This window comes from Vibrio sp. F13, from assembly GCF_020806305.2.
In the GTDB taxonomy this organism is placed as follows: domain Bacteria; phylum Pseudomonadota; class Gammaproteobacteria; order Enterobacterales; family Vibrionaceae; genus Vibrio; species Vibrio crassostreae_C.
Genome location: NZ_CP170176.1, coordinates 806,828 through 922,170, shown reverse-complemented (window position 1 = coordinate 922,170; position 115,343 = coordinate 806,828). Strand labels below are relative to the sequence as shown.

Below are 115,343 nucleotides of genomic sequence, written 5' to 3'. Positions count from 1 at the left end.
CACATCACCTTTCGATGACATACCACAAAACTTCAAAAAAACCTGCACATTTGAATTTCCAACTAATGATACAAGTAAGTTGACTAAAGCAGTGACGTTGATGGCAACTAGGTTGTTTAAGCCAGGTGTCAGCTATTACAAGATTGGCGTAGGTGCGATGAACCTAGTATCCGATCGGCAGCGTCAACAGGACTTATTTTCCGAACCTGACAACCCAGCATTGATGCAAGCCATAGATAAACTCAATAACAAGTTGGGGCGAGATTCGATATTCCTAGCCGCTCAGGGAACTACACATGACTGGGCTATGAAGCGCAATTTTTTATCACCACAATACACGACAAAGTTAAAAGACCTACCGAGAGTACTTTGCTAATAAATGATCTGAAGAGTCGAAACCTATTTTTATCAAACATTTGGACACTCTTTCGAGCTAGGAGGTGCTACGGGTAAGAATTAAGCCTGTGACGGTTCTGGACAGAAGTTTGCCAGCGGTTATGCTAATTTAGTCTGTTACGGATAACTTTTAGTAATCTATATAGTCTTATCACGACAGCGCTCGCCTTGAGAAATTCATCGAGGTGGGATCACCGCAGGAAAAGATCGCACAATTTACTTATATAGAGGCATCGGGCTTGTTCAACAACCGGATTAAGTACTGGCTTCGCAGCGCTTAATCCTTATTTGTTATAAGCAATAAATTAGCGGCCAGCAGCTTTTGCAGCGGTTTCGATCCAAGTCCCCATATTATTATACCCATCGTCCTTGTTCCACCTATAAGACTTATATGAACTAGTAAGCATCCAATCTCCTTTGGTTGATGTCTTGCCGTCTTTGTTCTTAATTTTACTTATATCGATTTCTAATAAACCTTTTCCAAGCTCAATACTTTTTTCGATTTCATATTTCACCCATTTACTCTTACAAGTCTTTGAGCCTACTAAGACAACTGTTACGGAGCATCCACTCAGTTGCCCATCAATCCACTTTTTTATCTCGGCATCAGTTTTCTTTTTTACTTTTTCCCACTCAGCAGAGTCGAAAAAACCAGCGCTCTTTCTATCTTGAGTAACCCAACTGTTTCTTACAACATTTGCACGCCAGTTATCTTCTGAAAACTGAAAACTAAAAAATGCTTTTCTAGCCATACTTTATATCCCTCTATTTTTTAAGTTAATAATATGAATTACCAAATCAATTAATTCTTTAGTCTCAACTTGGCGGTCGCCAAGTTTTTTGAAAAGTTGCTTCATCTCGATTGAGATGCCCGTATTTTTCTGAATTTCTGAGTTTTGCTCTTCCCATAGTTGCTCAGCCATATAACCCGTAGCACCAATAGGAATTAAAAATAACCCTTTATTTTTTGCAATTTCATACTCCTCACGCATTCCGTTAGACAAAACAACGTTGTTATTACTTAACTTGTTACCAAACATAAATAAGGCAATGCCAGCATGATCAATCATGTCTTCTCTATATTTTGTCCACAAAGCTGATAAAGACATCTCTCCTTCCGTCGATTGTGGGAAAGGTCGTAACACAAGCTGATCTTCAATTTTGGCTTTTGGATTAGTGAACGTCTGCTCTAATACGCCTGAGATAACAGAACTGCCAACACCTAACCCAAAACCGGAAACAACGCGTAAATTTTGGGAAACTAGAGACCGACTTAAGCTATATACAAAACTAAGTGCCTCCCTTTCATCCATTTCACCATATTCATGAGCAGCACCAGAGATAAAAGCAGTTTTGGATTTATAATTCTGTTCTAGGCGTAGTAATAAATCTGTAATTTCAGAATAATTATTGACTATTATTGTTTTTATATTGAATCTTTCTAGATCTTTGATGAAGTAACTTTGCTTTATTTTCTTGTATTCAAAATCAGCTAAACTTTCATCGTTTTCTTGTTCTATAGCTTTAATAAAACAATAATGCCTCCGTTGGCTCCCTTCATACGCAACCCTGACTCTACTTAGGATGTAGTCCAAATTTGGGTCTGTAAAACTAAAGCCAATAAATATGAAAGTTTTTGAAATCAGATCACCTTTCAAATTAGCTAAATACTGATCCATTTTTACGTGATAACGTTCATAGTCATCTTTGGTCAAAACCGCTTGATTTGGATGCTCGACATCGCCATGCATTTTATACACAACAGCATCACGCTTTGGTCTTGTTGTTGATAGATGATCTTTTGTATATTTAACATCAGCTATTTTTCCAGCTCTATCTAAAGCAGACTCAATCATCTTGTCATAATTTGTAGTCCAATAAGTGCGTATTGGTAGCCGACAAAGGATTTTATGATTATCTGTTTCTAATGCTTCTCGTGAAAATTCCTCTATAAGCCTTTGATTAAGCTGGCTACGGTTGTTGCCATTATCATTGCAATGGAATTGTGCAAGCGCTACAAGATCGCTTTCTTTTTCAACATCTAAGCCAAGTTCATCCGCTATTGGTCTAAGCAGTTCAGCCCAATTAACAAAACCAGCCCCTGCCGACATTCCAGCTCCTGCAAAAACAGCCACGTTCTCTTCAGGAAGCTCTTTACCTACGTCTAATAAAAATGCTTTCTTCTTTAGATCCATTAATACTCCCTCAATTTGGTGCAAAAAACGATGGCTTATAACGCTATATCTGCTGAGCAATCCCGCATATCACCCTATTGAAACGGATGCATATCAACTCAATGCGGTTCAAATTATCAACTATTACTTAAAAAAACAACAACATTGACGGTGTAGTTTCAACTGATGGCTTTCCACGTCGTGTTCATACAGTACTATTGAGCATCATCGTTATTGGAGGTGTTTATCATTAGGTTTAGTAATGATCCTCTATAGTGGTCGAAACAAACTTTGGGGCAAAAATGAGCTAGCCACCTGCTAATTTAGAAGATCGAGCCGACAATACGGACTGTAAGTTTCTGGCCTAACTGATTTATAAATTATCACCTCTACATTAAAACAACCCAAACACATTATTTTTCCCATCTTGTTCAAGGCATTTGATCTGATGGTGCTTTGGTTCTCCACCAAACAATAAAATATACAACTTCCGGTCTTGATACGTCCCCACTACATAGTGGTCTTTTTGTATCACGTACTCGATAGTTTCGGCTTCTTCATCAGTACACAGATATTTAATATCGACCAGCTTCACCCACTTCAAACCGATCACGTTTTCAGCTTCTATAAACCCACCAAATGGTGCCGTAAAGCGATTACCTAGTTTCAAAACCGCATCAATCACCCCTTGGTTCTTCTTACTTACTCCAATTGGACCATCACTGTTGATTTTGAAATGACTGTAGCCAGCAGTCACATGAATTGATTGATACACAGCAATAACCTATTAGCTTTCTTAGCACTTTGAGATAGGAGCCTAACCTGTGCTTTTTGTCCGATATAAAACATTGTTCTACGTTTCAGCTCTAATTATGCTGTTTTTACATACAGTGATTTTAGGCTTTATTATGTCTATCCGCAATTTAAAAGATGGTTCTACCAAACCTTGGCTCTGCGAATGTTACCCGAATGGGCGAACGGGGAAACGTGTTCGTAAAAAGTTTACGACTAAGGGAGAAGCAAAGGCTTTTGAGCTTCACACGATGAAGGAGATTGACGATAAGCCATGGATGGGAAGTAAAACCGATCACCGTAGAATGAGCGAACTGTTAGACACTTGGTGGACCATACACGGTCATACGTTGAAATCGGGTAAACAAGCTCGGGAGCTAATAGCCAAGACAATTGAAGAATTAGGGAATCCAATTGCCTCCCACCTTAAAGAACGAGACTACTTAGACTATCGTGCAGCGCGAATACCCTACCGTGGCAAAAATAAATCTATTAAGATTTCACCAACAACACATAACACGGAATTGATTTATCTAAAGGGAATGTTCAAGAAACTGATTAAGTACAATCAATGGAAATACCCCAATCCACTTGAAGCTATCGAAACAATCAAAACAAGTGAGAAGAACCTAGCATATCTAACCAAGCCACAAATTGAAGAGTTCTTAGTTAACCTGAAAAATTTCAACCGAGTCATTACAGTCTCGATTCCGCAGCTCATTGTAATTTCTAAGATTTGCTTAGCCACCGGTGCCCGTATAAGTGAAGCTCTAACTCTTACCCGTTCACAGGTAGCTGAATTTAAACTGACTTACACCGAGACAAAAGGTAAGAGGAATCGAAGTGTGCCCATCTCACCAGCTTTATATCAAGAGATCTTAGATATCGCCGTGAGCGACCATGAAATTTTTAACACGAGTTACAAGGACGCCTGGCGCTACATTAAAAAAGCTTTACCAGAGCACGTTCCGAGTGGGCAAGCGACGCATGTTCTACGGCATACCTTTGCTTCGCATTTTATGATGAACAAAGGGGATATCTTGGTGTTACAGCGTATTCTTGGGCATACTAAGATTGAGCAGACAATGGCGTATTCTCATTTTGCTCCAGAACATTTGATACAAGCTGTACACCTCAATCCATTAGAGAATTAATGGCGACAAAGTGGCGGCAGACACTGTAATCGACCGTTATTTAGCGGTTTTATTCGTAAAAAAGGCGACATTTTCACTGTCGCCTTTTGCTATTTAGAGCCTATTTTTTTCTATTCCCAATCAAGGATAACCTTGCCAGAAAGCCCACTACGCATAGCATCGAAGCCAGTTTGGAAATCATCAATTTTAAAGTGATGAGTAATGATTGGTGATAGGTCTAACCCTGATTGAATCAAACTTGCCACTATATGAAAAAACAAAAATAACCACTAAATATCAATAGTTTAAATTAATTATCAATTAAGAATGGCGACAAAAAAGGCAACAGTTTTACCTGTTGCCTTCTGATATTCAAAACCGGTAGTATCCTACTCCCAGTCTAAAATTACCTTACCAGACATACCAGATCGCATCATGTCGAAGCCTTTCTGGAAGTCGTCCACTTTGTAGTGGTGAGTAATAATTGGTGTTAGATCTAGGCCAGATTGAATCAAAGAAGCCATCTTGTACCAAGTTTCGAACATCTCACGACCGTAGATACCTTTGATAACCAAGCCTTTAAAGATGACTTGGTTCCAGTCTACTGCCATGTCTGATGGTGGAATACCTAGTAGAGAGATCTTACCGCCGTGGTTCATGTTAGTCAGCATGCTGTTGAACGCAGATGGGTTACCAGACATTTCTAGGCCTACATCGAAGCCTTCAGTCATGCCAAGATCAGACATTACGTCTTCAAGCTTCTCTTCCATCACGTTTACTGCGCGAGTCACACCCATTTTCTTAGCAAGATCTAGGCGGTACTCGTTTACATCAGTGATTACAACGTGACGAGCACCAACGTGCTTAGCAACAGCTGCAGCCATGATACCGATTGGACCAGCACCAGTAATTAGCACGTCTTCGCCAACTAGGTCGAAAGAAAGTGCTGTGTGTACTGCGTTACCAAACGGGTCAAAGATTGAAGCTAGATCGTCAGAGATTTCTGCAGGGATCTTAAATGCGTTGAACGCAGGGATCACAAGGAACTCAGAGAACGCACCAGTGCGGTTAACACCAACACCTGTTGTGTTACGACAAAGGTGAGTACGGCCGCCACGACAGTTACGACAGTGACCACATGTGATGTGACCTTCGCCAGATACACGGTCGCCGATTTCAAAACCACGAACTTCTTGGCCAATGCCAACAACTTCACCCACGTATTCGTGACCTACTACCATAGGTACTGGGATTGTGTTTTGTGACCACTCATCCCAGTTGTAGATATGTACGTCAGTACCACAAATTGCGGTTTTCTTAATACGAATAAGAAGATCATTATGACCCATTTCAGGTTTTTCAACCTCGGTCATCCAAATGCCTTCTTCAGGCTTTAGCTTAGAAAGTGCTTTAATTTTCATAATGTTACCTAGTTCATCTCGCCTAACTGTAAGGCGAGAATCAAAAATCTATATGTTCTACTGGGTGTTGTTCTATCTAATTAAAGGATGCTCGTGGCACCCCTTCAAAATTAGATGATACCCATGTCTTTACCAACTTGGATGAACGCATCGATTGCGCGGTCTAGTTGCTCACGAGAGTGTGCAGCAGACATTTGCGTACGGATACGAGCTTGACCTTTTGGTACTACAGGGAAAGAGAAACCTACAACGTAGATGCCTTTCTCTAGTGCGCGCTCAGCGAACTCAGCCGCTACTTTTGCATCACCAAGCATGATTGGGATGATTGCGTGGTCTGCACCGCCCATAGTGAAGCCAGCTTCTTCCATGCGAGTACGGAAGTGAGCAGAGTTTTCCCATAGTTGAGTACGTAGGTCGCCAGATTCCGCAAGAAGATCTAGAACGCGGATAGACGCAGATACGATTGCAGGAGCAACAGAGTTAGAGAATAGGTATGGACGAGAACGCTGACGTAGCCAGTCGATCACTTCTTTCTTACCAGAAGTGTAACCGCCTGAAGCGCCACCCATTGCTTTACCAAGAGTACCAGTGATGATATCGATACGGTCTACAACGTTGTGGAACTCGTGAGTACCCGCTCCGTTTTCGCCCATGAAGCCCACTGCGTGAGAGTCATCAACCATTACTAGTGCATCGTACTTGTCTGCAAGGTCACAGATAGCAGGAAGGTTAGCCACTACGCCGTCCATTGAGAACACACCGTCAGTTACGATTAGTGTGTGACGAGCGCCAGCTTCTTTAGCAGCGATAAGTTGCTGCTCTAGCTCTTCCATGTTGTTGTTCGAGTAACGGAAACGCATTGCTTTACACAGACGAACGCCATCGATGATAGATGCGTGGTTTAGTGCGTCAGAGATGATTGCGTCTTCTTTACCTAGAATTGTTTCGAACAAACCAGCGTTTGCATCAAAACAAGATGTGTAAAGGATAGTGTCTTCTTTACCTAGGAACGTAGAAAGCTTTTGCTCTAGTTCTTTGTGAGAATCTTGAGTACCACAGATGAAACGTACTGAAGCCATACCAAAACCGTGCTGATCCATACCATCTTTAGCTGCTTCGATAAGAGCTGGGTGGTTAGCAAGACCTAAGTAGTTGTTTGCACAGAAGTTTAGTACTTCTTCACCAGTCGAGATAGAAACCGCTGCTTTTTGTGCAGAAGTAATAATGCGCTCAGACTTGTAAAGACCTTCTTCTTTAACTTCTTCGATTTGAGTTTGAATCTGTTGGTAAAATGCAGAAGACATTGTCTCATTCCTTCCTAGTTATAATTTAGCAGCATCGCGCGCCGCTTTATGTAGGGATGTAAACGATCTCAACACGATCATTTACACTGTAAAACTTATGCCTATATTCTAGTTGAACATCCCCGTTCCGATTATCCCTTTAGTTGGAAAAACATTAATGAATCACAGGCACTAATAATAGTTCATCCCAGTGACATAGGGCACATTAACGCCCTTCACCTGCTTTTTTAAACGCCAAATTAGCTATAATTTCCGTCTAATTTCGCTTTCATATCAAATCTCAATTTTTCATCTCAGAATGCGCAGCAGCAACGCCGCTATACAGATGAGCTTCAAACACAACAACCTATCAGAGCAATCACGTCAATCAATTAATGAAATTGATTCACAAATCAAAGTAAATCGCTCACAATGACCATTAAGTTCATCGTTGAAACTAGCTTAACTGGATACTTATGATTAACCCAAAACTCATCGCCCTGCTTCCGGATCTCGCCTCGTTCATTTTGGTGGTTAACGAAGGTAGTTTTACGGCTGCAGCAAAACAGTTAGGCGTGACACCATCAGCCTTGAGTAAGCTCATCACCCGCTTGGAAAAAGCGCTATCGGTGAAACTGTTTGAGCGTACCACTCGTACCCTTATCATTACGCAAGCGGGTCAATTGGTTTATGATCAGAGTGTGGTGATGATCAACGCAGCGCAACAAGCCGTTGAACTGTCTACCTCCGACCATACCGAACCTGCAGGCTCGATAACGGTAGCGGCGCCTGAAGCCTTCTTGAATTCGGTATTGCAGCCTTTCGTTGTTCCATTCTTAAATCAGTATCCAGAAATCCAACTTAAATTGAGAGCGGCTGACGGCGACATCGATATTTTACGTCAAGGCATCGACATTGCTTTCCGCCTGACTGATAAGCCCGACGAAAGCTTAGTATTGAAAGAGTTAGGAAAAACAAACCTCGTGTTGTGTGCAAGCCCTGACTATTTAGATGCCAAGGGGATTCCTCACCACCCTACCGAGCTGTCTGAACACGACTGTTTGTATCTTGCAGAGACAGACAAAGATCACATTTGGGATTTTCTTAAAGATGATGAATTTCACACAGTACCCGTCAGTGGACGTTACGCAGTTAACCACTCGCAGATGCGACTGAAAGGTGTGAAAGAAGGTCTAGGCGTCGGTATTTTCCATGACTTCGTGATTCAAGATGCGTTGGCTGAAGGGTCTGTAGTACAAGTGTTGGAAGATTGGACCATCAAGAGTAATTACCATGGTGCGATTGCGATGCAGTTTGCTCAAACCAAGTACATGCCCGCTCGACTGCGTGTATTCATTGATTACGCCATGGAGCACTTAGGTGACAAGTTGGCAGGAGAAATAAACTGATGTTGAAAGGAATACACCACGCAGCCATAATCTGTTCAAACTACAACGCATCGAAGCACTTTTACACCGAGATTTTAAAACTTGAGATCATTGCCGAAAACTATCGAGAGGCTCGCCAGTCGTACAAACTTGATTTAGCGCTACCTAATGGTGCTCAGATAGAACTATTCAGCTTCCCTAACGCACCGGAAAGACCTAGCTTTCCTGAAGCTCAAGGGCTAAGACACTTAGCTTTTTGTGTTGATGACGTTCAACAAATCAAAAGCTATTTGGAAGAACAAAGAGTCGAAGTCGAACAGATCCGAATTGATGAATTTACAGGTAAAGCATTTACTTTTTTTGCCGATCCTGACGGGCTTCCGTTAGAGCTTTATCAAATATAGAGCTGTACAAGTCTAACGTCTTCTTAATAAACAGAGCATGTCATCTGAATAATGAAACTGACCTCCTCAAAAAGGAGGTCAGTTTGTATATCAATTAACTCAATGCCGTCTTGAATTTCTCAACGCGTGAAAATAGTAACCAATCCAGCAGCATTGCTGTCACGATCGTCGCTCCCGCCAGTGGAAACAGTACTGAAATAACTATCACGATCACTAAACCTGTCTTCCAAAGCCCTGCATCGCCAAACTTCGGTGGCGTGCCAAGCTTTCTTTGACCTGAAGGTCTACGTATCCACCACATCACACCGCCAGTCACGGACACAACAATGAACGCCAAACAAAACAAAGCATTTAGAAGCTTGTTAATGATGCTGTTGTCACCTTGATGCAATGAAATACCTACCGCTAACGTTTTGGCAATGAAGTTATAATCTTGCCATGTCACCTCACCCAAAATACGACCTGAGTATTGGTCGAGGTGCGTAGTACGGTCCTGCGTTGGATCAATGATGTCACCGCCCATAGTGTTGGCTGTGACCGTGTAAACACCCGTTTCTGAACGCGGGAAATTCACCTTGTATCGTGTAAAGCCAAGTGAGTATGCTTTTTCAGTAACGTCATCAATGTCGAAGTTGCTTGCTGACAACACATGTTGAGAGTGATCTTCACCCATCTTAGAGTGATCATGAGGTTCCGTCGCCTCTTCCACATGATGAACGTGTTCTGCTGGCTTATCTTGAGACAAAGGCAATAGTGTTTGCTCCAAGTTCCAAGGTAGCTCTTCTTCTGAGCCATGGTTGAGGGAAGCGTGCGTCTTATCAGACAACGGAATATCGTCCCACATTTGAGCAGGGAAAGTGCTCCATGCTTGAACAAGCTTACCGCCCCAAAAACCTGTCCATGCCAATCCAGACAGAATAAACAACAACAGAACGAGCGATAACACACCTCCAATGTTCGCATGCAGATCACGCATTAAAATACGCGTTCCTGAACCAAATCGAAGCTTAAGAAAACCAGCGCGGCTCGCGTTATCTCTAGGTAACCATAAGTAAATACCACTGATGAGCAACAGAATAGACAAGCTTATTGCGACTTCAATTAGATAATCACCCCAATCACCAATCAACAAAGTGCCGTGAATGTCATTCGCGAGTTGGTACAGGCTGTCGCTACGCGGAATCTCTCCGACCACTTCGCCCGTATATTGATTTACCGTGGCGAAGACCGATGTGCCGTCTACAAGTGCTACCGAAAAGCGGTTAGCCAGATCAGGAGCTTTGCTCGGAACAAACTGGGTAACCGAACCTTGTGGGTATTGAAGTTGTACTGCAGCTAACTGTTGTGACACTTTAATCGGCTCGCCCGATGCAACAATCTCTAGGGCTTCGTGGTGGAAAGTCAATTCGATTTCATCATCAAACAGCATCACCAAACCTGTAATGCTCAGCATTAACATAAACGGGATAACAAATAGCCCAGCATAGAAGTGCCAGCGCCATGTGAGGAAATAGAGGGTTTTATTGCGGTCTTTGCTTTTTATATTGGTTTCCGAACCGGTTGTTGCACTGCTTTTAGACTGCGAAGTTGCTTGTGCTTTCGCAGGGGTTTGAGATTCATTTCTCAACATTATAATTTCCTTTGACACACGCAAACATACCTTCTGAAAAATCAGAAAGTAATCTGAGCATGTTTAACTTTACTTAATACTTTATTTTTTAATTATTTTAATGGGTTAGGTTTAAGCAATAACAAAGGGAGGGCCGCGCGGGGCTTGCCTCGTGTAGCGTTCGCTTAGAGCCAAAAAAGCGTAGCTGTCGGAGACAATAGAACTCAGTCGAGTTGTCAGCAGTGTAGTGGGAAGTTCATCTTGGTGAAACGTGGAAAAATGGCTAAACGGACACGGCTTTCCTTTATGAGTATTAGGTTCGCCTTCTTCGATTTGAACCAATTCAAAGCCATTGACCGTACATAACGACGCCCATACTCCCGCACTATTACCATGAGCATTGATAACAGGCATTAATGTCACTAGCGCCCAGCTTAATGCTGTTGCAAGTAACATGAAGAAGTTGAACGAGGTTCGGCGCATTATTCCAAGTCTTTATAAATTTCCCTTATTATGAGGGACTTGGAATATAGGTAAACGTAAAGATTAACAGCAAGTTAAAAAATTGAAGCTAACGCACACTCTTTTTCGTTAAATACTGGTTACAACACTAAAGCTAACAAAGTAATACTCATCTCTTTGCAGCAGGCTTTCGATAAAAGAGACAATAAAAACGCCGCCTTACACCTTCCTCGAAAGAGGGTAATGTAAGGCGGCGTTTTAGAAATCGAATCTTGAGGTTTGCTCTTTGTTACCTATCTAGCAAACGTTCATGATTAACGAATTAACCAAAGATCTTGCTCCAGATGCTTGGGTTACGCTTCTCATGGTACTCTTCACGAAGGCCATCAATAGTACGAAGTTCTTGCTGTGCCGACGCTAAGTCACCTTGGTCTAGCTTCTGCTCAATGCTATCCAGTGATGCACTGATCTTTTTGAAGCCTTCCATGAAGTTGTCTTCTTTCTCGACTGGGTAAACACCCGTTTTCAGCTCTGCCACTAGCGAATCTAAACGAACGATAGGCTTTTGCATCTCTTCAATGCTTTGAGCTTCTGCCGCTTGTTTGAACGCAAGCTTCATTTCTTGCATGTTTTTCTTAAGGTCTACATTAGCAAATGCGTTGCCAGACAATACTGAAGCAGCGATTAAGCCAGATAAAAGGATTGAGCGAGTTTTCATTGTTTCTCCAAGTGAAGCGGTGTCTTTGAAGTTAGAGCCGTCATTACTGTGGCACTTCGACTTTATTATTTTCGGCTAGTGTATACAAAAATCTTTCAGGCACAAAAATTGATTGTGTCGAAATGCAAACCCGCCGACATTCTCTTAAACAAGATCTGAATATTCTGGGATTTCATTACGACCGCGCAAGGCCAAAAAGGCTAGGAACTGCTTTGGCGAATGGGTAATCACTTTACTCGAATCTACGCCCACTTCATCTAACAATGCTGCGACTAAGTCTAAGCCACCGACATCTAAACAGAAATGCGCATCGCTGCCTGTTGTAATAAATGCACCCTTCGCTTTCGCTATTCTTGCAATCTCATAGCAGCGGTCAACACTGCCAACTCGGCTATTGCCTTTGAGTGTGGTGTTGTTGATCTCAATCGCCACGTTGTTCTCAACCGCACATTGAATAACGGCTTCGAAATCGAAATCAAAATTAGGATTGCCTAAGTGACCAAGCGCATCAATTCGACCGCCCTTAATCACATTCAACAATGCTTCTGTATGGGTAGCGACATCCGATGGGCGAAATACTGGCTCATGAAAACTCGCGATCACCCAATCCAAGTTCTTATCCACACTCGGATGGATGTCGATTTCACCCTGTGTGTTCATGATGTTTGACTCAACACCTCGAATAATTGCGACATCTTCAATAAAACGAGGGAGCACACGCTGATTGCTGAAGAACCAATAGTGTGGCGCGCCCGGCATTGATTCTGAATGATCAGTAGTACAAAACATGGCTAAACCATTTTGCTTTGCCGACTTGGCGTTTTCGATCAATGTGCTGTAAGCATGACCACTTGCGTATGTGTGGGTGTGAGTATCTACTTTGAGTTCCATGAATCAATGCCCTCTTCGCTCGGTCAAAATACGTTTTTCAGAAAGTAACTCTGAATCTCTTTCAGGAAAAGAATACTTCAGAAAATGAATGCCTAATGGCAACAATTCGGCCAGTTTATCAGCTGAAAGTGACAATTAGCACCCAAACATAAAGGTTTATTACTGGTTCATTTACACGACACGGGAATACGTGGCTAACCAGAGCCAGCCAGCGCTTGGCCTTATCTAAGTAGAACCGCACACACTCGGTAATTGCGCCAATTTTTTGCAACCTACCCAAGTTCGTCAATACTTAAACCAGTCTACAAACCGGAGTGTTAGATGAGAAGAAGACGATATCCGCTGAGTATCCACATCACTAGCCTTTTCCTAATTTTGACAACACTTGTCGGTGCGGTATTGATTTCGATAAGTTATCGGCACTCCCAAGAGCTGCTGCTAGGCACAGTGCGCGAGATCAGTAATGAGCACCGCGACAAACTGGAATCAGTATTTAAACAAGCCATTGCCCCTGTTATCACAACCTTAAATGTGATGGCGGTGAGCCCGTTTGTTGCTCATCAAGCTTCCGCTGTCGAAAAAGACTCTTGGCTTGCTTCGGTCGATATCATCTTCAAGCAAAACACCAATTTGGTCGCTCTATTTTATGGTTCTGAAGATGGTGACTTCAGAATCTTTCGTCCATTAAGCACCAATAAACAGAGAGCCGAAAACAGCGCGCCCGCTAAAGCGACCATGATGGTCAGCAGCACCAATCTAGACGGTGAAAACTTTATTACCTATCTTGATGGCGCACATCAAGTGATCAGTACTCGACAAGCAGAGAGTAAGTTCAACCCCACAACTCGTCCTTGGTTTCGTAACGCAAAGCCTGATGGCTCAATACAACTCTCTGAACCCTATCTGTTCTATTTCCTGCAAACCAATGGTATTACGCTCTCTAGGCGTTCTGCCGATGGCAAGCATGTGGTTGGTGCCGACTTTACGTTGAGTTCCCTCTCTTCTCAGATCAGTGAATTAGCTTATTCTCCGCAAACCCGACTCGCCTTGTTCGATCAACATTTTAATCTTCTCGGTCAGCATCAACTTGAGCTATCAGTACCCAAGCCTGACTCCCAATCTGATGACACAAGTAAAACTGAGCAAACGAACAACCAAACGACGGGGAATCTCTCTGGCAGTGAGCAAGACCAAAGCTTCTTTAATGTGCCCAAACGTGAACAGATGGAAGCATTGAAAGCGTCCGTTATTGCGCCGCTTATCTCTGATGAAGAGAAGTTTAACCTCAATCTAAAAAACGTTGAGTACAACTTAAACACTTGGGCACTAACGCTAACGCCGGTTCAACTGACTCAAAATGTCACCTTATACTTGGCAGAAGCGACGCCACACAATGAGCTGCTCGCTGATCTTATCTCGATGCGAGACAAGCAAGTTGCGGTCGCGATTGGGATGTTGTTCATCTGCTTCGCTATCGTATGGTTTGTTGCTAATCGACTGTCTCAGCAGCTCAATACGCTGATGCAACTCACCGACAACATCGCTCGGTTCGACTTCAGGCGTACTCATTATCCCAAAAGCATGATTCAAGAAGTGGCTAACCTCGCCCACTCGATTGAGCTAATGGAACACACGCTTCATGATCTGATTACCCTACTTCGAGACACCGCCGGGAATCAGGAGTTTTCGATCTTAGCCAAGAACATTGCTCATCAAAGCTATTTAATCACCAAAGCAGAAACCATTATCCTTTTCACTCAGTCCAAAGAGAAAGACGTGTTTGATACGGCAGCTAACCTTGCCATTCTTCCTTTTAAGGCCGACATCAATGACTTCATCAAACACACGCCTTGGTTGCTGTGTCAGCTTAAATCTGGTGAGACGATCCATTTGAACAGAGAAGACAATGTTCTCAACTATTACCAAGATTCGATCTTCAATTCAGACCTGTACCTATTTCCACTATTAAACCGAGAGAAACTGTTGGTAGGGATTGTGGCAATTGGCTATGAGAGACCAATTACCAAGATGCAGGCAGACAAGCACGCCTTTTTAAGAGAGTTGCTCAGCTTTGCGGAAATAGCGAAAGACAACATCGACCAAATGCAGCAACAAAAAGACATGCTTAATGCCTTTATTGAGCTGATTGCATCGGCGATTGATACCAAGTCACCTTATACGGGCGGGCATTGCCAACGAGTGCCTGAGCTCACCAAATGGCTAACTCAAGCAACCATAGATGATGACCGCTATTACCCGCAATTCTCATTGGACAGTAAACAGTGGGAAGAGTTGATGCTCGCCGCTTGGCTTCATGACTGCGGCAAGGTGACCACGCCTGAATATGTGGTAGATAAGGCAACAAAACTGGAAACCATTTACGACCGAATCCACGAAGTGCGAATGCGTTTTGAGTTGTTGAAACAGCAAGCGGAAACCGATTACTGGAAAGCGATGGCGAACGGTGCACTACAAGAAGAACAACTCAAAATACTCGAACAAAACCTGTCTGAACTGGATGAGGAGTTTGCCTTCGTTGCTGAGTGTAATCTTGGCGGCGAATCTATGACGGAAGAGCAGCTAGAACGCTTAGATCAAATAGCCAAACGCCAATGGAAACGTACACTGGATGATCAATTGGGTTTGTCTTGGTCTGAAAAAGAGAGATTTAACACCCAAAAAGAGTCGGTTGAGAAAGAGAGAACTGAGCCAACAAGTCAGGAAAAGGGTTTGCCTGTCATGGAGCCTCTGCTTGCAGACAAACCGGAGCATAAAATACCTTGGGACAATGGCTTTAACCCTGGCGATGTATGGCAAGAAGCGTTTGTACTTAAGCCCGGAGAAGTTAAATACAACCAAGGTGAACTGCACAATTTGAAAGTACGCCGTGGTACGCTAAACGATGAAGAACGTTTCATGATCAACGATCATATTATCCAAACCTTCACCATGCTCAACAAGCTGCCTTACCCGCCTTACCTTCAAAACATTCCGGATATCGCCAGCGGACACCACGAACGTATCGACGGTAAGGGATACCCAAGAGGCTTAAACGAAGACCAGTTACCTCTGCCGTCCAGAGCAATGGCAATTGCTGATGTCTTTGAAGCGCTCACCTCTAGTGATCGCCCTTATAAGAAAGGTAAACTCTTAAGCGAATCACTCAACATCATGACCGACATGGCCACCAGCGGTCATATCGATCCCAAGTTGTATCTGCTGTTTTTGGAAAACAAAATCTACGATAAATACGCTGAGCGATTCCTAGAAATGAACCAACGCTGCGAGATTGACCCGCACGAACACATCGACCGAGTAAAAGAATACATACGCTCATTGTTCTAAGTTTTAAATTAACCATTCAGAGGATAAGCCATAACTCAATGGTTAGCTTTTAGCTGCCGAGTCCAATACCGCAACGTCCACTACAGTCGCTACAGCCACTGTGGTGTGCGGTTTTTGTTTGGCTTTCGCCTTGCTGTGTCTTTTTGCCAGCAATGTATTGGTGATGCTCGCCACGACAATCAGGTTAATGCCAATCATCTGCTGTGTAGAAAACACATCATCAAAGAACAAGCCCTGCCAAAGCGCGCTAAACAGCATGTTAGTAAAAATCAGAGGTGCCAACTGGGAGCCACTGTCTGCAAGCTTATACGCCTTGGAACGGAAGATTTGGGTATTGATGGTAAACAGTGCAAGACCAAGTGATCCGAGAACAATCCAGCGTAAATCGTCAAAAGACAGTAACGCCGACACGAAGCCTTTTTCAGCACTTTCAAGCACATCGGGCACCGCAGAAAGTGAAGTAAACACCACCATTGGAATCACAATGATTGCCGCGACTAAAAAGGTCCACGCGTTAAGCTCTGCTGGTGTCAGGCTAGTTTTAGACGCTCGGTACAAACTCACTTGCGAGCCAGAATTAAATACCCCCGCGAGAAGTCCAAGCAGAAGCGCAGGTCTAAAGAACTCAGAACCCAACTCAAACTGCGACCAATCCCCCGCCATCATCACTACGCCAACAAAAGTGACAGCTAAACACACGATCGTCGTTGTATGAATCTTGGTTCTAAATATTAACTTTTCTAACAATGGAATAAACAGAGGACCCGTACTGAATAACACAACCCCTTCAACCAGCGTTAAGGTTTGCAGTGAAGTAAGGAAACACCACTGACACGCCACCATAAAGATCGCTCGCATCACCAAAGGTTTCCACATTTCTCGTGTCGGCTTGCTGATTTTGTAAAAAGTCAGGAAAAGAAATAAAAACAGACTGGGTAACAAAAAACGCACAAAACTGAGTAACGAAGTGGGCATCACTTCAGATAGATACTTGGCCATCAAGCCACTTAAAGACAAACTGAACGTCGACAACAACATGAAAGTCGTCGCCTTGGTAATATCAGACATAATTATCACCTCCTATGACATCTATTTTAGAGGCGTGACGTAATGAAAAATAGCGAGTAATATTAACGATAACTGTAAGGAAAACTTACCAATGAAAAAACTCGTTCCGCTTAAATCCGTTTACGCTTTCATTGCTGTCGCTGAGACTGGCAGCATGACCGACGCCGCTCGGGTGCTGTACGTCAGTCACTCTGCGGTAAGCCAAGCGATAAAGTCGTTAGAACAACTGGTCAACAAGCCTTTGTTTCAACGAGTCGGTCGTCGTGTTGTTCTTAATGCCGCAGGTAAGCGATATTACCGCAAAGTCGCGCCCGCACTTGAGCAAGTGATAGAGGCGACCGAAGAGCTTGCCAGAACGCCTAACGACCACCGCATTACCCTCAACATGGTCAATTCGCTCGCGATGCACTGGTGGATCCCACGAGTTCCCGACTTCCAAGCTTTCGCTCCCTCACTTGATATCCGTATTTCGACGCTAACTGGCCCTTTCGATATTGAACAGGAAGGGGTCGATGTTGCGCTCGTACATGGCAAGCCCAATGAGTGGGAGCAATATTACAGCGAGAAACTGGGCGACGATGATCTGGTCTTGGTGTGCAGCCCTACTCTATTAAAAAACCAGACCGGATTGAGCGTCGAGCAACTCGTCAAACAAAACCCGACCATTGGCGTTTTTAACCTCAGGCGGCAACACGACTGGCAAGTGTGGTGCGACAATTACCAAATTCCACTGCCCACATTCCATAGCAATCTGACGTTCGATGTCTCCATTCAAGCGGTGCAAGCTTCAATTCGTTCGTTAGGCGTACTAGTAACGCATCGCTTGTTTGTGAAAGATGATATCAGCCATGGGATGCTTGTCGAATTGGGTAAACCGGTTGCTAACCCGCACCAAGATTTTTACTTTGTTTGCCCAAAAAACAAATTAAAACAAGAAAGTGTGCTAAAACTGAGAACATGGTTAAGACATGAATTCACACGCTCAGAGACAGCACTGAACGATGACATTCAAGAGCAAGACCAAACTATCAATCAATAAGCGAGTGACAGCTCAGCAAGCTTACAAGAGGCCATTATGATTATTACCACCACACAATCAGTCGAAGGCAAGCGCATTGTCGATTACAAAGGGGTTATTGCCGGAGAAGCCATTCTAGGGGTGAACGTTTTCAAAGATATGTTTTCAGGAATTCGTGACTTTGTGGGTGGACGTTCTGGCACCTACGAGAAAGAATTAGAAAAAGCACGCAACTACGCATTCAAAGAGTTGGAGCAAAAAGCGATTGAAGCGGGTGCCAACGCGGTGGTAGGTGTCGATATAGATTATGAAGTATTAGGGACGGGTAATGGCATGTTGATGGTATCAGCGAGCGGCACGGCGGTTGTCGTCGCTTAATCGCCTAGTCGCTCAATCGCTTGGTCACTTAGTCACTTAGTCACTTAAGATCTCAACACATGAGCACTTGGGCACAAAAGATGTTGAGCACTTAATCTATTAAGCTATTGAGCAATCAGGCAGCCTAATGAAAACTCGTTCCAACCCTTTGATGACTAGCCACCAAAGGGTTAGAACAGTTATAAGCTGATACTTAGCTTGATGTTACTCGTGCAACCTTTTGCCCGGAGAGCATGTCATCAAACGAGGCAACTCTCGCCAAGAATGCACCTTTATTTTCAGGTAAGATAGAACTTGCTAAAGGTAAGTTCGCTTTCATCGAATCCACCGCTCTTCCACGCACCAGCACTTCAAAATGCAAATGCGGCCCGGTTACGCGACCAGTCGTGCCAGACAACGCAATTTTCTGCCCACGCTTAACCTGTTGCCCCTTCTTAACCAAGAATCGGCTCAAGTGCAGATAGCGAGTTTTGTAAACGCTGTTATGCTCAATCACTATGTATTTCCCCGCATACGGGTGGTTACGAATAGCAATAACTCGACCATCACCGGTTGAATAAACTGGCGACCCTACGGGTGTTGCGAAGTCAGTACCATTATGCGGAGATATACGTCCGGTCACTGGGTGCTTACGGTATGGGTTAAATGGCGAAGTAATTCTTCGGAATTGTTTGTCTATTGGGTAGCGATTGAACGCTTGCTCAAGGCTGTTACCCTCTCTGTCGTAGAAGCGTCCATCTGAAGCAAGAAACGCGGCCACTTCCTTACCTCGTAACCTAATCGATATGCCCTGGATCTCTGTTTTTCCTGTTAGATGGTCGCCTGTGTATTGCTCATTGACCAACACATTAAACTCATCGCCCGCTCTTAACTGCTTTGAGAAGTTAATCTTGTCTCTTAACGTTCGAGTAATATTGGCGATCTGGGCGGTTGTTAATCCCGCTTTGTATGCTGACGTTGAAAAACTGCCATGAACGGTGCCCGTATAGAGCTTTTCTTTCCATTCGCCAGGCATTTCATGGAATTGGTAATTAAAGCTTCCATCATCATTTCGAGTAAAGGCTGCTTGCTCAACCAAACTCTCGTGATAAATCAGCTCCACAAGCTGTTTTGAGTCACTATCCAAAAGCAACTCTAGATGGTCACCAGGTTTTATTGTGTCGAGTTTCAAAGACTCCAGATCCGCTTCCATCACCTTTTGAACGGTTCCATATGGCAGTTGCCATGACGAAAAGATGTTGCTTAGCGTATCGCCAACTTTCACAAAATAATGGACCTTAACCAAAGAGTTGGGAGTCGCTTGCGAGTCGATGACTTCCTTATCATTAGGTTGAGAACCTTGGTAAGGTGTTATTTTGATAGAGATTTCTGGTGCTGGTTTGGAGTGAAAAGAGAGCAAAGCAGCAAGGGAAAATGCGCTGATCGCAGTAACGATCAGACCAATACGGAGGAACTTCATAAAATACTTAGCGGTTATAACGAGGAACTTAGAAAGTGTTATAACATAACAATTAAATCAAAAAAATAAATGAAATGTAAGAAACCATAGCGCGATAGGTGTGAAAGTATGGTGAGCATGCAAAGCCCACCACCTTAGTTAACACGGATCTTTACCTCATATTACTCTTCACGAAGTACTTCGAAGCGTTCTAAGCCTCGCAGCATCTCAAAGTCCGGCTCTTCAGTTAGCAGCTCTCTCATGGACCCACTGGCTTCAATAGCGCGCTCTAAGTCATCGATAGCTTGACCTTCTGCCCCTAATCGAGCATAGGCGCAAGCACGTTGATACAAGGCATGAGCATTTTGGTCATCGACTTCTAATACACGGTTACAAAGACTCATTGCCCAGTGGTATTCCTGTATATCCATAGCAGCGTCAGCTTTGGCAGTAAGTGCTTCTAAATCTCCAGGACGAACCTTCAGTATTTCATCGTAGATTTCAATTTTTTGCTCTGCCGTTTGTGCGTTCTGTGCTCTCAACCATAGGTTATGAATCTCATTGATAATTTCAATTTCGCGGTTGTTGTCGGAAATGATTCTGGTCTTGCGCTTAAGATCCCGTTCAAGAACATTAAACTTCTTCTCATAGTCTTGAGCGATAGAATTAAGTCGCTTATCAGCCATGTCTTGAGTTGTGTGTTTAAGCTCTTTGATGGATTGCCAACCCACCAGCGCGATAAGAGAGGCCACACCAGCAATAATGTAGAAGAAGTAGGTTACGGTTACATTGGCGTAATTCAGAGACTTGTCTGCCACAGTCAGTTCCCGGTCAGTCATCTGAATGGTCAAGCGTCTTTCAAGATCCTGCTGTTCCATTCGAAGCTGCTTCAACTCATCCAAGATATAGCGTTCCATCAGCGGTCTATCCAAATACTCTTGTTCCGAGTACTTAACATCTTCGCTTGCAAAACTCATCGTGCTGAACACCGAGATAACTGCAACCAATAAGATTCGAAGCATTATACATTCCTTATATGTTTATATTTAGACTAACTGTATCTCGTAATAGGCATACAAGCTAGGAAGTCGACAAGTTTGCTATGTCCATATTGGAATTAACACTCTAAAACATCATTGATAATTATAAAACACCTGAAGCAACATCATTAATTTCTAAATTATAAAAATACCGCGTAATACTGTTCTATATGATTAATTCGCGATGCGAATATACCGAAAAATGGTTTATTGCATCGAGATGAATCTTATATTAATAACGATCAGAACGAGGTTAATTTGAATAATCCACGATACGATTTAGTAAGCCGTGTACTGCACTGGGTAATGGCTTCTGTAATCATCTATGCAACGATCGCAGGGTATGTGATGCACTATGTCACCAGTCATCCAGAGCTGTTTTCTTTTCTGTCAGTGCTCAACATGTCATTGGCGACCGTTGCGACGCCACTGCTTGTGGTTCGTTATATCTGGAGCCACTTTCGCTCGTCGCCAAGCATGCCAACCTCTGTGCCTGAAGGGCAAAAATGCGTTGCCAAGCTTGCACACTCTTTGATGTATCTTGTGATGTTTATGGTTTTCAGCACCGGCTACTTAATGCTAAAAGAACCGTACTCTTTATTTTGGTTAGTGAGCGTAAATAATCTAATTACCGACTCTGCAATCAACGGCTTCTTTTTCTATTTACATCGTGCCAGTTGTATTGCCCTAGCCTGTTTAATTGTGCTGCATATCAGTGCCGCACTTAAACATCACTTTGTCTCTAGGAACTATGTATTGAAGATGATGCTCTAGATTCAAAGAATTCAAGACAATTTGCACAAACAACAAAAAAGCCATAGCATGTTCGCTATGGCTTTCTTATTTCAATTTGATTACTTGGTTTGAGTATCAATCATCACTTGCCAGTATTCACATTTAGCCAAGAACTCTTTTAAATAAAGCTCTGGGTTAGCAAGTTTCTCACCGCCTTTAACATCAGCACCAGTCACACGCCAAAAGCCACGAGTGACCAAGTTTCGATGATAAATAAAATCGTTGAGTTCATTAGCCTTCAAAGGAAGTTGTTCACCAAGCGTATTTTCGTAGCGGCTCAGAGTCGAGGCTTGTTCACTTGGCTTCTCCCTTAAAAAGGTATCCAAATCCAAACCTAATGACTGTTGCTGCTCTTTTGATAGGGCTTTAGCTAATTTAGAGATCACACTGAACAGAGCCAACTCAACTTTTTGAGACGCTAATAACGATGCACCTAAAAGTGCATGTTCGTTGGAAATATGTTGTTCTGTTGATGAAACGGTTGCTGTTGTCACTGTGTTAACCTCAAATAATCATAACGGGTGTTACTGAACTGGATAGAGTCTTTTCACTAAGCTGAATCTTATTCTTGTTATTAAGAAGAATCTTGCAGCTAAGCAGAGCCTTTCGACTAAGCAGAATCTTTTAGCAGAACACGGTCAGCATCAATAATGGTGAAGCCTGATGCATCTTCATTCTTTTCGACTTGCACTAAACCTTTAAAACCAATCTGCGACAGCTTCTTCGCAAGTTGATCTGGTGCTGTTTCAAAAACAACATTCATAAAAGGTAAAGACTCAGCATCAACAAAACCATGCTCGTTAAACAGTTCCATTGCTTGAGATAAATGGTCTGAGTCGGTTAATTCGATAATTTCTACAACTTCTTCCAACAACATTTTCGATTCCATATTCGCCAGAAAGTGACTGACACAAGCCGGTTCTTTTTGCTTGCATACATCCCGATGCCCTAAGACACCCCTTTAGTAGTAGGGAGATCATAACATATTAATAATCGTAAAATATGTTTTATTTTCCCTAAGCTACTGGGAATACTAGAAAAGAATAGAAATTGGTGAAACATAAGCAACACCAATTCATAGTATCGATAACGGTAAACCTGATTTGAGGTGATCAGGCAACCGTTACTTGAGAATCGCCCGTTTCTACAATCGATTCTTGTAACAAGCCAGCATAAATACCATTGTGTGCCACCAGCTGTTGATGATTACCTTGCTCAACAATTTCACCCTTTTCCAACACCAAAATCGTATCTGAGTGACGAACGGTACTCAAACGGTGTGCAATCGCAATCACGGTTTTTTCCTTGAAAAGGCGCTGCATTGCTTTTTGAATCAGGTCTTCAGTGATTGAATCTACCGAACTGGTCGCCTCATCAAGCATCATCAATTGACCACCCTGTGCAACCGCTCGAGCGAACGAGATAAGCTGCGTTTGCCCTACAGACAAGTTAGAGCCGTTCTTTTCCAAGTGGAAGTCATAACCTTGTGGCAATTGTTCAATAAACTTATCGGCATAAACATAGCGCGCCGCCTGTTCAACCTCAGTTCTAGATAGATGCGTTTTGCCCAGCGCGATATTGAATTGGATGGTCTCTTCAAATAAGTGCACGTCTTGCATCATCATTGAGAACAAATGAGCAGAGTCTTCACTTGAGATCTGTGACAGCTCTATTCCATTCAACAAAATGCTGCCTTCATAGTCTTGGTAGGCTTTAGAGATCAGACGCAGAATCGTCGACTTGCCCGAGCCCGTCGAACCCACAAGCGCGATTTGATGCCCTTTATCCAATACAAACGAGACATTCTTTAGAACGTAGGGAGAGTCGTCTTTGTAGCGGAAGCTTACGTTCTTAAACTCTAGGCTCACAAACTGTTCAAGCTGCTTCTCAACCTTGTTAGATGACAACAGGTTGCGCCCTTCTTCTTCAGTCGGCTCAACAAACAGCTCTTCAATATGGTCAAACGCTGCAAATGAACTCTGAATCGAAGCGATCTGCGAAGTAAAGTCACGAATCGGAACAAACACTTTCTCTAAGGTGTTGATGAACGCAATCAGCACACCCAAGGTGAGCGCCCCTTCTAACACTTGCTCAGAGCCATACCAGATCATAATCGCGATAGTGATGGAGGTGATGCCAGAGATAAACGAGAACAAAATCGCATCGTATTTATTGATCTTCTTCTGCGCTCTTAAAAACTCATCGGTATAGCCTTGGTAGCGTTGCTCGACTTGCTCTTCCGCTCGGTACATCTGAACGGTTTTCATGCCAAATAAGACTTCTTGTAAAAAGCCAATACCGCGAGCGAGAGAAGAACGAGTCACCTTATAGAGAGCACGAAGTCGGTTTCTCACATACACCGTCAAATACATCACTGGCGGCATAATGATCAATACAATCATCGTTAACTGCCAATCAATGAAGAACATCATCACCAACAGAGCAATGGTATTGATGCTGTCTTTAACTAGCCCGACAACCGACTGAACAAACGTCTCGCCGATGGTTTCCAAATCACTGGTTAATCGTGAAAGCGTTACGCCAATCGGTGTGTTATCAAAATAGCTGCGTGGCAGTTTGAGCACGCGAGCAAACAACACTGAGCGCATGTCAGTTATCGTGTATTGCCCAGTTTTACGAAGGTTGTACGAATAGGTGGTATCCACCACATAACTCGCCACCAGCACGGCAACGAGATAGAAGACGTATTCGAGCAGACCATCCATATCCCCATGACTCAGGTGAACATCGATCACTTGAATGATCAGCCAAGGGAACAACAAGCTCGTGATGACAGAAAGAGGAAGCATAGCGATGCCCAGAATCGCAGAGCCTTTGTATTTCTTAGCAAACTTAAAAAAGTGCTTGAGGTATTTGAGATCAACACCTTTTAACATGCTGCTGCCTCCGTTTCATTCTGCTGTAGTTGCCATGTATCGTAATAGTAATCACAGGTTTTCAATAACGTGGCGTGGTCACCCTTCGCGATCACTTTACCTTCGTTCAACACGATGACTTCATCCATATATTCAAGGGCATTAACGCGGTGTGAAACCACAAGAACCGATTGATTTTCCAAACGTTTAAACAAACCTTCCAAGATCTTACGTTCTGTTTCATAGTCGACAGCCGATAGAACGTTATCCATGATGATCAGGTCGGTGGGTTGCAATAAAGCACGCGCAATACTTAAGCGCTGCTTCTGACCACCTGACAACATGATCCCTTTCTCACCGACTAAGGTTTGATCGCCGTGTTCAAAACGTGTCACATCACTAGCCAACTGGCTGAGCTCTAGCACTTCATCAACCTGACTCTTTGCCAAATCGGTATCTAGGCTACCAAAGCGGATATTGTCTTCGACGGTTGCTGAAAACAGGTAAGGGTCTTGAGTCACGGTTTTCACGTAACGGCGTAAGTCACTGCGTGAGAAGCTAGTGACATCTCTTTCACCAAGGAAAACAGAACCTTGTGGTACATCCAAGTGGTGGTTTAAGCAGTTCACTAATGTCGTTTTACCCGCTCCGATCCCGCCTAACACACCCACTTTCTTACCTGTTGGAATATCAAAGCTGATGTCATCGAGAATCACGCGTTCTTCACCTGAATAGCTGAAGCTGAGGTTGCGAACAGAAAACGTTTTTCCCTTCAGTGATTCAACATCTAGTTCAGTCAGCTTATCTTCATCAAGCTCCGGGACTTTGGCATTAAGAATGGTTTGTGCACTTTGAATACCTACCATGCCACGCTGATAAATGGTCGCGATTCTGCCAAGTTGCATCAATGGCATAGCGAGCAAAACCGAGTAAGTCAGAAAGGCGGTAATCTCACCAAGTGTGAGTTCCTGTCTCATTAACATGTAGCCACCAAGCCCAAGAATGATGATTTTCATCAGGTCATTGGCGTAGTCGAGTACCGGCATAAAGAAGACTTGAATGCGTGTAATTTTAAGGCGGCATTCAAGCAATAACTGGTTCAGCTTTTCAGTTTCGGCTTTCACCCAAGGTGACATCTGCTGGCTCTTAATGAGATCAATCCCAGACAGGTAACTCATTAGTTGAGCAGACAGGTTTTGTAGACGCTTCATGTGCTCTAAATGCAGCGTTTTCATACGCTTGAAGCCCACACGGAAAATCACAAAAGCGATTGAAATAGGAATGATCGAATACAGTGTGAGTTCTGGCGATATGCGCCACATGTAAAGAGGCGTCAACGACAACGCAAGCAAGGCATTGAAGAACTGCAAGAAGCCGACACCAAACAGCAGTCGAATGCCACTAAGGTCATTGTTGATAATCGAGATCAGTCGACCCGAAGCAAAGCGTTCGTGAAAGCTGCTCGGTAAGCGATTCAACTTTTGTAGAAGTGTACTTTTAAGTGCGGCCTCTGTAATTCGCCCCGGATTAAGCGCATAGATACGAGACAGAATTCTCACCACCACCATGGCAACCGACATCCCGACCACAATCCAAACATAGGTTTGAAGCTGTTGGTGGCCAGTTGAAGAGGCATCATCAATCAAATCTATCGCCAATTGGATATAACGAGGGATCTCTACTTGTAACCAGTTGACGAGAAAGATGAACACAATCGCCAATAAGTACGAGGTGCGATTCATGCGCAGATAATGGGCAATAAACTGTCTTTTATTCATAGTATTCTTTGTTTAGGGCAGGCTCACAGCGAGATTTAACGATATAACCGGGCAGTTAAGCTAGATAGGTTCATCGCTGAGGTAAAGATACATCAAAAACACTTAGTTGACAATATCAACCATATTCAATAATTAGTTTCGGGTATTAAGTTTTAGCATTGCTAGAAACAAGTTTGCCGCCAAAAGTGGCGGCAAATAAATAGCTTAGCAGGCTAGTATTGATAACGGCTAAAGCATCTCTTTGGCAATCAAATGCAGCAAAAAGGTTTCACGTTCAATACTCATGCCCTTCTTAGGGCTCTCTGCCATGGTCTTTTCGTTATGAGCGATCGCTTCATGGATATTCATCCACACCGGTTTCATCCCGTTTTTCACTTCATAATCTTCGTAAGCCGTTTCACCAAGCTCACGATCGATCTTGCATGAGTAGCAGTAAGAAATCATGTGCATCATGTCTGCATCATCTTTGTACCAAGGACGAAACTCTTCAAAAATGCCGAACGGCTTGATGCTATGGATATTCTTCGCGCCAGTCTCTTCTTCGAGTTCACGAACCATACCTGCGATCACATCTTCCCCTTCATCCAAACCACCACCAGGAATGGTGTAGTCGTGATAACGCTCTGTATACAGCATCAGAATGTCTTCACCATCTAACACAATGGCACGGGCAGCGTTGCGCTTATAGACCGTTTTATTGTCTAGATGGTCGATATCAGGATGGATGGTTGTTTTTAGGTGTCTCATGATTCTGACTGCTCTACTGAATTTGGCGGCATCATATCATAATCATCAATAGATTCGAGGTTCACAACCGCTAACCAGAACGGATCGGACGGGGATATTCCTACGGTAACTTGAATCCACTTAGCTTGATCTAACACTCAAAAAGTCGTTAAACATGAAGAAATATCAACCTATTTCAATATCTTGACCAAATTAGGACAACCTTTTCTGAAATCTAAAATATACTAATTTCATAGAGCTTCTCATTTGGTTCTGTAGAACTTAACGCATTCGATTATAGAGTTATCACGTAGGAGATAGACATGAAGAAAATTGGTTTGATGGCTGTATGTGCCGTTGTATTAGGCGGTTGTGCAAACGACTATGCAGAATATAGCGAGGGCCAACGTGTTTCAGTCGCTAACCCAGCAGCGGTTTATTGTGTTCAACAGGACGGTGAATTAGACACGGTTACTGAAAACAATCAGCGTACAACTTACTGTGTATTCGATGACGGTGAACGCATTGAGCAGTGGGAATACTACCGCAACCACCACGAGCAAGATTCAGAAACCCAAAGTTAATCACTGTAATACAACACATGAGCCTTTTGGCCAATGTGACGGGCGGTGATTACGTTCGCGTGAGCAGAAGAAGGCACAAAGCTTCGAGCTTACTGTCTGATTGCCTTTGCGAGTTTAAAGGCCGTTATTGGCATCACGAGAAAGAAATAATCACCTATCGCCACCAGCGATGTGTGAGATCCGATTCCGGATCTAAATAACGGTTCAATAAAGTCAGGTTAGTATCTAGTAGAGCTAGGTATTCCCTGACTTTTTTTACATCGGTACCCACTGAAGTCTGCTGGATACAGCGCTCCAATGCTGGGAGTAAACTCTCCACAATGTCAAAGTCAGATGAACGTCCAACGAGCTCTTTGGCAGTGATCAATGCTTCCAAAGACAGTCTTTCTGGCTCTCGTCTAACCAACTCTAAATCTCGCTTAAATGCGCCCGCACAAACACCTTCAAGATAAACTCGGTAGGTCGTCAGTACGTCCATCAACAGAAACAATTGCCCCTGAGCACTTTGATGTGGGTATGGCACCGCAACATGAGCCTCCAACCTGCGATCTATTTGCTGCTCTACCCCAAGTGCGGAACACTTCTCGATGAGAACTTTAAGCAAACCTTGCTCGCCCATGAGCGATTGAATCTCGAATATACGTTGTAAATGGTAGTCATTCGAAACGAATGTCACTTGCACACTTTGCCCGCGAGTAAACAGCCCGCTTGCAATCAACTCTGAGGCCAAGTTCTGTATGTTCTCGACAGTGTTGGTCGAGTGCTGCTCGAGCAAAATCGCCCCTAAAGAAAACGGATGTTCACGCTGCTTTTCAAGCTTTCTAAAGTACTGGTGCATCGCGTCGGCTTCAGACAGTGTTTGCCCTTTTGTTAGCCCACCACAAAATGCTACCGCAGTTTGCTGATTCGACTCTTCTACCAAAGGCTCCGCCAGATACTCAACCAAAGCATCAACTCGACTGATTCCTTCATCAGTCAATTTATTCTCATTAAGTCGCTTACCCAGCACAATAAGGAGGTGATTAATGCTCATTTTATGTTCAAGTCTCGTTTTGGGGATTAGATGGAGTGAATTATGTATACAATACTTGTTAACAAAAGTATTTTGAAATTCTTATATGTTGCTCGCAATAATGCTCACTATTGATAGCGACATCTTAGGTAATACAAGAATAAACGTGTCGCTTTACAGCAAACATAGCACGCTCTTGTATTTCATCGCTCTATGCTTGTTAGCACTAGTCGATAAAAGAGCCCTTTCAATCAATGAATACGCTCTATCGCATAACTGTTTCACCCACAGAACAGGTTCACTCAAAGAAGTGCAACTAACCAAATACAAATTTTACACAGAGTTCGTCCATCGAACCGTCTTCACAGGAAGTTACTATGCTGTCTATTTTTGATATCTACAAAATTGGGGTTGGACCATCCAGCTCCCACACAAATGGACCAATGATCGCTGGGTTTAACTTTACCCAAAAAATTGATGCTCAGCTTAAGCAAGTGAAGCGTATTCAAATCGACTTATACGGCTCGTTATCATTGACGGGTATTGGTCACCACACAGACAGAGCGACCTTGTTAGGTTTGCTAGGTAACCGCCCCGACACCATTAAAATCACCAGTGCTAACCAAGCAATGCGTAAGGCGATTGAAGATAAATCTCTATTGGTTAGCGGTAACCATGAAATTTATTTCGATGTAGAAAGCGATCTGCTCTTCCACAAAACTAACCTTCCGTTGCATGAAAATGGCATGACTATCTCTGCCTTTGACGAAAGCGGCAGCCTTCTGGATATGGAAACCTACTACTCGATTGGTGGTGGCTTTATCGCAACCGCTGATGAGCTACAAAACGGCAAACAGGAAGCAGAAACACAAGTTGAGTTCCCTTTCTCTTCCGCTGATCAGTTACTTGAACTATCCGAACAACAAGGACTGAGCCTTGGTGGCTTAATTCTACGTAACGAAGTTTCATTCCAAGGTATGGATGTGATTGACCGGAAAGCCGACCAAATTTGGAAGGTGATGTCTCTGTGTATGCAGCGTGGCTTTGACACGGAAGGCATCCTTGATGGCGGCCTAGAAGTCACTCGTCGAGCACCTGCTCTGCTTAAAAAGCTTGAAGCGAATGCCTCGATTGAAAACGATCCAATGGAGATCATGGATTGGATTAACCTATTTGCCTTTGCCGTGAGTGAAGAGAATGCAGCGGGCGGTCAGGTCGTGACATCACCGACCAACGGTGCGGCTGGGGTTATTCCTGCGGTATTGATGTACTACCATCGTTTCATCAAGGAGCTAGACACCAAGCAGCTTAAAGACTTCTTGGCAGTCTCTGGCGCAATCGGCATCTTATACAAAACCAACGCTTCGATTTCTGGCGCAGAGGTAGGTTGTCAGGGTGAAGTCGGCGTTTCTTCATCAATGGCCGCAGCAGGCCTAACTGCCCTACGTGGTGGTAGCAACGAACAGATTTGTATTGCCGCTGAGATCGCGATGGAACACTCACTGGGCATGACATGCGATCCGATCGGTGGCCTTGTTCAGGTGCCATGTATCGAACGTAACGCAATGGGTGCAATGAAAGCCATCAATGCATCGCGCATGGCGTTGAAACGTACCAGCAAGTGTCTTATCTCGTTAGACAAGGTTATCGAGACCATGTATCAAACAGGTAAAGACATGAACAAGAAGTACCGTGAAACTTCTCTAGGCGGCCTAGCCGTGATCCACATGGCACCACCTTGTGAATAAAAGACAGGAACACGAGTGGAGAAAGCCTCTATAGAGGCAGCATTCTTGTAAACTTAGTTTTCAATATCTCAACAAAGCCAGCCACCAAGCTGGCTTTTTTATTGGCTAAAGCCCAACAGCTAATTGAAAGTGATACTCACTCAAAATAACTTACAGAATGACTACCTCTAACTTTCCCTTTATTAGTTCATTACTTAGCCACAAATGATGATGGCTAAATTTCATACCGCCATGCATCCACTAGCAAAATCTAATATTGCACATTTCATTCATGAAAAATATCAATGGTCTCATGAGAAAAGATATATCGAGTAAAGTTCTGTTTGGGATGCACGTTTCATTTTATGTATCGCTACTAATGATATTATAATTGGGTAATTACACTACATATCAACACAAATGTGAGAATAAAATAATGTGGAATAGATTAAACAAATCAATGATGTTCTGCCAGATGATGTTTGGACTTTCGTTCTATGGCGTCATGGTGATCTTGACTCGTTTCTTCCTTGAAGATCTTAACTACAATGAAGCCGACACCATGATGGTTGTAGGTGCTTTCTCTGCAATTGGTCCACTATTTGCGATTGCAGGTGGCTTTATTGCTGATAAGTTTTTAGGCGCATACCGATCTTTAACCATTGCCTTTCTTGGATTCGCAAGTGGTTATGCTCTACTGGTACTCGGTGCTGCAGCGACTAATGTGCCGATGGCATTATGTGGTATTGCTTTAGCGAGTTATGCGCGTGGTTTGATGTCCCCTTCTTACCCAAGTCTTTACAAACGCACGTTCAAAACTCAAGAAGATTTCGAAAACTGCTACCCAATCAACTACTCAGTCAACAATATAGGTGCTCTGTTAGGTCAATATCTGTTCCCAATGCTAGTTCTTATTGTTGGTTTCAACGGTGGCTTCCTTCTTTCAGCTATTCTAGCGGGTGCCGCGCTTCTGATGATGATCTTTGTTCGCAAAGGCCTTGTTGAAGCCAGTGCTGAAATCGATCAAACCCCTGTAAGCACTAAAAACTGGGCTGCGTTCCTTGGTCTCTCTGCCGCTATGATTGGCTTGGTATTCTTCATGTTCTCTAACATGGATATTGGCCAAAACATCGTCTACGCAATTGGCGGTGCAGCGATCATCTACTTTGTCTCTTTGATGATAAAATCGAAGAAGTCAGATATGCTGAAAATGGGCACCATCTTAATCATCACATTCCTGACGACATGTTTCTTCGTGTACTACGGTCAGATGATGACTTCGATGACAATGGTAGCGATCAACACAATGCGTGGCGATCTATTTGGTTTTATCCCTGTTGCACCTGAAGCTTCAATGGCAATGAACCCACTATGGTGTATGGTTGCTGGTCCTATCATCGCGGGTATCTTCTCTAGCCTAGAAAAGAAAAACATTAACTTCTCAACTGCAACCAAAGTCGGTTTCTCTTTCATCCTTACGGCTATCGCTTTCGGTATCCTTACGATGGCAGTAACGACAGTTGGTGACGATGTTCTGATCCGCCCAGAAGTCTTCCTAGCGATTCACTTCTTCCTAGCATTCGGTGAAGTGATTGTAGGTTCAATGGTTGTAGCCTTCATCCTGTCTGTTGCACCTAAGCACATTGAAAACTTCTCAGTAAGCTTGTTCTCTGTTGCTATCGCACTATCAGGCATTGTTGGCGCGGTATTCTCAACGTCTATTGCACTAGAGAAAGGTCAAGAGATCACACAAGAGATCGTGCAAACGGTTTACGGTGATTACTTCCAAATGCTGACTGTTCTTGCCGTCGTGATGGTAGGTATCGCAATGGCAGCATCGTTCATTATTCGTAAGATGCTAGAAGCTGCGAAAGCCGCTGAAGAAACGATTGAACTAGAGCAAGCAAACAGCTAATTCTGTTCGCTGAGTCAAACCAATCCTAAGAGCCCTTTAGTTTTCTAAAGGGCTCTTTTTTGTAGGATCCGTTTCTCAATAGGATCTGTCGTATAAGTTAGGTAGTACATGTGTAAATAAAAGTAAATGATAACTATTAGTATTGAGTGTTTTTTAGTTCAGGATTATGATGTGGAAATCCAAATCTAAGAGAGCCTTATATGAGCAAGCCTAGCCCTATCACATTAACCGTTACTCAAACCTCAACAATTACTCCAAACATGCAGCGCATAACGCTTAGCGGTGAGGGATTAAGTAAATACCCAACAGAATGTGCCGGCGGCTACATCAAGCTTTTATTCTCGCCACTTGGCACGACTGATTTAAGCCAGCTAAACGAAGGTGAGCACCCAACCATGCGTACCTACACCATTCGTCAGTACAATCCTGTAGAGCAATGGATTGAAGTCGATTTCGTTCGTCACATCACTAAAGATTTGCAGTGTGGCTTTGCTGCAAGGTGGGCAATGAACGCGAAAGTGGGTGACACTATTTCAGTGGCTGGTCCTGGTTTAATTCAGGGGCTTAACCTAGAGTCAGACTGGTTCTTCTTAGTTGCAGACATTACGTCCCTACCTGCGCTTTCTGCAAAAGTAAAAACGCTCCCAGAAACAGCAACTGGTCACGCTATCATTCAGATCAACTCAGCAGCAGATAAGCAGGTACTTGAGACTCCTCAAGGTATCAAAGTAACCTGGTTGATTGAAGATGAAACCTCAGAGTCACTTTCACAAACCGTGCGCAACACAGAATGGTTAGAAGGTCAGGTTTCAATATGGACAGCGTGTGAATTTGAAAGCATGCGTGAGCTAAGACAATACTTCCGCAACGAAAAAGAAGTCGCGAAAGAGAACATCTACATCAGCAGCTACTGGAAACGTGGTGTCACTGAAGATGGCCACAAAGTGTTGAAACAGCAAGATGCTCAAGATTTAGCGGGGTAAGTCTTTTACTACCTACAGCTTCTTACTAGATAAAGAGAAAACGCCCTTAACGAAGTTTGTTTCGCTAAGGGCGTTTTTTCATTTAACTTAATAGAGATACCTATTCACAAATCCCCAATCACTCAGGCGATCTTTTAAGTCAATGAGATAACTAAGCCAGCAATAATTAGAGATACGCCTACACCGCGAGTCGCGTGCCACTTTTCCTTTAAAAAGTAGATCCCCATCACTACGCCGAAAATGATACTCACTTGCCTAAGAGCAACAACCAAGCTGACATTTTCAGTCATGGTCATCGCAAACAGCACTAAGCCATAGGTCGAAGCCATCATAATGCCTGCAAGCGTGGCTTTCTTTCGCAGTATCCAAGCATTAGTAAACTCGATTCTTTGGTTGGTTACGAATAACCAAACACTCAACGGAATCACAATTGCCCAGAACTGGATACCTAGGTAGAAAATCGCGGTGTGCTTGTTAGTTATAACTGGTGTGCTCAAAGGATCGAGTAACAGAAGCGCTTCTTTATCAATGATGGAATAGCCCGTGGTACCAATGGCCGCGATTAACGCCCACAGTACGCCAAGGTTGAGATACGCTTTTAACCTAAGATCTGAAAACTTCTTAAGTGGTACAAACAAACAACCCAAGGTAATCAAGGTGAAGCCAAACCATTGATTAGGTGACAGCTCATAGCCTATCAACACCGTGCCTAAACCCACCATCAACACGGGCAGCGCTCTTGCCATCGGGTAAATCACCCCAATATCGGCCTGCTTGTAGGCTACACCTAAGCCGATTAAATAGATGATTTGGCAAATACCACTTAAAAGAAGTAGCTTCCAGAATAAAAGCGTGATATCCACAAAGCCGACACTGTAAATGAACCAAATCAAATAGGGAGTCAATATCGCAGCAGCGGCAAAGCCAGAGGCTAAGAAGAAAGACGAGCCCGATCCTTGATTCGATTTACCTAGAACGTTCCAACCCGCGTGAAGCAAAGCCGAAATAGTCACGCTGACGATGGCAGAGAATTCCATTTCATTCCTAAATTATAGATGAATTAGCACAACGGCTGACAACAGGTGATAAAAAGGCCTCCGAATAAGAGACCTTTGAACTTTTCAATTGGGCAATCCTGCATAATTGCAGATATGCTAACGTTCTAACGTATGACTAGCGCTCTAGCTGCGCGATTGACTCAATACTGATCGCGTCATGACGCCAATACTCAATATCACAGTCAATCAGATCGCCGTTTTGATTGTAGTTAACACGCTCAACAACCATTGCAGGTGAGCCAGAAGTCGCACGCAGGGCTTGCGCTGTCTCGCCAAGTAAAGACGTTGTGCTCACTCGGTAACGGATCTTCTGATACACCACACCAAAGTGTTCGCGGTAGATGTCCGTCAACGATTTAGACAAGTCATAATCAAGCAAGTTAGGGAACAACTCTGGTCGAATGTAGTTGGTCACATACACAACCGGCCTATCTTCAAGATAACGAACTCTGTCTACTCGATAAACGTCCGAGAAAGGTTGTAACTCAAGAAGCCGAGTCGCCTCCTTGGTTGCTAACATTCCTTTCGCCGCCACCAACTCAGTTTTCGGCTGTCGATTCTGCGATAGAGCCATATTGGTGAAGTTCAGCGTTTGTGTTGGATCGTAACGAAGCGGCTCGGGAGAGATAAACCAACCACGTCGGTCTTCTCGATAAATGCGCCCTTCCGCTTCAAGTGAAGACAAGGCTTCGCGTAAGGTAACTCGAGTCGTATCAAACGATTCAGCCAGCTTACGTTCCGCAGGCAGCTTCTGTCGTGGTGTTAACATCCCCGACTCTATCTGCTCTACGATGACATCTTTGATTTTTACGTACTGCACTTCATTTCCTTTCATTCTTGTTCTTGTCGTCAGCCACTCCTTGGCCAACTGCAATATAAGTGGTTCGCTAGCGTTTACGCCAAGCTTGGGTGCGCTTATCGAATAACTTGTTGATTAGCATATGAATCAACTTCGCACTCGCTGCAGATATCATGATCATCACCGCCATCGCTGCTGCTGCACCGGTTTGACCTGCATCGTCCATATTCAGTACTGATACTGACGCTGGAATCGTATTGGTAGAATACAAGAATACTACCGCAGATGTCGTGGTAAGTGCATTAATAAACAGGTATGTCGCAATATCTAAAATCGCCGGCAGACAAACAGGTACCGTCACCTTAAAGAACAGCTTGTATTGCGGTAAGTTTACCGAAGCCGCTGTTGCTTCAATTTCGGAAGGCAGTTGTTTCAATGCCGTTAACGCCGTCATGTGCCCTACCGTGTAGTAGTGAACCACGGTATTAATCACCAAGAACGCCATCGTGCCATACAAGAAGTTAAGTGGGTTACTCAAATCATTGAAGTAGAAGATATAACCCAAACCCAGCACCATACCCGGAACGGCCATCGGAACAACGCTGAGCATTTGCATCGCTTGACGAACAGGACCGAAGGCGCGACCTTTCTCAATGCAGTATGCACCTAAGAAAATCAGAACAGTACCAATAACCGCAGTCCAAGCACCAAGCGTTAAGGAGTTGAAGAATGGCGCCCAACCATAAGTACTCATTTCTGCGAAGTTGTAGTTGTTTAGCGTCAGCGCTTTGTTCCAAGGCCAGAAGGTGACCATCGAACCGTATATCGCCATGCCCAACACAATAACCACAGCAGCAGAGATGATGGTGCAATAAAGGAAACATAAGCCATCACGTAGTGAACTAGGTTCAGGTTGGTACGCGACAGAACGAGTATCAAACAAGCTCTTTTGTTTCTTTTGAACCCAGCGGTCAACGGTAAACGCAAGCAACGCAGGTAATAGCAGCAAGATACTGGTTACTGCACCCATAGAGAAGTTCTGTTGACCAACCACCTGCTTAAAGATGTCAGTCGATAACACGTTGTAGCTACCACCTATCACCTTTGGCACACCAAAGTCACAAACCACCAGCGTAAACACAACGATCAGGGTACTGATCAAGCCGTATTTTGCCGCAGGTAACGTCACCATAAAGAAAGTTTTTAACGATGAAGTATTGAGTGCACGTGCTGCCTCATAAAGGCGAGCGTCAGAGGTTCTTAATGAGGTGGTCAGAATCATCAAGGCGTGTGGAAACGTCCAAAATATCAAGCCCAGTGAGATACCAATCAAACCATAAACCGAGTTGCCCCCCAAGACTTCTTTAGCGATACCTTGGTTACCAAATAAGAAGATAAGACTGATTGCAGGAAGCAGTGACGGAGCAAGAATAGGCGCAGAACCCAGTACTTGAAAAAGCCCCTTAAAAGGCATGCATGAACGAGTTAGCGCATAGGCATAACCAAACGCCAAGACACCCACGACTACGGTCACTAGCAATCCAAGCGTGAAGGTATTGCCTACCGACTGCCACAGGCTTTGAGACGCAAAATACGTAGCGAAATTCTGTAAACCTACAAATTCACCGTCTGCGTTCTGAACACTCTTTTTCAACATTGCCCACAGTGGCATCAGGATAAACAACGTCATGACCACAGACAAAAAGGCCAACAGCCCAAATAGAATTACGTTGTCTTTGCTTAACCGAGCCAGAAAAGGTTGTACTCGTCGTTGAATTAGCAGCTTAGATTGCATCATTTGAGTCGATTCCATGATTGATTACGCCGCCTCGTCTTTCATCACTTGCAGGCTTTTCGATGAGTAAGCTCTAAGGCCTTCTTGATCAAACGCCACGTAACGAATATCACTGCGACGCAGCTTCAATCGGTTGAACTCTTTGACGGGTACATCAACGATGATCTCTTTCGCCGTTGAGTCATGTTGCAATTGACACTCAACACGATAAAACGCCCCTAAGAATTCGCTTGATACGATTCTCACTGGCAAGGATTCACTAAAACGATCAACAAACTGGATTTGCTCTGGACGAACGGCAATATCAAAAACATCACCCAGATTTGGCGTGAGATTATCTAAGCCAGGTAACGGCAGCATTGACTCAGCAATACGCATCTTGCCTTGAGCCGCAACAGAAGCTTGAATAAAGTTCATGCTACCAACAAACTCAGCCACAAAACGACTGACAGGTTTTTGGTAGATCTCTTGAGGAGCACCGACCTGCTCGATAACACCATGATTCATCACGACAATACGGTCTGCCATCGTTAACGCTTCATCTTGGTCGTGCGTCACCATAATAGTGGTGATACCCAGCTTGCGTTGCAGTTGGCAGATCTCATCACGTAGGTGTGTTCTTACCTTCGCGTCCAACGCAGAAAGTGGTTCGTCGAGTAGCAACAAGCCTGGAGATAACGCCAATGCGCGAGCCAGAGCAACACGCTGCTGCTGTCCACCAGATAGCTGATTTGGAAATTTCTGACCAGACGTTGGTAAGCCGATCGTCTCTAACCAAGACTCAACCGTCTCAAGGGCTTCTTTGGTCGACATGCCTTGGTTTTTCAGACCAATCGCAATGTTTTCTTCCACAGTGAGGTTTGGAAACAAAGCGTAAGACTGGAACACGATGCCAAAGTCGCGCTTTTCTGGTGGCAAGAAGGTCGTATCCTTACCGTTCTGCTCAATAGAACCTGACGTTGGTAAGTCTAAGCCTGCAATCGCACGTAATAAGGTGGTTTTTCCACAGCCAGATGGGCCAAGGAAGCAGACGAACTCGCCTTTATCTATCGATAGGGAGATGTCTTTTAACGCTGTAAATTGGCCAAATTGCTTTACAACGTTTTCAATATTCAAATAAGTTTGGTTGCTCATACTACAGCACTCTCTATATGGTATATACCAAATTTAAACTGAGAATATTGCAGTTGAGTGACAAATTTATAGAAGCTAAATGACAGTTATATTGCAGATATAATAAGCATTAAAGATTGCTATTTGTTCAGCATTAAAAGTTAGTTCAACGTTGAAAGCCCTCAGTGACTTACCCATAAATCACTGAGAGCCTCAATGTAAACTTCTAACTTAAACGCTAGATTAATCTATGATTCAACCTTGTCGGCTTTGCCCGCCGCACCTGCGAGTTTGGATAACTGTTTATCTAGCCACAATGGCGTGCTACCCGAATCTTCCGCGTTCTCTTTTCTTCGTACCGCATCACGAACCATCATCGCACCTACCCAACGGAATGGCTCTGGCGGGAAGAGTCCTAACGGGCCTTTAGTTAAACCGCTTCGTGTCCAAGCGTTGTCGATATCGAGCACCATTGCTGACAAAATCTTCCCGCCCATACGGGTTTGAGCAACGCCATTACCTGAATAGCCAAGCCCATAATAGATGTTGCTTTGGCCTTTTAGATTACCGAAAAATGGCAATCCGGTGACCGAACGATCTGAGCCGCCAGACCAGTTGTAATCGAATTCACTTTGTTCCAATTTAGGGAACAATTTTTGGAACGATTGATTGAGAATCGGTAGGTAGTTAGTCGTTTGGTTGAACATGCTTTCAACCTGATTCGCAAACGAGAATTTATTGCCGCCTTTGCCCAACATGAGTCGTCCGTCCTGGGTATCTCGGTAGTAGTGGACAAAGATACGCGAATCTACCACCGCCGCCCCTTTCTCTGGGCCAAATTGCTTGAGCTTTTCCGGAATGGGCTTGGTCACCACCATATCTGAAGAGACAACCACAATGCTGCGTTTGAACTCTTTAAAGTGATCGAGCATCCACACATTGAGTGCCAAAATCACTTTATCTGCAAATACGGAACCGCCTTTGGTTTGAATTCGAGCTGGGGAGCCATAATCGAGTGATGTCATTTCTGTGTTTTCGTGAATTTCGACACCCAATTCGATCGCAACGCGGCGTAAGCCTCTCGCCAATAACGCTGGCTGCACACTACCCGCAGCTTCTGAGTAGTAACCCTCAATGTGGCGTTCAGATCCCGCTTTATCAGCCAAAGAATTGTCGCACTTCTTCCAGCTATTGATACCCTGCTTAACCAGCTCATTAACAACAGGCTCCATTCCACCCTTTTGGGCTTCATTAGTCGCCGTGTAGTAAGTACCGCTTCGATATAGATGCGCGTCAATCTTGTGTTCGTTACAGAAGGCTTCGATCTCGTATATAACCTTTTCCGACTCCTTAACCAACCATTTCGCTTGTTCTTTTCCATAGAGCTTTTTCAGCGTCGGATACTTAGTTGACCACGTCAGCATGCAACCGCCGTTCGCACTAGAAGCACCGCTACCACATAGGCCTTTTTCAATCACGACAACATGCTTTTCTGGTTGCTGTTGTTTGATTAAAATCGCCGTCCATAAACCCGTATAGCCACCGCCAACAATGGCGATATCACAGTTGACGTCTTTTTGGAGCGGCTTAGCCGAATCTAGCCCCGCATGGATGTTGCCAAACTCTTGTTCCAACGCTTGCTTGAACCAATATGAGTAGTGCTTTGTCATTTGTTGTACCTTACTTAAAACCTAAAGGCGTAAAACTAAAAAAGGAAGACCGAAGCCTTCCTTTACTGATTTCTAACTTCCAATGAACTAAACAGTTAAATAGCTAAATAGTTAATTAACTGAGTAGCTCGATAGATTAAGATTTTGGCTCTGATTTAGCGTCAAACTTCTCAGACCATGTTTTCAATACGTCTGCACGCTCGCTGCCCATACGTGCAAAGTCCATTTTTGCCATGTTCTTTTCGACGTTAGGGAAGTTTTCAATTGTTGCCGTCACATCTTGGTGACCAACAACTGGGTACATTTCGATGTAAAGCTCGTTTGCTGCTTTAGAGATAGACCAATCAACCACGCGTTGCGCAGCATCAGACGGCTTCACAAGACCTACCGCTTCAGATTCCCAGCCGATACCTTCAGGCGTAATCACAGAAAGTGGTGCACCTTGAGTTTTCAGCTTAGCGCCGCGGCTCGCCATAGAAATACCGATAGCGACTTCACCCATACCCGCTTGAACACATGGCTTAGAACCAGAGTGCGTGTAGTGAGCGATGTTTTGGTCTAGCTTCTGCATGTAGTTCCAACCTTGGTCTTCACCCATGTTTTGTAGCCAAGCAGACACTTGCATATAACCCGTACCAGAAGACGCTGGGTTTGGCATCGCAATGTGGCCTTTGTAGATAGGCTTGGTTAGGTCATCCCAAGATTTAGGTGCTGGTAGGTTAAGTTGTTTCGCTACCGCTTCGTTGAAACAAACCGCATTGAAGAATGCATCGTTGCCATACCAAGCTTGAGTAGATTGCGGATCGTTGAGGTTTGAGCGCAGCGCTTCTACACCTTGAGGAGTGTAAGGCTTAAGAATGCCCTCCTCCTTAAGTAGAGCCATTGAAGAACCCGCAAGGCCCCACACCACTTCTGCACGAGGGTTGTTTTTCTCAGCCAATAATTTTGCCGTCATGATTCCTGTTGAATCACGAACCCATTTGATGTTGATGTCTGGGTTTTCGCTTTCAAAAGCATTTTTGTACTTCGCTAAGATGTCAGTTTCAAAAGCGGTATAAACCGTCACTTCCTGTGCCGCATAAGCGTTACCAGCTAATAGTGTGACTAATGCTGCAAGTGATCCTTTCATAAAACGGTTTTTCATCATTTTCTCCAGTCAGGCCCAACTCTAGAGTGAGAAGTTGCCAAAATTAAAAATTGCCAAAGTTAAAGTTGTTAAAGCTAGAAGCCCTATCGAGAGGCACCTATATTCAAAAATTCATTCCAGTTGTTGGCACACACCCCTCCCACTGGTATGTACCAGATTTCGATTATTAAGCTAACTGGCTTTTGTGACGATTAAATGAACGAAAAATGGCAATTTAAAGATCGAAAACTTTCTCAAGACAAGTGACCATTTTTAATATGAAGCTTTTGTGAAAATGATGTTTGGGCTATTTACGACCGTTTAAATTGGTTGTTAAAGTAACTCTAAATATTGGTATAGTCCAAAATTAAAATCACGAGAGTTGAACATGAGAAACGAATACTTACTGCTGACACCGGGCCCTTTATCTACTTCTGAAACCGTTCGCCAAGCGATGTTAAAAGATTGGTGTACTTGGGATGATGAATACAACAAAGACGTTGTTGAAGTGATTCGTAGCAAGCTAGTGACTTTAGCGACTAAGCAAGCGGGATATACAAGCGTATTAATGCAAGGTAGCGGCACCGCTTCGGTAGAAGCAACAATCGGTAGCGTTATCTCTAACAACGGTAAGCTTCTTGTTGTTGATAACGGTGCGTACGGCGCTCGTATTGCTCAAATCGCAGAATACTTAAACATTCCATGCCATGTCGTTTCCCCAGGTGAAACATCACAGCCTGACTTGAACGAAATGGAAACGGCATTGGCCATGGATTCAGACATTACTCACGTTGCGATTGTGCACTGTGAAACCACGACAGGCATGCTGAATCCAATTGAAGACATTGCCAAATTGGCAAAACAGCACAACAAAACCGTCATTCTCGATGCAATGTCGAGCTTTGGTGGCATCCCTATGGATATCGCTGACTTAGGTATCGATTACATGATCAGCTCTGCAAACAAGTGCGTCCAAGGTGTACCGGGCTTCGGCTTTGTTATTGCTAAGCAATCGGAACTGGCAAAGTGCAAAGGCCAAGCTCGTTCATTAAGCCTTGATCTGTTTGACCAATGGCACTGCATGGAAAGCAACCATGGTAAATGGCGCTTCACCTCTCCGACTCATACAGTGCGCGCTTTCTACCAAGCTCTACTTGAATTGGAACAAGAAGGCGGCATCGAAGCTCGTCATAGTCGCTACCAAACCAACCAAACCACATTGGTTGCAGGTATGCGTTCTCTTGGTTTTGAACCTCTGTTAAATGATGAACTTCATTCACCGATTATCACCTCTTTCTATTCTCCAACTCATAGCGATTACCAATTCAAGGAATTCTATGACCGTTTGAAAGAACAAGGTTTTGTGATTTACCCGGGCAAGGTTTCAAACGCCGACTGCTTCCGAATCGGTAACATCGGTGAAGTGTATCCGTCAGACATTGAAGCTCTCATTGGCGCAATTAAGAATGCTATGTACTGGGACATCAAATAATGACGATGGCCAGTCAAGATTCTGTTCTAAAGGCGACACACTTTCGAAGCGAAGGCGATGTGAACACCACGCCAGCGCGTGAGAAATGGAACGAGTCGCTAAACGATGATGCGACTCAAGCGATGTTAAAACGTGACTCTGACGTATTTCTTCATCAAGCGATGTCAACGCCTTGTCTAGACACACTTGAAGCAGCTGAAGGCATCTACATTCAAGATGCGACGGGAAAGAAGTACATGGACTTTCACGGTAACAATGTTCATCAATTGGGTTATGGCCATCCACATATCATTAATAAAGTGACTCAACAAATGGCTTCATTGCCGTTTTCACCACGTCGCTTTACCAATGAAACAGCCGTTCAATGCGCTGAAAAGCTGACACAGATCTGCGGTGGTGAGTTGAACCGCGTGTTGTTTGCACCGGGTGGTACTTCGGTTATCGGCATGGCACTCAAACTGGCTCGACATGTCACCAACAACTTCAAGGTCGTTTCACTGTGGGACTCATTCCATGGCGCGTCACTGGACGCAATTTCAGTGGGTGGTGAAGCTTGTTTCCGCGAAGGCATGGGCCCGTTAATGGCTGGCGTAGAACGCATTCCACCAGCCGTCTCTTATCGTGGCGCTTTCCCGTTTAACGAGAATAGCGCAGTCAATGCAAACGAAACTGCATGCGACGTTCACTATGCCGACTATTTAGAGTATGTGATTGAAAAAGAAGGTGGCATTGGAGCCTTCATTGCCGAAGCAGTGCGTAACACAGACGTTCAGGTTCCAAGCAAAGCTTACTGGAAGCGCATCCGTGAGATCTGCGATAAGCATAACGTCATGTTGATCATCGACGACATTCCAAACGGTATGGGTCGTAGTGGCGAATGGTTCACTCACCAGGCCTTTGATATCGAACCTGACATTCTTTGTATCGGTAAAGGTTTTGGCGGGGGCTTGGTTCCAATTGCAGCCATGGTCACTAAAGACAAATACAACACGGCAGCGCAAGTATCACTTGGTCACTACACCCACGAGAAAAGTCCTATTGGCTGCGCAGCGGCACTGGCTACGATGGAAGTGATTGAGCAAGAAAATCTACTTGAAAAAGTACAAGCGGACAGCGCATTCGTGCGTGAACAACTGCTTCAAATGAAAGAGAAATACCCAGTCATTGGTGACGTTCGCGGCATCGGTCTGCTTTGGGGAGTGGAATTGGTCACTGACCATATCACCAAAAACCGAGCGTTCGATGAAGCAGAAGCAGTACTTTACCAATGTCTGAACGATGGCCTGAGCTTTAAGGTTTCACAAGGTAACGTGATTCAATTGAGCCCACCATTGATCATCAGCCGTAGCGAGCTAGAAGTCGCTCTGTCTGTATTCGAAAAAGCGATAGCCAAAGTCTGCAAAGATTTTGAATACCTTTAATTCTCGAAATCAACATTTAAACCAATAACCTTAAACAACCATTTGTTTCCCAGAACTTTGAACTGGGAGTGACACAAAAATAGGACACTATTATGAACACGACATCACCTATCCAAGCGGTTATCTTTGACTGGGCCGGCACTATCGTTGATTTTGGGTCGTTTGCTCCAACTAGCATCTTCGTTGAAGCATTCAAACAAGGTTTCGACTTTGACATCGACTTAGCTGAAGCGCGTGAACCTATGGGGATCGGCAAATGGGACCACATCCAAGCAGTGGGTCGAATTCCTGCTGTTGACGCTCGTTGGAAGGCTCAGTTCGGACGCTCCATGACAAGTGAAGACGTTGACGCGATCTACGCGGCATTCATGCCTCTTCAAAAAGCGAAAGTAGCCGATCACGCAGCACCTATTTTGAATGCGATAGAAGTGGTCAATAACCTAAAAGAGAAGAACGTGAAGATCGGGTCTTGTTCAGGTTACCCACGTGAAGTGATGGATGTTTTAATTCCTGCTGCTGCAGATTACGGTTACCGACCAGATAACGTGGTAGCGACCGATGACTTACCTCAAGGTGGTCGCCCTGCTCCATTTATGGCACTGAAAAACGTAATCGATCTAGGTGTAACTAGCGTTGCTGCGTGTGTAAAAGTAGACGACGCAGCACCGGGGATCGATGAGGGTCACAACGCAGGCATGTGGACAGTTGGACTTGTATTATCGGGGAACGAAGCAGGCTTAACGTATCAAGAATATTTAGATGCAGACGAGACAACACTTGCAGCTGCACGTGAAAAAGCAAGCGTTAAGCTAAACAAATCAAACCCACACTACCTAATCGATACCATTGCAGACCTACCAGGTGTCATTGCAGATATTGAAAAACGTTTGTTAGCTGGTGAGCGCCCATAACGGTAATCACCTAGATTACCCAACCAAACATTCCGTACACATGAAAATGAAACCTCGTATCGCCTAAAAATGATACGAGGTTTCTTCGTTTCCAACATTTGAGACAGCAATTAATTGACAAAAACCTCTGTAAATAGCACCTTAAATATATAATTTTTAACAATTTCATTGACCATAATAAGCAACTGTACTAACAATGTAATAACAATTCCAAGATAGGTTCGACCTGAATCTACGCCTTGAACGATCTACTGTTGCAGTGTCCCAATCAGTAAGTCGTCGCTTTAAAGGCTCATTCAGATAACAATAAGAGTTAATCCAAGGATAAGATTATGAAAAAATTGTCAAAAATCATGTGTGCTGTGATAGCTGCTTCAGGTTTCGCTGCTGCTCCATCAATTGCCGCAACGACATACGTAGGCGCAAAAGTTGGCATGGGTTGGCTAGATAGCGCTTGTGTCGACAACATTGATTGTGAAGATGATTCAGTGGCGGGCGGTATTTACGGTGGTTACAACTTTACCGATAACATTGCTCTAGAATTGAATGCAGATTACTTAGGTGATTATGACACCAGCTTTAACAACAACGGAGCGACTCAAAGATACAGCGATTCTATCGTAGCCATTTCTTTAAGCCCAATGTATCGACTAGCGATTAAACAAGAGTTTGATATCTTCTTTAAAGCAGGTCCTGCTTACATCATGCACGATGACGAAGACGACGTTGTTTTAGCCTTAGGTATCGGTGCCGAGAAACAGCTTTCAGACGATTGGGCGCTGAGAGTGGAATACCAATACTTCGATGATTTTGACGATAAAATCATCCAAGACCTAAACTCCAACCTTGTCACAGTAGGTCTTAGCTACAATTTCGGCACGGGTAATACAACCGCATCAGCGGCTGCAGCTTCTGCGGCGGCTGTAACTCAAGCACCTTCTGAACCAATCACAGAGCCAGAAGCTGTGGTCGTTGAAGAGGAAGCGGAGGTAGTGGTTACCAAAGCGCAAACTGAGAGTTTCTCTCAAGGTACATTTGCGACTAACAGCACAGAACTTTCAGACGAAGGTAAAGCCGCTATACAGCCAATTGTGGAAGTCTTACAAACATACCCTCAGTCTACCGTTAACATTGTTGGTCACACAGATTCAACAGGTGCAGCTGAGTACAACATGATGATCTCTAAGAAACGTGCGGCAGCAGTAGCAGCATACATCGAAGAGCAAGGTATTGAAGCTGATCGCATTACCGCTTCTGGTGAAGGGGAAGAAAACCCAATCGCATCAAACGATACGGCTGAAGGTCGTGCTCAAAACCGTCGTGTGGAAGCAACAATCCCAAGCTTCGAGTACCAAGAAGATGTTCAAGTTGAAGAAGTTATCATTGAAACAGTGGAATAATCGTATTCTAACGTAATAACGACTTCCTTAATAACAAGGGAGGAGCACTGCTAAGTGCTCCTCCCTTTCTTTATCTATGTTTGCTCATAAGCCGAAAAGTAACGACTCAAAGCCAAGCTATACAGCCAGAAGACTAGACGATTTCCCAGCTGTGCGTCATTTCTACGCCTGCACCTAGCATTAGGCACACTGAACAGTACTTTTCCAATGAATCAGCGCATACTTTTGCAACCAACTTAGGATCAAGGTTGTCACCTGAAACTTCAAAGTGAATGTTAATCGCAGTAAAGATTTTTGGCGCGGTTTCACGACGTGTAGTTTCAAGTTTCGCGTTACAGCCTGTAATGCTTTGACCAGCAGATTTCAATCCATCTACCACATCAACAGAGCTACAACCACCAGCGGCCATAAGGACCATTTCCATTGGGCTTGGCGCGGTTGCACCACCACTGCCATCCATTACTACAGAGTGGCCAGATTGAGATTGACCTAGGAATTTAAAGCCTTCGACCCATTTAACTTCTGCTTGCATGTTGTTCCTTAGATGTACGATAACCGCCATCGCTGTCTATTATTGGATATCAATACTGACACCCTACTACTGGCGGCATTTATGAGCAAGATTTTCTCGGCGACATATTTTTTTGTGAATGATGCAATTTTTTCCATCTAAAACCTGTCTCTATTCGTACATTCAAAATCGAATGAGAAGAACGTCAAGATGAGGTATCTATGAATAAATTATCTAAAATATTGGTATCACTCGTGGTTGCGCTACCACTGATTTCGCTGTTTGTAAGCCAGACTGGCACTGCCAATACAATGGATAAAACGGCTAATTCAGGTAAAAGTGAAATCGCGACACTCGCGGGTGGCTGTTTTTGGTGTACGGAGTCCGATCTAGAGAAGCTAAAAGGTGTAACCGACGTTATCTCTGGATACTCTGGTGGTGAACTGGAAAACCCAACCTACAAACAGGTCTCTTCGGGTAAGTCAGGTCACATCGAAGTGATCAACGTGACCTATAACCCTGATGTGGTTAGCTACGAACAGGTTCTTGACCAATTCTTCCGACACATCGACCCAACCGATGACAAAGGTTCTTTTGTAGACCGAGGCCGTCATTATCGACCAGCTATTTTCTATCATAACCAAGCACAAAAAGATGTTGCTCAGAACTTCATGATGGAAATCGACAAAGCTAATATCTTTGGTGAACCACTAAAAACAGAACTGATTGAATTTGAAAAATTCTGGCCAGCGGAAGACTATCACCAAGACTATTACAAGAAGAGTAAAGTTCGTTATAACTACTACCGCTATGCTTCTGGCCGCGATCAGTACCTAGATAAAATCTTCGGTGATGATAGAAAGGACAACCCTAAAACACTACGTCAGATCATCGACAGTAAGAATGCGACAGCCAATGCTAAAACCTACGTTAAGCCGTCTGACGCGGAGATCAAAGCCAAGCTAACGGCACTTCAGTACGATGTAACGCAAGATGACGCGACAGAACGCCCGTTTGATAACAAATACTGGGATAACAAGCAAGAAGGTATTTACGTTGATATCGTAACTGGGGAGCCATTGTTCTCTTCAAAAGACAAATACAAGTCAGGCACAGGCTGGCCGAGCTTTACACAGCCAATCAGCGAGGCTTATGTCGTCACAACTACTGACTACAAACTGCTTTACCCAAGAACAGAGGTTCGCAGTAAGTTTGGTGATTCTCACTTGGGACATGTATTTAAAGATGGTCCAAAACCAACAGGCTTACGTTACTGCATGAACTCAGCCGCAATGCGCTTTATCCCAGCGGATAAATTAGCAGAAGAAGGCTATGAGGAATACGTTGAGATGTTTGAGGGCTAAGCATTCAGCATTTAACGAACAGCCTATAACAACAAAGCCAGCATATCGCTGGCTTTGTTTTTATTTACAGAGCTTTATTTATCAGCCCGTGAACCTAATTAACCAGTCAACACCGTGTCTTCTGGATATTTCAACAAGGAAGGTTCTGGGCGAGCTAGCATATAAGCCAAGGTCAAAGGACCGATACGTCCAATCACCATAACAACAATCATGATGTATTTACCTGGCTCAGTCAGGTTCGCGGTTAAGCCAGCGGTTAAGCCAACCGTTGCAAAGGCTGAAATCACCTCAAACATGACTCGATCAAACGCTGCCTTTTCAGTAAGCATTAACAAAAACATCGCGGTGGTTAATAACGCCCCACTTACCACAATAATGGCCAATGACTTTGTTACCGCTTGCCAAGTCACAGTGCGCTTAAACATCACCACGTGCTTTTTCTGACGGAGGAAGGTCCACGTTGCGACAAAGGCTACTGCAAAGGTCGAAACCTTAATACCACCACCTGTTGAGGTAGAACCTGCACCAATCAACATCAGTACAATCATTACCAGCAACGCAGGCTGTGTGTACTGAGACAAATCCACACTATTAAAGCCAGCAGTACGAGCACTTGCCGACTGAAAAAATGCGGCTAGCCACTGTCCTTGAGTCGATAACCCTTCCATGGTTGCTGAGTTATTTCTTTCTAGCAGCCAGAACAATACCGTACCTACCAACAATAGAGTCGGAGTGGCGGTTAGCATAATCTTGGTGTGTAAATGAAGATGTCGAAAACCTTTACGCCAGTTACTCGATAGGTCGCCGACGACTGTGAAGCCTAGCCCACCGAAAATAAACAAGCCAGCTAAGGTGAAGATCACCAGCGGATCATCAACAAAACTCATCATACTGTCTGAAAACAGTGCAAAACCTGCGTTATTGAATGCAGATATCGCATGAAATAGTGCATAAAAACTGCCCGTTGACCATCCCATCTCAGGTACCCAGCGGAAGCAGAGCAATACAAAACCGATAAATTCAGCCACTAATGCAAAGATGATGATCTTCTTAACCAATTTACGAAGGTTAATCTTACGATCTTGGCCAAGCGCTTCTTTCGCTAGTGCTTGTTGTTTAAGGCTTAACCTAACACCGAACATGTAAAGCAGTACCGCAGATAGAGTCATCTGCCCTAACCCGCCGACTTGCATCAAGAACATCAGTAAGATTTTACCCGCCAAGGTGAAATGCTCACCGGTATCGACAACACCTAATCCTGTCACACTGATCGCCGAGGTTGCTGTAAACAGTGCATCCGTAAAACTTAGGCCTGTCACAGAAAATACAGGCATCGTCAACAATATTGCAGAGGGGATAAGTACGCCTAAGAAGCTCGTAAGGATAATCTTAGGTTCAGAGCCTTTACGTGGCTTTTTATCACTCTTAAGCGTGTAGAAAGTACCTTTTCGTTTTAACGAATTCATACTGTTACCTTATTGCCAATTACCAATTGCGTAGCTTTCTAGATAAGGTCTCTTTCGGCCCAGCGATGATCACCACATCCCCAATTTCTAAACTCACATCCAATTCTGGTGCTTTAGTGAGGTTCGGCCCTCGCTTGAAGCCAAGTACCTCAACACCATTTTCTTTACACAGCTTAAGATCGCCAAGTTTCTTACCCAACAGTTTAGAACCAATAACAATCTCCGTCATCGCTAAGCCACTGCCAAGGTCGATAAATTCGAGAACGCGTCTGTCCAGCATCTTACGAGCAACACGAATACCCATATCGCGCTCGGGCATGATGATATGGTCAGCACCAATCTTAGAGAGGATCTTGCCGTGGAACTTATCATTCGCCTTAACCCAGACTGCTTTTGCTCCAGATTCTTTCACCACCAAAGTCGTTAGAATGCTTGAGTTAACGTCAGAGCCTATCGATACCATCACCATATCGTAATCATCGAGTCTTAACTCTTTCACCGTCTCTTCGCTCGTGCAGTTCGCAACAATCGCTTGTGAAACAAAAGCCGCTGCTTCTTTCACTCGCTCTTCATCAATATCGACGGCCAGTACCTGTGCCCCTGAACTTTGTAGCTCTTTGCAAACAGACAGACCAAATCGCCCTAAACCGATAACTGCATATTGTTTGTCGCTCATTTGAAATCCTGTTTAGAAATTTTAATTACACGGGATAGCCAAACCTACATTAGTTTCTATCTCAAAAAAAGTTAGTTCTGCAAGAATAAGGTTATACTATTGTCATAATCGCTTGATTTATAAAGGTAGAGAACAACTCGAGTTTCTGCTAATTTCCAATTCATAATTTCTGCGGCAGCACACACAATGAATGAATTCATAACCCAAGTACAAACCTACATCAACCAGAGCCATAGTGATTGGGCAAACAGCGTCCTATTCATCACTATGGCGAGTTTTCTCGCTTGGGTAGCTTGGCGAATTATCCATAATCGCTTAGAAATTCTGGTTCAGAAAACCCCACTCCACTGGGACGATCTACTGCTAGAAGCACTAAAAACCCCTGTCAGCACGTTACTTTGGTGTTGGCCTGCTACAGTATCTGTCGGGCTCATCCTTCAAGACCAGTTTGGCAATGAAATCAACTGGTTAAAAACACTTAAGCACATATTAATTATCTGTACCTTCGTTTGGTTTACCTTACGAATGATCACTAACACAGAAGCCTATGTCTTAGAGCAAAAAAACAGAGACGAAACCACAGTACAGGCAATTGCGAAAGTCGCTCGCCTGTTCTTTATGGTGATGGGCGGCCTAACCATTATGCAGGCATTTGGGCTCAGTCTTTCCGGCTTACTCACCTTTGGTGGTGTTGGTTCAATATAATCCTGATACTAAATTATTGTCATCATCACCTAAACCCTTCAATTTAAAAGCTAAAATAGATAAAAATCACCTAAAGGCACATTGACACTTGTCAGAGTGACAGATAGTATCAATTTAGTTGTCAAATTTATGGTAAGAAAATGAATACTGCGATACTTTCTGAACTCTCACTAATAAAAGGGGCGTTATCGACTGGGTACTCTACCTATGTAGTGTCTGTAATTGATGCTGTAGAATGTGGGAAAAGTAAGTCAGTATTAGTGCATATTTATAAAGCCTACTGCTACTTAATGAAACAAGGTAATTACTCAGCCTTGGATATTTTAAATGACTCGAAAATGCTCAATCAACATTTTCAGTTATTAGTAGGTCTCATCTACTCAAACGACAGGTTAACGTTAAGAGGAAAATACGGTTACTGCCTGCAATATAAAAAAGTATTTGAGCGCATCGCACAGGATAAGCAATTAACGTTTGATAACATCAATTTTTCTACTGTTAAAGTTTCAGAGGATATCTCAAATTGTATTGAACAGTTTTGTGAGATTAAGATTGATCAGACAAAAGCGAAATATCTGAACGGTTGGAGCGTTGAATCAAAAGAAGGCAATAAGCAGGAAGTTCATCTAGACGCTATTTATGTGGCATTTGGGGAGTCTTTTACGGATAAAATTCATTCAGCCATTAACAATTACGCATTTAAGCAGAATAGTACAACACTTAGAGGTAGCATCACTAACCTTAAGAATCTATTTATAGGCATGGCGAGTGCCTATACCAAACGCAACGGCTTTACGATAGAAACCTACCTCAGTCGAAATCACACCCAAGCCTTCTTTCATAAGATATATAAAATCAATTTGGCTCTCTCTCAAGCTTCTCAACTCAGCCCCAAGTCCTTCCATAATAAATGGAAGAATACAATTGGCATCTATAAAGAGTGCTTTATCGACACGGACATTTTCGATGAGCCACTTAAGCCCTTCATTATCCCTGCGTGGAAAGATCCAATGGGCAAAGCACCCACCTTTTCTATTGGCGGAGAGCCAAAAAAAGAAGAAGCTCTTCGCTGGTTCGCGAATATCCCTTTAAAAATCAAGGACCAAGAAACCATTAAAATTATCACGCAGCGATTGGATAGGGATATGTCTCATATCAAGCATGTGTGCCAATTAAAGTTTAAAGAACTTATAGAGCGTGAAGCGAGAAACCAAGAGTACGTGAAAATAGGCTCAGTGAAGCCTGAATATGTTAAACACAAAAGCGCTTATTTTGTTTTTTGTGGAATGGATGAGCTTGAAAATACTATTGCTACGTTTTTCCATTATGGGATTCAAGGAAGGACTGAGTACGCTAAATTTTTAGGCTTTAACGGCAATACACCGCAACTCATAAAAGAACTGAATCTCCCTACTAAATCAACACTTCATGTGCTGCTGACATTACTTATCATGGAGCACCCTCTAATTACGCCTAGCTGGATTGATAAGTGGTGTCTGTTTGATAAAAATGGTAATCAAACAGGTTACAAGGAAATGAACGGTCAGTATGTTGCGGTGAGTTATAAGTCTCGTAAAGGAACAAATGACGCACAGCAAACAGTGATACTTAATGAATTCAGTAAGTCTGTGGTTGAGTTTTTAATACAGCATACTCAGATGGCTCGTGATTATTTGAAAAACCAAGGGGGAAAAGGGTGGCGAAAAATGATGCTCACTGCGACACCAATTTCTGTATTACCTATCCATTACATCCATAACTCTAAGATTCATAACACGGAGTTTCCCGATTGGTTGCGTGCCCCAAAATTGATGGATGAAAATTTGAACATCACCCCATTAGACGCCATAGAGATTGCGGAAATTTACTCATTGCGCTCCGTGAGAAGGCATCGTGGTTTTCAAATCTATCTTGAAAGTCAATCAATGGACGCTGTTGCCGAAGCATTAGGGCATAAGAGTAAAGATCCGAAATTACTTGCTTCGTACTTACCTAAACCTTTGATGGACTTCTTTAATGCCAGATGGGTGCGACAGTTCCAAAATGCGATCCTACTCGAAGCTCTAAAGGACTCTAAACACTTGCTGCAAGCCGTAAATATGAGCGCAGAAGATATTCAAGAATTTTTAGAGAATCATGGATTGAGTGGTGTTCCAGAGTATTTCGATCATGGTTTCAGGCAGCAGGCAGCAGGCCGCAACAATGCTGATGTAGCTTTCAATGAGGTTGCGTACACAATTTCAACATCACTCTTACAGTTGTTGATGGCGATCCGCTTTATTGTTGAAAACTCTGATGACGAGGTGATTTTTTTAGACATTGTTGCTCATTGGTATCAGTCAGCCGTGTTCGTTATTGATTCCCTAATGATCAGCAGTAATTATCAAGGTGATGCGGAACTGATGGATATGTACGAAATTGCATCCAACAATAAAATAGACACCAACTTAATCAGTGGAGCGTTAGTATGCTAAATATCGCCATTAATAATAACCAAACAGCTCAACTGATCGAAGACATTGTACTAGACCACTCCCTTCTTGATGGTTTGGATTCTGATGTGGTTAGAGATGTTATTAATTATTCAGCATTCAACGATGACTACCGAGTGCTAGACATCCTAGCGAACTCGTATACTGGCATTTACGACTATGACGAAAAAAAGCCTGAGTGGTTAGAGTCGAGCTTTGAAGACGCGCAATGGGTAGTCAAGTTCAAGAGTAAACCTAGAACCATATATTGGGATAGCGTCTATTTGGATGATGGGAAGAATCTGACTGATAAAGCCCATAAAAAGCTCTTAAATGCCTTTAAATACTGGGCTGTAGCGGTTGACAACCCCTTTGAAAATGGTGGTAAGCTTGTTAAGAAAGCGACAGCCTGTGGTTCGTTTAATCGAGTTATCTGTCTTATCAACGCTATCTTATTGCACTCCAAAACGTTAAAACTTGCGGAATACCAACTGCAAAATGTGGACGAAGATTTCTGGCGTAATACCCTAATGAAAATAGCCAAGAATGGCATTAATGGTGTGTATGAATTTGATAAGCGAGCCGAAGAATTTCTTAATCAAGTCAGTGATGAGATTTCAAACGATGAAGTTCAACAATTTCAAGATAGCTACCCACATATATTAGAAACCGTTCATAAAGATGACGCTCGCTTATATTTAAAACACCGTCAAAAAGCCTGTACGTGGCTTTCTAAGCAAGGGTTTTATAAAACATCTCACCGTAGCTACATATTCAGCGGCAATACCACAAAGCTTATCGCGTTGTTATTTGAAGGCAAAGCGCTTTATCACGGCGTTCTTGGCTTAAGAAGTTATCCAGAACTGCACCTTAAAGAGGCTGTGCAAACAACTGAGTACCGTGCGGTTGAAAATAAAGATACTTCATCAGGCTTAAGCGATGGTGCTATTTCACATCACATCTCTTCACTGAGCCTGATTTACACCAACCTTGAGCGTAAGGATGCTGCTCAGCCACCTTTAGCGACCCAAAAGCTTAATAGTCGTAGCATTGGATTATTGGTTGACATCAAAAAGTCAGGACGAACACGAACACTACCGCCTAAATTCGTATTTAATTTAATTAAGCAGTGCTTCGAATTTGCAATGGAGCACCTTCCTGAAGGTACACGCACAGTTAATCTATTGGATGAAACACTAACTCAACTTTCAGAGGGGAAAGATAAATCAATAGTAGCGAACTCCAACCGACTTCGCCCTATTGTAGGCACCAAAGCGTTTGATGAAGCCCGACATCGAAATATGGCTTCTAAAGAGCGGGGCTACTGGTTTCAAGCTGGCGGGGTAAATTGCTTGAGCAGTGATTACCAAGAAAAAGGGGTTAAACAAATCGAACGCTTCACACTAAGTGATGAAAGTCGCTACGGTAAAATAAGAAACAATGAAAGTCTCTTTGATCTATTTTCGGTACTCCAAGGTGCAATACAGATACTCGTAGGTGCAATCATGGCAAGGCGACAAGATGAATTAGTCAATCTGAAATCGCATGAAAACCTCTCCCCTAATATTGACCCCTTTTCAGAAAAAGGAAGTCAATCTGAATATAATTTAGTATTCAAGGTTAAGAAGTCGGGCGACAGTGAAAAGAACGCCACTATAGAAAGACCGATTCCACTCTCTATTGCTCGACTCATTTGGCGTCTTGAGCAGTTCAATATAAAAGCAATGGATTTAAAGCTAGATCACAAAAAACTGTCTCTCTTCAATGTTTTAGATTCCCAGAGTTGTCATTTATCACCTATCGCCGTAGACACATTTAATGGATATCTTGATGCTGCATGTGATTTTTTCGAAACGGATTTAGTTCAATACCCTGATGGAGAGTATCGCAGGAACTACGTGCGTCAGCACCAATTCAGACGCTTTTTTGCGATGGCATTCTTCTGGTCGAAAGGCTTTGACGGCATGGACTCGCTTCGCTGGATGCTTGCACATACCGATATGGAACACCTATACCGTTACATCTCTGAATCCGAGACGGGCGAGGTACTAAACGGAGCGAAGGCAAGTGTGATTGTGCGTGGCATCGTTGACCCAGAATCAGACATTGCCGATCTTGATGGTATTGAAGAGCTTCGTGAGATAATTGCTGAGCGATTAACGGGTGACGCCTCAACCCCGATAACAATCCTAACACTTGGTGAAGCGGCAGAGGATTACGATGATGAGTCTTATTCAACCGTTCCTACTATTAGCCAGATTCAAAAAGAACAGGATATTGAATCTGAGGTGCTTACACTTCTTGATGAAGGTTTAATTACGTTAGAGCCAGACTTTTTCACAGTAAAGGGCGTTGACGGAGAGGAAGTTAAGGACTTCAACCTCTTACTAAAAATAAAAGACTTAGATTAAGGATTTAGCGAATGAAAGTTTTAGAGCAAAATCAAACGAAGATACTTGAAACAGAGACGTTCTTGCGAGAAATAATCACCTCACCTACTGAGTTCAAGGGCGATGCGGAGTTGCTAAAGGCATTAACCTCTCAATCTGGCATTGCTAAATACGAAAATCCAGAGAGAAATATTGCGTCATGCTCTCTAAATACCCTAAAAAGTAATTCAGAAGCGCTTTTAGAGAGAGGTTTCTTAGCCCTTGATGAACTTCGCATCAACGCTAAATCGGCGATTGAGGGCGTTCTTCATGATAAAAAATCTACTAAAGGTAATAAACAAACAGCTATCGGTTTAAAACTTAAAGTCTCCGAACTTGAAGCTCAACTTGATACTGCGCAACGTAGTAACGCCTTGCTGACCGATATAGTTATGGAAATGCGCTCCAAACTAAAGCAATTAGCAATGGATGAGGGTGCTCAAGAAGAGCGTCAACAGATCTATAGAACCTACAACCTAAAACTTAAAGCTAAGATGAGCTACATGTTAGATGGAGAGGTGTAATGCCTGTTCGTGAGCTTAAAGATTTTGAACTGTGGGATCATATTGGTTTAGATGGGAGGCTGCTTTTTCAAAAGCCTGTCGATATGCCTTTCATCACCTACAGTAATCATACGCCTTGCTACGAGGCTAATGCCTATATACACATGCTTATGTCGAGAGGTCTAAAAAAAGGTACGCTTCGTGGTTACGCCCACGATATTATTCACCTTGTTCGATACGTTGAAACACAACCGTTCTTAAATCATTTCAGTCAATTAAACAACTCTACATTCACGATTTTTGTGCATTCATTACAAGCGGAAAGAACCCCTCTAGGTGAACGAAAACGCAAGAACAACTCAGTGATAAAAATTGCTCATACCTGCCTTGAATTCTTACAGTTTGTGCAGGATTTTCATGATTTGAGCCACTTTATCGGCAAGGGTAAAGAGAACTCGATTAAATTACAAGAGAAGGTCTATAAGCGTAGAACGGGGGGGGATAATGGGTTTATCGAGGGCGTTAAAGTCTCCCACACAGCGATACCAACAAAAGATGATATTGTAAGGCGACACCCTGTTTCGGTAAATGATGCCCTTCGTGTTTGGGATTTTGTATCACGACAAGAGAGTAAGGAAAGAAGACGTAGGGATATGGCGCTCTACAGCGCTATGGAGCAATTAGGCGCTCGTGTCAGTGAACTTTGTTTAATTAAATTGAGTGATTATGAGGCCGCTAGGCGTAGTGGTATGTTGAAGATACCCACATTAAAACGCAAGGATGGTAACAACTCTCGAACGATCCCTGTGCCACACGTTTTCCTATCTTTGGTTGCACCATACATTAAGACTCGAAAGAAGATTATGAGACAAAAGAAGGTGCAACATGACTTTTTATTTATCAGCTTAACCTCTGGTCAACGTCTCTCTCCTGATTCATGGACAACGTATATGAATCAATGGAAGAAGGAGCTAAATATTAAGGGTGAAGTTCACCCTCACTTATGGCGACACGCCTTTATTACTGACAAACTAAAAGAACTTATTCTGACTACGAAAGAGGTGAACGATAAGGACGATTTTAGAAAACATATCCTTCATACACATACATTTAAGCTACAACTACAGCAGTGGACAGGTCACACGAATCTCTCTTCGTTGGACATTTATATTAACCTCGCATTTTCTGAAATTAATGGCTATACAAAGGTTTACAATGCAGTATCTCTAAAATCGAGTGTAGAACTTGTTAAGCGAAATGTAGAAGTATTAAAAGGGCAGATTTCGAGTAAAGAGCTTACAGCTACGGTCGCAATTATCGAGCTTGAGAGGTTGCTAGAGAGTTTCGAAATGGATATTGAGGACAGCATCAATCCATCCTCTAGCAGTTAGCTCACAATGTTGGGCTTATTTAGCCTGATACCAATAATGACAGGTAAAAAGCCGCGTTGGGATTAACGTAGACATGTACCCGGCAAATTACCCCAACTGTTTCTTTTCAGTTACGTCTAACCTTGATTTTGCAAGCTTCTCTTTGCTCTCATCCCTCCGTTTCTTATCAAGTTTCCACGTATAACACGGAGCATGAAACTAATGTTAAACTAGCTGTTGACTGTAAAAGTGGTGCATGTTGTTAGGCTCATAAAAAGCACTGAAGAATTGACCAGCGCATATTTATGCATTCAGATAATAAAGCGAACATTAGCAGCGTTCAACAAGGTAACAACTCTTAGATAGTGGGTTAGCTACTCACTCAATTATTTTGATGAAGTAGTCTTTCAACCCTAACTTAAACTCACGTGTGGACTTCGCGCCGTTTTTAAAAAGCCTGCCATTGGAATCTAGCTGCATCACGTCACAATTCTCCCAGTGCTTCGCTCGTTTTCCGTAATCAAGCTTGCCTAGTTGCGATCCTGCGTATGATATTTCATCTATTGTCTTCCCTTCCAAGGCTAACTCATTAATAACCAATGATAAGGCTTGCCATATCTGAGCAGATAACCTAAAACCTTGCCTGTTATACTCATGGTTTTCGTTAATCGGACTTAGCCATGCTCTAAAAAAGGTTTCCACGTACTGTTGGTATATATCTGAATAAGCCTGAACAAAGATACCACAATCTTTCAAAGTAATATCATCTGACATTTTAGCCCGCTCTTGAGCTTTCTCACCACATACAGAACCAACGAGCACTTTGAACAAAATATATTCCGTCGTTATGTATTTTTCTGAAGCTCGTACATGCTTTGTCTGATTAGATATACCGCCGAAGTCATCTAAGTCTAGATTTTTACTTAACTGAGACACTACTTTTTGCAAAGGAAAATCCGTATCTGCGAACTGCGTTAAATGAACTCCAGACTCTCGCCTATTATGTTTAAAGAATAACGATCTCACATCATCTTCACTAAAACCATTTTCGCTAAAAACAATGGTTAACATCAGATCCTGAGTCGCTAGTAGTTGTCGAAAAACACTATTTTTTTGCAAGTCACTTGAGCTGATCCTAGATGAAAACAGCGGGGCTTTTAAGCCTGTCAGATTAAGGAGTGCGTTATATGTCAATAGATTACCAATTACGAATGCTTTACTTCTTTCAAATTCAATTTCAGTAGCAAATTTATTCTCGCGCACTTCACTGTCACCACTAACGACAACAGTCAACGATAGAGGAACTCCTAATTCACCAGATAGAACCTCATTTTTTATATCCCCCTGAAGGGTGAGTGTTTTTTTCTTATTGGTTGCGTTTTGCGCTGCATTGAACAACATTCTCAACGCTTCATGTGGCTTAGTTGTTTCAACGTAACTACTTAATTCAATTACAGAAATAAAGGTTACAAGAGCCTTTGTTGGCTGACTTCCATAGGAAATCACCTTCCCCTTTAACTTGACCTTAGACAATGAACCAATCTCATTAATTACATGTAGCTTTGTAGTGTAAAATAAAAATAATCATTGATCAGACCAATTGTCTGATCAATGATTAGCAAGACCAAGAAAAAACACGAGAATTCAATATGAGCGATAAGCACCCGATTGCAAATGATGCACTTGATTGTTCAATAGAAGCGTCCATCACTAATAAACTTGTAGATCACTACGATCAAGTGACTTCCAGAAGCTACCTCGCCAGCTCGACCAAGCTACTGGAGACGACTGGGAAAAACTTAACCGCTCAACAAACGGAAGCGATATTTAAGTCTAAAGCCAAGTATTACAGTGGAGTAAGATCTGTTGAAACAGGATTGAAGCATATTCATATTTACATAAGCCCTTCTTTGGCAGGGCAAGATTACGAAGCCCCTTGCCCTGCAAGGACTTGCGAAAGGTAAGCGTTATTGCGGTTCGCTTTTTTCTGCTTTCTTTTGATCCCTGCTTTGAAGCTGATTTCTTCCGTCAGCAGATTTAAAGCTATATGTCTTATAACTGCTAAATTCTCACCGGCTTGCTCTCGACGTATCCGACATTCATCTTCTTTAAAACCAACGTCTAATCGCCAGTGCATCTGATTTTCAATGCTCCAATGTGCTCGCGTGCTCTCTAGTAAAGCTTTAGCCGTTAGTTTTGCTGAGCTTATGTAGTGCTTGATTTGCATTCTTTCTGCTGGCTTATCACCTTCTTGACGAATTGAAACGACCATACCAATGGTGGAGAGTCCCGCCCAATCAAGCGCTATATCGCCTAAGAAATCTGTATTGTGAACAACCATACTCAAACGCGTTTCTGTACGACCATGTCCTTTCTCTTGAGTGACGTATTTATCACCTTCAAAACTATTAAGCATACTAGAATTAAACACTTGGCTAATCGCTTGCTCCAATCGTTTTTGATTACCTTTTACCGCTAAGAGGTAATCTGCATCTTGGCCGACTATCTTTTCAGCTATATCCTTCTGGCATCCCATAGCATCAATCGTCACTAAACAACCTTGTAAGGAAAGCATTTCAAGCAGTTCGGGGATCGCTTTGATTTCATTGCTTTTGTCTGCTGTTTTAACCTGCCCTAACACAACTTGATTTGCAGCACTAAACGCACTAACCATATGGATTGCACCACAACGCTTGTCTTTGTTGTATGTGCCTCTGAGAGTTTTGCCGTCGATAGCAATCACTTCACCCTCAGTCACCTCATGACAGTCTTTCATCCACGCAGTAAAGCATCGTTGCAGTTGCTTGGCGGAAATAAGATTGATAACTCGGGCAATGGTATCGTGTACTGGTATGCCTTGTTTGAAATCACTATACTGTCTAAGCCATTCCAAGTTATCTTCACCAAAATCTTCAATATCCTCCCAACCTTCAGCACCAGCAATCACTGCTGCAATTGTTAAGAAGATAATGTCGGTTAGCGTGTGCTCTATTTTCCAAGCTTGGCGAGGGTCTCGAATAACTGAAATATGGTCCAAAAGGCTTAATCCGTTCATTAGGCTAAATATCTACTGTTAAAAAACAGTATATGATCACACCTAAATCTGATCATCAAATCGATCTTGGATGTATTGAGGTTATTGTGACTTCAGTATCTAATTAGTGAAAATATGACTTCACGTCATCCCTTATTCCATATGGGTTTTTCATGATCTTGCCCTGCCTTCTTTGGCTCGTGATATGCTCCAGTTTTCTAGAAGAGGCGTGATAAATACAAACAATAAAAATCGTCGACTAAGCAAAAACAAAGTGACCAAATACGCAGAAGCTATGAAAAAAGGAGAATGGTGCCTCACAGGAGAGCCTGTAATCATCTCCCATGAGGGTGAGATCCTGAATGGCCACCATAGGCTAGAGGCCGCTTGTGAAGCTCAAGTCGGCTTTATTGCAACAGTGACATACGATGTTATTGATGAACGAAGTTTTGCCAACATTGATGTAGGCAACACACGAAGTCGTGCGCAAGTTCTCGAAATGGCAGGGGTGAAAGTGAATGCGGCGTCTCTTTCTCGTGTTGCAATGTTAGCCAAAGCTTTTGAAGCGATGCCGAATCCTTTTGCTTTCAGAGGCACTCAAGGCACATCATTTCAGCCTGAAGAGATTCTTAAATACGTCGAACAGAACCATGAACTCGCCCTGTCTGTAGATTTCGTTTCAAAAGTGTTAAAAAGAAACAAGCAAGAGAGCCAAGCATCGGAACCGATCTACGCTTTTGCGCATTACTTGATTAAGTTGAAGTTGCAAGAGTCTCAGTTAGAGCACTTGCCAATCACACCAGAGTTGTATTTAACGCGCTTGATTTCTTCAATTGGCTTAGAATCTGAGAATGATATCGAGTATCAGGTGCGAAAATATCTTCAATCGTTGGTTCATGAATCAACATCTTATTCATTATTGTGCCGTCTTTCTTCAATTTTCAAAGGCTGGAATACCTACTTAAACATTCCTATCGTGGGTAACAAGGTTTCAGTTAAGCGCGTCGCTCGCTATAAAAAAGATGAAGATGGTAATAAACTCCCTTTACCGGGTGCGGGTAATATCAACGAAGCTTTTACGATCCCGTGTGTAGCTAAGGGGCCAACGCCTAAGCGCATTCAAGACCAAGCAAATATGCAGATGATGTAAAAACAAAAAGGGTAACGACATTTAAGTGTTACCCTTCTTATTTCTGGCTACTTATACCACCCATCAGCTAACACTTCAGCTTGCTCTAATACAAGCTTAATCGCTTCTTCAGCCGCATCAGGTGGGTACTTCCATCTGCGTAGCAGGCGACGTACAAGATTACGCATTCGAGCGCGGACACTATCCCTTTTTTGCCAATCTACCGTGGCTGACTTGCGCAGTTGATGAGTCAATTCAATAGCAAGCTTACGCAAATTATCATCACCAAGCTCTCGAACTGACGACTCGTTGTCGACCAAGGCGCGATAAAAAGCAATTTCGTCGACAGAGAGGTTGAGCTTGTCTAGTAACTCTCCATCTTCTTGCATCTCTTTCGCCCACTGAATCAGCTCTTCGATAACTTGAGCCGTTTCAATGCTGCGGTTATGATATTTTTGAAGCGTCGACATAATACGCTCAGAGTATTTCTTTTCCTGAACGACATCATTCTTCATTCGAGCTTTAACCTCATCACGAAGTAGCTTTTCTAACAGCTCTACAGCGAGATTTTTCTCCTTCATGTTCTTCACATCTTCCAAGAACTCTTCAGAAAGAAGCCCGATATTGGGCTTATCAAGACCAACCATTGTGAAAATGTCATCAACACCATCGGCTACCACAGCATTATTTAGAATTTGCTTCAATGCTGTATTGCGCTCCTCATCGGTGCGTTTCTTGTCTACCGTTGAGTGCTTGATAAAAGCTGTCTTTATCGCAGAGTAAAAAGCAATTTCATTCTTATAACCATGAGTTTCATCCATGTTGCTACACAGTGAATATGCTTTAGCTAAAGCAGCCATCACATCGAGGAATCGCCTCTTTCCGTCCCTGACTTGTTTTCCGTTAGCGTCAGTATGAGATAAACCTGACAAATGGTTCACTGCTCCCGTATCGACGGTGGGTTGTCCTTTGCCTTGGCTGTTGGTATAGGTTTTCAATGCATTTTTAAGCTCATTTGCGATACCAATATAATCGACAACCAAACCACCGGGTTTATCTTTGAATACTCGGTTAACACGAGCAATCGCCTGCATCAGGTTATGCCCTTTCATTGGTTTGTCGATATACATGGTATGACAACAAGGCGCATCGAACCCTGTTAACCACATATCTCGAACAATAACGAGTTGAAGCTCATCGTCAGTATCTTTGTAGCGTTTCTCGAATAGCTTTTTGGTTTTCTTGTCGTGGATGTGAGGCTGCATCTTTTCTTTGTCTGATGCAGAGCCAGTCATCACAATCTTGATTGCACCTTTATCGGTATCTGGATGATGCCATTCTGGTTTAATTGCAACAATAGCATTGTAGAGATCGACACAGATCTCTCGGCTCATCGAGACAATCATTGCCTTGCCGGGAAATGTCGATGTTCGAGTAGTGAAGTGCTCAACCAGATCTTTTGCTACTTGTTCAATGCGAGGCTCTGCGCCTACCAGCTTTTCTAGCGTTGCCCATTCTGATTTTACTTTTTCGCGATCTGCCGTTTCTTCATCTTCACCGATTTCATCTTCAACTTTATCGTTAAGCTGCTCAATTTCATCTTGGTTAATATCAAGCTTAGCGAGGCGAGATTCGTAATAGATAGGCACAGTGGCACCATCGTCAACGGCATCTTGAATATCATAGATAGAGACGTACTCACCAAAAACACCACGCGTGTCTTTGTCATCCATTGCGATAGGTGTCCCTGTAAAGCCTATGAATGAAGCATTAGGCAATGCGTCACGCATATACTTGGAATAACCATAAACGTACTTGTGACCCGTTACAGTGCCATTTTTGTCCTTCACTTCCACCATCTTTGACTTGTTGCCATACTGGCTGCGGTGCACCTCATCAGAAACGACAACAATATTACTTCGTTCAGATAGTCGAGGGTGCTCTGTCTCTTCATCTAATAAAGCGAACTTTTGAATCGTCGTGAATATGATGCCGCCAGATTGACGATTTAAAAGCAGATCACGTAACGCATCACGGTCGTCCGCTTGCTGAGGTATTTGCTTTAACGTCTCTTGCGCCATTCCAAAGGTGTTGTAAAGCTGACCATCGAGATCATTTCGATCAGTCACCACCACAATCGTTGGGTTATTCATGGATGCTTGCTGTAACAGCTTACTTGCGTAGCAAACCATAGATATACTTTTGCCACTGCCTTGTGTATGCCAAACCACGCCAGCTTTACCGCTACCTTGCTTAATCTTTTCTAAGGCAGGTATTGTGCTCTCAAGGAAGTTACCTGATGTATTGGCGGCGCGAACCGTCGCCTCAACAGCCGCTCTCACTGCGTGGAACTGGTGGTAGCCTGCTATTTTCTTGATGATTTTGTCGTTGTCAGTTTCGAATAGTACAAAGTAACGAATATAATCGAGGAGTAGATCTTGCTTGAAGAAGCCACGAACCATGGTTTCTAATTGAAATTCCAATAACGGTCTATCGTCCTCCGTAGCGACTGTTTTCCAAGGTAAGAATCGCTCTTTATTTGCCGTTAATGAACCAACGCGAGCCGTCCAACCATCACTGACAATTAACGCTTCATTGAAAACAAACAGATCTGAAATTTCATCTTTGTAGGTTTGAAGCTGATTGAAGGCATTCCAAATGTCGGCATGGTCATCGGCTGGATTTTTTAACTCGATGACTGAGATTGGTAAGCCGTTAATAAACACCACAACATCAGGACGGCGATTACCTTTTGTACCTGTAATCGTAAACTGATTCACGATAAGGAACTCATTGTTATCTGGCGTCGTAAAATCCATTAACTGAGCGTGAGTATGCTTTGTCTTCGATTCGCCATCTTCAACATCCGTGTATTCGACAGGCACTCCTTCAATCACAAACTTGTGGAAGGCACGGTTGTTTTTAATGAGAATGGGCGTATCGGGGGAAGATACCGTGTTAACCACATCATTCAGTGCCTCTATCGGAAGCTCTGGATTGATGATTGTTAACTGATTTAATAGCCTCTGTTTTAATACCACTTGGTGGTAATCGTCACGCTCTGCATCGTCGCCATCAGGTGCGATGTCATAGCCATTTTTATAGAGGTAACCTTGGTCGGTGAACCACCTAATACATTCTTGTTCTAACTGGTCTTCTGTGATCACATGATTCCCTCAAATTCGAAAGTCTTTTTTATTATTCTCGTAGCACAACACTTAGAATGGCAGCCCAAATAACAAGCCAATTCCGAACCCAATCGGGCTAACTGGTATTGCTACATCAGCTACGAGTTCTGCTAAGCCCTCGCTCGCAACATCACTTGCTACAGATTCACCTACGCTGTGAACCATTTCACCAGCTAATGTTTCTGACACCGTATCAGTCAATGCTGCATTATCAATTCCTGAATCGATCACCAATGTGTTATCAAAACTATCGGCAACTTCACTCGTAACAAGAATTGGGATATCTGAGTTTTCAGCAAGTGTCTCGTTGATATAAGAAACACTGTCGGTCGCTTTTAATTGCACTTCAGCCGCTATATCACCATCACTCATTAATGCAATATCAGAAACAGGATGGTTGGTTGCTTCAAAGAGCATGGCATCCATACCCTGCCAGTTGAGTGCAGCCACAACCTCTTGTTCGAAAACAATGCCTTTGATGTTGCTGATATGCCCTGACATAGCATCAGGGTTAACATCAGCAAAGTAATCAAGGATCTCGTCGTTACTTGCAAGCTCTAGCTCGTTATAGCCACGACGGACTGCATCAAAAACGGAACTTTGAGCAATCATTGTTGGCGCGTCTGTTCTAGCAATTCAGTAATTTGTGAGAAGCTGGTTTCCTTCAAAGCGCCATATTTAGTTTTGGGGGCACTTATTCTGGCAAGATCTTGAGCTGTATTACCATTTGACGTTCGAAACTCTAAATTTACATTTAATTGAACCGCTTGATTAACCGTTTCTAAATAGCCTTTATCTGCTGCAACCATCAATGGAGACCAGCCGTCTTTATTTCGAAAGTTAAGGTTAGCGCCATTACTATTAAGCAACTCTAACGTGGATGCTTGATTATAAGTAGCCGCCCAATTTGCTGCCGTTCTACCAGACTTACTATGAAGGTTGGCATCCGCACCTTTGTCTATAAGCAACGAAATAAATTCATTTTTGCCATTTTGAGCTAATAAGGATAACGCTGGATGTGAATCTTTATTTCTTGCATTCGGATTCGCACCAGCAGTAACGAGCGCTTTTATCATTTCGTCATCACCTTTAGTAACAGCGATAATCAGCATCGTTTCTTTATCTTCATTTTCAACATCTGGATTTACGCCATCAGCGAGTAGCTTCTTAGCGATGTTGACATGCCCATTTTGATACGCTGACAGCATCGCCGCTTCTGAATACTTCGCGCTGAACACCGCTCCTTCAGCGAGTAGCTTATCTACCACCTCTAAGCGTTGTTTAAAGTACGCGCCCGTAACCGCATTCCAACCATCATTGTTACAAACATCGACGGCAGCTCCGTGCTTAAGTAGAAACTCAACCGCTTTGATTCGACCTTTCATTGATGCCCAAATTAATGGTGTCCAGCCCTTGTCGTTACGAATGTTAACTTCAGCGCCTTTTTCGACCATCAACTCAGCGAGTTCAAAATATTCATTGTCTAAACAAAGCAACAATGCGCTGCTCATTTGTTGTGGTCGATAGTTAGGGTTTGCGCCTTTGTGTAACAGTGCTTTAGCAATGTCCAAGAAACCTAGTTCGACTGCTAACCGAAGTGGATTATGGCCTGCATGATTAATATCAAAACCGTCCACTTCGATGAGCACTTCGGCCAATGATGAGAAACCAAATTTCAATGCCAACTCAAATGGCGTTGCTCCCTGCTCATCAAACACGGTATTAACCAGCTCAGGCTGCTGTTCAATCACATCCTTCAATAACGCCAGATTACCAGATTCAATAGCTGTTAATAGTTGCTCAGTCATTCAGGTTAACCTCTGCGATGTCTAACTCGATTTCGCCGGAAAGCAATTTAGGAAGTAGCGTGTCGCGAAGCCCTGCTAGCGTCTTATTCTCATCACCATGGCGCTTAATCAACTTCATATTTGCAGCGATCAACTCATCGAACTTTTCAAGAATTGAAAGCGGTGGAATAACAAAAGGCATGGTTTGAACAGTTTTGGCTTGTGCTCGTTGACGACCACTAGTGCCCGTCATGCTTTGAATTGCAAACTTTCTGAACGGCTCGAATCTCGCCATAAAATAGCTGAAGTATTTGTAGCTGTCAGACTTCGAACGCATGACAATGTATTCAGTAGAACCCCAGCCAACTTGTTCATCTTCAAGAAAATCTACGTATGCACTTTTACCGTTTTCAAGACACGGTGTGATGCGGGCAAGTAATGCATCACCGTTGATGAATTTAGTTCCACTACCCATTTCTCGATCATAGATGTCCAAAGCAAGGTGACCTGCTGTTGGCATGTTTTTCATATCTAGATATGGAGCCACTGTGCCTTTCTTGAGAGTGCGTTTAGGATTAAAGTCCATCAAATCCGACAACTCTCCAGCTTCCCAACCCTCAGGTATCAAACCCAACTCAGACTCAACGAGCTTTTCTGGGAATAGCGAGGCAGTCGCCGCATCCATACCCTCTGGTTGCTCGCCATTCATTTTGGCTTTTACTGGCTCGAAGTCTACAAACCATGACTTAAAGATAGCTTGCGCCATTTCCTCTAGGGTTTGGTTAGCTTGAGAATTTAATGAAATCTTTGCATCGATTGCAGCCAAAAACCCGCCTATTTGCCGCTGCACTGTCAATGGCGGTAGAGGGAACTCTAGACCTGTAATATCAGTCTTCAATACTCTGGGAACGGTGGAACCGCGAGTACACGCCGCTAGTTGAGATTGATTGTGTGGGCCTAAAAGGACATATAGAAGGAAATTGGAATCAACAATACCCTTATTTCCTCTCAATGCCATGATGCGGCGAGTAATATGATATGTTTTATCTACAGGAAACGGGGCGACTTCACCTACGGGTGCTTCGGTAGTAATGAGAACATCACCTTTTTGCGGAAAGCCTCGCGTAGTGACTTTCTCATACGTCTCCTGCGATATGTAAGATACTTTGTCTTTCAATACACGACCATCTTTAACACTTGCCGCGGTCAAAACCGCAATACCCGTTTCGGACTTTGGCGGTGTTTTTCCTCGATAATCGATGATAGTTGAAAGAACATCACTTAAAGTAACAACAGGCCACTTAGAACTCATAACCTAACCCCACTAGGTTTTTCTTGATTTCGGCCTCTAGCGTTGCTGATTCTGCAAACTGTGCACTTAACTTCGAAGTCAGCGTCGCCATCTTTTCTGCAAAAGGAACACCGTCATCCTCTTCCTCAGTAGCACCGACATAACGACCCGGAGTCAGTACGAAGTCATGTTTAGTAATTTCTTTTAGCGTTGCTGACTTGCAGAAGCCTGCTTGGTCTTCGTATGCCACACCATGGACTTCTTCACCCGTTTTCCAAGCGTGGAACAGGTCAGCAACTTTCTTGATATCATCAAAACTAAAGTCACGAAGAACACGGTCTTTCATGTAGCCAAGGTTACGTGCATCAATAAACAGCACCTCACCTTTACGGCCACGTAGTTTACGACCAGCCTTATCAACACGAGGGTTCTTGTTCTTGGTTAAGAACCAAATACACGCAGGGATCTGTGTATTGGTAAACAGTTGCCCCGGAAGCGCCACCATACATTCAATCAAATCATTCTCAATTAGAGCCTGACGAATAGTACCTTCGTTGTTGGTGCTTGAACTCATAGAGCCATTAGCCAATAACAGAGCTTGTGAGCCTTCAGGTGCTAGGTGGTGAAGCATGTGCTGCATCCACGCGAAGTTCGCATTACCTGATGGCGGTTGACCGTATTTGAAGCGAGGGTCGTTGTCATCAACACCCGTGTTCCACTCTTTCATGTTGAATGGAGGGTTCGCCATGATGAAGTCAGCACGAAGATCAGGGTGTTGTACGTTAGTGTAGGTACTTGCAGGCTCTTTACCGAAGTCGTAATCAAGGCCACGGATCGCCATGTTCATCGCAGCTAGCTGCCACGTTGTATGGTTGTATTCTTGACCATAGATTGAGATCTTCTGCTTCTGAGTAAGGGCATCAACCTTCTTCTCGTTTGCATGACGCTCGATGAACTTCTCTGATTGAACAAAGAAACCACCAGAACCCATTGCAGGGTCGTATACTCGACCTTCAAACGGTTCAATCATCTCTACGATCAGCGTTACGATGGATGCTGGCGTATAGAACTGACCACCTTTTTTACCTTCAGCCAGTGCGAACTGACCAAGCATGTATTCGTATACATGACCTAGGATGTCTTTACTGTTTAGATCGGCATGAACAAAGGGAATTGTCGCGATCAGGTTGATAAGCTCATTCAGCTTAGCTTGGTCAATCTTCAATGAAGAGTATGACTTGTTAAGTACACCTTTCAGTTTCGGGTTATCACGCTCAATGCCTTCAAGTGCGTTATCAATGAGGTGACCAACTGAAGTAATCTTCTTAGCTTTGCCATTAATATCGAGTTCAGCACCACCAATAACCAATGGGCCGTTATCTTGCAGGAACTGCCAACGAGACTCAGTAGGTAGCCAGAACACGTTTTTCTCTGTGTAGAAGTCGCGCTGTTCCAGTTCAATCGCAATCTCTTCTGCTAGTTCTTCTTCAGAATAATCAGCAGGATCTAAGTAGTATTCGTGCTCAGGGTTAGCAATGTCTGCTTTGATCTCATCCTAACGTAGCTTAAACGCATCAGAAACGTATTTAACGAATATCAGACCTAACACTGCATGTTTATACTGCGCTGCGTCTAGCGTTGAGCGTAGCTTGTCTGCGGCGTTCCAAAGCTTGCCTTCAAGCTCTTTCAAATACTGTTGTTCTGTTTGATTCATTAGAAGTTTTCTTGTTATAGAAATATTCCGTCAATCATACCACTGGATGCAGCATTGTCTTTGATTTCTGCCTTACTTAAAGAGTATTTTTATGAAGTAAGGAGCACATTATGGAAGCTTGGAATAAAGGAAAGCGTATAGGTCAGAAGAAAGCCTTCAAACTAGAAGACATTTGGCGCATCAGAATTAGACTGGAACTTGAAGAGCGGTTGTTTGAGTTGGCACTGTTCAATCTAGCCATCGACTGCAAGTTGAGATCCTGTGATTTACGCAACTTGAAAGTTCAAGATGTCAGTCGCAGTGGTTGCGTGATGTCCAGAACCATCGTTAAACAGCAAAAAACCAGCAGGAAGTACATTTCGAGATCACACCCAAGACACAGCAGACGTTATCGCAATGGATTATTCAGAATGGTTTGTCACCTACCGACTTCTTGTTTCCTAGCCCATGCCGAGAGGGGCAGCCCATCTCGTACCATTACTACACCACCATGGTTAATCGATGGGTTACTGATATAGGACTCGATAAAACGCAATACGGCACGCATTCACTGCGCCGAACAAAGGCTTCTTTGATCTACGCCAAAACCAAGAATTTACGTGCTATCCAGTTGCTTCTTGGTCATGCTAAGTTAGAAAGCACGATTGAATACCTTGGCGTCGAGATTGAAGACGCGCTGAGGATTTCAGAGAGTTGTGAGACTTGAGGAGCCGTTATGCAATGCCCCGAATGTGAAGACCACTTGGGCTGGGATTGGATTGAAGACGAATGCATTGAGCCAAACGAAGGGTTTGATTGCCCAAGTTGTGGTGTGGCACTGCGTTACATCATTGATGAGGGCACTTACTATGGTGCTCAGCATAAGACTGTTGAGGTTGTTGATGAGTGAAGTAACTAACCCAATTATTGCAAGATCAATTGCAAATGTTGAGTCAATTATTGAATTGGTAAATGCTTCCTATGATGTGACGATTAACAATGCAGACTTAATTCAGTCAAGAGAAAATGATGTCTACAAGTTATATGGAGACACCTGTTCGTACCTCTTCAAAGTATATTCATTAGAAAGCATGTCATTCGAACGCCTGTTACATATCGAGCAGGTTGCTTCATCTTTGTATGGACATGAATATTTAAGACGTTCATCATCTGGCTCGCTTAGCGTTAGTTTGAATTATCCCGAGGGTCAGAGAATTGGGGCTTTGTATCCTTGGTTTAAGGATGTTGGTTCTAAAAGCATAGATGCTCAATATGCCAATGAATTTGGTAAAGAAATTGCGTCCCTACACCTAATAAACTCAATTGCCCCATCAGACATTTCTGGCATAAACTCCAAAGAAATAGAAGACTCTATCGTCAACTTTTCGTTGAGCAATGGATCCAAGTTTTTGTTGTTAGAATCTCTTGAAACACTTGAAAAATATCCTTTAAGTAATTTGAAATCTTTAGATATGGGCGTATGTCACGGAGATTGTCATTTAGAAAACACCATCTGGTCAGAAAGTAAAGTTCGCCTTATAGATTTTGATCAGTTGCAATATAATTACTTAGCTAGCGACTTAGTTTCATTAGCTTGGAGTAACCATTACAATATGGGCATCACTGATGAACACTTGAATCACTTATACTTTGGTTATTCATCCGTGAAACTATTACCAAATTTAGATTTTGAACAATTCAAGTATTTTCTTATCAAGAAAGAAATAGAGTATTTGTTGTCCTACTTTAAAAGGCAGCAAGTCATCGGTGTCAGATTTGTTGGTGACAACTTAGTTTACAATCGCATCGAAAGGCTCAAACAATATAAAGCCCCGCTTGGTTTTTTCAAATATTTCAACAAAACGACTTAACAGGAGAGAATGTTATGAGTTCAATGGCTGCTTATGCAATAGAAATGGGCATGGATCCGTGTGTTGCCCCTGATGGTCAAGAATGGTCAGAAAGTATATACCGTCGACCACAAATTAATAGAGAAGTTTTTGGTGATGATGGCTCTTCAGATAGACGAGGGTATGACACTCCTTTAGGCAGAGGGGATTCTAGTCGAAGTTACTCATCAGTACCTACAAATCAAGCGGCTGAACAATGGTTTGCAACGGCAAAACAAGCGTTCCAATTTGCAAAAGATAATCCCGGTTCAGTCGCAAAACGATCTACAGATGGTAACGGTTTTACTGTAACTCTCAAGTAACTCAAAAATGAAGACCTTAAGTAAGCAAAAGCGATTGACACTCTAAGGCGCTTTTGTCCCAGAATAAGTTGCAAGCCAACTTCGCAAAAGTTACAACCTTGTTGGGGCTGCGACTATTACTGGTTGGGTCTAGTACGTGGTATTCTCACTATATGGCATGGTTTTCAACTACTAAGGAATTTCTTTGGACCGACCAAAGTTATTAGGAGATAGTGAAGCATTAAAGTCTCGTTTATCACAACTCAGTGATGAACACATTGCTCCACTGACAAAATTTGTTAAGCGACTTCGTATAGCCTCAGACTCAGACGCTACTATTCCATATTTTGACCCATGGGACGGTGGGATTAAAGCAGAGGTTCTTTTTCTTTTAGAAGCTCCCGGAGCAAAGGCAAAGAATTCTGGTTTTGTCTCAATGAATAACCCTGATGAGACTGCTAAGAACTTTTTTGAGATTAGTAGAGAAACAGGAATAGATCGCAAGCGTATTATTACGTGGAATACTGTACCTTGGTACATTGGTTCAAAGAGTAAGATTCGACCAGCGAACTCAAAAGATATTGCTGCTGGCATAAGATCACTCGGAGAGTTAATACAACTTCTACCTAGACTTAGAACGGTGGTACTCGTCGGTAAAAAAGCGCAAAAAGCAGAAAACCATGTCCGACAACTTGCACCAGACCTGAAGATATTCAAAAGTCCCCATCCCAGCCCATTATTTGTAAACCGCAAGCCAGAAAATCGTGCGGAGTTGTTAAGCATTTGGACATCGGTTAAGTATGACTTGCAAACATCAAACACCAAGAACATGGTTAGAAACAGAATAGACTTAGAATTGCTATCGATCGCTGAAAGTATTCAAGGGCTGCACATTCACTATCAGCCCAAAGATCATAACCGACGCTGGGGATTAAGGCGTGTTGATTTTAAAGCCAACTCTACTGCGTGGATTGAGCCGAAGATTACTAGCAATGAGTTTGTAATTAAACCTACTGGAGACTTTAGACGCTTTATGCCTGAGCTTGAATCATTCTCCCAGAAAGTAGAACAAGATCAGAATCGTTCTGTTTATTATTTCAAAGTTGCTCATGCTATGAGGGTGTTCGAAATACTTCGACCACGAACCTAAGCAGTTAGTGAACCGAACAGGTACCAGTCGAGGGTCTAGCTCGCTTTTGTCCCAATTCTTGGCTCTGTAAACGATTTTGAGGAAAACCTTGTTACGAACCCGTGGTAAACCCAAACTACACGCTCTTTGTTGACCAAAGCGAAATTAAACCGATGGGAATATTACACCTCGTATAACTCTGGTACCGCTGATGGTTATGCTAACGCTTTAGATGCAGACAAATGTAGGAAGAGTAAAAATCAGTGGAGTTAAACGAACCTTCATGAGAAAGTGCCGACCCTTTTTAATGATGGTGTAAAGGTGTTCGATGTTTAAGCAAGGCGATGTTGTGATTCATAAGTCCCGACCAGATTTGGGTAACGGGCTTGTCATAGAGTGCAATGCCTCAACCGTATCAGTAAAATTTGTGACAGCCGATTTTACTGGCATACCTACAAGCTCTATAGCGCTGGCAAGAAACGTAAACGGTCGTGCACCTAAAGTTGAATTACCAGTAAAAACTGTTCAGAAAGCGAACCCTAGATCGCCAACTATCAAATCCACAGCTCAACCAAACCCTAGGCTCACTGCCCCCTCAAGCGGTTTATTCAATGGATGCTTCGCTCCCATCCTCTTTTTTGGGGTACTCATATTTTTTGGTAGTTGCGTCAGCTCAATAACAGCACCGACCAAAGATAGCAATGGCTATTACAAAAACGAGGCCGAGGCTTGGAAGGCATGCAATGCGAAATATAACAACAAATGTAGGTATTTAGGTCCCTCATTTAAACATCATTGATAATTTTCATCGATTTGGCTTAGGTGCGGGTATCTATCGATGCCCCCCCATTCTTTTGACAACAAACTCTGAGTCGCTTTTGTCCCGAAGAACCCTAGGCTATAATCACGCCATATTTTGTTTACAGTGTATTACTTAAGGTGAGCTAATGTTTGGTCGAAAAAAACCGACACCTCAACAACTAGATAAAGCTAAAAGGTTAGAAAATGAATTTGTTCATGGCCTAAAACAGTTAGATGACTATATTAGGTACGCAATTGATTTGGCAAAACATATAGATTTTAGTTCGTACTCGTATGGAGACGGGGGGCATAAAGATGAGTTAGAGAAAACCTATCGTATTGATCTGAAGAATGGACATTACTACTTTAGTTTTGACGAAGCTAGGCGTTACTTTTTAGACCTTGTAGACCAAACAGAAGACATCGAACGTGTGAAAAACCTCGTTACGTTATATCAGTACCTAAAGAGTGCTCAATACCACTCAAATAAGTTGAATGCTATCCTTGGTGAACTATTGGAGATAAAAGTTCGAAATCATGGTATCGGCACCACTGAGATGGTTGCCCAAGAGATTAAAAATATTCGAAGTAAATAAAGAATCACGATGAGAAGGTCTCTAAACGGCTATTGTCCCGTTCTGAACCAGAAACCTACTTTCGTAAGAAGGCTTTTGACAAAATTGAACTTCGGAAAATCGAATATTAGCGACTCATGAATAACTACATGTATGGCAAAGTTGTAAAGAGCTAGTACGACGAGTAAAGTCACACTAGCAAAAAGATTAGTTTAGGTTCGTACTAAAGAATTCAAGTCTAAATAGGCTCTATTTATAGTCGTTTTTCCGTAATCCTAACGTTCGGTTTCGATGGGATTTTCTAAACCTGTCACATTGATCTTACCCATTTTCGGTAAATACTTGTACCTGCATTTCTATTGAGTTCTTCACTATACATGTAGCCATACTTATCCATTAAATCAAAAGTATGGTACGTCCACCCGGATGCAAACGCCACACCAACAAGAGTAAATAACAGTATTATCTTGTCCCACTTGGCTCTAGTTTGCTTTGACTCTAGTTGGACGATTGTTTTCCCGTAATAAAACGCCTTTGGTGTCATAAAAATCAAATAGAGAACCAACCCAAAGCCACCAATAGGAAGCCATAATGCTATTGGAGAAAACGTAACAACGCGCTCATGATTCAACAGATCCAAGTAGCTTTGAAGCACGTCATAAGATATCAAACACCAAGCACCAAGCCCAAGCACCCACATAAAAATTACAGCTAATCTAACTCTAGTTTTGGACTGCATTTTCAAGCTCCGTTACAATTGAATTTGAAATATCATATTTTCCCCACATAAATTCAATGGCTAGATAAGCTAACGCACAAACAACCCCTGCTATTAATAGCGAGCCAGTCAGAGTCGCTGCTGCAAACAAAGCGGCCTCACCAATCCCAAACTGAATCAGAGCCTTAAACATATCTGCGCCAACATTACCAAACCAATCCACTAAGTGATAATCATCTTTAAAAGCTAAATCGCTAGTCGCTATACTAGCAGACACCACAAACGTTAAAACTCCTGCCCCCTTAAAGTTTGCAGCCCTTGATTGAGGACTAAAGCCTGCTTGCATCGATTTAAATGAATTGAGAGGGTACTTCTTCCCATTCATATTAATACGCGTGCCATTAACAAACGCATGTTTGAGCACTTTCCCATTCTGATCTGTCCCATTAAACGCCACAAAGGTTTTGCCTTTGCTCTCGACAAGATCTGCCTTAATGTTCATGTCCCCAAATTGCTTAGCAATAGACGCAGCATCAAACATCGGCTCTGTGTGGTTAAACCATGACTTCGCTGTATTAATACTCGTAGAAAGGGCTGCAACATCTTTACCTGAATCCAACCAAACGTTATGCAATATTTTATGAGCATCCTCTAAATCGGTGATCAACACATGTTGATGGTTCTTCGCCATTTCATCTTCAAGGGTACACTGTAGTCCTATCGAATCGTTCAGGACTTGAGGAGTTTTCAATCCTTGAGAGATTGACCCTAATCCCGCTTCTTGTCTATCTCTAAGAACCCTTTCACGGTTTTCCTTCCATCGTTTCTCATCGCTTGCTGAAGGCGTTAATTCAGCCCTACGATCTAAGCGTTGGCGTACTGCTCGCTCTCTTGTGGTTTCTAGTCTTTCTTCTGGAATTACTGGGGCTGATTCATATCTCATGGAAGTCTTATTTACTGACAAATAAAAAGATGATAACAATATTTTCAATGGCTTATCATTGCTAACAAGATGTTCTGACAACTTCACCAACCAAAAGGTCACTTTGACAGGCTAAACACTCATAGTGAAGGTTTTAATCGCTTTGAGTAGCATTCAATCGGATAATTTTAGTAGGGTAAAATGTACGCCCCAGATTTTGTAGAGTATTTGATTTAACGATAATGTTTTAGAGAAGTAACACTAAGGCGCTTTTGTCCCGTAGCGAAAGACCGCGGACGAACCAACACTATCTCAACGAAAAAAGAAAACCACTGCTAGTTCTTCAACATCAGGTGTGAATGAAATTGAGTAATTCACCTCTAAAATGATCGCTTACAGGGCAAAAAACTTTGCCCTTACATTGAAAACTATGACTGTATGGGCATAGCATAGGCAAGTTCATGAACTAATTGTCTAAACAACGATTCTTTGCCCTCTGGGATAATTAACTGGTCTTTTCCTACGCGTTGGCACAATTTCTGTAATTTAGGTGCTGACGCTATGTTCTTTGCTATCGACTCGGTATCGCATTTCAAAAGTAAAAAACGCCCCTCTAATCGTACTGCATTCTTATTGCTCTCCAACGTTTTGAAGAGGTGCTCAATTTGAGTCGGGAAATATGGTTGTTCATCTCTTTCAGATAGGAAAGATTGTATTTCTTCTAAGTCACCACCATTTTCGAGGTGTGAGAGTATCCTGCTTGTGCATAGCTGCCAGACTTGGTCGGTAACTTCATCCGCATAATTAGTAAGAAATACTCGCTCACTTGTAGTGGGTGGCTGCATAAACTGAACACGATTCTTCGGCAATAATGCGATCGATGTTTTCGTTGATTCGGATACATCGATGTAGGTATCAACCACTCCAAGCACATAGGCTCCGAGCTTTGTAAGCCTGATATATTTTAAACCATCATAAATGGACAAATAATCTAGGTCATATTGCCCCCAACGGTCATAGTAATTATCTTGAGCGCTCTCCGGCGTTACGTAAGCTATATCGACGATCCCTAGAGTCGCGAAATACTCCATAATTAAACAGCGAGAGTAAGCATTAGTAAGAAAAGTACCGTCATGAATGCGGCCATACGTGGAATCACCGATATACAAGCTATAGGGTTCAAACGTAATATTAAAGAATTGCCCCTCAACCGCCATTAATCTCAGATAGTCATCAAAAGAGACCCATTCTTCAGGTGGGCAAGATCGCAATGTTTCTATACAAGCATCCCTGCGGCTCAGAACATTGGTAAAATATTTCTGACCTTTTCCTTTTTGCCCTTTAATCTGATTGATACGTGAGAACTCGTCAAATTTGCTTCGATCTTTCCAGTCCAAGAAAAGCTGTTTAATGACGTCACAATGTCGTTGTTGAAGAGCGGCTTTTTTTAGGTTGATTTGCAATTCACCATTTGTCTCTTTGAACCATAGAGCAGCTCTTAGAATTTGAATCCAACCAAAAGCCTTTATACTTTTCGCTGATTCGTCATCAAGTGATGTTGCCTTTTGATACGGTTCATTGAGTTTGTTGCACAGTTGGTTGAGCAATGCTTTAGAAGGCTGCCCAGTTTTCGGACTGACTTTTAACTTCTTAACCTTAATAGTATTAAGAAGAACGTTAAGCTCCGCTTCCGTGTATTGTGGTGTTTCTGACGTTTCAATCTCGTCACCATCGACAATTGCCGTTGGCACAGAAAAATGTGGTGGCAATGGAACATGAGGTTTCAAAAAAGCTAATAGGTCATTAGGTATTCTGCGTGAAGATCCGTAACGGCGGTCAGGATAAAAGAACGGAGATAAAGCTTTGTCACCGTTATCTTTATCTCGACTTCGATACAACGACCAGTCTTCTGTACTAGGTGGTTCTTTTTGATATTTTGACCAGAATACGAAACCGTCCATATAACCTGCTTGATTGTGAACGGCCTCTTGCAAAGCAAGTTTCTGAACCTCTGAGAGGTGGTTCCAAATTGACTGTAGGTTGTCTGGGTTCATCAATGCATTAAAGAGTACACTTGCAACTTCTGCTTTGCGACTGGGGATAGCACAAGAAAAGGGTAATGACTTGATACGAAACTTCAGGTCATCGACGGTGCTGTAATCAATAAGGTTTTGAAAATTATCCATGCTGTTCCTAGCTCTCTTGATATCTTCAGGAGATTTTATACTATCCCCCTTAGCTCTTTTTCCTTATTTTCGAAAAGGCGTACTTTGCATGGCTTGAATAAATGCAAATTCAATGGAAAGTGTGATTTTGCTAAGGCGCTTTTGTCCCAATGAGTGCTATCTCACCGTAGAGGTCAAGCACGTCTCTGGACAATTCTGAGCTAGCTCTTCTGAAGATCGAGAGCTATAGTCGATTGATATAGTGGCGCGGAATAGCGCTGGAATATACTGCTAAACTGCTCTTGATTATCGAGCACAAAAGTAACTCGAATATGATCTGCATTGTATGTGGTGAGGATTGATCGCAGCCAGCTAGGCAGAGAACCATTTAGAAGCGCCTCGCAATTGATAAACCAGATCCACGTTGGCTTGTCACTTCGAATGATATTCATGATTTGCGACTTGTTTCTGTAATCTTCACCTGCAAGTGAGAGAAGGTCGATGTAGATCGTTTGAACCCCTAATCCATTGTTGATGCGATTGTATGTATTCTGGAGGTCTTCTCCACAGTCATTGGTGAAAGTATGAAATCTCATCATACCCAACTCCCAATACCCATTTATTAGGCGCTCATGCGAGCCAACAGGCCACTTATCCAAATTAGGGACGATAGATTGTGGGGTGTATTCTTCATTCATCCTCACTTTACATAATCCTGTCTTTTCAGCTCATGTATAGCATTATGAGTTACCAGCAAAACGCAGTAAACCACTCGATAACAAAGTTGGGGGGCGGAAACGCTTTAGGGTAGTAGCACTAAGTAGCTCTTGTCCCATCGTGATTTAAGTATTTTTGAAGCTTTAATAAAGAAAAAAATGACGGGCAACTAATTACCCACCATTATTCATTTAAACTAGCCATTACTAACTTAACCTGATGAAACTAAATTAGTTTTATCTTGATTCCACTGGCGAAAGTCACTACCCGTTGGAGTCTGAGATACACGCAAATCAAATTCTGGCATAACTGCATACAAATGATCAAAAATGTCTGATTGAATACGCTCATAATCACCCCATACTGTTGTGGTAGTAAAACAGTAAACCTCCATGGCAATACCGTCATGCGTTGGCGCTAGTTGACGAACCATTAAAGTCATATCGTTATGAATTTCTTGATGTGCACGTAAATAGCGCTCTAGATACGCGCGGAAGCTACCCAAATTAGTCAGTCGGCGACCATTGATAGATCTGGTATTGTTTACATCGTGTTGATTATTGTAGAGCGTAATTTCTTCTACTTTGCCTCTGATATACGGTTCTAATAATTGTATTTTGGTTAACTCTGACACCTCAACTTCATTGAGAAAGTGAACACTTGTTGCATCTATCATCACGCTACGTTTAATCCGTCGCCCTCCCGACTCTGTCATCCCTTTCCAGTTTTTAAATGAGTCTGAAATCAGAGCGTAAGTTGGGACTGTGGTGATGGTTTTATCCCAGTTCTGTATCTTTACTGTGGTGAGGCTGATATCAATAACATCACCATCTGCGCCATATTTCGTCATTTCGAGCCAATCCCCTACACTCAACATTTTGTTGGCAGAGAGCTGAACTCCTGCGACTAAACCAAGAATTGGGTCTCTGAATACCAACATAACTACTGCTGTCATGGCACCTAAACCACTTAGCAATATAATTGGTGATTTTCCGATTAAAATTGAGGTAAATAGCAGAGCTGCAATCACAAATATAATTATCTTAATACTCTGGATGATACCTCTAGTTGGCATGTTACGCCCCACCTGAGTACGATTGAGTAGTGCATCGATCACATTGAGTAGTGAGAATATCGATAACATGGCATAAAGAACTACCCATAGTTCGACTATTATAAGTAACATTTCACGAAGAGCGCTTTCTTGTGAGAGCCATAAATTGGCCTGAATACCGATCACTACCCCTTGAATAAGCAAAGCTATTTGACTGAATAAATTACCACTGAACAGCTCATGACGCCAAAAAGCCTCAGATTTAGAAGCACGACTCTTCAACCAAACCACGACAACACGGTGTAATACGACATGAATCACAATGGCAATCGATAGGATTAAGCCAAATGCTTCTGCAACTTGAATTAAGAGCGATAGCTGAATGTTGTATTGACTGAGCCAATCTTCAAAGGACTTAGACATTGAAATCTCAACTTTAAATTATTGATACGTGGACCATATGTTACTTATAAATCTACGACTGGTACATGTAAGAATTTATGCTTATAACTATTTATTTTGTTAATGATTTTTTCTTCAGATAAAACATCATAGAAATGCTTGTTTCATGATTTGAGATCAAGTAAAAAATGATCGATTGGATAAGGTCAGCGGGGGAAATAAACTATACCTGTAATGGTAGTAAAGTATCACCGATAAACCTCCAACATAGTGAATAACTGAATATACATTCATGAGAAGGAACTAGCCTAGGAAGTAAAATTGAGGAGGTGACATAAGTAATAGAACAACCAAATGTGCCAATGAGCCTCCTATCGTTTAACTAGCATGTGAGTCAATATGCTTCACAAGCTACGACAGAACTACCAACATCCAATTGACAACATTTCTATGTAAAACTCAGTATTAGGAAAAGGTTTAATTGTCGGTTTAGCTGCAAAAGATCTACTGTCGAATTTCTTCGGTGGCATGATGATTTACTTCGACCGCCCTTTTAAAGTCGGTGATTGGATACGTTCTCCCGATCGTCAAATCGAAGGCACTGTCGAACGCATTGGTTGGCGCATGACGATCATCCGCACTTTTGATAAGCGTCCTTTGTACGTGCCAAATTCGGTGTTCAGTAGTATTGTGGTAGAGAATCCATCGAGAATGTTGAATCGTAGAATCAATGAAACCTTTGGTCTTCGTTATCAAGATGCAGACAAATTGGCGCTCATTGTTGATGATGTAAGAACCATGCTCGAGACCCACCCTGATATTGATGCCAAACAGACGTTGATCGTTAACTTTGACAAATTTGGGCCATCAACGCTCAACTTCTTTATCTATACCTTCACAAAAACAGTCAACTGGATCAGGTACCACAAAGTGAAGCAAGACGTTCTGTTACAGGTTCTGGCGATTATTCATAAACACAATGCAGACATCGCGTTCCCAACACAGACACTCAAGATTGACCCTCAAGACTTTTCTAATGTTCAAGATCATAACAGCGTTCAAAGCCTAGGTGATAATCAGAATATTAGCGATCCCAAAGACATGTTGAACTCCCCTACGGAAGGTCATCGATAGTCATATCCTTCTTGGTTATCGATAAGTAATAAGCGTGAAGCGTGGTAATATGCTGGCAGTATTCTAATGCACCTAATTACCACGCTATGATTTTACCTGTCATTCTAGCCGGCGGCTCCGGAAGTCGTCTCTGGCCACTGTCTCGCGAGCTTTACCCTAAGCAATTTCTCAATATTGCCGGCGACCAGTCAATGCTTCAGCACACACTTCAACGCCTGCAAGGCCTTGAAGAGCACTTGATGGATAGTAAATGCGATGCCCCATTCATTATCTGTAATGAAGAGCATCGCTTTATTGCCGCTGAACAAGCTCGATCAGCTAACATTCAACATAGTGGTATTCTGCTAGAGCCAGTCGGTAGAAATACAGCCCCAGCCATTGCGCTTGCCGCCCTAAAGGCTTTAAGTAAACCACCGCTTAATGAACAAAGCGCATCCGACCCTATCTTGTTAGTGCTGGCTGCTGATCATCACATCGCGAAAACCTCTGAATTCCAACAAGCGATTAGTCGTGGTGTTGATTATGCAAAACAAGGCAAGCTGGTGACATTCGGTATAACACCTAGCTCCCCAGAGACTGGCTATGGCTATATCAAGCAGGGAGAGCCTCTTTCCTCCAGTGCTCAAACTGATACTAATGGAACAGAGCAGCCAATCAATCACGCCTTCGCCATAGAATGCTTTGTAGAAAAGCCAGACACAGCAACAGCAGAAGCATACATTCGCTCAGAACAGTACCTATGGAACAGTGGCATGTTCATGTTTAAGGCATCACGCTATCTTGAAGAACTCGCCGAACACCACCCCGAGATATTAGCGGCTTGTAAACTCGCTCTTGCAAAGCAAAATACCGACCTCGACTTTATCCGTATCGACGCTGAAGCATTCAAAAGCAGCCCAAGCGATTCCATCGATTATGCCGTGATGGAGAAAACCTCGCACGCAGCTGTGATCCCGATGGATGTCGGTTGGAATGATATTGGCTCATGGTCTGCTATCTGGGATGTAAGCGACAAAGATGGGCATAACAACGTCATTGAAGGTGACGTGTTAACCGTCGACTCTCAACACAACTACATTCATGCTGAAAACAAGCTAGTTGCTACTGTAGGTGTCGATAACCTGATTATTGTCGAGACCAAAGACGCTATATTGGTCGCAGATAAAGACAAGGTTCAGGGTGTAAAATCGATTGTTAGTCAACTAAATCAAGCAGGTAGAACAGAGCATATTCATCACCGAGAGGTATTTAGACCTTGGGGTAAATACGATGTGATTGATTTAGGAAAGCGAGACAAAGTTAAGCGTATCACCGTAAAAGCGGGTCATCAGCTTTCACTTCAGATGCATCATCATAGAGCGGAACATTGGATAGTAGTAGCTGGCACTGCAAAAGTGACCAACGATGAGAAAACCTATCTCGTCGAAGAAGATCAATCGACTTACATCCCTTTAGGTCACATCCACTGCCTAGAGAACCCTGGCGAGACACCTCTTGAAATGATTGAAGTTCAAACCGGCAGCCATTTAAGTGAAGACGATATCATTCGATATCAAGACAGCTATGGGCGAGATGTTCGAAGCGAACAAGCTTCGTCGTCTCAGAACAAAAAATTGAAATAGAAGCGGCGACAATCAAATGAAACCAACATTAGATCTTCGCTGCTTTAAGAACAACGACATTCGCGGCATCATTGGTAGCCAAATCAATGAGCCGTTTACCTATCTGCTTGGAAAGGCGTTTGGTGAATATCTCCTGTTAGGAAATGCCAAGACCCTAAGTGCATGGCCTCCAGTCGTTATTGGTCGAGATAACCGTGAAACGTCTTTGTCACTGCAAGAAGCCATTACTGCAGGCTTAATCGAATCCGGGATAAGCGTCATTGATCTTGGGATGACTGGCACTGAAGAAGTCTACTTTGCGACTCGTCACCTAAAAGCGATTGGCGGAATACAAATCACAGCTAGCCATAACCCAATCAATTACAACGGAATGAAATTGATCGGTGTAGACGCTAGCCCCATCAGTAAAAACAGTGGTTTAGATGAAATCAAACGACGCATTGAAGAACTTAATCAAGAGCTGAACTGCAATTTACCGTTCGTTCATGCACAACCAAGTAACTCTAGTAGATCAACCAGTGTTCTCGCCCCTTATGTAGGCCATCTACTCTCCTATATATCACCTTCTAAGCTTTCGCCAATGAAGATTGTAGTTAACTCAGGAAACGGGGTTGCAGGACATGTCATTGATGCTTTAGAGAAGAAATTTAACGAACTCAGTGCCCCTATCACCTTCATCAAGGTTCACCATACTCCTGACGAAAACTTCCCTAATGGTATTCCCAATCCATTGATTATAGAAAACCAAATAGCGACTCGAGATGCTGTGCTAGAACATTCGGCCGATCTAGGGATTGCGTGGGATGGTGATTTTGACCGCTGCTTTTTCTTTGATGAAAAAGGCAATTATATTGAGGGTTACTATATTGTCGGGTTGCTCGCTGAAGCATTTTTGTTAAAAGAGCCTAACGCCACAGTGTTGCACGATATGCGTATGACATGGAACACGATTGAAGTCGCCAATAAGCTTGGTGGGAAGGCTGTTGCAGTCAAAGCTGGGCATGCGCTCATCAAAGAGAAGATGCGAGAATTAAACGCTGTGTACGGTGGTGAAATGAGTGCGCACCATTATTTCCGTGATTTTGGGTATTGCGATTCAGGAATGATTCCTTGGCTGCTTGTTATCGAACTGATGTCGAAAACTCAACAATCTCTTCACCAATTGACCAATTCGAGTATGGATAGATTTCCCTCTTCAGGAGAGATCAATCGTAGGGTTTCAGACCCAGAACAAGTCATGGCTTATGTGTTGTCGCACTATCAAGATAACGCCGTTGAGATCGATCACACAGACGGGCTCTGCATGAATATGGGCACATGGCGCTTCAACTTAAGAAAGTCCAATACCGAGCCATTAATACGCCTTAACGTTGAAACCAAACAAGATAAAGCTTTACTGTCACTTAAAGTCGACGAGTTACTGTCTTTTCTCATTTAAGAATACAGACACTTCCAGTTTTCAACTAAGATCCACAAAAAAGCCCTTATTAGCTGTTGCTAACTAAGGGCTTTGAATTTTCAGTAGCTTAATCGCTGACTGTAATTAGTCTATTTGTTACGACGAGCTTCAACAGCGTCTGCCAGCTGGCGAAGTACTGTTTCAGTGTCTTCCCAACCAATACACGCATCAGTAACAGATTGGCCGTACGTTGCAGCTTTGCCCTCAACCAGGTCTTGGCGACCTTCAACAAGATGAGATTCAATCATCACACCAAAGATAGCTTTGTCGCCACCAGAAATTTGTGCGCTTACGTCATCAGATACGTTCATTTGACGCTTAAACTGCTTAGAGCTGTTTGCGTGGCTGAAATCGATCATCACTTTTTGTGGAAGACCAGAAGCTGCTAGCTCTTCTTTAATCTTACCAACGTGTTCTGCGCTGTAATTTGGCTCTTTGCCACCACGTAGGATGATATGACAATCAGGGTTACCTGCTGTTTCAACGATAGCTGAGTGACCGTACTTAGTTACTGATAAGAAGTGGTGAGAAGCGCTAGCAGAGCGAATAGCATCTGTTGCAATCTTGATGTTGCCATCAGTACCATTCTTAAATCCAACTGGGCAAGATAGGCCAGAAGCCAGTTCGCGGTGAACTTGAGATTCTGTAGTACGTGCGCCGATTGCACCCCAGCTGATTAGGTCAGCAACGTATTGAGGCGTGATCATGTCTAGGAATTCGCTTGCCGTTGGCATGCCCATGTCAGTTAGGTCCAGCAGTAGCTTACGTCCTAGACGAAGGCCATCATTTAGCTTGAACGTATCGTTCATGTACGGGTCATTTATTAGACCTTTCCAACCAACAGTTGTACGTGGTTTTTCAAAGTAAACACGCATTACGATTTCAAGGTTATCACCAAGTTCGTCGCGCAACACTTTCAAACGTTTACCGTACTCAAGAGCAGCTTCTGTGTCATGAATAGAACATGGGCCGACAATAACAAGCAAGCGATCATCGCTCTCTTCTAAAATATTGTGGATCGCTTTGCGGCTTTCAAAGGTTGTAGAAGAAGCAACTTCTGTCGCTGGAAACTTTTCTAAAACAGCAACAGGGGGTAATAACTCTTTTACTTTGTTAATTCTTACATCATCAGTCTGGAACATTGCTTACTTCTTCCTTTTTTCTATCCTTGAGCTGAATGTACGTTGTCTCACGTCACTTTCTATCAGCACTAATCTTCTTGTTCCCTGTAACTTAACTAGTAAAAACTCTAGTTTCAATCACTAATTAAAAATAAACGCAATTTTTTTTGTGTTTTATATTTAAAACACCCTGTATACCATTATTTACACGATATCGATTGCGTATTTTATAGCAAGGTAAGAAGAGCCATTCTTCAAGCTACATCATGCATGTAAAATTGTGTCGAACTCAAAAACAAAAAAGCTCACGTGATCAGCGTGAGCTTTTATTTAATTACATTCTTTTCAATGGCTTGACGACACTATCAAGCCCTTCAATTTTCAGAGCAAGGCACAGTTTCAATAAATCGCCGAGTTCACCAGACGGAAATCCCTTTTTATCAAACCACAGCAAATATTCTTCAGGTAAGTCAATCAGTGTACGACCCGCGTACTTTCCAAATGGCATCTGCATTCGAGCCAACTTAATCAGGTTCTCTTTCTCTAGCATTATTCGGTCTTTACTATGCGTCATCTATGTTGTGTAGAGTATCACCTAAACGTTCAACCCAATAGTTGATCGCGTCTTTGGCATCATCCAGCGAATCAATCATGGTTGAAAAATCTTTGTTACCCGCTTCACGGTCGATGGCTGCAAACAGTAGTGTGCCCTCTTGAGCATCACTGACCAATAACTCTACACTCGCACTCCCAACATTGGTGTGCTCACCAGTCGTGACCTTAGATATGGTTGACATCGCAAGGCCAAACGGCAGAACGCTGCTCGTTACAGCTAAGATCGGATTGGGCGTTTCAACGTTACTCAGAGCGATACTCAAGCGGAGCGTTTTTCCTGTCGGTTCATCGACAATCGTTTTATGAGGCGATATTTTATCTTCCAAGCGCGCAACCATGTGCTCAGTGAGTTCCTGAATCTCTTCCTGATCCAACGAACCTTCTTCTGCTAAAACAAAAATTTGGTCGATCACTACAGAATCGTAGTCATCTAACTTGGATTTCAAACGCTGCGCGTCACGTAGCCCAACCCTTGCCCAAACCAAGTCGACGCCTCCGTCAGGCCCAGCCTGAAAATCTTCGTAGCTGGTAAATTTAGTAGCGGTTCTAATTGGGCCGCCTGCACAACCAAGCAAGAAAATGCTGGTTGCAACAAGCAAAAGGACTTTTAAAGGGTTCATAACGCACTTAGTCAAAATTAAGGAATCTAATTAAGTATGACATACCCTATGTGAAAAGGTTGTAGAAAAAGGGGGTTAAAAATCAGAGCTAACTCTAAAATTAATCATGTTGAACAGTGTGTGCGTACTCTACAATTACCTGATTTCCTTCGATATAAGCATTTTGGATCTCACCATCAACACTCATTCTACTTTTCAGGTAGACCACTTTAGGCCCAGACTCATTGCCCTCTTTCAGCGAGGGGAATACATTCCTTGGTTCCAAATGAAGTAAACGACAAAAGTGACTAATGAAAGACATCGTTAATGGCGTCTCCCCTCTTAGCACTCTTGAGAAATCAAGCTGGTTCATGCCTAGCTTTTTTGAAAACTCCATCTGCGTAATTCGCATTCTCGATTTTTGTGACATCCACGTTTGATACAACGCGTCTCTGTCTAGTTCTGTGAATTCCATACCGGCTCCTTTATATAATTCATACCAATCAATTGTCCGTTTTTTCATACATGGCGTGTCAGGGTTCGGTTAGTGGAAACCAAAGGTTTGGTTTTGATATGCGCACAATTGTTGTACAGAGCGAAGCGAAACAACCCAAATTCATTCACTAAAACGATTAGAGCAAATGCTTTCTTTATTTATATCAATAATTTATACGTTAACGAACTAAACATATAGCAAGTTAATTTGTATCAAGAATTAAAAGTTCGAGATTGGCATTCCACATTTCAATCGATTGATTCGCATTTATAAAACTGGTTGGCTACATTTCGATTGCTCAAACGCACTTCTGGCAAACTATTTGAAAGAATAAGACGCAAAGCCACCGGTCTGTCGACAAATATTCTGTCTATGATAGCGGGGCCGCCACTTAATAGAATTTAAGTGTAAATGCATGCCGGGGTGTTCTCTTTTTTGTCGGCCAAATACAGTAAGGACAAATAATGAAACAACTCCAAAAAAAATCACTCATCGCGCTATCGCTTCTTAGCGTAAGCGGTGCAAGCTTCGGTCACGGTTATGTCTCGGCATACAACAATGGCGTAGCTGAGAGCCGTGTTGCCCTATGTAAGTTCCCTGCGAGTGATACGCAAGAGAAAAACACCAACTGTGGTGGTATCCAATACGAACCACAAAGTGTAGAAGGCCCTGAAGGCTTCCCAGAAGTTGGCCCTGCTGATGGAAAAATCGCCAGTGCGCAATCTTCTTTAGCAGCAGCACTAGACGAACAAAAGGCAGACCGCTGGGTTAAACGCCCTATCAAGTCTGGTTCTCAATACTTCGAGTGGACATTCACAGCTAACCACAAGACTCGCGATTGGAAATATTACATTACTCAACCCGACTGGAATCCAAACCAGCCGTTGGCTCGCAGCTCTTTTGACTTAACGCCATTCTGTGTTGTTGAAGGCAATATGGAACAGCCACCGATGCAAGTCAGTCACTTGTGTAATGTGCCAGAGCGTGAAGGTTATCAAGTGATCCTTGCCGTATGGGATGTAGGTGACACTGCAGCGGCTTTCTACAACGTTATCGACGTGAAATTTGATGGTGACGGCCCTATCATTCCTGATTGGGATCAAGGTGGTCAAATCAACCCGACACAAGACCTGAATGTTGGTGACGCTGTTTATACGCGTGTATTCGACCAGTCTGGTGAGAACGCTTCATACAGCACTGAGCTTGTGATTGAAACTTCTGAACAAGGCAAAGCCAATAACTGGTCTTACGCGCTTGCTTCTAAGATCAACCAAGAGCAGACGCAAATCAAAGCAGGTCAATTGAATGACCAAGGCGATTTCGCACCCGTTTACGGCACGAATCCTGTTTATCTAAAAGCAGGCTCTGGCTTTAACAGTGTCGAAATCGGCTACAAGATTGATACTCCAGAACCCGAGCATGATCTTGAAGTCTCGGGCTTAGAATCAGAGTACATTATCGATGAGAGCCAACCTACTCAGCTTGATCTTACGTTAGCGGCAACAGGCGATATCCAAGCTGAGCTTACCGTGTACAACCATCACCGTGAAGCACTTGCATCTCAGAAATCGGATCTAACAGACGGACAAGTTGAAGATGTTCAACTGACTCTTTCTAAGTCTGAAGCTGGCCACCACATGCTTGTGGTTGTGACGAAAGATGACCAAGGTAACTTAGTGGATCAGAACACGCTTGATTTTCATCTAATGGACGAGCAAACGCCGCCACCAGCGGGCGATTACGACTTTGTGTTCCCAGAAAGCATTGAGTCTTACACAGCAGGAACAAAGGTTCTAAGCAGCGATGGTGGCGTTTATCAGTGTAAAGAGTTCCCATACTCTGGCTACTGTGTTCAATGGGCTCCAACAGCAACTCAGTACGAACCAGGTGTCGGTTCACACTGGCAAAGTGCTTGGAACAAAGTGGACTAAGTACTCGCTAGATACTTACTTTGTATTGGGTGAGTTTTAGTCATCAACCAAACAAAAGCGGATGCCCAGAGCATCCGTTTTCTTATTCAGCAACAGCAGAAATGCGGTTATCAAAGTAGATAGTGGTCTGCCAACAGAGCCACAAACAAGATCATGAGATGATAGATGGAGAACTTAAAGGTCTTCATGGCCATATTGGGTTCATCACGATATTTCAGTACCCAAGCGTGATAAACAAACCCGCCGTTGAGCACCAATGAAGCGCTCAGATATATCCAGCTGCTCATGCCAACCAATACAGGCAATATACACACGATGCTAAGCAAAAAGGTATACAGAAAAATAGACGTCTTGGTGTATTCGATTCCGTGAGTCACAGGTAACATGGGGATGTTCACTTTGGCATACTCATCACGACGATGAATTGCCAACGCCCAGAAATGAGGAGGTGTCCAAATAAAGATGATCATCACCAACAACCAAGCATTTGAATGCAGTTCATTGGTAACCGCCGTCCAGCCCAGTAGCGGAGGCATTGCACCAGCGATCCCTGCTATCACAATGTTTTGCGGCGTTGCTCGCTTCAAGTACATGGTATAGATGACCGCATAGCCCAATAAACTTGCAAAGGTTAGCCAAGCCGTGAGTTGATTGACCCACACCACTAACGTAGCGAACCCAAATAAGCCGATACCTGCTGCAAAGCTAAACACACGCACACTACTCAGCTCACCGGATGGTAAAGGGCGTCGATTTGTTCGAGTCATCTGGCCGTCGATCTTTTTATCGATCAAATGGTTAAACGCAGCCGCTGAACCTGCCATTAACCCTATCCCAATCATTCCGAACAAAGTTTGTTGCAAAGGCAATCCATTCGGCACGGCCAAACACATCCCAACCAATGCTGTCAGCAACATCAAAGCCACCACTTTAGGCTTAGTCAGCGTTAAATAAACTTTCCAAGTGGCTTTGTTTTTTTCAGCCTTTTCGTTACTTAAAGTTATGTCATTATTGGCTGTTATCTTATGAGTTAAGGCTGCGTCTTGAGCCACCACTTCATACTGTGTTGACGTTCTACTGACCATGATTACCTCCTTGTAATACACTGTTCTTCACCAAGCTCTCACTCGGTTTGCGTTGCCACACCACAAAATTGGTTACAACCATGCTGATGAGCAACATTGCTGCGACTAGGTTATGCAAAACCGCAACTGAGATTGGCAGGTGAAACCATACATTACTGATCCCAAGGCTGATTTGAGTAAACAACACTATTGCGACAATCATGCTCAGCTTTTGGTGAGGCACTTGGCCAAACTTCCATAACTGGTACACGACCATCAGCACCGTTAATGTCGCCACAATAGCCCCGAACCTGTGCATGACATGTATGGTAAGCCTCGCGGGATACTCCAACACACCAAACTCATAGTTATCGTGTCCGTGTTGAGCAAAATCGAACGCATTTTTGAAATCGAGGTAGCTCATCCAGTTACCTTCACAAATAGGCAATTGGGTACACACCAAAGCGGCATAGTTTGACGATGTCCAACCACCAAGCAGTATCTGCCCAACCACAATGAGTAACCCAAACAACGCCCAAAATTTAAGTGTTGGAGAATAAGAAGCCTCGCCAAAACGGCTTTGGAATTGAGACAAACGGCAGTAGAGCAGACACAACAGTGACAGCAACGTGACCCCCCCCATCAAATGCGCCATAACCACAACGGGCATCAACTTAAGAGTCACCGTCCACATTCCAAGCAAAGCCTGAAAAATCACAGTGGCAGAGATAAGTAATGGAAGACCAACTGGTGTAATGTTCTTTTTAATACACCAAGCTACAACGACAAAGATAAGCAACCCTAATGTTCCTGCAAAGTAGCGATGGATCATCTCTATCCACGCTTTGTCTGCTTCAAGAGCTCGCTCTGGAAATTGCAGATTGGCTTGACTCACCGCTTGGGCATCAGACGGAACGGTGATCTTACCGTAACAACCCGGCCAGTCAGGACAGCCAAGGCCAGCATCAGACAGGCGTGTATAAGCTCCGAGAACAATCACGGTAAGGGTTAACAAGATAGTTAATCTCATCACAAGCATCAGTAAATCAGGGGCTTTATTCTGCATCATTTATCTCCCTATACTTATTCCCTTTCGCTGCTTAAGCTCAAGCATTTGCGCCATCAACTACCCAACTCGTGACAGCTTAAGTAGCTTTCTTAAATCATGAATCATACCTTTGGATTGCCCGACTAACTGCGACGGTTCCGACACGCTTTTGTACTCCATAACCAACTGTCCTAGCGGGTCAATAATGACAATGGAAGCCGGCGAAAACTCGGTGCTTAACTGATCACCACCAGCTAACAAAGATAAATCAGGCTTGTTGAGCGAACCCGACAACGAGTTACCTTCTGAGACGAAAACAACGGCGGTCACTCGCTCTTTGTTTTTCCCTAACGCTAAGTAGCTTTGATTCAAATAATGAAGCTGTTGTTCACACAAGCTTTCGCACTCCATCGGTGCGATATACCCCACAACCCAACCCTCTCCTGCCATGGGTACCGTTACGCCAAAATCCGCTAGTGTAATTCTTGGTTCTACCAATTCGCCTGAGTTAGTGACACCTGACGTATACCAATTCTGATCCAACACAGTTTTGGCGATAATGGCTGGCAAAGCGAAAATTAAAACGAGTCCGATTAATACCAAGCGTCCTTTAGTACGACGGCTTCTGAGCTCAGCCATGTTTGCCTCGGTAATTTCCCTGTTCACTTGTGCTTGAGATTTATCCATCCTTATTCCTCGTGATAGGTGTTGCTTTTAGGTACCGATAGCCAATCAACAACATCAAAAACAAAAGTACCGCAGCCATAACAAACCATTGAAATGAGTAACCAAAATGCTTCTCAGACCTCATCGCCGTTGGACGCCATAACATTTCATAGGGCCATGAATCTAAACTCTGAGGTTGGAAGACAAAGGGCAGCACTTCTTTTCCTGTATACTGTGATAACGCTGCTATGTTTAGGTTTTGGATTCTATTCGGTGTCGTATTTTCTAAACCCAACTCATGACTTAAAGGATTAATTGAGCGTGTATACAAGCGCCCTGACATTTTGGTTGGTACAGTGATACTTCCTAATTGCGGTAGTTCTCTTCTGTCATTACTTGCCGGAACAAACCCAAGATCGATCAACAACTGTTTTTCAGCCACTAAGGACTGGTTTCCATCTTCAAAGCGAACCTCACCCAACATGTAAATCACATACCCTACCGTTCCTTGGCTTATCTGGTTGTCTAACAAGAGCATCAAGCCGCTCGTATTGACTAATTCAACATCAGCCTTTAACCCGTTTAGGGTTTGAGGATTTAATGACTCTTGACCAGATAAATCCAGCTCTCGCAACTCAGAAATAACGACACCTAAAGGTTGTGACGAGAGATGTGCTCTCTCAGCTAATTGCTGTTCATAACGTAATTTCTCGTTACCACGATCGAGTTGCCACAAACCTAACTTGATTAAAGCGCCGACTGAAACCACAGTTAAAACAACCGCTATCCAAAAACCTTTACTGCGGAACTTGTGTTCATCATCAATCAATCGGTTTGGAGTTATCACTATGGCGTCATCTACCTTTGTTCTGTTATTTAAAGTCGTCTTGGTCGCTTTGCTGTTTTTTATCGCTTTCAATTTGATGAAAGGCCTAATCCAAATCGCCTCGGGCAAACACAATGGAAAAAGACTCAGTTACTTCTTGGGGCGTCGTGTCATGTGGTCAGCCGTTGTCGTGCTACTTTTATTACTTGCTCTGGGATCAGGAGTGATAACTCCCAACCCTCGCCCCTATTAATCCCCTATAGGCTCAATCGTTAAAGTACATAAACAAACACAAACAGGCCCAACCAAACCACATCAACAAAGTGCCAATACCAACTGCCCGCTTGGAACGCAAAGTGGTCTTTCGGAGTGAAGTGGTCTTTCGCAACCCTTGCCAGCAACACAATCAAAAAGATCGTCCCTAAACAGACATGTAAGCCATGAAACCCAGTAAGCAAAAAGAAGGTATTACCGTAGATGCCAGACTGAAGTGTCAGCCCCATCTCTTGATAAGCGTGAAGATACTCTTCAACTTGGAAGAACAGGAAGAAGCCAGCCAGAACAATGGTTATCTCCAACCACACGATCAAAGCCATACGCTTATTTTGTTCAAGACTGATATGTGCCATGTGCAGCGTCACAGAGGAAAGCAGCAGAATAATGGTGTTCTTAAGCGGGATACCTTGCCAAGGCATGGCTTGTGTCGTTACGCCATCAGGGGTCGTCGTTAGTGGCCAAATTGATTGGAACATCGGCCACAATACTTCATGGGTCATTTCATTATTGCCCGCACCACCAATCCAAGGCACAGAAATCATTCGAGCATAGAAAAGCGCGCCAAAGAAAGCGCCAAAGAACATGATTTCGGAAAAGATGAACCAACTCATTCCTTGTCTAAAAGAACGAGAAATCTGCTCAGAATAGAGACCACTCAATGATTCTGTGATCACATTGCTAAACCAACCTGCGAGCATGTAAAGCAGCACAGCAAACCCGACTAACAACACCGCTTTGCCAAACACACCACCTGCGGCGTCGGTACCCATGTTTTGCACCGTCAAGCCAGCGCCAACCGCGACCAAAAACAGTGCTACAGCACCCACCAATGGCCAGTGGCTTTGATGTGGAACGAAATACACTTCCTTTTTAGAACTCATCGCTCAACTCCTTATGTTGATACTGGTTCTGTAAATTCCTAGTTACTTGCGAGTACGTTAGGCTCAGATTTATTGGCCGCAGCACCCACCTCATTCGTGATATTGAATAATGTGTAAGAGAGCGTCAGCGTATGTATCGATTCTGGAATATCTGGCTCAATGTAAAATATCAAACCCATTTCTGCGCTCTTGTGCCCGTCCAATGGCTGCTGATTAAAGCAAAAGCATTCCATCTTATTGAAGTAGGTTGCCCCCATACCTGGAGAAACCGACGGTACGGCTTGGCCAACCAATGAGGCTCCAGAAAGGTTTTTGGCAATGTAGTTAGTTTGAACCACCTCACCAGGATGAACCTCTAACACTCGAACTTCAGGCGAAAACTGCCATGGCATATCTGGCTTGATGTGGGACATGAATTCGACTCGAACCGTACGAGAGTAGTCTGGCTGCATTCCCTGAGGTTGCACCGCTGAAACAGTATTAGTTTTGCCATTGATGCCTAAGGCCTCACACATGACATCGTAGAGCGGCACCAAAGCGAAACCGAAGCAAAACATCGCAACCACGCTCAACACCAAGTAGCCCGTCAGCTTTTTGGTCGATCGCTTATTAGACAGGCGCTTAGGTTGTTTTTTATCTTGATTGGGATCGCTTTGCTTATCACTCATGGTTCTGCCCTCTAATCCACTTTCGGCGGATGGGTAAAGGTGTGGTGAGGCGCTGGGCTTGGTACTGTCCATTCAAGACCTTCAGCTCTATCCCAAGGCTTACTTGGCGCAGGCTCTCCCCCTCTTACGCACTTAATCGCTAGCCATAAGAAAATTAGCTGAGACAACCCAAACGCAAAACCACCAATCGACACGACTTGGTTAACGTCAGCAAACTGAATCGCATAATCAGGAATACGACGCGGCATACCCGCTAACCCTAAAAAGTGCATCGGGAAAAACAGTACATTAACTGAAATCACCGACGTCCAGAAATGCCACAGGCTGAGCTTGTGGTCGTACATATGTCCGGTCCACTTAGGCAGCCAATAATAGGCAGCAGCCATAATCGAGAACACGGCACCGGTTACCAGAACATAATGGAAGTGAGCCACAACAAAATAAGTATCGTGGTATTGGAAATCAGCTGGCACGATAGCGAGCATCAATCCAGATAACCCGCCAATCGTAAACAAAACAATGAAGGCAATCGCAAACAGCATTGGTGTTTCAAAGGTCAAAGCACCGCGCCACATGGTCGCCACCCAGTTGAAGACTTTCACACCGGTCGGCACCGCTATCAACATGGTGCAATACATGAAGAACAGTTCGGCAAATACTGGCATACCCGTGGTGAACATGTGGTGTGCCCAAACCAAGAATGACAACAGTGCGATACTACAGGTCGCATAAACCATCGAGTGATAACCAAACAGGCGCTTACCACTGAATGCAGGGATGATGGCTGAGACAATACCAAAAGATGGCAAGATCATGATGTACACTTCGGGGTGCCCAAAGAACCAGAATATGTGCTGGAACATCACCGGGTCCCCACCACCAGCGGCATCAAAGAAACTAGTCCCAAAATATTTGTCAGTCAGTACCATGGTCACCGCACCCGCGAGCACGGGCATCACGGCTATCAGCAAGAAAGCGGTAATTAACCAAGTCCATACGAACATCGGTAGCTTGAACCAAGTCATACCCGGAGCGCGCATGTTCACTATGGTTACGATGACGTTAATCGCCCCCATGATCGAACTGATCCCCATAATATGAACTGAGAATACGAATAGCGCGGTACTGTCTGGGCCATAAGTTGTCGAGAGTGGCGCGTAGAAGGTCCAACCAAAGCTCGGGCCGCCACCCTCTGTAAACAAAGATCCGATTAAGATTAGAAACGCAAAAGGCAAGATCCAGAAACTGAGGTTGTTCATTCTCGGCAGCGCCATATCTGGTGCACCGATCATCATCGGAATCATCCAGTTAGCCAAACCCGTAAATGCAGGCATTACGGCACCGAATACCATGATTAAACCATGGACTGTAGTCATCTGATTGAAGAAATCTGGCTCAACGAGTTGCAAACCCGGTTGGAACAGCTCCGCACGGATCACCATCGCCATTGCGCCGCCCGTTAAGAACATTGCAAAGCTGAACCACAAATAAAGTGTACCAATGTCTTTATGATTGGTTGAATAAAGCCAACGAGCCCAACCTTTAGGTGCCGCATGTGAGTCGTGATCATCAACAGGCAAATCATTATTGCCCAAAGTGCCTTCCGCAGAATGGCTCAGTACTTGGTCTTCTGCTGGAGCCGATTTCACCGGCTTATTGATTGGTGAACTCATAACTGATCCTTAGCATCATTTTGTGCATCATCCGTTGAGCTTTCAGAACTGCCTTCCTGCTTGGCCTTATAAGCGTTCACATCTGAAGCTTGAACAATATCGCCGGTGTCATTACCCCAAGCGTTTCGTTGATAAGTTACTACCGCTGCGATCTCTTTCTCGGTTAACTGATTATCGAATGCTTGCATCGCCGTACCGCCACGACCATAAACAATTGTGTCGATATGAACATCCACATCACCAAGGGCAATAGGACTTCCTTTGATGGCAGGGAATGCTCCAGGAATGCCCTCACCGTTTGCTTGGTGACAAACCGCACATCGAGTTTTGTAAACCTCTTCACCGATGGTATTCAACTCCGCCAAGGAAAGTGACGCACCTAATGCATCTTTTGCGGCTTGTTGTTCGGCTATCGCTAACTCTTTCTGCTCCGCTAGCCATGCGTCAAACTCATCTTCTTCCATGGCATGCACCACGATCGGCATGAAACCATGGGCACGACCACACAACTCTGCACACTGCCCTCGGTAAACACCAGGCTCATCTATCTTAGTCCAAGCCTCATTAATAAAGCCCGGAATGGTATCTTTCTTAACGGCGAATGCTGGCACCCACCATGAGTGAATCACATCGTCGGAAGTCATCAAGAAACGGACTTTACGATCAACAGGCAGTACAAGTGGCTTATCAACTTCTAGCAAGTAATGCGCGCCTTTCACTTCGAGGCCTTCAATCTCTTTGTCACTGGTCGCTAGAAGGCTGAAAAATTCGACGTCTTCACCAAAATAGCTGTAATGCCATTTCCATTGTGAACCAGTGATTTTAACGGTCAGATCTGATTGGGAGGTATCTTCCATCGCGATCAAGGTTTTGGTGGCAGGTATCGCCATAGCGATGAGGATGATGATAGGGATGATGGTCCAAAGAATTTCGACTTTCGTGCTTTCATGAAAATGGGCAGCAACTGCGCCCTTCGATTTCCTGTGCCTCAAAATCGAATAAAACATCACACCAAAAACAACAAAGGCAATCGCACAACAGATGTAGAAGATCAGCATATGAAGTTCATACACCTTACCACTGATCTCAGTGACGCCTTGAGTCATGTTGTAATCACTGCTTGCGTGCACTAAAGGCGATACTAAAAGCACAACAAAACTCTTCAAAAGCCACGCTAGCCTAACCAGTAATCTTTTCAAAAGATCTCTCCTTGTCCTTCCTAATTGGATACTTGCGACCTAAATGTCGTTGCGAACTGGACAACATTCATTGTTATTCCGGCTACACATGAAAAGGCTGAATCTCAATCTACAACTCACATGGAACTAGCCTGTGAGCAGGCTACTGACCTCATATAAACCCAAGAACTAATACGGTTCAAAAGCGTTGGAGGTTTCCATGAAAGATTCAAAAACGGCGAATTTGTTAAATTTTGTTATATTTATGTAAAAGGCTAGTTAGTGATATCCAATTATTCAAGGTAAGTTTACTTACTAAACAGTCAATTATTTGAAGTGGCTTAATCTACGTACCCTCTTGCCGTTGGAATTTATTTTATATCGAGTTTTACGATTGCTTTCATGGAAATGAGAATTAATATCACTTAAATTAAATCAACGGTAAGTCATACAGACATTAATAGGTTTAGTGATTATGCAAGATGTAATGAATTGGTTAGCGAGAGACCCAGATCCAAGAACTCGTGAAGAACTTCAACACCTCATCGATGAGGGAATGCACGACGAACTTGAAGACCGCTTTACTCAACGATTAGAGTTCGGAACGGCAGGACTTAGAGGCAAAGTTGGATGCGGCCCAAATCGAATGAACCGTTTAGTCATACAGGAAACAGCAACCGGGCTCGGCCACTACTTAATCGAACATGTCGCTAATGCGACCATTCGCGGTGTGGTCGTCGGTTATGACGGCCGTTTAGATTCAAAGCAGTTCGCGATTGATACCGCTTCCGTACTCACGGCTTTAGGCATTAAGGTTTATCTAACCTCGAACGTCGCGGCGACCCCTATCGTTGCCTTTGGTATTGAGCACTTCAACGCCGCAGCTGCCGTTGTGGTGACGGCCAGCCACAACCCACCGGAATACAATGGTTTCAAAGTGTACTGGGAGAATGGCGCTCAAATCATTCCTCCTCACGATGCGGGTATTGCCGCTGAAATCGATATCGCATCGACCAAGCCGCTCCCTTTAATGAGCCTAAGTGACGCTGAGACGCAAGGTAAGTTGGTGTGGTTAACTGAAGGCTATTATCAAACGTACCGCGCTGCGATCAATCAGAGCCCATACGTGAGTGACGAGATCGAATCGGCGAACACCACCATCACCTATACCGCAATGCATGGTGTCGGCGCACAAATGGCCGAGGATCTACTTCACGATTCTGGTTTCCATAAGGTGTTCAGCGTCGCCGAGCAAAGAGAGCCCGATGGTAACTTCCCGACCGTCAACTTCCCGAATCCGGAAGAAAAAGGCGCGATGGATCTGGTGGTTAACTTAGCAAAAAGTGTCGATGCCGACATTGCTTGTGCCAACGATCCAGATGCAGACCGATTTGCGGTTGCAGTGAGAACAGATGATGGCTCATACAAAATGCTAACAGGTGACCAAGTCGGCGTGCTATTCGCTCATTATCTACTCTCAAAGCCACATACCAAAAACCAATTAGTTGGTAACAGTATCGTATCTTCAACATTGCTTGAAAAAGTAGCTCAATCCCACGGGGCGACTTATTTCCAAACGCTGACAGGTTTTAAATGGTTAGCGAATATTGGCATGCAATTGGAAAATGATCAGAACGACTTCTTGTTCGCCTATGAAGAAGCATTAGGCTACACAATTGGTACTCAAGTACGAGACAAAGATGGGCTGTCTGCTATTGTCGTGTTTGCTCAATTGGTTGAGGAGTTAAAATCTCAAGGTCGAACAGTTTGGGATCTTCTCGCTCAAATTTCATTTGAACATGGGGTTCATACCAACGCTCAGCGAAGTATTGCACTAGACCCAGATTCACCATCGATTGGTTCTAAGCTCCGCTCGGCACAGCCTAAAGCAATCAACGGTGTCGCTATCTCTGTAATTGAAGATTTGCAGTCTTCTTTACGCTTCGTCATTGGAGGCAATACTGAAGCCATTAACCTGCCTGCAAGTGACGTACTCATCTATCATCTCGAAGATGGTTCACGCATTATCGTAAGACCTTCCGGTACTGAGCCAAAAGTTAAGATCTACTATGAGACGGTGACAAAATTTGAAGGGACAGAAACCTACGAAGACACTCGCCTGCGCGGTGAGAAGTACATGGAGAAACTGATTGAACAACACCAACAAGAGTTGAATTCATAGCGATTTAGCGCGTTCAACATGTAACGGTTAAATATAAAAAATGGACGCTCGTAGCGTCCATTTTTGTCTCAGCGGCTAACCACGAGAAGATGTCTGATTTGATTCGTCTACGAAGTAAAGAAAGAAGACAACATCCAGATAGCTAACACGATGAAAACTCCGCCCATGACTTTCTGTTGATAGGTACGAAACTTCGCGTTTTCTACGAGAGATTTACCAATCGTACCCACTAACGCCACCAGCAAAAAGTTAAACGTTAAGCCGAGAACATTCAGTAATAAACCCAGAACAAGCATCTGCTGACCGGAAGTCGCTTCAATATTCGTCGACACAAACTGTGGTAAGAACATCACAAAGAAAACCAACGCTTTAGGGTTAAGCAGGTTACTAATCAATGCTCGTTGATAGTAGGCTTTTGCAGCAAAGTTGTCGCTTAACTCAGGCGCATTGCCCTGCTCTGTTCGAAGACAATCCCACCCCATTTTTAATAAGTAGGTACCGCCTAACAAATGAAGGGCTTTTAAAGCCACTGGACTCATCGCAATCAATGCTGAAACACCCATTGCTGCTAATACTGTCAGGATAATTCCAGAAGTCGCGTTACCCAAACTTGCAAACACACCAACCTTGCGGCCATAGCTCATACTTGAGCTCGCGATGAGTAACATATCAGGGCCAGGTAAAAGGAGAAGTGCAACAACGGCAGTCACGTAAACAGGTAGGATGGTTAAATCGATCATGGGTTTCAGTATTGATAAAAACGGAGGCGGATTTTATATCAATTACCAACACCCTTCCAGATGCAATTGGTTGTAGGATGGTAAAATATTCGAATTAAATACCATCAACGAACAATAAAGCAAATTTATTAACCAAATAGAAAAGACTACTTAACTTGCTACCCACTCGATCTCAATCAATGTCGTATCGCCACACTTTAGGCGACCAAGGAAAATATCACCTCGATGCACTTCACCAACACCTTTTGGGGTACCTGTCATTACAACATCGCCATCAAGCAAAGTCGTGTAAGAAGAGAGCTCTTCTAGGATAGTTTGTGGAGAATACAGCATCTGCTCAACGTGACCCTTTTGAACGCGGACACAGTTAATAAATAATTCTAGGTTTAAGTCAGAGAGATCAAAATTATCAACGGGAGCAAAGCGACTAAAGACAGCGGAACCATCAAAGGCTTTGGCACGCTCCCAAGGTAAGCCTTTCGCTTTTAAGCTACTTTGCAACTCACGCTTGGTGAGGTCTAACCCTAAGCCCACGGCTGAGTATTGGCCATTTTCAACGATAAAGCAGATTTCAGCTTCATAGTGCAGTGCTTCTTGATGAAACGAAGAAAGAGAGGAAGTCACGCTGGTGCTTGGCTTATTGAAAACCACCATAGAGTCAGGGATCGCATTGTTAAGTTCTTCAATGTGATCGACATAGTTACGCCCAACACACAGTACTTTTGTTGGGGTTGCTGTTCGTTTCGAATTCATCAATTGTTTCTGATCTACAACGCTGCTCATAGTTTATCCCTGAACTATTTTTAGAGAGCAGAGTTTAGCGCATCATAAAATGAGAGTCTTCGACAAGATGATTACCGATCTCTAAATTCTGATCTTGAGCTCAATTCATTGATTTGAATACTTTTAGGTAAATATCGGTGTATATCTCGACCTACCCTCCAGAAATAGAGTCATCGGCTTACATCAATTAGAGAAAATGAAACTAAAGTAGGCAGTTAAATTTGAAGAGCATTAAAACGAAAGAAGCCCTCTCAAACCAAAAGGCTTGAGAGGGCTTAGCATGGTGTCTAGGACAGTATCCTAAAAGGTAAACTTAAGAAGTAAACACTATGCTAAATAAGTCTGCGACTTATAGGTAGTAACGAGCACCAAGAGTCCACTTGTCGTCAGACTTGTAACCAGTTTCGTCGTTTAGATCGAATTGGTAACCAGTGTAGCCAACAAAGTTGCTAGTGAAGTTGTATTCAGCTTGTAGAGCTAACTCTTCACGAGCTGTAGTAGTTGTTCCACCTTTAAGAACTTCGCCTTCAACAACTTCGTAGTTCACACTTAGGTTCAAGCTGTTCGCAAGTGCGTAAGCTGCTAGTAGTTCGTAAGCATTGCTCTCTTCAAGAGTTGTACCACTTACAAGACCAGCGTTCATATTCTCATTAAAGCCGTAGATACCAGCTAGGTATAAACCAGAACCGTATGAACCGTATGCTGCAGATACTAGGTGAGATTCAGCAGTCTTAGAGACACCGCCTTCAGTGAAGTCGCCAGTGTTAAATGCATAGCCTAGTTTAACACCTGCAATAGAGTAACCAAGCGTTGCTTGAACACGATCACCGTAAGATGCAGTTGAACGCGTTGTAATAACTAAACCGTTGTTACCAACCGTTTCTGTTTCAGTAGTAACATCGTTATCACCCTGCCAACCTAGACCAAAACTAAATTCACCAGCTTCACCAAAATCAAAAGCATTGCGGTAGCTTACCATTTTGTCTGCACGACCAGTACCAAGTGCACCGTGGTTGTCGTATAGGAAGTCATTCGCAAAAGCAATGGGCATATCTGTTGCTGCAGCTACATCGTAGTATGGAGACCACTGTGTACCAGCAACTACACGACCAAGCTCTTCATGAGTCAAACCAACGTAACCAAGACGTGTTGTAAATGTGTCATCACCACCATCTAGGTAGTTAAGTGCCCATTCGCCTTTAGCGTCAGCAGTAAAGCCGTTACCCAGATCTTGAGTAGCGTTAAAGTTGATACGTGGAGAGTTTGTACCTACTGATGCATCGTCTTTTTCAGAACCGTTCACGTTTACTGAAACGTGGCCGCCTACAGAAAACGCTGTGCCGTCTTCGTTGTAAAGTTCTACAGCAACTGCCTGTGTACCAAATACTGCACCAGAAATTGCTAGCGCTAAAAGTTTCTTATTCATTGTCATATCCATTATGTAACTGGGTGAGTTATTCACTAACAACCTCGTGCTTACGGAGAAGTTGTTACCTGCATTTAACAAGTAGGCAAACACTAATATACGAATGACAAAAAAGTTGCATTAAAATATATAAAATAAAAAAAATCGCACTATAAAAAACAAAAATACCTTTTAAAACAGCTGATTAACACGACAATTACTGGGATCTCCTTTCATTCTTTGAGATAAATACTTTGATTATTTTTGATTTTATAATCACTAAAAAAGCATTAAAAATCTAAACCCAAGGCAACTCATCAGACCATCGAGAGGCTCGCCTTTGCCTTTGAAACATTTTGTAACACGTAGAGCTCAGCTGAAATATTTAGCTTTGTGAAACAAATCCCAATATGAGCTAGGAAAAATCGTTCAATAGAAAGTTCATTAGAGAAAAACAAAAAAAGGGCAACCAATCAGCGACTGGTTGCCCTTCATAACTCATCATTGAACTCTTATTTGAAGCAAACCTCAGCCCAACGAGCTAAACCTGCAGTTACTGAACCGAAGTAATTACCACTCACAATCGGTACATTCGGCACAGCTTGTTGTACGGCTTCACGAAGTATCGGTGAACGAGCGGAACCACCCGTCATGTAGATTACGTCTGGCTTTTTCTGGCCTTGTTGAATCGCTTCTTTAACCAACTCAATCATCTTAGACTTTGGTGTTTCAATCGCTTCAACCATCTGTTCGACTGAGATATCTACCTCGACCAGTTCAGAGGCAACATTAATCGCAGCACGATATTGAGGGGATTCTGCCAGCGCAATCTTGGCCTCTTCCGCTCTACGCACAATACCGTAACCCAAAGTGTCGTGATAAACCTTCATCAAACGTTCTAGCTTTTGAGGCTCTGACGCTTCTTTACGAAGTAATTTTAATGCCGCTAGGTTTTCTCTTGAATAGAAGTTCTTTTGAGCTTCAACATTATTAATCGCAATTGGGTTCCAGAATTGAGTCAGTGGCATATCAATACCCGAAATGCCTTTGCTGCCCATACCAAAAGGTGACATCAGTTGTTTGAATGCAAGATAGATATCGAGGTCATTCCCCCCTACCCTTTGCCCACTGTGTGCCAACAAGCTCTGGGTACGATCCGCTTTACCAGACCACGTTGGTCCCATTTCTAATAATGAGCAATCGGTGGTACCACCGCCAATATCAACAACCAATACTGTTTGGTTTTCAGTTAATGTGCTTTCGTAATCAAGGCCTGCGGCTACGGGCTCAAATTGAAAAGCGATATCAAGGAAACCGGCACGCTTAGCTGCGCGAGACAGTATGTCTTCAGCTTGTCTGTTCGCCTCTTCACCACCTCGACCGTGGAAGTTAATTGGTCGGCCGATAACAGCTTGCTTGATCTGCTCTTGAGTCGTGAGTTCGGCTTGATTCTTGATATTTGCCATCATGGCGCACACTAAATCTTCGAAAAAGCTCACCTGCACATCATGCAGTCCACTCGCGCCAAGGAAAGATTTAGGGGACTTAACATAATAAACATCGCGAGGGTCTTCTAAATATAAGTCCAACGCAGCCTGACCAAATGCCATGTCTTCTGGCACTAAGTCGATACTCTCTTCTCTGTTCAGCGCAATCGCACGTCGTAGTACTTGCTCACCGATCGCATCACTCGGCTTGATATTCAAGTGGCGGAATAGATGTTCAGAAACACTCTCACGAGTAGGCGCAAACACGGTTGAGGGAATATAGTGGTTGTTACCTTCTAGCGGTAACAGGCTTGGCTCTCCATTAACCATCGCCGCGACAGAACAGTTCGCTGTTCCATAATCAAATCCAATAAACATAATATCCCCCCACTCAACAAAAGGGGCGAGATGCTACATGAAAAGCCTAAAAATTACGAGGTCATTTCTAAATTTAACTGAGTAATTTCTTAGCTTAACGGCTCTTCAAGAAGAAACAAATATGCTACATTTCAGCCCAAATGAATCACAGGTTAGAGAAATGAAAACACCTTGCCGAGCGGCTTGTAAAAATAATGGCGGAATTTGTAGTGGCTGCTTTCGAACAATGGATGAAATTATAGGTTGGAAAGGCTTATCTGAAGAAGAGCAAACGTCGGTTATGGATAATCTTAGTGGCGCGAGTTCGACTCACCAATGTCCACAGTGTAATGAGCCAGCTCAATGCGATATCAGTGCGGGCAAAGAGACGTGTTGGTGTTTTGAGTTAGAAAAACGAGATACTAGCGATATTCCAAAGGCTGGAGTTTGTATGTGTCGTAAGTGCTTGTCTGCCCTGCCCGTTCAGTAGTTTAGAGCCCATTTAGTAAGTTACTGGATAGCAAGTTACTAGCCAGTTCAACATAGACAAAAAAAGCGAGAGGTTGTTTTCTCGCTTCAAAATACTGAGATTAAATTTCGACCTAATCGTTACCTGGTTAGTGTCTACTTCACTTTTGCAACCAGCGCAGGCTGAGAAAACTGGATACCATTCCAGCCATGAACCATAAAGTTACGAATATTTTGATGGTCGCTGTTCTCAGGAAAACCTAGCACGTCGTTACGATAAAATTGACCAAAACAAGAAAGTGTTTGCTCTGCTGATAGGCCTTGCTCTAAACCAAAAGCAAAAATCTTACACGAACCATTATTCTGCCCTGCAGCGTTCACTACCTCACCATTGCGAAATTCGCGCTCAGAAAAATCATAGTGAGCTTCGATCACTTGCATTGTATCTTCAAATTGCACGGCCTCTGGGGTTTCAGCCAGAGTATTCAATAAGGTTTCCAGTTCCATTTACTATTTCTCCATCAAGTATATATCTGTCAGCAGTGTATCTTGTTTTACGACAAGAGTAAGCCGTTGTTTACTTGAGATAGCGATTCACTTTTTTGTTGTACGCTGCTAATTACTTCAATGAAACTAATGACATAGTTTTATCAGGGCGTTATATTATTTTATCAAACGATTAACATTGTTCAGTAACGAATATGCATAAAGATAAAAACTTAGAACTGTTCAGATACCTAAAGCCAGGTACAAAAACAGCAGGTGTATTGGAATTTGGCCCAGACGACTCAATCCAGATCAGTACACTTTATATCGGACACAAAGAAGATCAGTACCTCATCCTAGAGCTTACGCAAAAAGCGACAGAAGCACTGACGCTGAGAAAGCTCACAAACGTTGATATTATTGTTCGTGCGATTACCGACACCGAACTTGGGCACATTGTCGCGTTCAAAACCAATGTACTGGCTCATATCACCTCTCCAGCACATCTAATCTTCCTTCGCCCACCCTCAAACTTTGCAACCAAGCCTATTCGTGAACACGAAAGGTATAAAGTACGTCTCAGCTGTGAAGTCACTTTTGATACCTTGTCGCTGGATGCCACACTAGTCGACTTTTCAGCGTCAGGGTGCGGTATCTATCTTACCCAGCAATCAGATATTGATGTCGGCTGGAAGATAAAAGTCAATTCTGACTTAAATGAGTACTTAGATGACGATCTTGTCTACAAGGTGGTAAGTAAGAAAAGGCAAAGACAAGGCCGGTTGCTAGGTATCCAATTCCCTGAACACCTAGATATGAGTGATGAGTTGAAAACGCTGCTATTGGAACAAGCCTTTGTCGCTGGCTCGATATAAAGGCAGAAAATTAGTTACTTCTCTTCAACAGACTCCATTAAAGAGCACTAAGTTAAAGCCTAGTGCTCTGTGTCATTCCAGTATGAGTTTTTGAAATGAACAAACGCTTGGTGGAGCGACTCTTCTTTAATCGGCTTTACAATCACGTAATTCGCCCCTGCGGCCATAAAGCTGTCTCTAGTTGACTCTTGAGCATCAGCGGTACACGCATAAATAGGGGCTGACACACCAATCTCACCTCTTAGCTGCTGAGTGGTTTCAACACCACCGAGATTAGGGAGTTGGTTATCCATCAAGATCAAGTCATAGGTAATCGTCTTAGCCATCTCAATCGCTTCTAAGCCATCTTTTGCCCAGGTGACGACCATGCCATATTTCTTACAGAAAGCCTGAGCAATAAAGGCGTTGGTGTGATTGTCTTCCACCAGCAACACATTCAAAGGTCGACTAAACAACGCCTCTGGCTCAACCTCAGCTTGTTGCTTAGCATCGACTAATAGCGGCTTGGCGTGTACGACTACAGGAATTTCTATCGTGAACTCTGAGCCTTGACCTATCACGCTGCGGACTTGAATGTCCCCTTCCAGCATATCGACCAGATTTTTTACAATTGTAAGTCCTAAACCAGTGCCACCATATTCACGAGTGGTGGTCTCTTCGGCTTGAACAAAGGGTTCAAAAACAGCATCAATTTTGCTTTCATCAATACCAATGCCAGAATCTTTCACTCGAACGATCAAGCTGGCGTGATCGGAGTTAAAGATACTCTCGATCTCAAAGCTGACGGAGATACCGCCTTGATGAGTGAATTTAAAAGCATTACTCAACAGATTAAACATGATCTGATTGAGGCGTACTTGGTCAGTATTGATTTCAATGTCATCAACCAAGTGATTCACAATGGTAAATTCGACGGATTTATCTTCACACAGCGGTCGATAGATGCTGTCTAAGGTATTAACTAACTCCCCTAAACGGAAGTCTTTCTTTTGAATATTAAACTGCCCTTGCTCAATCTTTGAGAAGTCCAAGATATCGTTAAGTACCGCCAGTAAATGTTCCGCACTATTACACAGTACATCCACCTGCTCGCGATTATCTTCATTGTGCATAGAGCGCTTGAGCAGCTGAGACACACCGAGAATACCGTTGAGCGGCGTGCGAATCTCATGACTCATCTTAGCTAAGAAGTCTGCTCGCACATTCGCAAGATGCTCAGCTTCTTCTCTTGCTCGATCAGCCTGTCTTTCCGCCTCGATAAGCTTAGTAATATCTTGCCCTTGTACCACCACTCCTGTGATGCCGTGTTCCACGCGAATAGCAGACATGTTCCAACGAAACACCTTTTCACCAATGGGTACGTTAATACCCGTCAGTTTAGAACCCTGAACCACCATTTGAATATTAGGCAGCATTCGCTGCTCAAACTCTTGGGCAATTGGACCATAATTGTCATCAGCATCGAACAACGCCATGCGAGCGGCGGGGTTCATCTGAATCAAATCGCCTTTTTCAGACCAAACTAAAATAGGCGAATGAGCAAAGTTAAAGAGATCTTGGAATTTTTGATTCTGTTCAGATAAGCGCTCAAAGGTGTCTTCAAGAGTACAACCAATATGATGAAATTCGAAAATGTTAGAGCCATCGAACTTGTTGTACTCTTCGCTAGCACTTGCCGAACGAGTAAAGTCCATTAGCTTATCAAGCTCGGCTGAGACTCTCTTTTGAATCCAAGTTCGAGCAAAAAAAGACATCAATATGATCACCACAATCACCACGATGATCGCACGCTGATAATTCTCTTCTAACGCAACGAAATTATTATTTTTTTGAACAGCTCGAATGATTAAAGGAGTTTCAACAGCATTAATCTTAATGGTTGCGATGGTAACGAAATGACGCGGCAACTGTTCGTACATTTGGTAATTGAGGATGTCAGTAATGGTGTAGCTTTCATCACCACTGAATGTCGATGTCACCGGTGTACCGTGCGCTTCAATCACGATATTTTCGCTATTACTGCCCTGTTGGATTGACTCAGCCAAAGAGAAGTTGTTGTCAAGCACAATGGCGATATAGAGTTGACCAAGGACTTCCCCAGTAGCGTTATCAACAATAGGGGTACGGCGAGCCAACAAGTGACGCTTACCTATATCTGTCCTCAGTTTAATAAAATGCCAATTACTGCTGAACGAAACCTCATCAGAAATATGCTTTAAGTTGGACTCATCCAAACCATAAAATTGACTGTTGCCGTCTTCCCAAGCCAAACCATCGTGGGTTGAGACAAAGCGTAAATCTGGTGCATGATCCGGTTCACGTTGGTCAACACCAAAGAAAAAGTAGCTCAGAGTCTCGTCATTACCCGTATCAATGTACTCTCTGAGAGTTTCACTGTGTGAGCTACTGTCTTGATGGATTTGCAGCACCGACAAACGATAATCAAACATGTTTTGGATCAGGCTTGAGGTTTGCTGTACCGTTCGATTCGTCTCTTGCTGTACGATATTACTGCTGGTTTCATAATTATGAATAAGCACGCCAAGTGCCATCACGCCTATCACCAAAATAACGATACGCGTAATGAGTCTAGCTAAAGTGTTTCTAGGTGTACTGGCGTAACTTTTCTTCATTAGTGACCTGAGTACCTAAATGCTCGCTGTTTAAGTTCTGAAATACGTTCTGGGGAATCTTCCTTGGTGACAATTTCAAATTCACCAGAGTAAACGGTAGGCACTTCCAAACCAGCTAGATCCCACTTGATCGCCTCTGCCATTGCAATACCTGTATCGTCGTTCATACGCATGACAGTAACATCTAGGTCGCCCCTTGCAATGGCTTCAAGTTCAGCAGAGCCGCCTCCCCAACCATTCACTAAGATGTCTTGGCCCGATTCACGAATCGCTTCCATTGCACCGAGAGCGACATCCGTTGAACATGCATAGATAAAGTCTAGATCCTTATCGTTCTCTATGCTGATTTTAGCCGCTTGGTAGCCACTGTCTTTGTTTGATTTTGTGTAAAACGAAGACTTAAGGGTAAAGTTGGTAACCGTATTCACTTCATGGATAAAAGTATCTCCACGCGCATCACTGATATAGCCTTGTGAGTAATACAAAACAGAATACTTACTGTCTGGCGGACTTACTTGTTTAAAATAGTCCGCCAGTTTTAAGCTGCCTGTCGCATGGTCAAAACCCACATACATAAATGGCTGTCTATCTGCCCAAGCTCGCACTGGCGTCGTGATATTTTGAAGAATCAGTTTGGTGTCTGTAGAGGTCAACACGTACTCGATAAACTTGCGGTGGCGCGTGGTATCTAGCGTGAAAATCAAATAATCCGTCTTGTTTTCAATCGCTTCTTGCAACGAAATACTCTGCTGCGCGAGATCGGCATTAATACGGGTAAACACTTGATTTATTTGATAGCGGATCTTCAGCCTATCGAGACGCTTCTCAAAAGCTTGAATATTGCGAACCCAGTAATCCGAGATCTGTTGACCCGGATACACCACGGAAATCGTAATTGGTTCGTCTTGGATTCTTCTCAGTGGCACAGGGTGATTTTGTACAGCCTCGACCATTTTATCGGTCAATGCTCTTTGTTCTGGAAAAGTGGAAAGATAATCTTGGTATTCCCAGTACCTATTGAGGACATGAGTACCATGGGAAAGAGCGGACGCAGAAAATACGGCAAGTCCAAACAACATCAGTAAACGTTTCATATTTTTCTCGTTTTATATGAGCTACTTTGGCTCATTTTTTAACCTAGCATGACACCATCTCTTTGTATGGCTAATGGATATTATGTAGGACAACGATGATAAATGATAGCGTCTAACACTAATTAGAACGACATTCTAAATGAGCAATATGTTAATTTGGAATGGAGATTAAGAACATCGAGTTAAATTATGATTTCAGCCCATTCACGGTAAGAGTAATTACCATTTAAATTCATAAGCTTAGCTAGAGCCGATATAGCTCCTTACACTATTAAGATTTAATCAATAACAAACATTTTAGCTATGAATTATGAGACTTCGATATATTGAATTTTGTCTTTTTGCCACTCAATAATCAGTTTGAGTGATACCAGTTTTTCTTTGCGGGATTTGGGCAACTGCTTGATCGCGTATTCGGTTTTCAACGCCTCACTTTTTGAGCCAACACCAAAGCTCCAAACCAGCTTAAGTGGGCCTTTACCTTTTAAAGCTTTGGCGCCTTTACCGGTTTGATGTTGTTCAAATCGACGTTCTAGATTGTTCGTCACGCCACAATAAAGGGCATTGTGACGATTGCGGATCAAGTACACGACCCAATCCGCATTTTTATCAGCATCTGACATTTAAAGCAGTGATTCAACCAGAGCCTTAAGCTCTGCCACTTCTGCTCGTAGGCTTGCAACTTCAGACTCAAGCTCTTCAAACTTTTCACTCGTTGCAGAGGGGGCAGCCGCGCTTACTGATGCCATCGCAAACGCTTCAACGTCCACTTCACCGCTCAACAAATGCTGGTAGCGTGATTCACGTTTACCCGCTTCGCGTGGCAGCTTCACAACCAAGGCACCTGCTTCTCTTGCAGCGAGTTTGTCTAATGTTGCTTCTACTTCTTTCACATCACTAAAGTTTGCAAGGCGACCCGTTCGAGTACGAAGTTCACCGGGTGTTTGCGCACCGCGCAGTAACATACAGCAGATGATTGCACGCTCTTGCTCTGTAAATTGCAGATCGCCGAACTCAGTGTTGCAGAAACGATGCTGATACTTATTAACACGGCTATTGAAGCTGCTCTCATCACTCACCATGCGACGTCCGATTAAACCATCAACTGCATCTAAAACATCTGACTCAGAAAGAGAGAGAACAGGTTCACGGTTACTCTTTTGATTGCATGCCGTGGTTAAACTGTTCAGTGTCAGTGGGTAATGATCGGGAGTAGTGACTTCTTTCTCGATCAAACAACCGATAATTCTCGCTTCAATTGGGGAAAGTACTGTGTTCATCGTTTTTCCTTTTTATTATTTTGATAATTCCATCTCAACACCTAACAATGCAGTAACTAGTGTTCAGACAAAATTGGTACTCGTTTCTTTCTGCCCTGTTCATCAATCATTATGATCTTAGAACGGTTTAGCTCTATTTCCACGACTTCCAAATAAGTACGCTCTTGTACATACGCATCACGAAGCTTGTTTTGTTCTGCTGAAGATTCAGTGACATTGTCGTCCAATTCTTCGTTTTCCAATTGTTGTTGATTCATTTCACATTTCGTATCAATGCAGTATCTACATGGGATACTAACTTGAACGGTAAGATAAAAACAATCACACATCAGCGAGAGTGACGAATAATTAAACAACCTTACTTTTGCTTTGATCTAAAGACTGTTACATCATCAATTGATGTGCTTTAATCAGAAGCAGACAACGTATTTGACGAATAGGAAAAGGAATCTATGAGCAGCGTATTTGAAATTGTTAACCAAGCACGACGTAAGAACAAACTTAAGCGTGAACTTTTAGACAACGAAAAGAAAGTTCGTGACAACCGTAAGCGTGTCGACCTTCTTGATAACCTACTTGATTACATCAAGCCAGAGATGACCCACGACGAGATCCTAGGCATTATCAAAAATATGAAAGCTGACTACGAAGACCGTGTTGATGACCACATCATCAAGAGCGCTGAGATTTCTAAAGCTCGCCGTGACATCAGCCGTCGCATTCGTGAACTGACAGAAGAAGACAAGCAAATCCAAGGTAAGAAGTAATCTAACCTCGCCAATTTACTTGTAACAATGTTAGTAACCCACTCTTAGTAGTGGGTTTTTTTTACCTAAACTCCAGCGTCTATACTTAAGCATCTAAACCTAACCGTCTAGGCTTAAGCGTACCTAAGCAAAATGAATGAAACTCAACAGCAGTATCAAACTAAATAACGAGTGTACACTAGCGATGGAGAGACTTTATGTACGGAAGTATTCTGATAACCTTGGCGTTATCAACGACACAACCTTACCCTGAAAAATTTGAGAAACTTTATACCGAAGAAACCGAAATCACTTATGACGATCTCGTGGTCGATGTTCATGGCTACAAGGTTCCGACCCGATCAGCATTTCGAGGTTGGATGCTCCTCAATCACGCTCAAGACCAAGTGAGAGCAATCGGACAACAACTCAAGGACAATGGCGTTACTCAGAGCATGCCTCTGCATCTCGTTCTATTGCAAGGGACGGATTGGGCAATGAGTAATACAACCTTGTTTACCCTCCCAAATAAGAAACATGTGCCAAACATGATCAATACCCTGAAGTACATACAACAATATATTGAGCCTGAAATCGGTGTTGTTATACCAGTATCTGGAGAGCGAACCGATATCTACAATCAACAAGCTGGTGGTGCACTGCGAAGTAAGCACTTAGAGTTTTGTGCCTTAGACCTAGTGCCTGCAAATGACATTACTCGCGAAGATCTACACGTGAAACTTAAAAAGATTCATTCGGAATTCGGGCAAAAAAATAATGTTGGGCTTGGTTTATATTCAGGTGTTCGATTCCACATCGATACTTGTGGGTTTAGACAATGGTAAAGAAACACGATCAAGTCATAAAGACCTGCAATTCGCACGTGTCACTTAGACTCTAAAAACAAGCGAAATTACATAAGATTATGATTTTAAATGTAAATTAAAACTGGAACGCTAATTGATATTAATAACAAGTATCATAATTATTAATAGCAATTAGGAATTCAATATGAAGACGATGACTCAACGCTTTCAAACTCTGCTTTCTGTTTCAAACTTCAGTCTAGCTATCACAACCTTGCTTATGCTTCTCAGTATTATTGTTGCTTATCCAATGGCCGATCACTTCTCACTGCCAATTCAAATCGTCGCCCACATCAGCACCATCTTAGTCGCAGCCTTGCTGAACATCAGCTATGTCGGTCGTTGCCTTGCACAATACAACCTTGGATTGGAAGTTCGTTAAGTAGCGCCGCGCTAGCCTTGATACGGGAGCCCTAGACAATATCAAGGCTACTGAAAAGATCGTACAGCTGGTGAGATTTATAGGGTTTAGGTAAGTAGGCGTTCATACCGGCTTCAAAACAATCTTTGATGTCTTCTTCTAGAACACTGGCGGTTAAAGCTATGATGGGTAATGGTGTGACTTGTTGATCGGCTTCCCACTGACGTATCGCACGAGTCGCCGTTATGCCATCCATAACAGGCATCATGCAGTCCATTAAGACTGCATCAAACTGAGCACCCTGGGTGATGACATCCACCGCTTCTTGGCCATTACTGGCAATCAAATATTCATAACCCGCTTGCTCAAGGAAGAAGCTCGCTATTTTTTGATTCATCAGATTGTCTTCAACGATCAAAATGCGTCGATTCAGAGAGCGAACTTCTTCATCTTTTGCTTCCACTTGAGGCGTTTGCTCTTCGCCCACATCGAGAGATTGTAAGCTGGTTAAGAAACGTCGGCCCAAGAATGGCAAGGTATGAGTCGAGTGGACCGTTTCTCTGATTAGGTTGGTTTTAAATAGGTGATGCTGACAAACGATGACGCGAGCAAGAGGATATATCACCTTCAACGTCGCAAGATCTTTTTCCATAGAGTGGTGCAAGGTATGACAATAAAGTATGAAGTCACTTTCTTTTACACTTTCACTAAGGGCAGCAATGGATGACACCACATTGGCTCGAACATTCAAACGCTCACACTCTTTAACGAGCTGATCGAGGTAATTGAAAGAGTTCGAGATGATGGTCGCTCGGCTCAGGTTATCGAAAGTTTGAACAGGCGCTTCTACAACATCGACATACAAACAAAAAGTGAATGTAGAGCCCTCTCCTTTCACTGAACGCGCGGTAATGTAACCACCCATCAAATCAACAAGCTGTCGACAAATCGCAAGCCCTAACCCCGTACCGCCAAATTGACGGGTAATGCTGCCATCTTCTTGAGTGAAAGGTTCAAATATGGACTCTAACTTCTCGGGCTCAATCCCAATCCCGGTATCAGACACGCTGCATTCAAGCTTGCCCCTGCCCATAGACATAGGTGTATAAGCAATGTCAGTTGTAATTGTGCCCTTAGACGTAAATTTGATGGCATTAGAAAGCAGATTGGTCAGCACCTGTCTCACGCGGTACTCATCGAAAAACAGTTGTGACGGCGTTTGATAATCGATATTGATGTCGAGCTCAATATCCTTACTTATCGCTTTCGACTGAATCACACTCACAGAGTCATAAACCGCTTCTCGCAAATCAGCATTGTGTGGTGACAACATCAAGTTACCCGACTCGATTTTAGACAGGTCGAGTATGTCATTCAGCAGCACCAGTAAAGAGTGAGAGGACGATTCGATATCCCCCAGTACTTCTTGTTGATTTGGGCTCAGTTGGCTTTGAGATAAGATCTCAGCCATGCCAATGATCCCGTTAAGTGGCGTGCGTATTTCATGTGACATATTTGCTAAGAATGCGCTTTTGGCTTTGTTAGCCGAAATCGCGTCTTCTTTTGCTGTTATCAACTCTTTGTTGTGCAGATAGTTGCGTTCCATCACTCGATTTAGGGTTTCAGTGAACTCGGCAAGCTCATCGTTCCCTTGGATACGAATCACCTTTGGCTGGCCGTAGCTATCAGCGCATTCCGACACACCTTTCAAAATAATCGACAGGTTTTTGTTTAAGCGCAGAGATGTCGCAACCCCAAGCCACATCAAAACACCAGAAGCGATGAGTATAAGCAACGTCATGACCAAGGTTTGCCTTTTCTGCAACGCGATATTCTTGGTCAGTTCAAACTGTATTTGATTGGTGTAAGCGCCAATCGCGTTTGAAATAGCCC

Annotated in this window: 98 protein-coding genes, 5 pseudogenes and 1 riboswitch (2 of these 104 running past the window's edge); of the genes and pseudogenes, 40 read left to right on the top strand and 63 right to left on the bottom strand. The window is 43.2% G+C overall.

Annotated features, from left to right (window positions below; translation table 11 throughout):
• Positions 1-376: the end of a Y-family DNA polymerase gene (locus LMH68_RS19110; RefSeq protein WP_017059572.1), read on the top strand. Its footprint begins 878 nt before the window's first position; 376 of the gene's 1,254 nt are visible here — the last part of the coding sequence; the start codon falls outside the window, past its left edge; the stop codon is at positions 374-376.
• Between the two features lie 325 nt (positions 377-701).
• Here the strand turns inward: LMH68_RS19110 and LMH68_RS19105 are convergent, their stop codons facing one another.
• The 3 genes from LMH68_RS19105 to LMH68_RS19095 all read right to left on the bottom strand — a co-directional run bounded on the left by LMH68_RS19105 (position 702) and on the right by LMH68_RS19095 (position 3,345).
• Positions 702-1,148: a TIR domain-containing protein gene (locus tag LMH68_RS19105; RefSeq protein WP_122045054.1), complete on the bottom strand. Its 447-nt coding sequence runs from the start codon at positions 1,146-1,148 to the stop codon at positions 702-704.
• Positions 1,149-1,151: 3 nt separating this feature from the next.
• Entirely contained in the window at positions 1,152-2,591 is a 1,440-nt protein-coding gene (locus tag LMH68_RS19100; protein WP_229647731.1) for an SIR2 family protein, read from the bottom strand.
• A gap of 373 nt (positions 2,592-2,964) precedes the next feature.
• Positions 2,965-3,345 (bottom strand): hypothetical protein, encoded by a 381-nt coding sequence (locus LMH68_RS19095; RefSeq protein WP_016800220.1) that lies wholly within the window; start codon positions 3,343-3,345, stop codon positions 2,965-2,967.
• A 133-nt stretch (positions 3,346-3,478) separates the two neighbouring features.
• Between LMH68_RS19095 and LMH68_RS19090 the strand changes: the two genes are divergently transcribed.
• A complete protein-coding gene (locus tag LMH68_RS19090) occupies positions 3,479-4,516 on the top strand; it encodes a tyrosine-type recombinase/integrase (RefSeq protein ID WP_029203706.1) in 1,038 nt (345 codons plus the stop codon).
• Positions 4,517-4,626: 110 nt separating this feature from the next.
• Here LMH68_RS19090 and LMH68_RS19085 read toward each other — a convergent pair whose 3' ends face one another.
• From LMH68_RS19085 to LMH68_RS19075, 3 genes are all read right to left on the bottom strand, one after another.
• The gene (locus LMH68_RS19085) at positions 4,627-4,776 is read right to left on the bottom strand and encodes an L-threonine 3-dehydrogenase (RefSeq protein ID WP_371958531.1); all 150 of its coding nucleotides are present in this window, start codon (positions 4,774-4,776) and stop codon (positions 4,627-4,629) included.
• Between the two features lie 108 nt (positions 4,777-4,884).
• On the bottom strand, positions 4,885-5,916 hold the full coding sequence (gene tdh / locus LMH68_RS19080) for an L-threonine 3-dehydrogenase (RefSeq protein ID WP_017059546.1): 1,032 nt from the start codon (positions 5,914-5,916) through the stop codon (positions 4,885-4,887).
• A gap of 110 nt (positions 5,917-6,026) precedes the next feature.
• Positions 6,027-7,220, bottom strand: coding sequence for a glycine C-acetyltransferase (locus LMH68_RS19075; protein WP_017064793.1), 1,194 nt, complete (start codon positions 7,218-7,220; stop codon positions 6,027-6,029).
• A 455-nt stretch (positions 7,221-7,675) separates the two neighbouring features.
• Between LMH68_RS19075 and LMH68_RS19070 the strand changes: the two genes are divergently transcribed.
• Together LMH68_RS19070 and LMH68_RS19065 are read left to right on the top strand one after the other, a co-directional pair.
• A complete protein-coding gene (locus tag LMH68_RS19070; RefSeq protein ID WP_017059538.1) occupies positions 7,676-8,608 on the top strand; it encodes a LysR family transcriptional regulator in 933 nt (310 codons plus the stop codon).
• A complete protein-coding gene (locus LMH68_RS19065; protein ID WP_017067620.1) occupies positions 8,608-8,991 on the top strand; it encodes a VOC family protein in 384 nt (127 codons plus the stop codon). The genes LMH68_RS19070 and LMH68_RS19065 overlap by 1 nt, the downstream gene beginning before the upstream one ends.
• 94 nt (positions 8,992-9,085) lie before the next feature.
• Here the strand turns inward: LMH68_RS19065 and LMH68_RS19060 are convergent, their stop codons facing one another.
• The 4 genes from LMH68_RS19060 to LMH68_RS19045 all read right to left on the bottom strand — a co-directional run bounded on the left by LMH68_RS19060 (position 9,086) and on the right by LMH68_RS19045 (position 12,671).
• Complete coding sequence (locus LMH68_RS19060) at positions 9,086-10,621, bottom strand: PepSY-associated TM helix domain-containing protein (protein WP_229647730.1); 1,536 nt, start codon at positions 10,619-10,621, stop codon at positions 9,086-9,088.
• Between the two features lie 111 nt (positions 10,622-10,732).
• Complete coding sequence (locus LMH68_RS19055) at positions 10,733-11,083, bottom strand: hypothetical protein (RefSeq protein WP_017064798.1); 351 nt, start codon at positions 11,081-11,083, stop codon at positions 10,733-10,735.
• Between the two features lie 301 nt (positions 11,084-11,384).
• Positions 11,385-11,780 (bottom strand): cytochrome b562, encoded by a 396-nt coding sequence (locus tag LMH68_RS19050; protein WP_229647729.1) that lies wholly within the window; start codon positions 11,778-11,780, stop codon positions 11,385-11,387.
• 144 nt (positions 11,781-11,924) lie between these two features.
• On the bottom strand, positions 11,925-12,671 hold the full coding sequence (locus tag LMH68_RS19045; RefSeq protein ID WP_017059533.1) for a phosphatase: 747 nt from the start codon (positions 12,669-12,671) through the stop codon (positions 11,925-11,927).
• 321 nt (positions 12,672-12,992) lie between these two features.
• Here LMH68_RS19045 and LMH68_RS19040 point away from each other — a divergent pair, with 321 nt between their 5' ends.
• Positions 12,993-16,016, top strand: coding sequence for an HD domain-containing phosphohydrolase (locus tag LMH68_RS19040; RefSeq protein WP_229647728.1), 3,024 nt, complete (start codon positions 12,993-12,995; stop codon positions 16,014-16,016).
• A gap of 42 nt (positions 16,017-16,058) precedes the next feature.
• Here LMH68_RS19040 and LMH68_RS19035 read toward each other — a convergent pair whose 3' ends face one another.
• Positions 16,059-17,084 (bottom strand): DMT family transporter, encoded by a 1,026-nt coding sequence (locus tag LMH68_RS19035; protein WP_136974876.1) that lies wholly within the window; start codon positions 17,082-17,084, stop codon positions 16,059-16,061.
• A 91-nt stretch (positions 17,085-17,175) separates the two neighbouring features.
• On the opposite strand from LMH68_RS19035, the gene LMH68_RS19030 reads away from it, so the two are divergent.
• Together LMH68_RS19030 and LMH68_RS19025 are read left to right on the top strand one after the other, a co-directional pair.
• A complete protein-coding gene (locus tag LMH68_RS19030; RefSeq protein WP_065584578.1) occupies positions 17,176-18,123 on the top strand; it encodes a LysR substrate-binding domain-containing protein in 948 nt (315 codons plus the stop codon).
• Between the two features lie 36 nt (positions 18,124-18,159).
• The gene (locus LMH68_RS19025) at positions 18,160-18,480 is read left to right on the top strand and encodes a heavy metal-binding domain-containing protein (protein ID WP_004730185.1); all 321 of its coding nucleotides are present in this window, start codon (positions 18,160-18,162) and stop codon (positions 18,478-18,480) included.
• Between the two features lie 193 nt (positions 18,481-18,673).
• On the opposite strand, the gene LMH68_RS19020 is transcribed toward LMH68_RS19025, so the two are convergent.
• Positions 18,674-19,939 carry a peptidoglycan DD-metalloendopeptidase family protein gene (locus tag LMH68_RS19020; RefSeq protein ID WP_065584577.1) on the bottom strand — a complete coding sequence of 422 codons (1,266 nt, stop codon included), beginning with the start codon at positions 19,937-19,939 and terminating at the stop codon, positions 18,674-18,676.
• A gap of 161 nt (positions 19,940-20,100) precedes the next feature.
• Positions 20,101-20,940, bottom strand: a complete 840-nt coding sequence (locus LMH68_RS19015) for a tetratricopeptide repeat protein (RefSeq protein ID WP_017067625.1) — start codon at positions 20,938-20,940, stop codon at positions 20,101-20,103.
• Positions 20,941-21,264: 324 nt separating this feature from the next.
• Between LMH68_RS19015 and LMH68_RS19010 the strand changes: the two genes are divergently transcribed.
• Entirely contained in the window at positions 21,265-21,732 is a 468-nt protein-coding gene (locus LMH68_RS19010) for a cytochrome b (protein WP_048612947.1), read from the top strand.
• An 80-nt stretch (positions 21,733-21,812) separates the two neighbouring features.
• Here LMH68_RS19010 and LMH68_RS19005 read toward each other — a convergent pair whose 3' ends face one another.
• The 5 genes from LMH68_RS19005 to LMH68_RS18985 all read right to left on the bottom strand — a co-directional run bounded on the left by LMH68_RS19005 (position 21,813) and on the right by LMH68_RS18985 (position 27,154).
• Entirely contained in the window at positions 21,813-22,247 is a 435-nt protein-coding gene (locus LMH68_RS19005; protein WP_229647727.1) for a hypothetical protein, read from the bottom strand.
• A 116-nt stretch (positions 22,248-22,363) separates the two neighbouring features.
• The gene (locus LMH68_RS19000) at positions 22,364-22,630 is read right to left on the bottom strand and encodes a hypothetical protein (RefSeq protein ID WP_017059525.1); all 267 of its coding nucleotides are present in this window, start codon (positions 22,628-22,630) and stop codon (positions 22,364-22,366) included.
• A gap of 235 nt (positions 22,631-22,865) precedes the next feature.
• Positions 22,866-24,650, bottom strand: coding sequence for an ABC transporter ATP-binding protein (locus tag LMH68_RS18995; protein WP_229647726.1), 1,785 nt, complete (start codon positions 24,648-24,650; stop codon positions 22,866-22,868).
• On the bottom strand, positions 24,644-26,407 hold the full coding sequence (locus LMH68_RS18990) for an ABC transporter ATP-binding protein (protein WP_017059523.1): 1,764 nt from the start codon (positions 26,405-26,407) through the stop codon (positions 24,644-24,646). Before LMH68_RS18990 ends, LMH68_RS18995 begins: the two co-directional genes overlap by 7 nt.
• Positions 26,408-26,635: 228 nt before the next feature.
• Positions 26,636-27,154, bottom strand: coding sequence for an NUDIX hydrolase (locus LMH68_RS18985; protein WP_017059522.1), 519 nt, complete (start codon positions 27,152-27,154; stop codon positions 26,636-26,638).
• Between the two features lie 302 nt (positions 27,155-27,456).
• Here LMH68_RS18985 and LMH68_RS18980 point away from each other — a divergent pair, with 302 nt between their 5' ends.
• Entirely contained in the window at positions 27,457-27,717 is a 261-nt protein-coding gene (locus tag LMH68_RS18980; protein WP_102332036.1) for a DUF333 domain-containing protein, read from the top strand.
• 154 nt (positions 27,718-27,871) lie between these two features.
• On the opposite strand, the gene LMH68_RS18975 is transcribed toward LMH68_RS18980, so the two are convergent.
• Positions 27,872-28,750, bottom strand: a complete 879-nt coding sequence (locus LMH68_RS18975; RefSeq protein ID WP_229647725.1) for a YdcF family protein — start codon at positions 28,748-28,750, stop codon at positions 27,872-27,874.
• Between the two features lie 356 nt (positions 28,751-29,106).
• On the opposite strand from LMH68_RS18975, the gene LMH68_RS18970 reads away from it, so the two are divergent.
• The 3 genes from LMH68_RS18970 (at position 29,107) to LMH68_RS18960 (ending at position 33,354) form a co-directional block, all read left to right on the top strand.
• Positions 29,107-30,477, top strand: coding sequence for an L-serine ammonia-lyase (locus LMH68_RS18970; protein WP_102393582.1), 1,371 nt, complete (start codon positions 29,107-29,109; stop codon positions 30,475-30,477).
• 415 nt (positions 30,478-30,892) lie between these two features.
• On the top strand, positions 30,893-32,371 hold the full coding sequence (locus LMH68_RS18965) for a peptide MFS transporter (protein ID WP_229647724.1): 1,479 nt from the start codon (positions 30,893-30,895) through the stop codon (positions 32,369-32,371).
• A 200-nt stretch (positions 32,372-32,571) separates the two neighbouring features.
• On the top strand, positions 32,572-33,354 hold the full coding sequence (locus LMH68_RS18960) for a siderophore-interacting protein (RefSeq protein WP_229647723.1): 783 nt from the start codon (positions 32,572-32,574) through the stop codon (positions 33,352-33,354).
• 134 nt (positions 33,355-33,488) lie between these two features.
• Here the strand turns inward: LMH68_RS18960 and LMH68_RS18955 are convergent, their stop codons facing one another.
• The 6 genes from LMH68_RS18955 to LMH68_RS18930 all read right to left on the bottom strand — a co-directional run bounded on the left by LMH68_RS18955 (position 33,489) and on the right by LMH68_RS18930 (position 40,936).
• Entirely contained in the window at positions 33,489-34,391 is a 903-nt protein-coding gene (locus LMH68_RS18955) for a multidrug transporter (protein WP_229647722.1), read from the bottom strand.
• A gap of 136 nt (positions 34,392-34,527) precedes the next feature.
• A complete protein-coding gene (phnR, locus tag LMH68_RS18950; protein ID WP_029235340.1) occupies positions 34,528-35,232 on the bottom strand; it encodes a phosphonate utilization transcriptional regulator PhnR in 705 nt (234 codons plus the stop codon).
• 67 nt (positions 35,233-35,299) lie between these two features.
• Positions 35,300-37,009: a putative 2-aminoethylphosphonate ABC transporter permease subunit gene (locus LMH68_RS18945; RefSeq protein ID WP_372127501.1), complete on the bottom strand. Its 1,710-nt coding sequence runs from the start codon at positions 37,007-37,009 to the stop codon at positions 35,300-35,302.
• Positions 37,010-37,030: 21 nt separating this feature from the next.
• Positions 37,031-38,140: a putative 2-aminoethylphosphonate ABC transporter ATP-binding protein gene (locus tag LMH68_RS18940; RefSeq protein WP_136978012.1), complete on the bottom strand. Its 1,110-nt coding sequence runs from the start codon at positions 38,138-38,140 to the stop codon at positions 37,031-37,033.
• Positions 38,141-38,367: 227 nt separating this feature from the next.
• Complete coding sequence (locus LMH68_RS18935) at positions 38,368-39,789, bottom strand: FAD-dependent oxidoreductase (protein ID WP_229647721.1); 1,422 nt, start codon at positions 39,787-39,789, stop codon at positions 38,368-38,370.
• A 136-nt stretch (positions 39,790-39,925) separates the two neighbouring features.
• Positions 39,926-40,936: a putative 2-aminoethylphosphonate ABC transporter substrate-binding protein gene (locus LMH68_RS18930; RefSeq protein ID WP_128644407.1), complete on the bottom strand. Its 1,011-nt coding sequence runs from the start codon at positions 40,934-40,936 to the stop codon at positions 39,926-39,928.
• A 367-nt stretch (positions 40,937-41,303) separates the two neighbouring features.
• Between LMH68_RS18930 and phnW the strand changes: the two genes are divergently transcribed.
• The 4 genes from phnW (at position 41,304) to LMH68_RS18910 (ending at position 46,139) form a co-directional block, all read left to right on the top strand.
• A complete protein-coding gene (phnW, locus tag LMH68_RS18925) occupies positions 41,304-42,407 on the top strand; it encodes a 2-aminoethylphosphonate--pyruvate transaminase (protein WP_229647720.1) in 1,104 nt (367 codons plus the stop codon).
• Positions 42,407-43,828 (top strand): aspartate aminotransferase family protein, encoded by a 1,422-nt coding sequence (locus LMH68_RS18920; protein WP_229647719.1) that lies wholly within the window; start codon positions 42,407-42,409, stop codon positions 43,826-43,828. The genes phnW and LMH68_RS18920 overlap by 1 nt, the downstream gene beginning before the upstream one ends.
• A gap of 92 nt (positions 43,829-43,920) precedes the next feature.
• Positions 43,921-44,739, top strand: coding sequence for a phosphonoacetaldehyde hydrolase (gene phnX, locus LMH68_RS18915; RefSeq protein ID WP_050649212.1), 819 nt, complete (start codon positions 43,921-43,923; stop codon positions 44,737-44,739).
• A gap of 332 nt (positions 44,740-45,071) precedes the next feature.
• Complete coding sequence (locus LMH68_RS18910; RefSeq protein WP_102428795.1) at positions 45,072-46,139, top strand: OmpA family protein; 1,068 nt, start codon at positions 45,072-45,074, stop codon at positions 46,137-46,139.
• Positions 46,140-46,272: 133 nt separating this feature from the next.
• Here LMH68_RS18910 and LMH68_RS18905 read toward each other — a convergent pair whose 3' ends face one another.
• Positions 46,273-46,671 (bottom strand): OsmC family protein, encoded by a 399-nt coding sequence (locus LMH68_RS18905; RefSeq protein WP_102428794.1) that lies wholly within the window; start codon positions 46,669-46,671, stop codon positions 46,273-46,275.
• 200 nt (positions 46,672-46,871) lie between these two features.
• Between LMH68_RS18905 and msrB the strand changes: the two genes are divergently transcribed.
• Positions 46,872-48,014: a peptide-methionine (R)-S-oxide reductase MsrB gene (msrB, locus tag LMH68_RS18900; protein WP_229647718.1), complete on the top strand. Its 1,143-nt coding sequence runs from the start codon at positions 46,872-46,874 to the stop codon at positions 48,012-48,014.
• 98 nt (positions 48,015-48,112) lie between these two features.
• Here the strand turns inward: msrB and LMH68_RS18895 are convergent, their stop codons facing one another.
• Both LMH68_RS18895 and LMH68_RS18890 read right to left on the bottom strand, forming a co-directional pair.
• Positions 48,113-49,480, bottom strand: coding sequence for a TrkH family potassium uptake protein (locus LMH68_RS18895; RefSeq protein ID WP_017065604.1), 1,368 nt, complete (start codon positions 49,478-49,480; stop codon positions 48,113-48,115).
• Between the two features lie 19 nt (positions 49,481-49,499).
• The gene (locus tag LMH68_RS18890; protein ID WP_019820412.1) at positions 49,500-50,156 is read right to left on the bottom strand and encodes a potassium channel family protein; all 657 of its coding nucleotides are present in this window, start codon (positions 50,154-50,156) and stop codon (positions 49,500-49,502) included.
• A gap of 186 nt (positions 50,157-50,342) precedes the next feature.
• On the opposite strand from LMH68_RS18890, the pseudogene LMH68_RS18885 reads away from it, so the two are divergent.
• From LMH68_RS18885 to xerC, 5 genes and pseudogenes are all read left to right on the top strand, one after another.
• A pseudogene (locus LMH68_RS18885) lies at positions 50,343-50,858 on the top strand (mechanosensitive ion channel family protein); the annotation flags it as partial.
• 143 nt (positions 50,859-51,001) lie between these two features.
• Positions 51,002-53,335 (top strand): hypothetical protein, encoded by a 2,334-nt coding sequence (locus tag LMH68_RS18880; protein WP_050711822.1) that lies wholly within the window; start codon positions 51,002-51,004, stop codon positions 53,333-53,335.
• Positions 53,329-55,743, top strand: a complete 2,415-nt coding sequence (locus LMH68_RS18875) for an integrase (RefSeq protein ID WP_229647717.1) — start codon at positions 53,329-53,331, stop codon at positions 55,741-55,743. Before LMH68_RS18880 ends, LMH68_RS18875 begins: the two co-directional genes overlap by 7 nt.
• An 11-nt stretch (positions 55,744-55,754) precedes the next feature.
• Positions 55,755-56,285 (top strand): hypothetical protein, encoded by a 531-nt coding sequence (locus LMH68_RS18870; RefSeq protein WP_016792326.1) that lies wholly within the window; start codon positions 55,755-55,757, stop codon positions 56,283-56,285.
• Positions 56,285-57,655, top strand: coding sequence for a tyrosine recombinase XerC (gene xerC / locus LMH68_RS18865; protein WP_229647716.1), 1,371 nt, complete (start codon positions 56,285-56,287; stop codon positions 57,653-57,655). The genes LMH68_RS18870 and xerC overlap by 1 nt, the downstream gene beginning before the upstream one ends.
• 357 nt (positions 57,656-58,012) lie before the next feature.
• Here xerC and LMH68_RS18860 read toward each other — a convergent pair whose 3' ends face one another.
• Both LMH68_RS18860 and LMH68_RS18855 read right to left on the bottom strand, forming a co-directional pair.
• Positions 58,013-59,167, bottom strand: coding sequence for a hypothetical protein (locus tag LMH68_RS18860; RefSeq protein WP_102561135.1), 1,155 nt, complete (start codon positions 59,165-59,167; stop codon positions 58,013-58,015).
• Positions 59,168-59,558: 391 nt separating this feature from the next.
• Positions 59,559-60,689, bottom strand: coding sequence for an ISAs1 family transposase (locus LMH68_RS18855; protein WP_413756141.1), 1,131 nt, complete (start codon positions 60,687-60,689; stop codon positions 59,559-59,561).
• A 166-nt stretch (positions 60,690-60,855) separates the two neighbouring features.
• Between LMH68_RS18855 and LMH68_RS18850 the strand changes: the two are divergent.
• Positions 60,856-61,818 (top strand): annotated as a pseudogene (locus tag LMH68_RS18850) (chromosome partitioning protein ParB); the annotation flags it as partial.
• 47 nt (positions 61,819-61,865) lie between these two features.
• On the opposite strand, the gene LMH68_RS18845 reads toward LMH68_RS18850, so the two are convergent.
• The 5 genes and pseudogenes from LMH68_RS18845 to LMH68_RS18825 all read right to left on the bottom strand — a co-directional run bounded on the left by LMH68_RS18845 (position 61,866) and on the right by LMH68_RS18825 (position 69,777).
• Positions 61,866-64,964 (bottom strand): type I restriction endonuclease subunit R, encoded by a 3,099-nt coding sequence (locus LMH68_RS18845; protein WP_229648171.1) that lies wholly within the window; start codon positions 64,962-64,964, stop codon positions 61,866-61,868.
• Positions 64,965-65,015: 51 nt separating this feature from the next.
• Complete coding sequence (locus LMH68_RS18840) at positions 65,016-65,597, bottom strand: hypothetical protein (RefSeq protein ID WP_229648172.1); 582 nt, start codon at positions 65,595-65,597, stop codon at positions 65,016-65,018.
• Entirely contained in the window at positions 65,594-66,793 is a 1,200-nt protein-coding gene (locus LMH68_RS18835; RefSeq protein ID WP_102564610.1) for an ankyrin repeat domain-containing protein, read from the bottom strand. The genes LMH68_RS18840 and LMH68_RS18835 overlap by 4 nt, the downstream gene beginning before the upstream one ends.
• Positions 66,786-68,084 (bottom strand): restriction endonuclease subunit S, encoded by a 1,299-nt coding sequence (locus LMH68_RS18830; protein WP_229648173.1) that lies wholly within the window; start codon positions 68,082-68,084, stop codon positions 66,786-66,788. The genes LMH68_RS18835 and LMH68_RS18830 overlap by 8 nt, the downstream gene beginning before the upstream one ends.
• Positions 68,074-69,777: pseudogene (locus LMH68_RS18825) on the bottom strand (N-6 DNA methylase). The gene LMH68_RS18830 and the pseudogene LMH68_RS18825 overlap by 11 nt, the downstream one beginning before the upstream one ends.
• Before the next feature lie 110 nt (positions 69,778-69,887).
• Between LMH68_RS18825 and LMH68_RS18820 the strand changes: the two are divergent.
• The 6 genes and pseudogenes from LMH68_RS18820 (at position 69,888) to LMH68_RS18795 (ending at position 74,473) form a co-directional block, all read left to right on the top strand.
• A pseudogene (locus LMH68_RS18820) lies at positions 69,888-70,483 on the top strand (tyrosine-type recombinase/integrase).
• A gap of 9 nt (positions 70,484-70,492) precedes the next feature.
• Entirely contained in the window at positions 70,493-70,666 is a 174-nt protein-coding gene (locus LMH68_RS18815) for a hypothetical protein (RefSeq protein WP_229648174.1), read from the top strand.
• Entirely contained in the window at positions 70,659-71,627 is a 969-nt protein-coding gene (locus LMH68_RS18810; RefSeq protein ID WP_229648175.1) for a phosphotransferase, read from the top strand. Before LMH68_RS18815 ends, LMH68_RS18810 begins: the two co-directional genes overlap by 8 nt.
• A 14-nt stretch (positions 71,628-71,641) precedes the next feature.
• The gene (locus tag LMH68_RS18805) at positions 71,642-71,968 is read left to right on the top strand and encodes a hypothetical protein (protein ID WP_102564614.1); all 327 of its coding nucleotides are present in this window, start codon (positions 71,642-71,644) and stop codon (positions 71,966-71,968) included.
• A gap of 184 nt (positions 71,969-72,152) precedes the next feature.
• The gene (locus LMH68_RS18800; protein ID WP_229648176.1) at positions 72,153-73,097 is read left to right on the top strand and encodes a uracil-DNA glycosylase; all 945 of its coding nucleotides are present in this window, start codon (positions 72,153-72,155) and stop codon (positions 73,095-73,097) included.
• A gap of 926 nt (positions 73,098-74,023) precedes the next feature.
• A complete protein-coding gene (locus tag LMH68_RS18795; RefSeq protein ID WP_229648177.1) occupies positions 74,024-74,473 on the top strand; it encodes a hypothetical protein in 450 nt (149 codons plus the stop codon).
• Positions 74,474-74,762: 289 nt separating this feature from the next.
• Here LMH68_RS18795 and LMH68_RS18790 read toward each other — a convergent pair whose 3' ends face one another.
• The 5 genes from LMH68_RS18790 to LMH68_RS18770 form a co-directional block, all read right to left on the bottom strand.
• On the bottom strand, positions 74,763-75,191 hold the full coding sequence (locus tag LMH68_RS18790; protein ID WP_102561320.1) for a hypothetical protein: 429 nt from the start codon (positions 75,189-75,191) through the stop codon (positions 74,763-74,765).
• Positions 75,175-76,113 (bottom strand): hypothetical protein, encoded by a 939-nt coding sequence (locus tag LMH68_RS18785; protein WP_102561322.1) that lies wholly within the window; start codon positions 76,111-76,113, stop codon positions 75,175-75,177. Before LMH68_RS18785 ends, LMH68_RS18790 begins: the two co-directional genes overlap by 17 nt.
• Before the next feature lie 407 nt (positions 76,114-76,520).
• Complete coding sequence (locus LMH68_RS18780) at positions 76,521-78,278, bottom strand: hypothetical protein (RefSeq protein ID WP_017059547.1); 1,758 nt, start codon at positions 78,276-78,278, stop codon at positions 76,521-76,523.
• 200 nt (positions 78,279-78,478) lie between these two features.
• Positions 78,479-78,955 carry a hypothetical protein gene (locus tag LMH68_RS18775; protein WP_050649192.1) on the bottom strand — a complete coding sequence of 159 codons (477 nt, stop codon included), beginning with the start codon at positions 78,953-78,955 and terminating at the stop codon, positions 78,479-78,481.
• A gap of 230 nt (positions 78,956-79,185) precedes the next feature.
• A complete protein-coding gene (locus LMH68_RS18770; protein WP_229648178.1) occupies positions 79,186-80,451 on the bottom strand; it encodes a mechanosensitive ion channel family protein in 1,266 nt (421 codons plus the stop codon).
• Positions 80,452-80,904: 453 nt separating this feature from the next.
• On the opposite strand from LMH68_RS18770, the pseudogene LMH68_RS18765 reads away from it, so the two are divergent.
• The 3 genes and pseudogenes from LMH68_RS18765 to LMH68_RS18755 all read left to right on the top strand — a co-directional run.
• A pseudogene (locus LMH68_RS18765) lies at positions 80,905-81,564 on the top strand (mechanosensitive ion channel family protein); the annotation flags it as partial.
• A gap of 86 nt (positions 81,565-81,650) precedes the next feature.
• Positions 81,651-83,186 carry a mannose-1-phosphate guanylyltransferase/mannose-6-phosphate isomerase gene (locus tag LMH68_RS18760; RefSeq protein WP_229648179.1) on the top strand — a complete coding sequence of 512 codons (1,536 nt, stop codon included), beginning with the start codon at positions 81,651-81,653 and terminating at the stop codon, positions 83,184-83,186.
• 16 nt (positions 83,187-83,202) lie between these two features.
• Complete coding sequence (locus LMH68_RS18755) at positions 83,203-84,624, top strand: phosphomannomutase CpsG (protein WP_229648180.1); 1,422 nt, start codon at positions 83,203-83,205, stop codon at positions 84,622-84,624.
• A 110-nt stretch (positions 84,625-84,734) separates the two neighbouring features.
• Here LMH68_RS18755 and aroG read toward each other — a convergent pair whose 3' ends face one another.
• The 4 genes from aroG to LMH68_RS18735 form a co-directional block, all read right to left on the bottom strand.
• Complete coding sequence (aroG, locus tag LMH68_RS18750; RefSeq protein WP_017061746.1) at positions 84,735-85,787, bottom strand: 3-deoxy-7-phosphoheptulonate synthase AroG; 1,053 nt, start codon at positions 85,785-85,787, stop codon at positions 84,735-84,737.
• Positions 85,788-86,100: 313 nt separating this feature from the next.
• On the bottom strand, positions 86,101-86,316 hold the full coding sequence (locus LMH68_RS18745; protein WP_004730103.1) for a DUF3820 family protein: 216 nt from the start codon (positions 86,314-86,316) through the stop codon (positions 86,101-86,103).
• Between the two features lie 13 nt (positions 86,317-86,329).
• On the bottom strand, positions 86,330-87,001 hold the full coding sequence (locus LMH68_RS18740) for a DUF3313 domain-containing protein (protein WP_229648181.1): 672 nt from the start codon (positions 86,999-87,001) through the stop codon (positions 86,330-86,332).
• Positions 87,002-87,101: 100 nt separating this feature from the next.
• Positions 87,102-87,455, bottom strand: coding sequence for a hypothetical protein (locus LMH68_RS18735; protein WP_017061749.1), 354 nt, complete (start codon positions 87,453-87,455; stop codon positions 87,102-87,104).
• A 323-nt stretch (positions 87,456-87,778) separates the two neighbouring features.
• Positions 87,779-87,868, top strand: a riboswitch (cyclic di-GMP riboswitch).
• Positions 87,869-87,940: 72 nt separating this feature from the next.
• Here LMH68_RS18735 and gbpA point away from each other — a divergent pair.
• Complete coding sequence (gene gbpA, locus LMH68_RS18730) at positions 87,941-89,407, top strand: N-acetylglucosamine-binding protein GbpA (RefSeq protein ID WP_229648182.1); 1,467 nt, start codon at positions 87,941-87,943, stop codon at positions 89,405-89,407.
• A gap of 110 nt (positions 89,408-89,517) precedes the next feature.
• Here the strand turns inward: gbpA and cyoE are convergent, their stop codons facing one another.
• The 4 genes from cyoE to LMH68_RS18710 are packed head-to-tail and all read right to left on the bottom strand — an operon-like array spanning position 89,518 to position 93,146.
• Entirely contained in the window at positions 89,518-90,492 is a 975-nt protein-coding gene (cyoE, locus tag LMH68_RS18725; RefSeq protein ID WP_229648183.1) for a heme o synthase, read from the bottom strand.
• Positions 90,482-91,537 (bottom strand): COX15/CtaA family protein, encoded by a 1,056-nt coding sequence (locus LMH68_RS18720; protein ID WP_229648195.1) that lies wholly within the window; start codon positions 91,535-91,537, stop codon positions 90,482-90,484. Before LMH68_RS18720 ends, cyoE begins: the two co-directional genes overlap by 11 nt.
• 60 nt (positions 91,538-91,597) lie before the next feature.
• Entirely contained in the window at positions 91,598-92,206 is a 609-nt protein-coding gene (locus tag LMH68_RS18715; protein ID WP_017061753.1) for a hypothetical protein, read from the bottom strand.
• Positions 92,199-93,146 (bottom strand): SURF1 family protein, encoded by a 948-nt coding sequence (locus LMH68_RS18710; RefSeq protein ID WP_032545810.1) that lies wholly within the window; start codon positions 93,144-93,146, stop codon positions 92,199-92,201. Before LMH68_RS18710 ends, LMH68_RS18715 begins: the two co-directional genes overlap by 8 nt.
• Between LMH68_RS18710 and LMH68_RS18705 the strand changes: the two genes are divergently transcribed.
• Positions 93,034-93,264: a DUF2909 family protein gene (locus LMH68_RS18705; protein WP_017066085.1), complete on the top strand. Its 231-nt coding sequence runs from the start codon at positions 93,034-93,036 to the stop codon at positions 93,262-93,264. The two genes, LMH68_RS18710 and LMH68_RS18705, sit on opposite strands and share 113 nt — an antisense overlap.
• A gap of 19 nt (positions 93,265-93,283) precedes the next feature.
• Here the strand turns inward: LMH68_RS18705 and LMH68_RS18700 are convergent, their stop codons facing one another.
• The 4 genes from LMH68_RS18700 to coxB are packed head-to-tail and all read right to left on the bottom strand — an operon-like array spanning position 93,284 to position 97,708.
• Complete coding sequence (locus tag LMH68_RS18700; protein ID WP_009845661.1) at positions 93,284-94,168, bottom strand: cytochrome c oxidase subunit 3; 885 nt, start codon at positions 94,166-94,168, stop codon at positions 93,284-93,286.
• 38 nt (positions 94,169-94,206) lie between these two features.
• Positions 94,207-94,836 carry a cytochrome c oxidase assembly protein gene (locus tag LMH68_RS18695; RefSeq protein ID WP_017064839.1) on the bottom strand — a complete coding sequence of 210 codons (630 nt, stop codon included), beginning with the start codon at positions 94,834-94,836 and terminating at the stop codon, positions 94,207-94,209.
• Between the two features lie 11 nt (positions 94,837-94,847).
• The gene (ctaD, locus tag LMH68_RS18690; protein ID WP_017061756.1) at positions 94,848-96,509 is read right to left on the bottom strand and encodes a cytochrome c oxidase subunit I; all 1,662 of its coding nucleotides are present in this window, start codon (positions 96,507-96,509) and stop codon (positions 94,848-94,850) included.
• Positions 96,506-97,708, bottom strand: coding sequence for a cytochrome c oxidase subunit II (gene coxB, locus LMH68_RS18685; protein ID WP_229648184.1), 1,203 nt, complete (start codon positions 97,706-97,708; stop codon positions 96,506-96,508). The genes ctaD and coxB overlap by 4 nt, the downstream gene beginning before the upstream one ends.
• A gap of 454 nt (positions 97,709-98,162) precedes the next feature.
• On the opposite strand from coxB, the gene LMH68_RS18680 reads away from it, so the two are divergent.
• A complete protein-coding gene (locus LMH68_RS18680; protein ID WP_229648185.1) occupies positions 98,163-99,869 on the top strand; it encodes a phospho-sugar mutase in 1,707 nt (568 codons plus the stop codon).
• Between the two features lie 107 nt (positions 99,870-99,976).
• On the opposite strand, the gene LMH68_RS18675 is transcribed toward LMH68_RS18680, so the two are convergent.
• The 4 genes from LMH68_RS18675 to yegD form a co-directional block, all read right to left on the bottom strand.
• The gene (locus LMH68_RS18675) at positions 99,977-100,609 is read right to left on the bottom strand and encodes a LysE family translocator (protein ID WP_229648186.1); all 633 of its coding nucleotides are present in this window, start codon (positions 100,607-100,609) and stop codon (positions 99,977-99,979) included.
• Positions 100,610-100,759: 150 nt separating this feature from the next.
• Positions 100,760-101,392, bottom strand: coding sequence for a fumarylacetoacetate hydrolase family protein (locus LMH68_RS18670; protein ID WP_229648187.1), 633 nt, complete (start codon positions 101,390-101,392; stop codon positions 100,760-100,762).
• A 349-nt stretch (positions 101,393-101,741) separates the two neighbouring features.
• Positions 101,742-102,818, bottom strand: coding sequence for a porin (locus tag LMH68_RS18665; protein WP_102332013.1), 1,077 nt, complete (start codon positions 102,816-102,818; stop codon positions 101,742-101,744).
• 491 nt (positions 102,819-103,309) lie between these two features.
• The gene (yegD, locus tag LMH68_RS18660; RefSeq protein WP_017064846.1) at positions 103,310-104,662 is read right to left on the bottom strand and encodes a molecular chaperone; all 1,353 of its coding nucleotides are present in this window, start codon (positions 104,660-104,662) and stop codon (positions 103,310-103,312) included.
• Positions 104,663-104,822: 160 nt separating this feature from the next.
• Between yegD and LMH68_RS18655 the strand changes: the two genes are divergently transcribed.
• Positions 104,823-105,131 carry a DUF1289 domain-containing protein gene (locus LMH68_RS18655; RefSeq protein WP_229648188.1) on the top strand — a complete coding sequence of 103 codons (309 nt, stop codon included), beginning with the start codon at positions 104,823-104,825 and terminating at the stop codon, positions 105,129-105,131.
• Positions 105,132-105,265: 134 nt separating this feature from the next.
• Here the strand turns inward: LMH68_RS18655 and LMH68_RS18650 are convergent, their stop codons facing one another.
• Complete coding sequence (locus LMH68_RS18650; RefSeq protein ID WP_229648189.1) at positions 105,266-105,616, bottom strand: HopJ type III effector protein; 351 nt, start codon at positions 105,614-105,616, stop codon at positions 105,266-105,268.
• A 194-nt stretch (positions 105,617-105,810) separates the two neighbouring features.
• Here LMH68_RS18650 and LMH68_RS18645 point away from each other — a divergent pair, with 194 nt between their 5' ends.
• Positions 105,811-106,470, top strand: a complete 660-nt coding sequence (locus LMH68_RS18645; protein WP_102332012.1) for a PilZ domain-containing protein — start codon at positions 105,811-105,813, stop codon at positions 106,468-106,470.
• 59 nt (positions 106,471-106,529) lie between these two features.
• Here LMH68_RS18645 and luxQ read toward each other — a convergent pair whose 3' ends face one another.
• The 5 genes from luxQ to LMH68_RS18620 form a co-directional block, all read right to left on the bottom strand.
• Positions 106,530-109,103 (bottom strand): quorum-sensing autoinducer 2 sensor kinase/phosphatase LuxQ, encoded by a 2,574-nt coding sequence (luxQ, locus tag LMH68_RS18640; RefSeq protein WP_229648190.1) that lies wholly within the window; start codon positions 109,101-109,103, stop codon positions 106,530-106,532.
• Positions 109,103-110,197: an autoinducer 2-binding periplasmic protein LuxP gene (locus LMH68_RS18635; RefSeq protein WP_229648191.1), complete on the bottom strand. Its 1,095-nt coding sequence runs from the start codon at positions 110,195-110,197 to the stop codon at positions 109,103-109,105. The genes luxQ and LMH68_RS18635 overlap by 1 nt, the downstream gene beginning before the upstream one ends.
• Positions 110,198-110,505: 308 nt before the next feature.
• The gene (locus LMH68_RS18630; protein ID WP_017061768.1) at positions 110,506-110,820 is read right to left on the bottom strand and encodes a GIY-YIG nuclease family protein; all 315 of its coding nucleotides are present in this window, start codon (positions 110,818-110,820) and stop codon (positions 110,506-110,508) included.
• Complete coding sequence (locus LMH68_RS18625) at positions 110,821-111,477, bottom strand: YceH family protein (RefSeq protein ID WP_017061769.1); 657 nt, start codon at positions 111,475-111,477, stop codon at positions 110,821-110,823.
• 56 nt (positions 111,478-111,533) lie between these two features.
• Entirely contained in the window at positions 111,534-111,734 is a 201-nt protein-coding gene (locus LMH68_RS18620) for a hypothetical protein (protein WP_017068647.1), read from the bottom strand.
• A gap of 195 nt (positions 111,735-111,929) precedes the next feature.
• On the opposite strand from LMH68_RS18620, the gene LMH68_RS18615 reads away from it, so the two are divergent.
• The 3 genes from LMH68_RS18615 (at position 111,930) to LMH68_RS18605 (ending at position 113,471) form a co-directional block, all read left to right on the top strand.
• On the top strand, positions 111,930-112,244 hold the full coding sequence (locus LMH68_RS18615; RefSeq protein ID WP_004742367.1) for a DUF496 family protein: 315 nt from the start codon (positions 111,930-111,932) through the stop codon (positions 112,242-112,244).
• Positions 112,245-112,441: 197 nt separating this feature from the next.
• Positions 112,442-113,068, top strand: a complete 627-nt coding sequence (locus LMH68_RS18610; RefSeq protein ID WP_017066096.1) for a D-Ala-D-Ala carboxypeptidase family metallohydrolase — start codon at positions 112,442-112,444, stop codon at positions 113,066-113,068.
• Between the two features lie 166 nt (positions 113,069-113,234).
• A complete protein-coding gene (locus LMH68_RS18605) occupies positions 113,235-113,471 on the top strand; it encodes a hypothetical protein (protein ID WP_017061772.1) in 237 nt (78 codons plus the stop codon).
• A 31-nt stretch (positions 113,472-113,502) separates the two neighbouring features.
• Here the strand turns inward: LMH68_RS18605 and LMH68_RS18600 are convergent, their stop codons facing one another.
• Positions 113,503-115,343, bottom strand: the 3' portion of a protein-coding gene (locus LMH68_RS18600; protein ID WP_229648196.1) for an ATP-binding protein. The gene runs 724 nt beyond the window's last position; the window shows 1,841 of its 2,565 coding nt (coding positions 725-2,565); its start codon lies off the right edge, out of view; the stop codon is at positions 113,503-113,505.

Excerpts from the sequence above, each read along its gene's own strand:
- LMH68_RS18615 (WP_004742367.1), top strand. The coding sequence starts at position 111,930 with ATGAGCAGCGTATTTGAAATTGTTAACCAAGCACGACGTAAGAACAAA.
- LMH68_RS19035 (WP_136974876.1), bottom strand. The coding sequence starts at position 17,084 with ATGTCTGATATTACCAAGGCGACGACTTTCATGTTGTTGTCGACGTTC.
- LMH68_RS18985 (WP_017059522.1), bottom strand. The coding sequence starts at position 27,154 with ATGAGACACCTAAAAACAACCATCCATCCTGATATCGACCATCTAGAC.
- LMH68_RS18905 (WP_102428794.1), bottom strand. The coding sequence starts at position 46,671 with ATGCAAGCAGAAGTTAAATGGGTCGAAGGCTTTAAATTCCTAGGTCAA.
- LMH68_RS18655 (WP_229648188.1), top strand. The coding sequence starts at position 104,823 with ATGAAAACACCTTGCCGAGCGGCTTGTAAAAATAATGGCGGAATTTGT.
- LMH68_RS18795 (WP_229648177.1), top strand. The coding sequence starts at position 74,024 with ATGTTTGGTCGAAAAAAACCGACACCTCAACAACTAGATAAAGCTAAA.
- LMH68_RS19010 (WP_048612947.1), top strand. The coding sequence starts at position 21,265 with ATGGCTTCTGTAATCATCTATGCAACGATCGCAGGGTATGTGATGCAC.
- ctaD (WP_017061756.1), bottom strand. The coding sequence starts at position 96,509 with ATGAGTTCACCAATCAATAAGCCGGTGAAATCGGCTCCAGCAGAAGAC.
- LMH68_RS18620 (WP_017068647.1), bottom strand. The coding sequence starts at position 111,734 with ATGAATCAACAACAATTGGAAAACGAAGAATTGGACGACAATGTCACT.
- LMH68_RS19045 (WP_017059533.1), bottom strand. The coding sequence starts at position 12,671 with ATGGAACTCAAAGTAGATACTCACACCCACACATACGCAAGTGGTCAT.
- LMH68_RS18705 (WP_017066085.1), top strand. The coding sequence starts at position 93,034 with ATGGCGTCATCTACCTTTGTTCTGTTATTTAAAGTCGTCTTGGTCGCT.
- LMH68_RS18975 (WP_229647725.1), bottom strand. The coding sequence starts at position 28,750 with ATGAGCATTAATCACCTCCTTATTGTGCTGGGTAAGCGACTTAATGAG.
- LMH68_RS18755 (WP_229648180.1), top strand. The coding sequence starts at position 83,203 with ATGAAACCAACATTAGATCTTCGCTGCTTTAAGAACAACGACATTCGC.
- luxQ (WP_229648190.1), bottom strand. The coding sequence starts at position 109,103 with ATGAAGAAAAGTTACGCCAGTACACCTAGAAACACTTTAGCTAGACTC.
- LMH68_RS19015 (WP_017067625.1), bottom strand. The coding sequence starts at position 20,940 with ATGCTTCGAATCTTATTGGTTGCAGTTATCTCGGTGTTCAGCACGATG.
- LMH68_RS18675 (WP_229648186.1), bottom strand. The coding sequence starts at position 100,609 with ATGATCGATTTAACCATCCTACCTGTTTACGTGACTGCCGTTGTTGCA.
- LMH68_RS18810 (WP_229648175.1), top strand. The coding sequence starts at position 70,659 with ATGAGTGAAGTAACTAACCCAATTATTGCAAGATCAATTGCAAATGTT.
- tdh (WP_017059546.1), bottom strand. The coding sequence starts at position 5,916 with ATGAAAATTAAAGCACTTTCTAAGCTAAAGCCTGAAGAAGGCATTTGG.
- LMH68_RS18745 (WP_004730103.1), bottom strand. The coding sequence starts at position 86,316 with ATGCTAGAGAAAGAGAACCTGATTAAGTTGGCTCGAATGCAGATGCCA.
- LMH68_RS18695 (WP_017064839.1), bottom strand. The coding sequence starts at position 94,836 with ATGAGTGATAAGCAAAGCGATCCCAATCAAGATAAAAAACAACCTAAG.
- LMH68_RS19050 (WP_229647729.1), bottom strand. The coding sequence starts at position 11,780 with ATGAAAACTCGCTCAATCCTTTTATCTGGCTTAATCGCTGCTTCAGTA.
- LMH68_RS18875 (WP_229647717.1), top strand. The coding sequence starts at position 53,329 with ATGCTAAATATCGCCATTAATAATAACCAAACAGCTCAACTGATCGAA.
- LMH68_RS19000 (WP_017059525.1), bottom strand. The coding sequence starts at position 22,630 with ATGTTGTTGGAAGAAGTTGTAGAAATTATCGAATTAACCGACTCAGAC.
- LMH68_RS18610 (WP_017066096.1), top strand. The coding sequence starts at position 112,442 with ATGTACGGAAGTATTCTGATAACCTTGGCGTTATCAACGACACAACCT.
- LMH68_RS18670 (WP_229648187.1), bottom strand. The coding sequence starts at position 101,392 with ATGAGCAGCGTTGTAGATCAGAAACAATTGATGAATTCGAAACGAACA.
- cyoE (WP_229648183.1), bottom strand. The coding sequence starts at position 90,492 with ATGGTCAGTAGAACGTCAACACAGTATGAAGTGGTGGCTCAAGACGCA.
- LMH68_RS19020 (WP_065584577.1), bottom strand. The coding sequence starts at position 19,939 with ATGAAGTTCCTCCGTATTGGTCTGATCGTTACTGCGATCAGCGCATTT.
- LMH68_RS18965 (WP_229647724.1), top strand. The coding sequence starts at position 30,893 with ATGTGGAATAGATTAAACAAATCAATGATGTTCTGCCAGATGATGTTT.
- LMH68_RS19065 (WP_017067620.1), top strand. The coding sequence starts at position 8,608 with ATGTTGAAAGGAATACACCACGCAGCCATAATCTGTTCAAACTACAAC.
- LMH68_RS19055 (WP_017064798.1), bottom strand. The coding sequence starts at position 11,083 with ATGCGCCGAACCTCGTTCAACTTCTTCATGTTACTTGCAACAGCATTA.
- LMH68_RS18930 (WP_128644407.1), bottom strand. The coding sequence starts at position 40,936 with ATGATGAAAAACCGTTTTATGAAAGGATCACTTGCAGCATTAGTCACA.
- yegD (WP_017064846.1), bottom strand. The coding sequence starts at position 104,662 with ATGTTTATTGGATTTGATTATGGAACAGCGAACTGTTCTGTCGCGGCG.
- LMH68_RS18805 (WP_102564614.1), top strand. The coding sequence starts at position 71,642 with ATGAGTTCAATGGCTGCTTATGCAATAGAAATGGGCATGGATCCGTGT.
- LMH68_RS19025 (WP_004730185.1), top strand. The coding sequence starts at position 18,160 with ATGATTATTACCACCACACAATCAGTCGAAGGCAAGCGCATTGTCGAT.
- LMH68_RS18735 (WP_017061749.1), bottom strand. The coding sequence starts at position 87,455 with ATGGAATTCACAGAACTAGACAGAGACGCGTTGTATCAAACGTGGATG.
- LMH68_RS18665 (WP_102332013.1), bottom strand. The coding sequence starts at position 102,818 with ATGAATAAGAAACTTTTAGCGCTAGCAATTTCTGGTGCAGTATTTGGT.
- phnW (WP_229647720.1), top strand. The coding sequence starts at position 41,304 with ATGAGAAACGAATACTTACTGCTGACACCGGGCCCTTTATCTACTTCT.
- LMH68_RS18740 (WP_229648181.1), bottom strand. The coding sequence starts at position 87,001 with ATGAACCCTTTAAAAGTCCTTTTGCTTGTTGCAACCAGCATTTTCTTG.
- LMH68_RS18790 (WP_102561320.1), bottom strand. The coding sequence starts at position 75,191 with ATGCAGTCCAAAACTAGAGTTAGATTAGCTGTAATTTTTATGTGGGTG.
- LMH68_RS18920 (WP_229647719.1), top strand. The coding sequence starts at position 42,407 with ATGACGATGGCCAGTCAAGATTCTGTTCTAAAGGCGACACACTTTCGA.
- LMH68_RS18910 (WP_102428795.1), top strand. The coding sequence starts at position 45,072 with ATGAAAAAATTGTCAAAAATCATGTGTGCTGTGATAGCTGCTTCAGGT.
- LMH68_RS18935 (WP_229647721.1), bottom strand. The coding sequence starts at position 39,789 with ATGACAAAGCACTACTCATATTGGTTCAAGCAAGCGTTGGAACAAGAG.
- xerC (WP_229647716.1), top strand. The coding sequence starts at position 56,285 with ATGCCTGTTCGTGAGCTTAAAGATTTTGAACTGTGGGATCATATTGGT.
- gbpA (WP_229648182.1), top strand. The coding sequence starts at position 87,941 with ATGAAACAACTCCAAAAAAAATCACTCATCGCGCTATCGCTTCTTAGC.
- LMH68_RS19060 (WP_229647730.1), bottom strand. The coding sequence starts at position 10,621 with ATGTTGAGAAATGAATCTCAAACCCCTGCGAAAGCACAAGCAACTTCG.
- LMH68_RS18980 (WP_102332036.1), top strand. The coding sequence starts at position 27,457 with ATGAAGAAAATTGGTTTGATGGCTGTATGTGCCGTTGTATTAGGCGGT.
- LMH68_RS18995 (WP_229647726.1), bottom strand. The coding sequence starts at position 24,650 with ATGTTAAAAGGTGTTGATCTCAAATACCTCAAGCACTTTTTTAAGTTT.
- LMH68_RS18830 (WP_229648173.1), bottom strand. The coding sequence starts at position 68,084 with ATGAGTTCTAAGTGGCCTGTTGTTACTTTAAGTGATGTTCTTTCAACT.
- LMH68_RS18870 (WP_016792326.1), top strand. The coding sequence starts at position 55,755 with ATGAAAGTTTTAGAGCAAAATCAAACGAAGATACTTGAAACAGAGACG.
- LMH68_RS19105 (WP_122045054.1), bottom strand. The coding sequence starts at position 1,148 with ATGGCTAGAAAAGCATTTTTTAGTTTTCAGTTTTCAGAAGATAACTGG.
- LMH68_RS18840 (WP_229648172.1), bottom strand. The coding sequence starts at position 65,597 with ATGATTGCTCAAAGTTCCGTTTTTGATGCAGTCCGTCGTGGCTATAAC.
- LMH68_RS18635 (WP_229648191.1), bottom strand. The coding sequence starts at position 110,197 with ATGAAACGTTTACTGATGTTGTTTGGACTTGCCGTATTTTCTGCGTCC.
- LMH68_RS18855 (WP_413756141.1), bottom strand. The coding sequence starts at position 60,689 with ATGAACGGATTAAGCCTTTTGGACCATATTTCAGTTATTCGAGACCCT.
- LMH68_RS18970 (WP_102393582.1), top strand. The coding sequence starts at position 29,107 with ATGCTGTCTATTTTTGATATCTACAAAATTGGGGTTGGACCATCCAGC.
- LMH68_RS19100 (WP_229647731.1), bottom strand. The coding sequence starts at position 2,591 with ATGGATCTAAAGAAGAAAGCATTTTTATTAGACGTAGGTAAAGAGCTT.
- LMH68_RS18770 (WP_229648178.1), bottom strand. The coding sequence starts at position 80,451 with ATGTCTAAGTCCTTTGAAGATTGGCTCAGTCAATACAACATTCAGCTA.
- LMH68_RS18715 (WP_017061753.1), bottom strand. The coding sequence starts at position 92,206 with ATGGATAAATCTCAAGCACAAGTGAACAGGGAAATTACCGAGGCAAAC.
- LMH68_RS18780 (WP_017059547.1), bottom strand. The coding sequence starts at position 78,278 with ATGGATAATTTTCAAAACCTTATTGATTACAGCACCGTCGATGACCTG.
- phnX (WP_050649212.1), top strand. The coding sequence starts at position 43,921 with ATGAACACGACATCACCTATCCAAGCGGTTATCTTTGACTGGGCCGGC.
- msrB (WP_229647718.1), top strand. The coding sequence starts at position 46,872 with ATGAATAAATTATCTAAAATATTGGTATCACTCGTGGTTGCGCTACCA.
- LMH68_RS18605 (WP_017061772.1), top strand. The coding sequence starts at position 113,235 with ATGAAGACGATGACTCAACGCTTTCAAACTCTGCTTTCTGTTTCAAAC.
- LMH68_RS18835 (WP_102564610.1), bottom strand. The coding sequence starts at position 66,793 with ATGACTGAGCAACTATTAACAGCTATTGAATCTGGTAATCTGGCGTTA.
- LMH68_RS18630 (WP_017061768.1), bottom strand. The coding sequence starts at position 110,820 with ATGTCAGATGCTGATAAAAATGCGGATTGGGTCGTGTACTTGATCCGC.
- LMH68_RS19090 (WP_029203706.1), top strand. The coding sequence starts at position 3,479 with ATGTCTATCCGCAATTTAAAAGATGGTTCTACCAAACCTTGGCTCTGC.
- LMH68_RS18955 (WP_229647722.1), bottom strand. The coding sequence starts at position 34,391 with ATGGAATTCTCTGCCATCGTCAGCGTGACTATTTCGGCTTTGCTTCAC.
- LMH68_RS18815 (WP_229648174.1), top strand. The coding sequence starts at position 70,493 with ATGCAATGCCCCGAATGTGAAGACCACTTGGGCTGGGATTGGATTGAA.
- LMH68_RS18940 (WP_136978012.1), bottom strand. The coding sequence starts at position 38,140 with ATGAGCAACCAAACTTATTTGAATATTGAAAACGTTGTAAAGCAATTT.
- LMH68_RS19040 (WP_229647728.1), top strand. The coding sequence starts at position 12,993 with ATGAGAAGAAGACGATATCCGCTGAGTATCCACATCACTAGCCTTTTC.
- LMH68_RS18720 (WP_229648195.1), bottom strand. The coding sequence starts at position 91,537 with ATGCAGAATAAAGCCCCTGATTTACTGATGCTTGTGATGAGATTAACT.
- LMH68_RS19030 (WP_065584578.1), top strand. The coding sequence starts at position 17,176 with ATGAAAAAACTCGTTCCGCTTAAATCCGTTTACGCTTTCATTGCTGTC.
- LMH68_RS18785 (WP_102561322.1), bottom strand. The coding sequence starts at position 76,113 with ATGAGATATGAATCAGCCCCAGTAATTCCAGAAGAAAGACTAGAAACC.
- LMH68_RS18625 (WP_017061769.1), bottom strand. The coding sequence starts at position 111,477 with ATGAACACAGTACTTTCCCCAATTGAAGCGAGAATTATCGGTTGTTTG.
- LMH68_RS18945 (WP_372127501.1), bottom strand. The coding sequence starts at position 37,009 with ATGATGCAATCTAAGCTGCTAATTCAACGACGAGTACAACCTTTTCTG.
- LMH68_RS18700 (WP_009845661.1), bottom strand. The coding sequence starts at position 94,168 with ATGAGTTCTAAAAAGGAAGTGTATTTCGTTCCACATCAAAGCCACTGG.
- LMH68_RS19070 (WP_017059538.1), top strand. The coding sequence starts at position 7,676 with ATGATTAACCCAAAACTCATCGCCCTGCTTCCGGATCTCGCCTCGTTC.
- LMH68_RS18990 (WP_017059523.1), bottom strand. The coding sequence starts at position 26,407 with ATGAATAAAAGACAGTTTATTGCCCATTATCTGCGCATGAATCGCACC.
- LMH68_RS18645 (WP_102332012.1), top strand. The coding sequence starts at position 105,811 with ATGCATAAAGATAAAAACTTAGAACTGTTCAGATACCTAAAGCCAGGT.
- aroG (WP_017061746.1), bottom strand. The coding sequence starts at position 85,787 with ATGTTCCAGACTGATGATGTAAGAATTAACAAAGTAAAAGAGTTATTA.
- LMH68_RS18760 (WP_229648179.1), top strand. The coding sequence starts at position 81,651 with ATGATTTTACCTGTCATTCTAGCCGGCGGCTCCGGAAGTCGTCTCTGG.
- LMH68_RS18960 (WP_229647723.1), top strand. The coding sequence starts at position 32,572 with ATGAGCAAGCCTAGCCCTATCACATTAACCGTTACTCAAACCTCAACA.
- LMH68_RS18890 (WP_019820412.1), bottom strand. The coding sequence starts at position 50,156 with ATGAGCGACAAACAATATGCAGTTATCGGTTTAGGGCGATTTGGTCTG.
- LMH68_RS18680 (WP_229648185.1), top strand. The coding sequence starts at position 98,163 with ATGCAAGATGTAATGAATTGGTTAGCGAGAGACCCAGATCCAAGAACT.
- LMH68_RS18880 (WP_050711822.1), top strand. The coding sequence starts at position 51,002 with ATGAATACTGCGATACTTTCTGAACTCTCACTAATAAAAGGGGCGTTA.
- LMH68_RS18775 (WP_050649192.1), bottom strand. The coding sequence starts at position 78,955 with ATGAATGAAGAATACACCCCACAATCTATCGTCCCTAATTTGGATAAG.
- LMH68_RS18650 (WP_229648189.1), bottom strand. The coding sequence starts at position 105,616 with ATGGAACTGGAAACCTTATTGAATACTCTGGCTGAAACCCCAGAGGCC.
- LMH68_RS18895 (WP_017065604.1), bottom strand. The coding sequence starts at position 49,480 with ATGAATTCGTTAAAACGAAAAGGTACTTTCTACACGCTTAAGAGTGAT.
- LMH68_RS19075 (WP_017064793.1), bottom strand. The coding sequence starts at position 7,220 with ATGTCTTCTGCATTTTACCAACAGATTCAAACTCAAATCGAAGAAGTT.